Origin of the sequence: Halolactibacillus miurensis, from assembly GCF_900116255.1 — a bacterium.
GTDB classification, from domain to species: Bacteria; Bacillota; Bacilli; order Bacillales; family Amphibacillaceae; genus Halolactibacillus; species Halolactibacillus miurensis.
In genome coordinates, this window is the sequence record NZ_FPAI01000002.1 from 1 (window position 1) to 115,343 (window position 115,343).

Annotated in this window: 119 protein-coding genes, 1 other RNA gene, 1 pseudogene, 1 riboswitch and 4 other annotated features (1 of these 126 running past the window's edge); of the genes and pseudogenes, 111 read left to right on the top strand and 10 right to left on the bottom strand. The window is 39.6% G+C overall.

Going from position 1 to position 115,343, the window contains the following annotated elements:
• Window positions 1–471, bottom strand: a 471-nt coding sequence (locus BM390_RS01700; RefSeq protein ID WP_143103128.1) for a transposase, incomplete at its 3' end; no start/stop codon positions are given.
• 202 nt (window positions 472–673) lie between these two features.
• Here BM390_RS01700 and hemA point away from each other — a divergent pair.
• The 3 genes from hemA (at window position 674) to BM390_RS01715 (ending at window position 4,300) form a co-directional block, all read left to right on the top strand.
• A complete protein-coding gene (gene hemA, locus BM390_RS01705) occupies window positions 674–1,882 on the top strand; it encodes a glutamyl-tRNA reductase (protein ID WP_062318926.1) in 1,209 nt (402 codons plus the stop codon).
• Window positions 1,875–3,173: a glutamate-1-semialdehyde 2,1-aminomutase gene (gene hemL / locus BM390_RS01710; RefSeq protein WP_089852795.1), complete on the top strand. Its 1,299-nt coding sequence runs from the start codon at window positions 1,875–1,877 to the stop codon at window positions 3,171–3,173. The genes hemA and hemL overlap by 8 nt, the downstream gene beginning before the upstream one ends.
• 77 nt (window positions 3,174–3,250) lie before the next feature.
• Window positions 3,251–4,300, top strand: coding sequence for a hypothetical protein (locus BM390_RS01715; protein WP_062318928.1), 1,050 nt, complete (start codon window positions 3,251–3,253; stop codon window positions 4,298–4,300).
• Between the two features lie 17 nt (window positions 4,301–4,317).
• Here BM390_RS01715 and BM390_RS15220 read toward each other — a convergent pair whose 3' ends face one another.
• Entirely contained in the window at window positions 4,318–4,506 is a 189-nt protein-coding gene (locus BM390_RS15220) for a YszA family small membrane protein (protein ID WP_143103129.1), read from the bottom strand.
• 114 nt (window positions 4,507–4,620) lie between these two features.
• Window positions 4,621–4,847, top strand: a binding site (T-box leader).
• Window positions 4,848–4,900: 53 nt separating this feature from the next.
• Here BM390_RS15220 and BM390_RS01720 point away from each other — a divergent pair.
• The 32 genes and pseudogenes from BM390_RS01720 (at window position 4,901) to pheA (ending at window position 33,570) form a co-directional block, all read left to right on the top strand.
• Complete coding sequence (locus BM390_RS01720; protein WP_089852853.1) at window positions 4,901–7,543, top strand: valine--tRNA ligase; 2,643 nt, start codon at window positions 4,901–4,903, stop codon at window positions 7,541–7,543.
• A gap of 161 nt (window positions 7,544–7,704) precedes the next feature.
• Window positions 7,705–8,982 (top strand): bifunctional folylpolyglutamate synthase/dihydrofolate synthase, encoded by a 1,278-nt coding sequence (locus tag BM390_RS01725; protein WP_062318931.1) that lies wholly within the window; start codon window positions 7,705–7,707, stop codon window positions 8,980–8,982.
• A 194-nt stretch (window positions 8,983–9,176) separates the two neighbouring features.
• Complete coding sequence (locus BM390_RS01730; protein WP_062318933.1) at window positions 9,177–9,629, top strand: type IV pilus modification PilV family protein; 453 nt, start codon at window positions 9,177–9,179, stop codon at window positions 9,627–9,629.
• Window positions 9,622–10,077 (top strand): prepilin-type N-terminal cleavage/methylation domain-containing protein, encoded by a 456-nt coding sequence (locus BM390_RS01735; RefSeq protein WP_062318935.1) that lies wholly within the window; start codon window positions 9,622–9,624, stop codon window positions 10,075–10,077. The genes BM390_RS01730 and BM390_RS01735 overlap by 8 nt, the downstream gene beginning before the upstream one ends.
• 2 nt (window positions 10,078–10,079) lie before the next feature.
• Window positions 10,080–11,486 carry a PilX N-terminal domain-containing pilus assembly protein gene (locus tag BM390_RS01740; protein WP_089852796.1) on the top strand — a complete coding sequence of 469 codons (1,407 nt, stop codon included), beginning with the start codon at window positions 10,080–10,082 and terminating at the stop codon, window positions 11,484–11,486.
• A gap of 82 nt (window positions 11,487–11,568) precedes the next feature.
• Window positions 11,569–11,832 carry a pilus assembly PilX N-terminal domain-containing protein gene (locus BM390_RS01745; protein ID WP_062318940.1) on the top strand — a complete coding sequence of 88 codons (264 nt, stop codon included), beginning with the start codon at window positions 11,569–11,571 and terminating at the stop codon, window positions 11,830–11,832.
• Between the two features lie 605 nt (window positions 11,833–12,437).
• On the top strand, window positions 12,438–14,060 hold the full coding sequence (locus tag BM390_RS01750; RefSeq protein WP_062318942.1) for a GspE/PulE family protein: 1,623 nt from the start codon (window positions 12,438–12,440) through the stop codon (window positions 14,058–14,060).
• An 11-nt stretch (window positions 14,061–14,071) separates the two neighbouring features.
• Window positions 14,072–15,097 carry a type IV pilus twitching motility protein PilT gene (locus tag BM390_RS01755; RefSeq protein WP_089852797.1) on the top strand — a complete coding sequence of 342 codons (1,026 nt, stop codon included), beginning with the start codon at window positions 14,072–14,074 and terminating at the stop codon, window positions 15,095–15,097.
• An 18-nt stretch (window positions 15,098–15,115) separates the two neighbouring features.
• Window positions 15,116–16,318, top strand: a complete 1,203-nt coding sequence (locus BM390_RS01760) for a type II secretion system F family protein (RefSeq protein ID WP_062318944.1) — start codon at window positions 15,116–15,118, stop codon at window positions 16,316–16,318.
• A 109-nt stretch (window positions 16,319–16,427) separates the two neighbouring features.
• Window positions 16,428–16,511: riboswitch (cyclic di-GMP riboswitch) on the top strand.
• Between the two features lie 79 nt (window positions 16,512–16,590).
• The gene (locus BM390_RS01765; protein WP_062318946.1) at window positions 16,591–16,950 is read left to right on the top strand and encodes a type II secretion system protein; all 360 of its coding nucleotides are present in this window, start codon (window positions 16,591–16,593) and stop codon (window positions 16,948–16,950) included.
• Between the two features lie 63 nt (window positions 16,951–17,013).
• Window positions 17,014–17,766 carry a prepilin peptidase gene (locus BM390_RS01770; RefSeq protein ID WP_062318948.1) on the top strand — a complete coding sequence of 251 codons (753 nt, stop codon included), beginning with the start codon at window positions 17,014–17,016 and terminating at the stop codon, window positions 17,764–17,766.
• A 24-nt stretch (window positions 17,767–17,790) separates the two neighbouring features.
• Complete coding sequence (gene pilM, locus BM390_RS01775; RefSeq protein WP_089852798.1) at window positions 17,791–18,897, top strand: type IV pilus biogenesis protein PilM; 1,107 nt, start codon at window positions 17,791–17,793, stop codon at window positions 18,895–18,897.
• 12 nt (window positions 18,898–18,909) lie between these two features.
• The gene (locus BM390_RS01780; protein ID WP_062318953.1) at window positions 18,910–19,452 is read left to right on the top strand and encodes a PilN family protein; all 543 of its coding nucleotides are present in this window, start codon (window positions 18,910–18,912) and stop codon (window positions 19,450–19,452) included.
• Window positions 19,442–19,999, top strand: coding sequence for a hypothetical protein (locus BM390_RS01785; RefSeq protein ID WP_062318954.1), 558 nt, complete (start codon window positions 19,442–19,444; stop codon window positions 19,997–19,999). The genes BM390_RS01780 and BM390_RS01785 overlap by 11 nt, the downstream gene beginning before the upstream one ends.
• A gap of 224 nt (window positions 20,000–20,223) precedes the next feature.
• Window positions 20,224–20,793: a RadC family protein gene (gene radC, locus BM390_RS01790; protein ID WP_231631329.1), complete on the top strand. Its 570-nt coding sequence runs from the start codon at window positions 20,224–20,226 to the stop codon at window positions 20,791–20,793.
• Between the two features lie 650 nt (window positions 20,794–21,443).
• Entirely contained in the window at window positions 21,444–21,938 is a 495-nt protein-coding gene (locus BM390_RS15680) for a group II intron reverse transcriptase/maturase (RefSeq protein WP_231631342.1), read from the top strand.
• Window positions 21,905–22,045: pseudogene (locus BM390_RS15685) on the top strand (JAB domain-containing protein); the annotation flags it as partial. The gene BM390_RS15680 and the pseudogene BM390_RS15685, both read left to right, overlap by 34 nt.
• A gap of 165 nt (window positions 22,046–22,210) precedes the next feature.
• Window positions 22,211–23,245: a rod shape-determining protein gene (locus BM390_RS01805; protein ID WP_062318956.1), complete on the top strand. Its 1,035-nt coding sequence runs from the start codon at window positions 22,211–22,213 to the stop codon at window positions 23,243–23,245.
• Window positions 23,246–23,265: 20 nt separating this feature from the next.
• Entirely contained in the window at window positions 23,266–24,141 is an 876-nt protein-coding gene (gene mreC / locus BM390_RS01810; RefSeq protein WP_089852799.1) for a rod shape-determining protein MreC, read from the top strand.
• Window positions 24,141–24,671 carry a rod shape-determining protein MreD gene (mreD, locus tag BM390_RS01815; RefSeq protein WP_062318958.1) on the top strand — a complete coding sequence of 177 codons (531 nt, stop codon included), beginning with the start codon at window positions 24,141–24,143 and terminating at the stop codon, window positions 24,669–24,671. The genes mreC and mreD overlap by 1 nt, the downstream gene beginning before the upstream one ends.
• Window positions 24,672–24,687: 16 nt before the next feature.
• A complete protein-coding gene (gene minC, locus BM390_RS01820; protein WP_089852800.1) occupies window positions 24,688–25,365 on the top strand; it encodes a septum site-determining protein MinC in 678 nt (225 codons plus the stop codon).
• Window positions 25,358–26,158: a septum site-determining protein MinD gene (minD, locus tag BM390_RS01825; RefSeq protein ID WP_062318960.1), complete on the top strand. Its 801-nt coding sequence runs from the start codon at window positions 25,358–25,360 to the stop codon at window positions 26,156–26,158. Before minC ends, minD begins: the two co-directional genes overlap by 8 nt.
• Window positions 26,159–26,286: 128 nt before the next feature.
• Window positions 26,287–26,895: a M23 family metallopeptidase gene (locus BM390_RS01830; protein ID WP_062318962.1), complete on the top strand. Its 609-nt coding sequence runs from the start codon at window positions 26,287–26,289 to the stop codon at window positions 26,893–26,895.
• Window positions 26,892–27,716: a site-2 protease family protein gene (locus BM390_RS01835; RefSeq protein WP_089852801.1), complete on the top strand. Its 825-nt coding sequence runs from the start codon at window positions 26,892–26,894 to the stop codon at window positions 27,714–27,716. The genes BM390_RS01830 and BM390_RS01835 overlap by 4 nt, the downstream gene beginning before the upstream one ends.
• A gap of 1 nt (window position 27,717) precedes the next feature.
• Window positions 27,718–29,142 (top strand): ribonuclease E/G, encoded by a 1,425-nt coding sequence (locus tag BM390_RS01840; RefSeq protein WP_089852802.1) that lies wholly within the window; start codon window positions 27,718–27,720, stop codon window positions 29,140–29,142.
• A 43-nt stretch (window positions 29,143–29,185) separates the two neighbouring features.
• Window positions 29,186–29,257 (top strand) — a sequence feature (ribosomal protein L21 leader region).
• Between the two features lie 14 nt (window positions 29,258–29,271).
• Entirely contained in the window at window positions 29,272–29,580 is a 309-nt protein-coding gene (rplU, locus tag BM390_RS01845) for a 50S ribosomal protein L21 (RefSeq protein WP_062318973.1), read from the top strand.
• Window positions 29,581–29,593: 13 nt separating this feature from the next.
• Window positions 29,594–29,935: a ribosomal-processing cysteine protease Prp gene (locus BM390_RS01850; RefSeq protein WP_062318974.1), complete on the top strand. Its 342-nt coding sequence runs from the start codon at window positions 29,594–29,596 to the stop codon at window positions 29,933–29,935.
• Window positions 29,936–29,943: 8 nt separating this feature from the next.
• Window positions 29,944–30,234 carry a 50S ribosomal protein L27 gene (gene rpmA / locus BM390_RS01855; RefSeq protein WP_062319426.1) on the top strand — a complete coding sequence of 97 codons (291 nt, stop codon included), beginning with the start codon at window positions 29,944–29,946 and terminating at the stop codon, window positions 30,232–30,234.
• A 138-nt stretch (window positions 30,235–30,372) separates the two neighbouring features.
• Window positions 30,373–30,891 (top strand): Spo0B domain-containing protein, encoded by a 519-nt coding sequence (locus BM390_RS01860; RefSeq protein ID WP_177220601.1) that lies wholly within the window; start codon window positions 30,373–30,375, stop codon window positions 30,889–30,891.
• A 25-nt stretch (window positions 30,892–30,916) separates the two neighbouring features.
• Complete coding sequence (obgE, locus tag BM390_RS01865; protein ID WP_089852803.1) at window positions 30,917–32,197, top strand: GTPase ObgE; 1,281 nt, start codon at window positions 30,917–30,919, stop codon at window positions 32,195–32,197.
• A 22-nt stretch (window positions 32,198–32,219) separates the two neighbouring features.
• Window positions 32,220–32,672: a transcriptional regulator ThrR gene (thrR, locus tag BM390_RS01870; RefSeq protein ID WP_089852804.1), complete on the top strand. Its 453-nt coding sequence runs from the start codon at window positions 32,220–32,222 to the stop codon at window positions 32,670–32,672.
• 22 nt (window positions 32,673–32,694) lie between these two features.
• Window positions 32,695–33,570 carry a prephenate dehydratase gene (gene pheA / locus BM390_RS01875; RefSeq protein WP_089852805.1) on the top strand — a complete coding sequence of 292 codons (876 nt, stop codon included), beginning with the start codon at window positions 32,695–32,697 and terminating at the stop codon, window positions 33,568–33,570.
• Between the two features lie 98 nt (window positions 33,571–33,668).
• Here the strand turns inward: pheA and BM390_RS01880 are convergent, their stop codons facing one another.
• Entirely contained in the window at window positions 33,669–34,211 is a 543-nt protein-coding gene (locus tag BM390_RS01880; protein WP_089852806.1) for a transcription repressor NadR, read from the bottom strand.
• A gap of 189 nt (window positions 34,212–34,400) precedes the next feature.
• Here BM390_RS01880 and BM390_RS01885 point away from each other — a divergent pair, with 189 nt between their 5' ends.
• From BM390_RS01885 to BM390_RS01940, 12 genes are all read left to right on the top strand, one after another.
• Window positions 34,401–34,934 carry a LysM peptidoglycan-binding domain-containing protein gene (locus BM390_RS01885; RefSeq protein ID WP_062318979.1) on the top strand — a complete coding sequence of 178 codons (534 nt, stop codon included), beginning with the start codon at window positions 34,401–34,403 and terminating at the stop codon, window positions 34,932–34,934.
• Between the two features lie 108 nt (window positions 34,935–35,042).
• Complete coding sequence (gene nadE, locus BM390_RS01890) at window positions 35,043–35,792, top strand: NAD(+) synthase (protein ID WP_062318981.1); 750 nt, start codon at window positions 35,043–35,045, stop codon at window positions 35,790–35,792.
• Between the two features lie 83 nt (window positions 35,793–35,875).
• The gene (locus BM390_RS01895) at window positions 35,876–36,601 is read left to right on the top strand and encodes a YebC/PmpR family DNA-binding transcriptional regulator (protein WP_062318983.1); all 726 of its coding nucleotides are present in this window, start codon (window positions 35,876–35,878) and stop codon (window positions 36,599–36,601) included.
• Between the two features lie 237 nt (window positions 36,602–36,838).
• The gene (gene ruvA, locus BM390_RS01900) at window positions 36,839–37,435 is read left to right on the top strand and encodes a Holliday junction branch migration protein RuvA (protein WP_062318986.1); all 597 of its coding nucleotides are present in this window, start codon (window positions 36,839–36,841) and stop codon (window positions 37,433–37,435) included.
• Between the two features lie 13 nt (window positions 37,436–37,448).
• Window positions 37,449–38,459, top strand: coding sequence for a Holliday junction branch migration DNA helicase RuvB (gene ruvB / locus BM390_RS01905; RefSeq protein WP_062318987.1), 1,011 nt, complete (start codon window positions 37,449–37,451; stop codon window positions 38,457–38,459).
• Between the two features lie 52 nt (window positions 38,460–38,511).
• Window positions 38,512–39,540: a tRNA preQ1(34) S-adenosylmethionine ribosyltransferase-isomerase QueA gene (queA, locus tag BM390_RS01910; RefSeq protein ID WP_062318989.1), complete on the top strand. Its 1,029-nt coding sequence runs from the start codon at window positions 38,512–38,514 to the stop codon at window positions 39,538–39,540.
• Between the two features lie 19 nt (window positions 39,541–39,559).
• Window positions 39,560–40,699 (top strand): tRNA guanosine(34) transglycosylase Tgt, encoded by a 1,140-nt coding sequence (gene tgt, locus BM390_RS01915; RefSeq protein WP_089852807.1) that lies wholly within the window; start codon window positions 39,560–39,562, stop codon window positions 40,697–40,699.
• 22 nt (window positions 40,700–40,721) lie between these two features.
• On the top strand, window positions 40,722–41,003 hold the full coding sequence (yajC, locus tag BM390_RS01920) for a preprotein translocase subunit YajC (protein WP_062318992.1): 282 nt from the start codon (window positions 40,722–40,724) through the stop codon (window positions 41,001–41,003).
• Window positions 41,004–41,226: 223 nt separating this feature from the next.
• Entirely contained in the window at window positions 41,227–42,765 is a 1,539-nt protein-coding gene (locus BM390_RS01925; RefSeq protein ID WP_062318994.1) for a hypothetical protein, read from the top strand.
• Between the two features lie 186 nt (window positions 42,766–42,951).
• Entirely contained in the window at window positions 42,952–43,452 is a 501-nt protein-coding gene (locus BM390_RS01930) for a sigma-70 family RNA polymerase sigma factor (RefSeq protein WP_082394344.1), read from the top strand.
• A gap of 21 nt (window positions 43,453–43,473) precedes the next feature.
• Window positions 43,474–44,688: an anti-sigma factor gene (locus tag BM390_RS01935; RefSeq protein WP_062318996.1), complete on the top strand. Its 1,215-nt coding sequence runs from the start codon at window positions 43,474–43,476 to the stop codon at window positions 44,686–44,688.
• A gap of 215 nt (window positions 44,689–44,903) precedes the next feature.
• Window positions 44,904–45,551 (top strand): DUF421 domain-containing protein, encoded by a 648-nt coding sequence (locus BM390_RS01940; RefSeq protein ID WP_062318997.1) that lies wholly within the window; start codon window positions 44,904–44,906, stop codon window positions 45,549–45,551.
• On the opposite strand, the gene BM390_RS01945 is transcribed toward BM390_RS01940, so the two are convergent.
• The gene (locus tag BM390_RS01945; protein WP_177220603.1) at window positions 45,523–47,061 is read right to left on the bottom strand and encodes a putative polysaccharide biosynthesis protein; all 1,539 of its coding nucleotides are present in this window, start codon (window positions 47,059–47,061) and stop codon (window positions 45,523–45,525) included. The genes BM390_RS01940 and BM390_RS01945 overlap by 29 nt on opposite strands.
• Window positions 47,062–47,198: 137 nt before the next feature.
• Between BM390_RS01945 and BM390_RS01950 the strand changes: the two genes are divergently transcribed.
• From BM390_RS01950 to phoU, 12 genes are all read left to right on the top strand, one after another.
• A complete protein-coding gene (locus BM390_RS01950) occupies window positions 47,199–47,492 on the top strand; it encodes a post-transcriptional regulator (protein WP_089852809.1) in 294 nt (97 codons plus the stop codon).
• A 61-nt stretch (window positions 47,493–47,553) separates the two neighbouring features.
• Complete coding sequence (secD, locus tag BM390_RS01955) at window positions 47,554–49,839, top strand: protein translocase subunit SecD (RefSeq protein ID WP_089852810.1); 2,286 nt, start codon at window positions 47,554–47,556, stop codon at window positions 49,837–49,839.
• Between the two features lie 74 nt (window positions 49,840–49,913).
• Window positions 49,914–50,246 carry a LapA family protein gene (locus tag BM390_RS01960; RefSeq protein ID WP_062319007.1) on the top strand — a complete coding sequence of 111 codons (333 nt, stop codon included), beginning with the start codon at window positions 49,914–49,916 and terminating at the stop codon, window positions 50,244–50,246.
• A gap of 60 nt (window positions 50,247–50,306) precedes the next feature.
• Complete coding sequence (recJ, locus tag BM390_RS01965) at window positions 50,307–52,610, top strand: single-stranded-DNA-specific exonuclease RecJ (RefSeq protein WP_062319009.1); 2,304 nt, start codon at window positions 50,307–50,309, stop codon at window positions 52,608–52,610.
• On the top strand, window positions 52,600–53,115 hold the full coding sequence (locus BM390_RS01970; RefSeq protein ID WP_062319011.1) for an adenine phosphoribosyltransferase: 516 nt from the start codon (window positions 52,600–52,602) through the stop codon (window positions 53,113–53,115). The genes recJ and BM390_RS01970 overlap by 11 nt, the downstream gene beginning before the upstream one ends.
• A gap of 192 nt (window positions 53,116–53,307) precedes the next feature.
• A complete protein-coding gene (locus BM390_RS01975) occupies window positions 53,308–55,503 on the top strand; it encodes a RelA/SpoT family protein (protein ID WP_089852811.1) in 2,196 nt (731 codons plus the stop codon).
• A 12-nt stretch (window positions 55,504–55,515) separates the two neighbouring features.
• Window positions 55,516–55,965: a D-aminoacyl-tRNA deacylase gene (gene dtd / locus BM390_RS01980; protein WP_089852812.1), complete on the top strand. Its 450-nt coding sequence runs from the start codon at window positions 55,516–55,518 to the stop codon at window positions 55,963–55,965.
• A gap of 357 nt (window positions 55,966–56,322) precedes the next feature.
• The gene (locus BM390_RS01985) at window positions 56,323–57,282 is read left to right on the top strand and encodes a PstS family phosphate ABC transporter substrate-binding protein (RefSeq protein WP_062319015.1); all 960 of its coding nucleotides are present in this window, start codon (window positions 56,323–56,325) and stop codon (window positions 57,280–57,282) included.
• A gap of 121 nt (window positions 57,283–57,403) precedes the next feature.
• Window positions 57,404–58,309: a phosphate ABC transporter permease subunit PstC gene (pstC, locus tag BM390_RS01990; RefSeq protein ID WP_062319429.1), complete on the top strand. Its 906-nt coding sequence runs from the start codon at window positions 57,404–57,406 to the stop codon at window positions 58,307–58,309.
• Window positions 58,309–59,196: a phosphate ABC transporter permease PstA gene (pstA, locus tag BM390_RS01995; RefSeq protein ID WP_062319018.1), complete on the top strand. Its 888-nt coding sequence runs from the start codon at window positions 58,309–58,311 to the stop codon at window positions 59,194–59,196. Before pstC ends, pstA begins: the two co-directional genes overlap by 1 nt.
• Window positions 59,197–59,210: 14 nt before the next feature.
• Window positions 59,211–60,017, top strand: a complete 807-nt coding sequence (gene pstB / locus BM390_RS02000) for a phosphate ABC transporter ATP-binding protein PstB (protein WP_089852813.1) — start codon at window positions 59,211–59,213, stop codon at window positions 60,015–60,017.
• A 19-nt stretch (window positions 60,018–60,036) separates the two neighbouring features.
• Window positions 60,037–60,696: a phosphate signaling complex protein PhoU gene (gene phoU / locus BM390_RS02005; protein ID WP_062319020.1), complete on the top strand. Its 660-nt coding sequence runs from the start codon at window positions 60,037–60,039 to the stop codon at window positions 60,694–60,696.
• A 107-nt stretch (window positions 60,697–60,803) separates the two neighbouring features.
• Here the strand turns inward: phoU and BM390_RS02010 are convergent, their stop codons facing one another.
• Window positions 60,804–61,907: an N-acetylmuramoyl-L-alanine amidase family protein gene (locus BM390_RS02010; RefSeq protein ID WP_062319022.1), complete on the bottom strand. Its 1,104-nt coding sequence runs from the start codon at window positions 61,905–61,907 to the stop codon at window positions 60,804–60,806.
• Between the two features lie 227 nt (window positions 61,908–62,134).
• Window positions 62,135–62,356, top strand: a binding site (T-box leader).
• Window positions 62,357–62,418: 62 nt separating this feature from the next.
• Here BM390_RS02010 and hisS point away from each other — a divergent pair.
• From hisS to BM390_RS02030, 4 genes are all read left to right on the top strand, one after another.
• Complete coding sequence (gene hisS, locus BM390_RS02015) at window positions 62,419–63,681, top strand: histidine--tRNA ligase (protein WP_089852814.1); 1,263 nt, start codon at window positions 62,419–62,421, stop codon at window positions 63,679–63,681.
• A 14-nt stretch (window positions 63,682–63,695) separates the two neighbouring features.
• Window positions 63,696–65,474: an aspartate--tRNA ligase gene (gene aspS, locus BM390_RS02020; RefSeq protein WP_089852815.1), complete on the top strand. Its 1,779-nt coding sequence runs from the start codon at window positions 63,696–63,698 to the stop codon at window positions 65,472–65,474.
• Window positions 65,475–65,540: 66 nt separating this feature from the next.
• Window positions 65,541–65,725: non-coding RNA, 6S RNA (ssrS, locus tag BM390_RS02025), on the top strand.
• A gap of 174 nt (window positions 65,726–65,899) precedes the next feature.
• Window positions 65,900–66,523, top strand: a complete 624-nt coding sequence (locus tag BM390_RS02030; RefSeq protein WP_062319024.1) for a PilN family protein — start codon at window positions 65,900–65,902, stop codon at window positions 66,521–66,523.
• Window positions 66,524–66,592: 69 nt separating this feature from the next.
• Here BM390_RS02030 and BM390_RS02035 read toward each other — a convergent pair whose 3' ends face one another.
• Together BM390_RS02035 and BM390_RS02040 are read right to left on the bottom strand one after the other, a co-directional pair.
• On the bottom strand, window positions 66,593–67,159 hold the full coding sequence (locus BM390_RS02035; RefSeq protein ID WP_062319025.1) for an RsfA family transcriptional regulator: 567 nt from the start codon (window positions 67,157–67,159) through the stop codon (window positions 66,593–66,595).
• Between the two features lie 81 nt (window positions 67,160–67,240).
• Complete coding sequence (locus tag BM390_RS02040) at window positions 67,241–68,518, bottom strand: replication-associated recombination protein A (RefSeq protein WP_062319027.1); 1,278 nt, start codon at window positions 68,516–68,518, stop codon at window positions 67,241–67,243.
• A gap of 193 nt (window positions 68,519–68,711) precedes the next feature.
• On the opposite strand from BM390_RS02040, the gene cymR reads away from it, so the two are divergent.
• The 17 genes from cymR to mtnN all read left to right on the top strand — a co-directional run bounded on the left by cymR (window position 68,712) and on the right by mtnN (window position 85,172).
• The gene (cymR, locus tag BM390_RS02045; protein WP_062319029.1) at window positions 68,712–69,131 is read left to right on the top strand and encodes a cysteine metabolism transcriptional regulator CymR; all 420 of its coding nucleotides are present in this window, start codon (window positions 68,712–68,714) and stop codon (window positions 69,129–69,131) included.
• A 17-nt stretch (window positions 69,132–69,148) separates the two neighbouring features.
• On the top strand, window positions 69,149–70,297 hold the full coding sequence (locus BM390_RS02050; RefSeq protein WP_089852816.1) for a cysteine desulfurase family protein: 1,149 nt from the start codon (window positions 69,149–69,151) through the stop codon (window positions 70,295–70,297).
• 108 nt (window positions 70,298–70,405) lie between these two features.
• Window positions 70,406–71,521: a tetratricopeptide repeat protein gene (locus tag BM390_RS02055; RefSeq protein ID WP_062319031.1), complete on the top strand. Its 1,116-nt coding sequence runs from the start codon at window positions 70,406–70,408 to the stop codon at window positions 71,519–71,521.
• A gap of 68 nt (window positions 71,522–71,589) precedes the next feature.
• Window positions 71,590–72,699, top strand: a complete 1,110-nt coding sequence (mnmA, locus tag BM390_RS02060) for a tRNA 2-thiouridine(34) synthase MnmA (protein WP_062319033.1) — start codon at window positions 71,590–71,592, stop codon at window positions 72,697–72,699.
• A 29-nt stretch (window positions 72,700–72,728) separates the two neighbouring features.
• The gene (locus BM390_RS02065; RefSeq protein ID WP_062319036.1) at window positions 72,729–73,391 is read left to right on the top strand and encodes a tetratricopeptide repeat protein; all 663 of its coding nucleotides are present in this window, start codon (window positions 72,729–72,731) and stop codon (window positions 73,389–73,391) included.
• Window positions 73,392–73,408: 17 nt separating this feature from the next.
• Window positions 73,409–75,736 carry an SF1B family DNA helicase RecD2 gene (gene recD2 / locus BM390_RS02070; RefSeq protein WP_246806746.1) on the top strand — a complete coding sequence of 776 codons (2,328 nt, stop codon included), beginning with the start codon at window positions 73,409–73,411 and terminating at the stop codon, window positions 75,734–75,736.
• 80 nt (window positions 75,737–75,816) lie between these two features.
• The gene (locus tag BM390_RS02075; RefSeq protein ID WP_062319038.1) at window positions 75,817–76,020 is read left to right on the top strand and encodes a YrzR-like zinc ribbon domain; all 204 of its coding nucleotides are present in this window, start codon (window positions 75,817–75,819) and stop codon (window positions 76,018–76,020) included.
• Between the two features lie 42 nt (window positions 76,021–76,062).
• Window positions 76,063–76,270, top strand: a binding site (T-box leader).
• Window positions 76,271–76,360: 90 nt separating this feature from the next.
• A complete protein-coding gene (alaS, locus tag BM390_RS02080; protein WP_089852818.1) occupies window positions 76,361–78,994 on the top strand; it encodes an alanine--tRNA ligase in 2,634 nt (877 codons plus the stop codon).
• An 88-nt stretch (window positions 78,995–79,082) separates the two neighbouring features.
• The gene (locus tag BM390_RS02085) at window positions 79,083–79,349 is read left to right on the top strand and encodes an IreB family regulatory phosphoprotein (RefSeq protein WP_062319040.1); all 267 of its coding nucleotides are present in this window, start codon (window positions 79,083–79,085) and stop codon (window positions 79,347–79,349) included.
• 1 nt (window position 79,350) lies between these two features.
• Entirely contained in the window at window positions 79,351–79,764 is a 414-nt protein-coding gene (ruvX, locus tag BM390_RS02090; protein ID WP_089852819.1) for a Holliday junction resolvase RuvX, read from the top strand.
• Window positions 79,765–79,795: 31 nt separating this feature from the next.
• The gene (locus BM390_RS02095) at window positions 79,796–80,077 is read left to right on the top strand and encodes a DUF1292 domain-containing protein (RefSeq protein WP_062319041.1); all 282 of its coding nucleotides are present in this window, start codon (window positions 79,796–79,798) and stop codon (window positions 80,075–80,077) included.
• Between the two features lie 209 nt (window positions 80,078–80,286).
• The gene (mltG, locus tag BM390_RS02100; protein ID WP_231631331.1) at window positions 80,287–81,483 is read left to right on the top strand and encodes an endolytic transglycosylase MltG; all 1,197 of its coding nucleotides are present in this window, start codon (window positions 80,287–80,289) and stop codon (window positions 81,481–81,483) included.
• Window positions 81,484–81,544: 61 nt separating this feature from the next.
• A complete protein-coding gene (locus BM390_RS02105; RefSeq protein ID WP_062319044.1) occupies window positions 81,545–82,189 on the top strand; it encodes an O-methyltransferase in 645 nt (214 codons plus the stop codon).
• A gap of 40 nt (window positions 82,190–82,229) precedes the next feature.
• On the top strand, window positions 82,230–82,871 hold the full coding sequence (gene udk, locus BM390_RS02110) for a uridine kinase (RefSeq protein WP_062319047.1): 642 nt from the start codon (window positions 82,230–82,232) through the stop codon (window positions 82,869–82,871).
• 164 nt (window positions 82,872–83,035) lie between these two features.
• On the top strand, window positions 83,036–83,512 hold the full coding sequence (greA, locus tag BM390_RS02115) for a transcription elongation factor GreA (RefSeq protein WP_062319049.1): 477 nt from the start codon (window positions 83,036–83,038) through the stop codon (window positions 83,510–83,512).
• Window positions 83,513–83,668: 156 nt separating this feature from the next.
• A complete protein-coding gene (locus tag BM390_RS02120) occupies window positions 83,669–84,460 on the top strand; it encodes a YrrS family protein (RefSeq protein ID WP_062319052.1) in 792 nt (263 codons plus the stop codon).
• A gap of 19 nt (window positions 84,461–84,479) precedes the next feature.
• The gene (gene mtnN / locus BM390_RS02125) at window positions 84,480–85,172 is read left to right on the top strand and encodes a 5'-methylthioadenosine/S-adenosylhomocysteine nucleosidase (protein WP_062319054.1); all 693 of its coding nucleotides are present in this window, start codon (window positions 84,480–84,482) and stop codon (window positions 85,170–85,172) included.
• 39 nt (window positions 85,173–85,211) lie between these two features.
• Here the strand turns inward: mtnN and sigK are convergent, their stop codons facing one another.
• Both sigK and sda read right to left on the bottom strand, forming a co-directional pair.
• The gene (sigK, locus tag BM390_RS02130) at window positions 85,212–85,925 is read right to left on the bottom strand and encodes an RNA polymerase sporulation sigma factor SigK (protein WP_231631332.1); all 714 of its coding nucleotides are present in this window, start codon (window positions 85,923–85,925) and stop codon (window positions 85,212–85,214) included.
• Between the two features lie 51 nt (window positions 85,926–85,976).
• Complete coding sequence (sda, locus tag BM390_RS02135; protein WP_143103130.1) at window positions 85,977–86,120, bottom strand: sporulation histidine kinase inhibitor Sda; 144 nt, start codon at window positions 86,118–86,120, stop codon at window positions 85,977–85,979.
• A 310-nt stretch (window positions 86,121–86,430) separates the two neighbouring features.
• On the opposite strand from sda, the gene BM390_RS02140 reads away from it, so the two are divergent.
• The 12 genes from BM390_RS02140 to holA all read left to right on the top strand — a co-directional run bounded on the left by BM390_RS02140 (window position 86,431) and on the right by holA (window position 96,203).
• Entirely contained in the window at window positions 86,431–86,955 is a 525-nt protein-coding gene (locus tag BM390_RS02140; protein WP_062319058.1) for a YqeG family HAD IIIA-type phosphatase, read from the top strand.
• Window positions 86,934–88,043, top strand: a complete 1,110-nt coding sequence (gene yqeH / locus BM390_RS02145; protein WP_062319060.1) for a ribosome biogenesis GTPase YqeH — start codon at window positions 86,934–86,936, stop codon at window positions 88,041–88,043. The genes BM390_RS02140 and yqeH overlap by 22 nt, the downstream gene beginning before the upstream one ends.
• 12 nt (window positions 88,044–88,055) lie before the next feature.
• Window positions 88,056–88,889: a shikimate dehydrogenase gene (gene aroE, locus BM390_RS02150; protein WP_062319061.1), complete on the top strand. Its 834-nt coding sequence runs from the start codon at window positions 88,056–88,058 to the stop codon at window positions 88,887–88,889.
• A gap of 17 nt (window positions 88,890–88,906) precedes the next feature.
• Window positions 88,907–89,197: a ribosome assembly RNA-binding protein YhbY gene (gene yhbY / locus BM390_RS02155; RefSeq protein ID WP_062319062.1), complete on the top strand. Its 291-nt coding sequence runs from the start codon at window positions 88,907–88,909 to the stop codon at window positions 89,195–89,197.
• Between the two features lie 12 nt (window positions 89,198–89,209).
• Window positions 89,210–89,773, top strand: coding sequence for a nicotinate-nucleotide adenylyltransferase (locus BM390_RS02160; protein WP_062319063.1), 564 nt, complete (start codon window positions 89,210–89,212; stop codon window positions 89,771–89,773).
• Entirely contained in the window at window positions 89,766–90,329 is a 564-nt protein-coding gene (yqeK, locus tag BM390_RS02165; RefSeq protein ID WP_089852820.1) for a bis(5'-nucleosyl)-tetraphosphatase (symmetrical) YqeK, read from the top strand. Before BM390_RS02160 ends, yqeK begins: the two co-directional genes overlap by 8 nt.
• Window positions 90,330–90,361: 32 nt before the next feature.
• Complete coding sequence (gene rsfS, locus BM390_RS02170) at window positions 90,362–90,718, top strand: ribosome silencing factor (RefSeq protein WP_062319064.1); 357 nt, start codon at window positions 90,362–90,364, stop codon at window positions 90,716–90,718.
• A gap of 2 nt (window positions 90,719–90,720) precedes the next feature.
• Window positions 90,721–91,458, top strand: a complete 738-nt coding sequence (locus BM390_RS02175; protein WP_062319065.1) for a class I SAM-dependent DNA methyltransferase — start codon at window positions 90,721–90,723, stop codon at window positions 91,456–91,458.
• Between the two features lie 173 nt (window positions 91,459–91,631).
• A complete protein-coding gene (locus BM390_RS02180; protein ID WP_089852821.1) occupies window positions 91,632–92,267 on the top strand; it encodes a helix-hairpin-helix domain-containing protein in 636 nt (211 codons plus the stop codon).
• A 27-nt stretch (window positions 92,268–92,294) separates the two neighbouring features.
• Entirely contained in the window at window positions 92,295–92,756 is a 462-nt protein-coding gene (locus BM390_RS02185) for a ComE operon protein 2 (RefSeq protein ID WP_089852822.1), read from the top strand.
• 36 nt (window positions 92,757–92,792) lie between these two features.
• Window positions 92,793–95,054, top strand: coding sequence for a DNA internalization-related competence protein ComEC/Rec2 (locus BM390_RS02190; RefSeq protein ID WP_089852823.1), 2,262 nt, complete (start codon window positions 92,793–92,795; stop codon window positions 95,052–95,054).
• A 132-nt stretch (window positions 95,055–95,186) separates the two neighbouring features.
• On the top strand, window positions 95,187–96,203 hold the full coding sequence (gene holA, locus BM390_RS02195) for a DNA polymerase III subunit delta (protein ID WP_062319071.1): 1,017 nt from the start codon (window positions 95,187–95,189) through the stop codon (window positions 96,201–96,203).
• A 125-nt stretch (window positions 96,204–96,328) separates the two neighbouring features.
• On the opposite strand, the gene rpsT is transcribed toward holA, so the two are convergent.
• Window positions 96,329–96,595 (bottom strand): 30S ribosomal protein S20, encoded by a 267-nt coding sequence (gene rpsT, locus BM390_RS02200; protein ID WP_062319073.1) that lies wholly within the window; start codon window positions 96,593–96,595, stop codon window positions 96,329–96,331.
• 169 nt (window positions 96,596–96,764) lie between these two features.
• Here rpsT and gpr point away from each other — a divergent pair, with 169 nt between their 5' ends.
• The 19 genes from gpr to BM390_RS02295 form a co-directional block, all read left to right on the top strand.
• Complete coding sequence (gene gpr, locus BM390_RS02205) at window positions 96,765–97,790, top strand: GPR endopeptidase (RefSeq protein ID WP_062319075.1); 1,026 nt, start codon at window positions 96,765–96,767, stop codon at window positions 97,788–97,790.
• A gap of 54 nt (window positions 97,791–97,844) precedes the next feature.
• Window positions 97,845–98,786, top strand: coding sequence for a stage II sporulation protein P (gene spoIIP / locus BM390_RS02210; protein ID WP_062319077.1), 942 nt, complete (start codon window positions 97,845–97,847; stop codon window positions 98,784–98,786).
• A gap of 50 nt (window positions 98,787–98,836) precedes the next feature.
• On the top strand, window positions 98,837–99,046 hold the full coding sequence (locus BM390_RS02215; protein WP_062319079.1) for a hypothetical protein: 210 nt from the start codon (window positions 98,837–98,839) through the stop codon (window positions 99,044–99,046).
• 86 nt (window positions 99,047–99,132) lie between these two features.
• Window positions 99,133–100,947 carry a translation elongation factor 4 gene (gene lepA, locus BM390_RS02220; RefSeq protein WP_062319081.1) on the top strand — a complete coding sequence of 605 codons (1,815 nt, stop codon included), beginning with the start codon at window positions 99,133–99,135 and terminating at the stop codon, window positions 100,945–100,947.
• Window positions 100,948–101,102: 155 nt separating this feature from the next.
• Window positions 101,103–102,266: a radical SAM family heme chaperone HemW gene (gene hemW, locus BM390_RS02225; protein WP_062319083.1), complete on the top strand. Its 1,164-nt coding sequence runs from the start codon at window positions 101,103–101,105 to the stop codon at window positions 102,264–102,266.
• Window positions 102,267–102,362: 96 nt separating this feature from the next.
• Window positions 102,363–103,382 (top strand): heat-inducible transcriptional repressor HrcA, encoded by a 1,020-nt coding sequence (gene hrcA, locus BM390_RS02230; RefSeq protein ID WP_062319086.1) that lies wholly within the window; start codon window positions 102,363–102,365, stop codon window positions 103,380–103,382.
• Window positions 103,383–103,450: 68 nt separating this feature from the next.
• Window positions 103,451–104,038 carry a nucleotide exchange factor GrpE gene (gene grpE, locus BM390_RS02235; RefSeq protein WP_062319088.1) on the top strand — a complete coding sequence of 196 codons (588 nt, stop codon included), beginning with the start codon at window positions 103,451–103,453 and terminating at the stop codon, window positions 104,036–104,038.
• A 78-nt stretch (window positions 104,039–104,116) separates the two neighbouring features.
• Window positions 104,117–105,943 carry a molecular chaperone DnaK gene (gene dnaK / locus BM390_RS02240; RefSeq protein WP_089852824.1) on the top strand — a complete coding sequence of 609 codons (1,827 nt, stop codon included), beginning with the start codon at window positions 104,117–104,119 and terminating at the stop codon, window positions 105,941–105,943.
• 143 nt (window positions 105,944–106,086) lie between these two features.
• Window positions 106,087–107,202 (top strand): molecular chaperone DnaJ, encoded by a 1,116-nt coding sequence (gene dnaJ / locus BM390_RS02245; RefSeq protein ID WP_062319090.1) that lies wholly within the window; start codon window positions 106,087–106,089, stop codon window positions 107,200–107,202.
• A gap of 23 nt (window positions 107,203–107,225) precedes the next feature.
• On the top strand, window positions 107,226–108,173 hold the full coding sequence (prmA, locus tag BM390_RS02250; RefSeq protein ID WP_062319093.1) for a 50S ribosomal protein L11 methyltransferase: 948 nt from the start codon (window positions 107,226–107,228) through the stop codon (window positions 108,171–108,173).
• Window positions 108,174–108,186: 13 nt separating this feature from the next.
• On the top strand, window positions 108,187–108,936 hold the full coding sequence (locus BM390_RS02255) for a 16S rRNA (uracil(1498)-N(3))-methyltransferase (RefSeq protein WP_089852825.1): 750 nt from the start codon (window positions 108,187–108,189) through the stop codon (window positions 108,934–108,936).
• 4 nt (window positions 108,937–108,940) lie between these two features.
• Complete coding sequence (mtaB, locus tag BM390_RS02260; protein ID WP_089852826.1) at window positions 108,941–110,281, top strand: tRNA (N(6)-L-threonylcarbamoyladenosine(37)-C(2))-methylthiotransferase MtaB; 1,341 nt, start codon at window positions 108,941–108,943, stop codon at window positions 110,279–110,281.
• Between the two features lie 170 nt (window positions 110,282–110,451).
• Entirely contained in the window at window positions 110,452–110,625 is a 174-nt protein-coding gene (gene rpsU, locus BM390_RS02265; RefSeq protein WP_062319095.1) for a 30S ribosomal protein S21, read from the top strand.
• 46 nt (window positions 110,626–110,671) lie between these two features.
• Window positions 110,672–111,118, top strand: coding sequence for a GatB/YqeY domain-containing protein (locus tag BM390_RS02270; RefSeq protein ID WP_062319097.1), 447 nt, complete (start codon window positions 110,672–110,674; stop codon window positions 111,116–111,118).
• Window positions 111,119–111,292: 174 nt separating this feature from the next.
• Window positions 111,293–112,633, top strand: a complete 1,341-nt coding sequence (locus BM390_RS02275; protein WP_246806745.1) for an NfeD family protein — start codon at window positions 111,293–111,295, stop codon at window positions 112,631–112,633.
• Window positions 112,626–113,624, top strand: a complete 999-nt coding sequence (gene floA, locus BM390_RS02280; protein ID WP_062319099.1) for a flotillin-like protein FloA — start codon at window positions 112,626–112,628, stop codon at window positions 113,622–113,624. The genes BM390_RS02275 and floA overlap by 8 nt, the downstream gene beginning before the upstream one ends.
• A gap of 35 nt (window positions 113,625–113,659) precedes the next feature.
• Complete coding sequence (locus BM390_RS02285) at window positions 113,660–114,166, top strand: hypothetical protein (protein WP_062319101.1); 507 nt, start codon at window positions 113,660–113,662, stop codon at window positions 114,164–114,166.
• Window positions 114,167–114,286: 120 nt separating this feature from the next.
• A complete protein-coding gene (locus BM390_RS02290; RefSeq protein WP_062319103.1) occupies window positions 114,287–114,541 on the top strand; it encodes a YabP/YqfC family sporulation protein in 255 nt (84 codons plus the stop codon).
• A gap of 7 nt (window positions 114,542–114,548) precedes the next feature.
• A protein-coding gene (locus BM390_RS02295) for a sporulation protein YqfD (protein WP_062319105.1) crosses the window boundary here: on the top strand, window positions 114,549–115,343 show its 5' portion. 357 nt of this gene lie beyond the right edge of the window; 795 of the gene's 1,152 nt are visible here — the first part of the coding sequence; it begins with the start codon at window positions 114,549–114,551; the stop codon falls past the right edge of the window.

The window sequence follows — 115,343 nt, forward strand, 5'->3', positions numbered from 1 at the left end:
TTTATCTTCTTTAGGTGGTGCTTGATCTCGCGCATTAAAGTGCGTAGAATCAATCGCCACAGTGTCATCAACGATAAAACCTTCTTGAATGGCAGCTAGAACAATACGCTCTTGAATCTCTTCAAGACAATGAGAATCACTCAGCTTGGTAATTAAGCGTGAATATGAAGCTTCGGATGGGATATGATCAGACACAAGAAATCCACAGTTAATCTTGAAAGCTATATCTTCATTTAGGCGTTTGACCAAATCTTTAATTGTAGGAATACGCTCAACATATCTTATAAAAACAGAAATAATCATAGCAGCGTAGTTAAGCTCCTCCGGAGCTCCAAGACGTGATTTTTTACTTACCTCACGGTAAATGTGGTCAATATCAATGACCGAAATAATAGCGTCATATCGTTGGGTAGGTTCCATTGCATATAATTCATTAATGCTAAATAAACTCTCTTGTCGTATAATAGGCATAGGGAGTTCTCCTCCAGTCTTTTGGTTTAGTTTGGTTACTTACCATTATACAAGACTTGGGGAGGTACTTCCTTTTTTATGCTTCAAAACCATTGGGCCGCAAGGCCTCAGAATTATGAAATTCATTCACTTAGAACACTATTAATAATCTAATCTATTAAAGAAGCAGTCGCCATTTTGACCTTAGGAGGTGATACGCCACATGCTTCATGTCTTTTCTATTAATAATCAAGTCGTATCACTTAACGAACGTGAACAGTACGTTTTAAATAAAAAAGATAAAGCAAGATTGTATAAGCAACTATCAGAGCAAGCGGCGACACAAATTGTCATTTTATCGACGTGTCAGCGCTTTGAAGTCTATACAGAAATGAGAAGAGGGGTGCAAGAGAAAATCAAACAGGTGCTCATAGACTTTTTTGACTTAACACCTGTCATCTTTCACCGTCAGTTTATTGAACATTCAGGTGATCAAGCTTTAATACACTTACTCAAAGTATCAACTGGATTACTTGCGCATGTGTTAGGTGAAACGCAAGTGCTAGGCCAAGTAAAAATAGCGTATGAAGAAGCGGTTACTCATCAGACGGTAAGTAAATCATTCCATACGATTTTCCAATCCACGTTTCACTTTAGTAAACAGATGCATAAACAAACCGGTATCAACGATCATCCGGTCTCACTCAGTTATAGTGCCTATCAATTTATTGAAACAAAGGTGAGCGCGCCAAAAACAATTCTTATTCTCGGTGCGGGAAATATGGGCCAGTTGTTTATTGAGTATGCCTTACCTAGTCAGCATCGACTCATTGTTTTAAATCGAGATCAAACAAAGCTAATAGGCTTACCTGAGACAGTAACGATAGGAAAGTTATCCGATTGGCCACATTATATTGAATCAGCAGACGTTGTCGTGTCATCACTTGAGCTTGATTCACCACTGATGACAAGAACAAGTCTTCAGCTTTGTCAGGTTGAAAACTTATTGATGATTGACTTAGCCTTACCAAGAAGTATTGAACCATCGGTTCAAACGTTATCAGGGATAGAGCTGTTTGATTTAGATCAATTAGGTGAGACGATTGATGCACATTACTTTGTTCGAAAACAAAAAGCCCAAATCATCATTGATTGCATGACGCAAGAAGTTAGCCGTCTGAACAGCAAACTACATAGTCAACAATTTGACGAAGAAAGACGCACATTATTTCTTGAACGCGATCAGTTATTAACCGAGGCGATGGCAGGCATTGATCGTCAGTTGCCGGCGCTCTCAAAAAAAGAGCGTACCGTCATTCAACATCACTTAAAACAAGCAGTGACTAAAGCGACTTTACTAAAGATAGAAGATTTAAAAGGGAAACAATCGAATCATCATACTTTTAATACTAAGGAGAGAACTCATGACTGAAACAAGACATAAAGCCGATCAATTGTATCAAGAAGCGATAGAGCTCATGCCAGGGGGGGTGAATTCACCCGCGCGTGCCTTTCGTTCTGTCGATATGACACCCGTATTTGCCGCAGAAGGTGAGGGCGCGTATTTAACGGATGTTGATGGTAACCGCTACATTGACTATATTTTAAGCTGGGGACCGTTAATTTTAGGTCACCGTCATCCAGCTGTTGTAAAACAGCTTTCCGCTACGTTAATGAGCGGGACGAGCTTCGGCTTACCGACGGAAAAAGAAAATCAACTGGCTAAAGCTGTTATTGAACGTGTACCGTCGATGGAGATGGTCAGAATGGTCAACTCAGGAACTGAAGCGACGATGAGCGCCTTAAGACTGGCACGTGGGGTGACAAACCGTAATAAAATTTTAAAGTTTGAAGGTTGTTACCACGGTCACGGCGACTCATTATTGATTAAAGCAGGTTCAGGTGTGGCCACACTTGGTTTACCTGATTCACCAGGGGTAACAGATGCCTTAGCAAAGGATACCATCACTGTGCCATATAACGATGTAGACAGCGTGAAACTAGCATTTAAAACATACGGAGATGATCTAGCTTGTGTGATTGTTGAACCAGTCGCCGGTAACATGGGGGTCGTCCCGCCGGTTGAAGGTTTTTTAGAAACGTTACGTGAATTGACGACAGATTACGGTAGTTTACTCATTTTCGATGAAGTGATGACTGGTTTTAGAGTAGGTTACTACAGTGCTCAAGGACATTTCGGTGTGACACCTGACTTAACGTGTCTTGGCAAAGTGATTGGGGGCGGTTTACCGGTCGGTTGTTACGGCGGAAAGAAAAGATATATGTCACAGATTGCCCCAAGTGGTAACATTTATCAAGCAGGTACACTATCAGGTAATCCGCTCGCGATGACTGCTGGATTGTCGACCTTAGAAAATTTAACGGAAGCGAGCTATCAACAGTTAAATGAGCGTTTAAACCAATTAAAACAAGGCTTTTTAGTGAAGAAAGAACAGTATAATATTCCGCTCCAAGTAAATATCGCTGGGTCTATGATTGGCATTTATTTTAGTGACACACCTGTTTACAACTATGAGACAGCTAAAAATAGTCGCCATGATTTATTTAATCACTATTATCAGACGATGTTGAAAGAAGGGATTTTACTCCCGCCATCACCGTATGAAGGGGTCTTTTTATCAACGGCTCATACAAAAGCAGATATTGACCGTACCATCGAAGCCGTTGATGTGAGTTTTAAAGCGATCCAATCGCTCCTTTAAAAAAATGTCTTTAATCATCTCCTTATGCATAGACTAAACTGATGAAACCTACAGAGTCTACAAAGGGGATGATTTTTTTGTGTAAGGATGATGTGACAGCTCTGGTCATTGACCAAACGTTTCAGCTACCTCAGCCGATTGACACATTAGTTAGTGTCAATGTAGAACCAAGTCAATTAATTGAAACAAAGGAGGGGCTACGAGGCACGCTTGATTTAATGATTTACTATGAACCATGTGAAGAAAGAGAGAATGAAGCCGACATCACTCAAGACGCGTTATTAATCACAGATGTTAGAGCGTCCGAGATGAATGAAGTTTGTGCTTATTTTAGCTTTCCCATCGAATTATACGGCGTGAGTGAGGAAACGCATCTTGCTGTAAGTGAATTGGATTATGTGTTACCAACCCGGTCGACATTCACGTTAAAAGCGAATGTTCAAGTGTTCCAACCATCCGTCCGTCATGATGAACATGATATGGCGCTACCTGACGTTACACCTACCGTTCATGATGATGAGACGATCGAACTTGAGACGGTCAAAGAAGAGACAAACTTAGACACAGATAAAGAAAGAGCAATGGATGAGGATGTAAAAGTCTACACACCAAAAAAACAGCTTGATGAGTCTGGGGAAAAGCGAGAACTGGAAGAAAATGTAGTAGATCCCTCTATAGATGAACCGATTCGTCAAGGAAGTCAGGATGAAGAACAAGTAAACGATACAGTGAACGCGATCGTAGAGACCGATTTAGAAAAGGAAGAAGTCAGTCAGGCTGAGACAGCAGCACGCACTGATCAAAGTGACCCATCATGTCATGCGAGAGAGATGACACCGTTAAATGAACTTAAAGAAGAACAAGCAACTGAGGAGGAAGACAGAGTGACTGAAGAGATAATTGATAAAAGTGATCGTGTCATCTACCAGCATTATGGTTTAAAAAGTTTAGACAACCCTCATGTGAAGTTACCATGTGTCATCATAAAAGAAGATACGTCGTTGTCTGAATGGTGTCATGAACGTGGTCTTGAGATGACGCGACTAAAGAGAGTCAATACACATGTAGAAGAGACAATCCAAGCGGGTCAAGTACTCATCTTACCGGACGGTGGGTCATCTACGTAAAAATGGATCTAGTGAGACTAGATCCATTTAAAATAGAAGGAACAATATAACAAAGTGATAATTAATAATAAGACGACATCAAAACTCGTAGGCAACATAATCGTTCGGAAAAATTGATAAACGAGTAACGGCGTGAGCCAACACTCAAAAATCGTTAACATTCGTCTAAGACCTTCTGGTAATTTATAGCGGTAATGTCTGGACAAAATATTTTCACCTCCAACGTTTTCTAAAGCGGTCAATTATTTAGAATAGAGAGCTATATAAAAAGATATGTTGATTTTACTCAAGTTATTCGCTAAAATAAAGAACAGAACAATAGCGATACGATGATGAGGAAGAGTAAGGTATTGATCTTCACAGAGAGAGAGTTCTTGGCTGAAAAACTCTTATGCCGTTAATACACTGAAGGTAGCCTCGGATGTAGCTTAATTGAACAATGAGTAGGTTAAGCCGGTCACATACCGTTATCAATGCATGAAGTGTATAGCGATATGGCTATAAACAAAGGTGGTACCACGGAAATGTAACTCAATTCGTCCTTTATTATTAAGGGGTTGATTTGAGTTTTTTTATATTTTAAGGGAGGCAGAAATGATTATGGAAAACACACACAACTTACCGCCAAAGTACGATTCAACGGCTGTAGAAAAGGGCCGCTACAAGTACTGGATTGACGGGAAATTTTTTGAAGCAAAAAATGATGAAACGAAACAGCCCTATACGATTGTGATTCCACCACCAAACGTGACAGGTAAATTACACATCGGTCATGCGTGGGATACGACCTTGCAAGACATTGTTACCCGAATGAAAAGAATGCAAGGCTATGATGTTTTATACTTACCAGGTATGGACCATGCCGGTATTGCAACGCAAGCAAAAGTCGAAGCAAAACTAAAAGAGACAGGCGTCAGTCGTTATGACTTAGGACGTGAAAAGTTCTTAGAAAAAGCATGGGACTGGAAAGAAGAGTATGCCTCATTTATCCGCACACAGTGGGAAAAGATGGGCCTTGGTCTTGATTATTCACGCGAACGTTTCACGTTAGATGAAGGACTATCTGAAGCAGTAAAAGAGGTCTTCATTAAATTATATGAAGAAGGCTTGATTTACCGCGGGGAATATATTATTAACTGGGACCCGCACACAAAAACAGCCCTCTCTGACATTGAAGTTATTCACGAAGATGTGATGGGGCACTTCTATCATATGACATACCCATTAAAAGACGGATCTGGTCATATTGAAATTGCGACCACACGTCCAGAAACAATGCTGGGTGATACAGCGGTCGCGGTACATCCAAAAGATGAGCGTTACCAACATTTAATCGGTAAAAAGGTTATTTTGCCGATTGTGGGTCGTGAAATCGAGATTGTTGCGGATGATTACGTTGACATGGACTTCGGTTCAGGGGCAGTTAAAATCACCCCAGCACACGATCCGAATGACTTTGAAATTGGTAACCGTCATAACTTAGAACGCGTGCTTGTCATGCATGAAGATGGTACGATGAATGAACGCGCCGGCAAGTATGAAGGTATGGATCGTTTTGAGTGCCGTAAACACATCGTGAAAGACTTACAAGATGCAGGTGTCTTGTTTAAGATTGAAGAACATATGCATGCGGTCGGTCACTCTGAGCGAAGCGGGGCCGTTGTAGAGCCTTACCTTTCTACTCAGTGGTTCGTAAAAATGCAACCTCTCGCAGAACAAGCGATTAAATCACAAGCGAATGACGATGAGAAGGTGAACTTTGTACCGGAACGTTTTGAAGGTACCTTCTTACGTTGGATGGATAATATCCGTGACTGGTGTATTTCTCGTCAACTTTGGTGGGGACATCGTATTCCAGCTTGGTACCACAAAGAAACCGGTGAAGTGTATGTCGGTAAAGAAGCACCAGCTGATATCGAGAACTGGAAACAGGATGACGATGTACTAGATACATGGTTCTCATCTGCTTTATGGCCGTTTTCTACACTAAACTGGCCAGATGTTGAGGATGAAGAATTTAAGCGTTACTTCCCGACGAATGCGCTCGTGACAGGATACGATATTATCTTCTTCTGGGTTGCGCGAATGATTTTCCAATCAAAACACTTTACCGACGAGCGTCCATTTGATGACGTGCTGATTCACGGTCTTGTGCGTGATGCGGATGGTCGTAAGATGAGTAAGTCACTCGGTAACGGGGTTGATCCGATGGATGTCATTGAAAAATATGGCGCGGACTCATTACGTTACTTCTTGGCGACAGGGTCAACACCTGGTCAAGATTTACGCTTCCAGTGGGAAAAAGTTGAATCAACATGGAACTTTATTAATAAGATTTGGAATGCGTCTCGCTTTGTCCTCATGCATGCCGAAGGCATGACAGTAAAAGATATTGACTTTAGTGAGCACCGGAACGTGAGTGATGAATGGATACTTACGCGTCTGAATGAAACGATTGCGCTCGTAAATAAGCATACTGATCGTTATGACTTCGGTGAAGCAGGACGTCATCTTTATAACTTTATCTGGGATGAGTTTTGTGATTGGTATATTGAAATGGCCAAACTTCCCCTCTTTGGTGAAGATGAGAAGGCGAAACAAACAACGCGGTCTGTGTTAGTACATGTATTGGATCAAATCTTACGGATGTTGCATCCAATGATGCCATTTGTGACCGAAGAAATCTGGCAACACCTCCCACATGAAGGCGAATCGATCACAGTTGCCAAGTGGCCAGAAGTGAACGAACAAGATATTAATCACACAGCCGCAGAAGACATGAAGCGTCTCATCAGCATTATTCGTTCGGTTCGTAATATTCGTTCAGAAGTGGATACGCCAATGTCTAAACCAATCGACCTGTTAGTTCAAGTCGATAACGACGAGGTGAAAACAGCGCTTAAAACCCAATCACACTACATCGAAAAGTTCTGTCATACAGAAAACTTAACCATAGATACCAAGGTAACGGTGCCAGAAAAAGCGATGTCCGCCGTTATTACCGGTGCGGAACTGTTCTTACCACTGGAAGGTTTGATTGATATTGAGAAAGAAATGGCACGTTTAACTCAAGAATTTGAGAAGTTAAATAAAGAAGTTGAGCGGGTAGAAAAGAAGTTATCAAATCCAGGCTTTGTGAATAAAGCACCTGAGAGTGTTGTTCAGGAAGAACTGCGTAAAAAGTTAGACTATATTGAAAAGCGCGAGAAAGTAGAAGCGCGTATTAAAGAGTTAAATCAATAAAGATATGCGTAAAGAGGTATAGGCTTATAAGGGCTTATACCTCTTTTTCTCGTATTAACATAGGACTTTCTTAAGAGTTTTAAAAACAGCCTTTTCAAGTGAGGTAAAAAGGTCTACAATGTTAGTCATGACAAAGAGAGAAAACGAAGGGGGTCTGTTGTATGTTTACAACGTGTACGTCAGTTAATCAATATTTAGATCAGCGTGAGAAAGTTGGGGTCAAGCCTGGGCTTCTTCGCGTAAAACGGCTGTTAGAAGCGGTGAATTTTTATGAACAACCATTTACCGGCATTCATGTCGCTGGAACGAATGGAAAAGGGTCTACGGTCACGTATTTAGCCTCTTGTTACAGGGTATGTGAGAAACAAGTTGGGACATTCACTTCCCCCTCGTTAACGGACCGGCATGCAATGATCAAGATGAACTTAGAACCAATTGATGAGACATTTTATGTAAATTATTTTAATCAATTAAAGCCAACAATCGATCAATTAGATAAAGAAAGTGATCCACCAAGCCCATTTGAGATTATGGTTGTGATTGCCTTAAAATATTTCCAAGACTATGCTGATGTTGCGATTATTGAAGCAGGTCTCGGTGGTCGTGATGATGCGACCAATGTGTTTAAACCGATTGCGTCAGTCATCACATCGATTGGTTATGATCATATGCAGTTCTTAGGGACAACCTTACCAGAAATCGCCAAACAAAAAGCTGGAATTATTAAAGAAGACGTTCCAGTGATTATCGGTGATGTACCTGATGATATAAAACAAATTATTCGAAAAGAAGCAAATAGTAAACGCGCACCGTTTTATTTTTATGGTGAAAGTTTTAGTGTGAAAAAAGCCGAGGAGGAATGGACCTATCAATCGATGAATTTAAAACTTGCTTTTCAGTTGAAGATGAAAGGCGATCATCAAGCGCATAATGCGGCGGTAGCGATTAAGACGTTATTTGTTTTGAATCAAGACCGTGATAATGTTAGTCTTGGCCAAATTAAACGCGGGATTAAAGATGCGGCGATTAAAGGCCGTTTTGAACAAATAGCGTCACAACCCGATATTATTATTGATGGTGCTCACAATGCTGAAGCGATGCAAGTGTTTGTCGATACCATTAAAGAAACACATGATGAAGATAAAGCGATTCAGATCTTGTTTGCGGCTTTTAAAGATAAACCGGTAAAAGACATGCTTGAGATCATTCAAACGGTGACACACAATATCGTCTTAACGACATTCAATCACCCAAGAGCTGCTTCTATCGAAGAATTAATGAAACTTGGACCTAAAGGTCTTCATGTTAAGCATGCGCCAGATTGGCAAGCATTTATAGAAGAAATTAAAGCGCCAGAACAAGTGACTTATGTCGTAGGTTCATTAGATTTTATTGGTAAAGTCCGCCAAAATATTAAGTGTAAGGTCTTGCAGAAATAGTCAGCTACGCTTATACTAAAAGAGTCAAGGGAGAATTATCACAGAAAACATCATAGAAGATTAGTTGAAGAGTTAACGTGCGCGTTAACTCTTTCTTTAAAAGGAAATTGAAAATAAACACCACAATATACTAGGCTTATAAGGTTCTAAACGAACATAATATAGAAATATTAACGGGTGAGGGGGAGATGTGTGTGATAAAAAAATACCGCAATGAGAAAGGACTAACGTTAGTTGAAGTACTAGCGTCGATTGTTATATTATCGTTAATTGTCGTCACTTTCTTAACATTTTTTATTAACTCTGCCCGTACAACTGAAATATCTCAAGATAATTTGGATGCCAGTTTTTTTGCGCAACAATATATGGAAGAAGTATATAATATCGTGACGGACCATGGATCACTTGGTGATATTCAAGCGAAAATTAACGCCGATGATAATAATGTGACTTCAACAAGTCCAACAACTTATGAAATTAAAGATGCCAATGGAACTGGAACCATTGTGATTGAACCAGCCAAAGATGAAAGTGGTCTAGAGATTCATCGCTTGTTAAAAGTCTTTGTGACGTATCGTATACCTGATGGAAAAGATGCGAAGCTCGAAACGCGAATGATTTACGGGGAGGTCGATGCAGGTGCTTAAAGATGAACGCGGCATCACCTTAGTGGAACTATTAGCCGTCTTAGCTATTTTATCCATTATTCTCTTGTTAGTAGGCTCCACTCATATCTTTGGCCAACGACAATATTTTGAACAAAACGAAACCATTGATCACCAAGGTGATGTCAGACTCATTATGAGTCAATTGACTACAGACGTTCGAAAAGTCAATGCCAATGAGGGCGCTACTACAAAAAATGAAAATGGTGTTTTTACACTTGAATTGGGAACAAACAATGAGTATACATATACTCATGAACCTACAACCACAACCCTTAAACGAAACGGTGTTATTTTAAGTGAGAATATCAGTGAATTTATATGGTCATCTACAACAAATGAAGCAGCCAACAAAATTAAAATTGTAAGTGTAGTGGATGACAAAGGTAAACAAGCGAGTCTGGAGACGGTTTTATACTTAAGGAGGTAACGATGAAACGATTAATGAAGAATGAATCAGGTGTGGCATTAGTTTTTACCTTAATGGTGTTAGTCGTCCTCAGTGTGCTTGGTGCGACCATTGGTACTGTGGCAATGGCGAATGTGAATTTAACGGAAAATGAGCGTGACTACCAGGCGGCCTATTATATTGCGGAAGCTGGAGTGAATGAGACTTACTTAAAAATTGAAGAGAAGATACTTGAAATATATGAAAACACTCAAAGTGAGTCAGCATTTTTTGATCAATTAAGTAGTAATCTAGCTGATTTTGATGACGTAGTTTACGATTATAGCGGTACGGGGGATCAAAAAACGGCTTCCGTCGAAATTATCAATAATCGTGATAATGTAACGATTAATTCAGTAGGCAATGTAAATGAAAAAAAAAGGAACGTCAGTAATAATATTGAGGTAAATTGGTCACCTAAAGGTGGTAATTTTCCTCCTTTTCCTGTTGATGCTTCGCTCTTAGTGAAGAATAGAGCTTCAATAACAGGGGGAGCAACTATTAATGGAGACGTATATATGGATCAACCATCAGAACAATCTTTTAAAATTAATGGTGGAGCTCAAATGTCCGGTATCTCGAGCAGTCAAGGTCATATTTATGTGAATAATTCAATAAGTAATGATTTGCTGGATCTTCCAAATAATTATAAAGGTATAGTCCCTAAAGTACATCAATCTTCCGTATTTGATTATTCTGTATATGAATCACTTATAGATACCATTCCCGAAGCACCTGATTATGATACCGTACTATCAAATATTAACTTAAAAGGTAGTGATAAAAAAAGCGTTAGAATTGGTGGGAATATATTCATTAATACCGTATCTCTGCAAAGTAATACCACTTTGAATCTCGAAATTGGATCTGGCGTCAGTAATTTAATAGTGAATACTTTAGATTTAAGTAACGGTCATATTATCATACAAGGTAATGGTGTACTTAATCTTTATGTTAAGGACTCTTTTGAAATAGGTTCAAGCAGTACAATAAATTCTGATGGCTCAGTAGAGACAATGAATCTATCTTACTATGGGAGTAGTGACTTTGCCATTTCAGGTGGTCAAAAGATAAAAGGCTCTGTTTATGTGAAACAAGCATCTGTTAAATTTACAGCTGGAGGAGGTTTGCATGGTGGATATCTAGCAACAAATTCAAACTCAGTCAGTTTTTCTGGAGGTACTTTTAGTGAGATGATAATGATTGCACCTAAAGCAGATGTATCAGTCACTGGTGGTGCAGAGATTAACGGTGTTATGCTTGCAAAAACATATGACGGAGGTGGTGGGACAAGCATTCAATTCCAAAATCTATCGGTCATCACATTTCCGTTCGGTAATACAAGTGATACAGACTTGATCATTAAAAGTCCTACATCTGAGATTAAATGAAATGTTTGGCTCATCTACACAAGTCATAAATATAACTATGATTCGTTATATATGTGCATATAAACAAAAGTAGGTAGGTGCAGTGAAGGGGTTTAATGAAGAGCAAGGTGCTAGTCTATTACTTGCGCTGATGATAATTACTTTGTCTGTTTTGGGTATTACACTTGGCACAATCGCGATAAATAATGTGCGTCTAACAAGTCAGGAACAAGAGTATCAAGCGGCCTTTTATATTGCAGAAGCAGGCCATAATCAAGCGTATCTAGAATCACTGATGCTTGTTGAAACAGATAGTGAAAGGTTTAATCAACCGGCTCTTTTTTTAATCAGTTCATTGAGGATTTAGACAGTGAACTTCACGATAATATATATTCGTATTATGAAGCAATTTCTAGTGAATCGCCATTTGCGACAATTAAGATTGACCGGATTAAAGGTAGTGGCAATATAAGAGAGATTACCCTCGTGTCACAAGGACAAGTCGGGGAACGTAGACAAAGAGTAAGTGGGACAGTTACTGTAACTTAGCATGATTCAGGGATATCACCTTATATCCCTGAAAATACTGCTGGAGATACTCGGCAACTAGGTATCTGTTATAGCGGATCGACTCCGATTCAAATTGGCGGATGAAATTTGATTAATGGTTCACTCTTTAAATTACAGGCTGATATGACTTTAACGAGTGGCTTTAGTTTTTAGTGGTTAGTTGGTCTCAGGTGGTTAGTCATTAAGTGTTCAAGGTGGCACCATAAAAGGTTTTATCGCAGCGAATCAGTTAATGACATCAGGTGGCGCAAAGCTATCGGTAGAAAAGATTGATACGGGTGATTTTCCGTTTGGTGAAAGAAGTAGTGGTAGTCAAGTGGAGGTAACTAGTCAGCCTCCTGTATTACATGAGTAAAGAATAGTTTAATGAGTTTCTTTTTGGGGAATTAGAGGAGGTTTATGATGGCGGTAAGATTAAAGCGTAAATTAGGTGATGTGTTAAAAGCCGAAGGATTAATTACTGAAGATGAAATTGTCGCAGCTTTAGAACAGAAGAAACCAAGACAAAAACTCGGTGATGCGCTCGTTGAACAAGGGTATATCACGGAAAAACAATTAATTGAAGTATTGGAGATTCAATTAAATATTTCGAGTGTCTCTTTATATCGTTTCCCAATCAATGAACAATTGATGGAGTTAGTACCGAAAGAATTGGCGCGTGAAAATATTCTAATCCCGATTGAACAACATGAAAATACATTAACGATTGCGATGAATGACCCACTTGATTACTACGCTATTGATGATATTGAATTATCAACCGGGTTTGAAGTGAAACCAGTTATTGCGACCAAGGAAGATATTCTCCAAGCTATTAATAAATATTATGACTTGGAAGCGGATTTTTCTATGGAAGGTGAGGGTGCGGATGCACCAGCTGTTAAATTACTAGATCAAATTTTACAAACGGGTGTCACGTTAAGAGCGAGTGATGTCCACTTAGACCCGAGTGAAGGAAAGATTGCGGTACGTTACCGGATTGACGGAATGTTAAGAAATGATCGAACGTTACCTAAGCGTATTCAAAACGCGCTCATTGCGCGGGTGAAAATCTTAGCTAATTTAAATATTACTGAAACACGTATGCCACAAGATGGTCGTATTCGATTAGTGATTGATGCTAAACCTATTGATTTACGGGTGTCTACGTTACCAACGGTCTTTGGTGAAAAAGTCGTTATTCGTATTCTAGACTTAACGAATATATTTAAGAAACTGACAGAAATTGATTTACATGCGGAGACGCTCAAACAATACCGCGATGTTATTAGTCGGCCATCAGGTCTTGTATTGCTAACGGGACCAACCGGTTCTGGTAAAACAACAACGTTATACTCATCGATTAATGAACTGAATCAAGAAGATGTGAATATCATCACGGTTGAGGACCCAGTTGAATATCAACTAGAAGGGGTTAACCAAGTTCAAGTGAATAGTGCTGTTGGCTTAACTTTTGCGGCAGGATTACGATCGATTTTACGTCAGGATCCAAATATTATCATGGTTGGTGAAATTCGTGACCGTGAAACAGCTGAAATTGCTATTCGGTCATCTCTAACGGGACACGTCGTTTTTTCAACACTGCACACAAATAGTGCTGTTGATGCCATTCCACGATTATTTGATATGGGGGTTGAACCTTACCTTGTCGTATCATCACTGACAGGCGTTATGGCTCAGCGTTTAGTTAAACGCGTCTGTAAAGACTGTAAAACCTCACGTCCTGTGACGAAGATGGAACAGGAATTATTTGAGAAGCACCATATTGACATCGATGAAGTAACAGAAGGGGCTGGTTGTGACAGTTGCCGCGGAACGGGTTATCGGGGACGAATGGCGATTCATGAGTTAATGGTTATTGATGATCAAGTGAAAAAATTGATGATGAACAATGCCAGTATGCGTGAAATTAAAGATTATGTTAAAGATAAAGGTATGCATTTCTTAGTAGATGATGGTTTACTCAAAGTTAAAGAGGGACTTACAACCATTGAAGAAGTTATGCGTGTCGCTATTGATGCATAGGAGGTTTTTCTTTGGAGGATTTAAAAGACTTATTGACACTAGCATTTAGAAAGAATGCATCAGATATTCATATCACAGTAGGCTCTGTACCGATTTTTCGGATTGATGGACGTTTGATTCCACATAAAGGAGAGGTGTTATCTCCTACAGATACGAAACGTCTCGCGCGTTCAATTGTGACGGATGATATGTGGGATAAATTCATCCGTGAAAAAGAACTTGATTTATCACATGGCATTGAAGGGGTCTCGCGCTTTCGTGTCAACATGTTTTATCAGCGCAACAATATCTCGATTGCTTTTAGGGTTATTCCGACCGCTATTCCGAAAATTGATGACTTACAGTTACCAAGCGTGTTGAAGGAAATTGCAACTAAAAGGCACGGTTTAGTATTAGTCACTGGTCCAACAGGAAGTGGTAAAAGTACGACGCTTGCTTCTATGATTGATTACATGAACGAACACTTAAATAAACATATTATTACATTAGAAGATCCCATTGAGTATTTGCATAAACATAAACAATCCATTATTGACCAGCGGGAAGTCGGTTTTGATACGATGTCTTTTCAAAACGGCTTACGTGCGTGTTTAAGACAAGACCCTGATGTCATCTTAGTTGGCGAGATGCGTGACTTAGAAACGATTCAAACTGCTATTACAGCGGCTGAAACAGGTCACTTAGTGTTAGGGACGCTGCATACTCAGAGTGCGAGTTCGACGATGGACCGGATCATTGATGTGTTTCCGTCTCATCAAAAAGATCAAATTAGAATATTACTTGCGAATGTTCTTGAAGCGATTATCTCTCAGCGACTATTTCCTAAAGCGCAAGAAAGTGGTCGCATTGCCGCAACTGAGATTCTAATTAACTCACCAGCTGTAAAAAATCTTATTAGAAATGAAAAAATGCATCAAATTCCAAATACGATGCAAACATCAAAAGATCTAGGGATGCATACAATGGAGATGGATATCACAAGAAAGGTAAGGGACGGGTTAATCTCTCAACGTGATGCAGACCCATATATCAGTTAAGCATAAGGAGGTGGATAGATGGCTATCTATCGTTATCAAGCGCGAACGGTTGAAGGAAAGTTATCGTCAGGCAGGTTAGAAAGTGAGAACGAAAAAGAAGCATTACTAGAGTTAAAACAACTTGGATTAGTTGTTTTTGATATTAAACGTTTAAACCCTGTCTTACATAAAGATATCTATATTGGTAATCCCATTAAAAACAAAGACTTTGTCATTTTCTTGCGGCAATTCTCTACGCTTATTGATGCAGGTATTTCACTTGTTGATGCGACCGAAATTCTTGCTGAACAATCGAATAGTAAGGCTTTAACTGAGGCGTTAGAAGAGGTGAAAGAGCATATTGAAGAGGGTGAACCTTTATCAGACGCTTTAAGCCGTTACCCAAAGCTATTCCCAGAACTGCTTGTCAGCATGATCAGTGCCGGTGAGGTCAGTGGTCGATTAGATGATATTCTTGACAGGATGGCCACTTACTATGAAAAGCAATACCAATTAAAACAAAAAGTCATTACGGCTTTAACTTACCCAGCTGTTATCGGGGTTTTAGCGGTATTTATTACGATTTTCTTAATGGCTTTCTTAGTACCCGTTTTTTCTGATATGTTTATTTCATTTGATCAGGAATTACCGGCCTATACGCAGCTTGTCCTTAATTTAAGTGAATCCATTGGTTCAACTTGGTGGATACTTCTCTTCTTTATTTTTATTGCTGTAGTTGTCGTGCGCACATTATATAAACAAGAAAAGTTTGCTTATATCTTTGATACGGTAAAATTAAAGGTGCCGATCTTTGGTTTGTTCATTCAAAAAGCAGCGCTTGCCAGGATGACTCAAACACTTAGTTCATTATTAAATAGCTCCGTGCCAATCTTAGAAGCTGTGATGATTACTGAACGGGTAGTGGAAAATCGCGTCATTAAAAAAGTATTAAGAGAAAGCTATAAATCACTAGAAGAAGGGGAATCATTAGCTGATCCGATGAAGGGGCATTGGGTATTTCCTAAACTAATCACTCAAATGATTGCGGTTGGTGAAGCAACAGGCTCAATGGATGATATGTTAAAAAAAGTGGCGCAATTCTATGAAGAAGAATTAGAAGAAGCGGCCGACAAACTTAAAGCATTGATTGAACCGGTCATGATCATCTTCTTAGCGGTCGTCGTCGGTGCGATTGTTTTAGCTATTGTTATTCCAATGTTTAGCTTATTTGAAGGTATTTAAAGTAGTACAGATGTATCGGTAAAGTTGTCACTAAAAGATGCAAATAAAGTTCAAATAATCCAAATAAAATGGTAGACATGTTACCATTTTGTAGTATAATAGCATTAAGTAATAACTCAGATGCGTTGACGGTTTATCCTTATTTGGGCACTTGGATAAACAAGAGCAAGTAGTGCAACCGGCTGACATCATAATGGTTTATTTATGTTGTGAGTCTTTTTTTATATCATCATAAGTCATCCATTACACACATATTAAGAGGAGGAATTATTATGGTTAACAAATTCAAAACATTACTTAAGAAAGAAAAAGGTTTTACGTTAGTCGAACTCTTAGCTGTTATTGTTATTTTAGGTATTATCGTCGCGATTGCCATTCCTGCGGTAGGGAATATTATTGATAAAGCGGAAACGGATGCTGATGCAGCTGAAGTTAAATTAATTCTAGATGCAGCGAGATTAGCCGATGCTAATCAAGAATTTACATCTGGTACAACTACTATTGGGGATCTGATTCCTAATTATTTAGATTTAAGAAGCTCTGATCTTCCTAGTGGCATAGCTGAAACTGATACAATATCAAAATCCGACGAGGGTATTTATAGTATTGACGGTTACACACCGCCATCTTAAAAAATATTTTTAGTTTAGACTCCTCCCAAAGAGGGGTCTTTATTTCTATCTAGGAGTGTTGTTATGACATTATTCTACAGCATCACCTTCTTTATCTTTGGTCTTGTACTCGGATCATTTTATAACGTTGTCGGTTTGAGGGTACCGAAGAAAAACTTTTTATCACATGACCGCTCATACTGTCCGAAGTGTCATAAACAATTAACGGCACTCGAACTGATTCCAGTTATTTCGTTTATTATCCAACGCGGAAAGTGTCGTGGATGTGGAACGAAGATTAGTTGGATGTATCCTGTGATCGAATTACTGACAGGTATCGGTTTTATGCTGAGTTACATTGTTTATGGTCTAACACTAGACACACTGATTGCGCTTGTTGCGGTATCGCTCGCCGTTATCATCATCGTGACCGATCTTACATATTTCTTAATACCGAATCATATTCTACTGTTTTTCTTACCACTGATTGTTATGTTGCGATTATTCGAGCCACTTGATCCATGGTATTCATCACTTCTAGGCGCTTTGATAGGATTTGGCTTAATCTTTGTCGTGATTGTCTTAAGTCAAGGTGGTATGGGGGCGGGGGATATGAAGTATTTCTTTGTGCTCGGATATTTATTTGGCATTGGCGGCGTTTTACTTATCTTTTTACTATCGACATTGTATGGTACGTTAGTCAATATAGTGTTATTGTTGCTCGGTAAAGTAACACGGAAATCTAAAGTGCCTTTCGGTCCTTACATTAGTATGGCGGCCCTTACGGTCCTCTTTACTGGCGATGCTATATTAGATTGGTATTTTAGCTTTTTCTAAACTGTTTATAAAGGATGACAGCATATGGGACTTTTTAAGAAAAAACATGTTTTTTTATCGATAAATGATCGAAGTATCCGTTACCTTGTCTGCCCGAAAATGAAAACGGATGAACATATAGATTTTGGAGAAGTCTTTTTTGATCAACTGGTCATGGAAGATGGTCGTATAATTAATGAAGCACAATTAAAACGCCACTTGCGAACGTTGGTCGAACAAAAGAAGTGGCGACGAGCTGAACTCTCTTTTCTTGTCCCTGATAGTTTTGTGACGATGCGGACAGAAGAGATTCCAAACCAACTATCTAATGATGAAGCGAAACAATATATTCGCTTACAGCTTGAAGGTAGTATTCGCTTACCATTTAAAGATCCTGTGTTAGATTTTGATGTCTTAAACTTCGGGGAAGAAACAAATGAGATTCTGTTATTTGCTTATCCTAAAGAACGCTTAAAACCTTTTGAAAAACTGTTTAATGACGTTGGTTTAAACCCTGCTGTCGCAGACATTTCGTTTCTCAGCGGTTATCGGGTGTATCAATCGCTTCATGACGCCACAGATGATGAACATTTGTTGATGATCCAGTGGAATAAACTTGATTTAACTTTAACCGTCTTCCATCATAATAAACCGAAATTTAATCGGCACGTCCATAGTTCAAATGCTTATCAAGCATGGCAACTGGATGAGGCGGGAAAAGAACTTGTTTCCACGCTACCTAAAGAAGAGTTAGAAGATGAGCGGGATAATACGTTAATCACGATTGAACGATTCATGGATTTTTATCAGTATTCAGTTCTAGACGGAAGTGCCGGTGTGACTGACGTTGCTTTTTTAGGTGACCATCCCGACCTCGTTCAATTAAAGGAGACGATGGCTGATCGATTTGACATTAGTGTGAAAACTCTCAACTTACCGAGGGCGTTACCTAATGGCTATGGAGCTTTAATCGGTCTAGGTTACAAAGAATCATCATCGAAAAAGAAACAAGTCAAACCTAAAAGTGCGGTAACAAAAAATAAAAAAAGCTCACGAAAACAAAAAGAGCAACAAATAGAACCATCAGTGGAGTCAGGACTGAAGGACGATTCAACGCATTCTAATCAAAATCTTGACCATACCGAAGAATAGAGGAGGCGAAACATGGTTAATATTAACTTTTTTGAAAAGAAAAAAAAGAACATCACACTATTTTTAATCAGTGTGATCGCCTTACTCTTGTTTGGATTACTCGGGGGTTATTTTTGGTGGATGACAGAATCCATTAAAACTGACACATCACGTAATAGAGACACGATTAGTCAACAAGCCGATGAAATCAGTGAATCACAACGGGTCAACTTAATCGGTAACCAAGTCTCAACATTAGTTAATCAACGAGACACATTGATGCAGAACCAGTTTCCGTTAGATGATTTATATCATGATGTGTTAGAACAAATACCAAGTCAAGCATCAGCAACTGTCGAGCGGTTCTTTTTCACCATTACTGGCATTGTACAGCTTGAAATTATATTTGACAATGACCAACACGTCGTTGACATGCAACGTAACCTGGTGAATTTACCTTATGTGACAAGTGTGACGTTAGAAACAATTGATGTAAATGATACGGCGTATGTGACGCAGTTTACTTTGATGATTGACCGGACGCAAGTAAGTGAGGTGTTTAGCGATGATAATTAAGTGGGGGAAAAATGAAACCTTGATTGTATTAATTATAGTTGCTGTCTTTGGGTTTCTGTTTTATTATGGTTCAGGCTATTTACTTGATCCGCTACATGAAGAGCTTGAAGTAACAGAACAAACTTTAGCTGAACACCGACTTGTCTTAAGGCAAGCAGAGATGAATGAACAGACTGAAAACGCCTTAAATCAAGAAGCTGAGGCCGTTAGAAATCATTTGCCTACTGAGGAAGCCGTTGATCAAATTGTTGAAACCCTGTTTGACTTAGAAACAAGGACAGGTGTTTCTATAACGTCCATTAATCTCAGTGGGGCAGGCTTGACTGAAGATGCGGCATTTTATCCGGACGGTGTCAGTGCCATTCACTATCAAGTGACCTTAACAAGTGATAACGTGATAGGCATAGAATCTTACATGGAACAATTAGAATCGATTGATCGCCTCATTGAAATAACAGAATTAGATTTAACGAAACAAAGTGACACTCAAACGCAAGCTATATTAACGATTCGTGCTTTTTATAATGAAAGTATCCTCATTGAATAATGAAGCGTGATTGTTAGACTATTTCATTAGGGAGAAAAGATTGGCGCATATGTGTCAATCTTTTTTTGATGCCATAAAACTTATAAAATTTTAAATTTAGCGCATGTTTTGTGGGTTTTTGAATGCTTTTAATGACAATTTATCTTGGTGACTTCTTATGTTTACTTGCAGAGTAGGTAAAAATGATTAAACTAAAGACATCATAAAGAAAGGAGGTTAGTGACATGTTGAAAGAACTCCATGTCCGAATGAAAGATATCCCCAAACAAGACAGGCCGAGAGAAAGACTCATTAACAAAGGCGCGAGTCATTTATCCGACCAAGAATTGTTGGCGATTGTGATTGGTTCTGGTACACGTGAAGAAAGTGTTCATGATTTAGCGATTCGCCTCTATCAACATTTTGACGGGATTGAATGTTTAAGAGAAGCCACGCTTGAAGAACTCGTTCAAATTAAAGGCATTGGACAAGTCAAAGCCGTCAGTATTTTAGCTGCCATTGAATTGGGTAATCGCATGGGTCGATTTAAAAAAACGGATCGTTATGTCATTCGTTGCCCCGAAGACGGCGCTAATTATGTCATGGAAGATATGCGTCTCTTAAAGCAGGAACATTTTATCGTCCTATTCCTTGATACGAAGAATCAAATTATCCATCAACAAACCATCTTTATTGGGAGCCTAAATGCTTCGATCTCGCATCCACGTGAAATCTTCCGTGAAGCTATTAAGCGCTCTTGTGCCTCGATCGTTTGCTTACACAATCATCCTTCTGGCGTGCGCCTACACAGTTAGTCCATCAAGTGGTTATTCACCCTAAAATGCTTATCACTTTTAGTAACAAGAGATCTTACCGTCAATTAGAAATAATCTGCGGGACCATCGCATGATCTTTTTGTTAAGTCATATATGGTAAAAGCTATACTGCCTGAACTCTAAACTTACAGACGCGTTGGATACGTGATAGGAATAAATATGCTGTGCGCGTCAGATACAGTATATGATAAGCTTATTCCTCTGAGTTTTCCCATTGGAAAGCAATAGTTGAAAGGAGTACCTAAGTATGACGTATCTTGATTGATTAGTAAGGTAGGGATTGCCTAAGTAGCACAAGTTATAAGGTAACGGAGTCTTCGTATTATTCAACGTTTGCAGGTAATCTGTTTAGCACGGAAAAGGAAGACAGGTGTGAGAAAGTATAAGGAGAGGAAAGAGAGAATGTGAAAGATCTTAATTATCCCCCTCTTTGGATTGTGTCAACGAGTGATCGTATGATGCATGCGCATGTATTAGCTGTTCTAGAAAATTTAGGGCTAATGTTTATTGATTTTAAAGAAACGTCACACTACCACATTATTTTTACGAGTGATCGTCCGGTATCGGAAGTGATACTTGCACTCCGTAGGCATCATGTGACACTCAAGGTCAAACGATTTGAAAAAATGATGTATAAAGGCTATCACATAAAAAGAGCGGGTCAGTCACTCGCTTTAACGATTCCGATACCGCAATTAACGCATCTCGCGCATTGCTTTAAGTACGGGGTGTATAATCATCATCGTCCGGAAAGTCGACGCTTTCTTGTCTATCAATCTATCGATTATATTTATAAACGGTACAAAGACGAAATGACAGCCATTCATGACTACTACCGGTATGCCACTAATAAAATAGCTCTAGCCAAATTAGACCACTTTGCCTATCAGAGCCTGGTATGTACGATTGCGCATAAATATCGCTTGACGAAAAGATGCGCCCGGTTGAAACTGAACCAAGTGGGTTTTCAGCCATTCTCTTATCTGAATCATCCTTCTCCTGATTGCCCTCACACTGGCGAGCCGTATACTTTGAAAGGAGTACGTACGGTTCTGAGGGAGGTAGATTCGCTTCTTACTACCGACCCTACGACCCATCACCATCTCAAGAAGATATTCAAGTGACCAAACGTTTAGTTGAATGTGGAGAACTGATTGGTATATCGTTACTCGACCATATCATTATCGGTGATCATAAATTTGTGTCATTAAAAGAAAAAGGGTACGTCTAACCCCTATCTATTTTTTTCAAATTCTCGTATAATTGAATAAGCAAGTTAAAAACTAAACACCTAACACGAGGTGAGCGACTTGTGTTAGGTGTTTACTATTACTATTATGACAAACACACATATCAAAGATAAATAGAGACGTGTAAATAAGGAAGGAAGATTAACGTGGGGAAATTTAGTTTTACGCAAGATTTAGGGATTGACTTAGGGACAGCGAATACGCTCGTATACATTAAAGGTAAAGGGGTTGTCGTTAGAGAACCATCCGTTGTATCTAAAAACAATACGACAGGAGCGATAGAAGCTGTCGGTAGTGATGCACGTAACATGATTGGTCGTACACCAGGCAATATTTCAGTTATTCGTCCAATGAAGGATGGTGTGATCGCTGATTATGATACAACCGCAGCAATGATGAAGTATTATATTCGTTTGGCTCAGAAAAAACGTTCACCATTTGCGCGTAAGCCGAATGTTATGGTCTGTGTCCCATCAGGCATTACGATGGTAGAAGAGCGTGCGGTGATTGACGCGACTAAACAAGCAGGCGCAAGAGAAGCCTTTCCTGTATCTGAACCTTTTGCGGCAGCGATTGGGGCAGGCTTACCTGTATGGGAACCGACGGGTAGTATGATTGTTGATATCGGTGGTGGTACGACAGAGGTAGCGGTTATTTCACTCGGTGGTGTCGTCACAAGTCAGTCGATTCGTACCGCAGGTGACGATATGGATGAGGCGATTATTCAATATATCCGTAAGAAATACAGCTTAATGATTGGGGTGCGTTCAGCTGAAACCGTTAAGATGGAAATCGGGCAAGCGCGCGTAAGTGAAGAGGAAACATCGATTGATTTACGTGGGCGAGATTTACTTACAGGCTTACCAAAAACGATTACAGTCACCTCAACTGAAATTGCCGAAGCACTTAGCGATACGGTGGCAGCGATTGTTGAAGCCGTTAAAGTGACCTTGGAAAAAACACCACCAGAATTGTCAGCGGACATTATGGAACGTGGCATTGTCTTATCAGGTGGCGGTGCATTACTTAAAGATTTAGATGGTGTTATCTCTGATGAAACAAAAATGCCGGTCTTTATTGCGGAATCACCACTTGACTCCGTTGCGATTGGGACAGGAAAAGCTTTAGAGTATATCGAACATTTTAAATCGCATCCTAACGTTGCTAGTAGAAACAACTAACGCTTATTGGAGGTTTCATTATGTCGTTTTTTAGAAGAAAACGGCTATTCACGATTCTTATTAGCCTTATTATTCTTGTGGGACTCATTGGCTATTCTTTAAGCAATCGTGAAGAGCTTTCTTCCGTTGAAGAGTTCATCCAAGATACCGTTGGTTCGTTTCAAAATGTGCTACTACGTCCTGTCTATTATGTCAGAGATGTTATTGGAAATATTGATGAAATGAAGCAGGTGTATGAAGAGAACCAACAATTGAAAGAGAATCTCTCAACGTACCAACAAAAGTTATATGAAGTACAAGAGTTAACGAAAGAAAATGAAGAATTAAAGGCGGTCTTAGATAAGACGGAAACAATGACGGACTATCGTCCGATTCAAGCGACTGTTATCGCCAGAAGTCCTGAACAATGGTTTAATCAGGTCACATTAAATAAAGGTAAGCAACACGGTGTTGAAAAAGATATGGCTGTGATTACAGCTAGCGGGATGATTGGTAAAATTCAATCATCGGCCCAGTTCACCTCGACTGTCTTATTACTTAATGGCTTTGACCGCTCGAATCGTATTTCTGTCAATGTTGATTTACCAGAGACGGAGACAGATGCAAAAGGGTTTATCTTAGGTTACGATGATACGCGAGAACAACTGTTACTTGAATTTACTGATAGCTATGAAGATATTCCACTTGATACAACCGTGTTTTCATCAGGTTTAGGTGGCGTCTTTCCTAAAGGCTTAGAAATTGGTTCGATAGAAGAAGTAACGACAGACCAATATGGTTTAACCCAAATTGCGTATGTAAAGCCTTCAGCGGATATTGAAGAGTTGAATCACGTGATTGTGGTTGATCGCTTACTTACGTCGATTGACGAGGTTGAAGAAAGTGGGGATGAGTAATGTCACGCTTATTCCCACCTCTCATATTGTTTATGTTGATCATTTTACAAGGAATTAATTTCTTATTTATTCCGGATAGTTTTGAAGCAAGTGGCTTTATCGTCACCATCCATGGGGTCTTTGTTTTTCTTATTATGATTGGCTTATACTACGATGAAGAGACGTCGTATTATAGCTTTTTATATGCCATCCTCAGTGGCCTTGTCCTGGATATCGTCTATAGTCAGATTATTGGTGTCTATATGTTTAGTTATGCTGTTGTGATATACGTTATTCATCATTTAAGAAAAGTCTTACATGTTAACTTTTATGTCTCAAGTTTTGTCTTCTTTTTAGCGATTATTTTAGTAGATGGGATGATTTATTGGCTCTACCAACTGATTGGTATAACAGGACTCAGTATTCAAGACTACTTGGAACAACGCTTATTGATGACACTGGCAATGAATTATTTAGTTTTTCTCATTCAATTCATGTTATTTAAACGTTTACTCGCACGTTATTCGTTTGAACGTTTTGAACAAAAGTAAGGATGGAGGTGTAGACATGTCTCAAAAACCATTAGTGATGATTAAAGGTACACGAGACGGTTTAACGTTATTTTTAAGTGATGATGCGCCGTTTCATGCTGTTAAAGAACAGTTGATTGATATGTTAAATCAAGACGATTTTGACGAAGTTGATTCGCTTATTACGATTAAAGTTGAACTAGGGAACCGCCTATTACATACGGACGAGAAAGAAGAATTAAAAACATTGATTCAATCTAAACGTCGTCTTGTTGTTCAAGATATCGTCTCGCACGTCATCACAAAACAAGAAGCCTTAGCTTTAAAAGAAGCATCAGATATTCATCTGCATACCCGTCCGGTCCGGTCAGGGCAAGTCGTTGATATTGTCGGCGATGTGCTTGTGATTGGTGACGTGAATCCGGGTGGGACAGTGAAAGCGACCGGCAATGTCTTTGTCTTAGGTGCCCTACGCGGGATTGCCCATGCGGGGTATGAGGGGAATACGGATGTCGTGATTGCAGCCTCACTCATGAACCCGGTTCAATTAAGAATTGCCGAACTGTATTCACGTGCCCCCGATTACGAAACGGATGGGGTGTACATGGAGTGTGCCTATATCGATGATGGTCAGATTATCATGGATCGGCTGCAACACGTGATGAAAAAGCGCCCAGTCATTAATGGGTTTGAAAGGAGTGTTTTAAATGTCTGAAGCGATTGTAATTACCTCAGGTAAAGGTGGCGTTGGTAAAACGACAACGACCGCAAACCTCGGAACAGCCTTGGCATTAATGGATAAAAAAGTATGTTTAATGGATACCGATATTGGCTTGCGCAACTTAGATGTCGTGATGGGTCTAGAAAATCGAATTATTTATGACATTATTGATGTGGCGCAAGGACGCTGTAAGTTGAAACAAGCACTTATCAAAGATAAACGGTTCGATTATTTATTCCTCCTACCTGCCGCGCAAACAAGTGATAAGCATGATTTATCACCTGAGGCTATGATTGAGATGGTTAATGAATTAAAACAAGAGTTTGATTATATTTTGATAGATTGCCCAGCAGGGATTGAACAAGGCTATAAAAATGCGGTCGCTGGAGCAGATCATGCGATTGTCGTGACGACACCAGAAAAATCAAGTGTACGTGATGCTGATCGAATTATCGGACTGTTGGAACAAGAAGAGATTACCTCGCCGAAACTTATCATTAACCGGATCAGAAATCATATGATGGAAAGTGGCGATATGATGACGATCGATGAAATTATTCAAGTGCTATCGATTGATTTACTCGGTATCGTACAAGATGACGATGAAGTCATAAAAGCTTCAAATCACGGTGAACCTGTTGCGTTAAATCCAAACATTAAGTCATCAATCAGTTATCGAAATATTGCTCGTCGCATATTAGGGGAATCAGTACCGCTACAATCATTTGATCAGGAACAAACCTTTATGACAAAAGTGAAAAAATTCTTCGGTATGCGCGAAAAATAATGAAAAAAGCATCAATCCTTTTTATTTTTAAAGGTTTGATGCTTTTGTTGTGTCATATTCTCTCTCTTAAAGACGTATCCTTTATTGTAACGCCATACATAGAGGCGGATGAAAAAGGAGAGGGTTATATGACACCAAAATCATTGTCACATATAAAAGCGCTTAATAAAGAGAAGGCAACACTTATGAAGAAAATGCATCATCCACAGGCATCTACACGTTCTCATTTACTCACGCCTCATCTTGTTAAATTAACACTATCAGCCGTGCTTTTTTGTCTGATGAGCTTTAGTCAATCAACAGATAGTCCTGCGTCATTAACAATGACTGTTAATCGCACGCTTTTACAGGATTTTCCTTTCGCTTCTGTCTATCAATGGTATGAGCAGCGCTTTGGTACCGTCATCGATGTCTTTCAACCGCTCCCACCTCACCATCAAACGTTAGCCATTACGGTCGCTGAGAAAGATCAACTAACCGAAGGTGTGACGGTTGCGGTTGGCGATAAAAATATTTATGCGGTACAATCGGGCTTGGTCATCTATGTCGGTAAAGGTGACAATGGTAAAGAAGCCGTGAGGATTCAACATGCGTCAGGAGAAAGTATGACCTATAGCGGTTTAGCTAAGACGAGTGTGTTACCTTATCAATTCATTCGAGAAAATGAACAGATTGGTGAAGTGACCCTTCAGAATAGCGCTGGGGTCGTTGACTTATTAGTGGAGCATCCAGAATGAAAATAACGAGATCTCGGCGAATGTCTATCGATATTAGTTGGCTGTTATTTGTCATCGTCGTCATTCTGACAGGTCAATTAACCAATTATCTCGTATTGTTAGTGATCATGTGCTGGCACGAATGTGGTCATTTTTTAACGGCGCTATATTTTAAATGGCCAATCAAAGAGTTACGGCTGTTTATGTTCGGATGCGTGATGGAAACAGACGCTTTTCTCATGCGCCCACTAAAAGAACAATGGCTCGTTGTACTAGCCGGTCCACTGCAGCATGTGGCTATTTTTTTTGCCTGTTTATTTTTAAAACAATCCGCTCAACCAATGACAGTGATCGATTTTGCGATGCGTGCGAATGTGACACTCGTCTGTTTTAACCTTCTACCGATTTGGCCGTTAGATGGTGGGAAAATCATCTATCTCTTATGTAATCTCCGCCTGCCTTTTAAAAAAAGTTATCACCTCACGTTAATGCTATCTATTCTCAATATCTTCATATTAACGTGGGGCTTTATTTTTTATGGTCACTTTTCTTTCGCTTTTCTGTTGCTTGTAGGTTTTCTTTTACGCGAAATTCGGCTAGACTTAAAAGATGAACCTTATATGTGGTATCGCTTTTTGTTATTTCGACGAAAAAACATGATAAAACAGCCATTACTGGCACACATTGATTCAGATGTTCAACCCAATCAAGCCCTCAAATGCTTACGCTTAAATCAATCAACGATGTTTATCATTAAACAAACACACCAACTGATCAGTGAACAACAGATGATTGAGCGATATATGAATCCGGTGAAATATTATTTAGAAATAGGTGACTGACATGACAACGCTCTTTTTACTGACACAACTAACCGAAAAATTACATATCACAACCGAACAAGAGATCATCACAGATCTTCAGTTCATCCGACCAAATGAAGATGTGTTGGTCGGCGCCATCTTTTATGGCCGAATCACGGATATTGACCACCAGCTAAATGCAAGTTTCGTTGATATTGGACTTGAGACACCGGGTTATCTAGATCATCACGATTATAATCAGCATGATCAAGCGTCCGGTTTAACCGAAGGGCAATATATCATTGTCCAAGTGACAAAAGCACCGTTTCTATCTAAAGGTGCAAGACTCACGAGGAAAATCAATCTATCTGATCAGGCGCTCGTCTACTTACCGTATGAGGAAGGGGGCAATGTCTCACGGAAATTAGCTGATGATAAAAGGCAGGAGCTGCAAACCTTGTTTAGCGGTCAGTTAAATACAGGTGGGGTAGTCGTACGCACAAAAGCGGATGCACTGTCTGACCAAGAACTATTAATTCAATTAGAAACGTTACAAGCGCGCTTTCAGCATTACCTCGCATGCGCAAAAGCACAGAACAAACCAGGGCAGTTGTCATCAACAAGTGAGACGCACCTAAAGTACCTGGAAGGACGAGATTTATCGACAATTGACCAGGTCATTGTCGATGATGTAAAGTTGAAACGACAAATCGAATCTGTCTATAGTGACCGTGTCCAGGTCCAAGTAAAAAAGGCTGCTATTCAAGGCCTTGCTCCTAAAATTACTGCGTATATTGAACGATTATCCACACCCATCATCGATGCCGGTTTAGGTGTGGAACTCATTGTCCAACAAACAGAAGCAATGACAGTGATTGATGTCAATTCAAAAAGCTATACGTCCAATCAATCACGGGCGCGGTCCGTGGTATCTATTAATAAACAAGCGGCTAAACAAGCCGCTAAAGTCATTCAGGCTCGTAATCTTTCTGGTATGATTGTGATTGATTTCATTCGGATGCCGTCCAGAAAAGATCAACAGGCGGTCATGGATACGTTAAAAAAAGCAATAGCCGAAGACACTTTACCAGTGAAATTATATGGTTTTTCCCGGATGGGTTTATTCGAACTGACGAGGAAGCGTGAAACAAAAAGTGTGATGGACACGTTATTTGATCAACAACTCATGCCTTCGCCTTTAAAACGTGCGACCCTTTGTTTTGAACTTGAACGTGCCATCGCCTCACTAACAGAGGATGTTGCGGTTGTGCGTGTATCACCTGATGTGTACCAAGCGTTTCTTGAAAATATTGACCGTGAAGTTCTCTCAAAAACGACTTCAGCTGTTGTGTATTTTTTACAAGACATGACCGAACCGCGTTTTTCATTCATACGTCATGGTAGTCAGACATTAATCGATACGTTTCTTTTTGAAAACCAATCAGAAACTATTGACAAGCTTTAATGCGCCGTGGTATGATTTGTACGTTATGCAAGTTATGTAGCACCCGTTGCTACAACCGCACTGACCAGGTTTTAAGCATGTGAATGCGCCTGTGATGGCGAGTCTGAGTCTTTAAGGAGGTGCAGTAGGATGTACGCAATTATCGAAACAGGTGGTAAACAAATCAAAGTAGAAGAAGGTCAAGAAATCTACATTGAAAAGTTAGCTGCTGAAGCTGGTGAAACTGTTACATTTGACAAAGTTCTTTTTGTAAGTGGTGACGACGTAAAAGTTGGCGCGCCATTAGTAGAAGGTGCTTCTGTTGAGGCGAAAGTTGAAAAACACGGTCGTCAAAAGAAAGTAACAATTTACAAGTTTAAGCCTAAGAAAAACTATCACCGTAAGCAAGGTCACCGTCAGCCATATACAAAAGTGGTTATCGAAAAGATCAACGCTTAAGGTTGGATGAACAATGATTAAAGCAATTATTTATCGTTTGCCCGATCAAACCATAGAAGGGTTTGAATTAAGCGGGCATGCGGATAGTGGCCCTCATGGTCACGATCTAGTTTGTGCTGCAGTATCAGCCGTTACTTTCGGTATGACCAATGCAGTCATGAAACATAGTGGAATTGAACCTATGATTGACCAAGGCACAGATGGTGGTTATTTAAAGGTGATCCTACCAAGCGACGTAAATGCCGACGCTTTAAATGCGGCGCGTTTGTTGTTAGAAGGTATGGTGACAACTTTAGAAACAATCGAACATGACTATGGTCAGTATATAACTATCTTTGAAAAACAAGGAGGTTGAAACCGATGATGTTACGTTTAGACTTACAATTTTTCGCATCTAAAAAAGGTGTAGGTAGCTCAAAGAACGGTCGTGATTCAGAATCAAAACGTCTAGGCGCTAAGCGTGCTGATGGACAAATGGTTACTGGCGGATCTATTCTTTACCGTCAACGTGGTACTAAGATTTATCCTGGTACAAACGTTGGTCGTGGTGGAGATGATACTCTTTACGCTAAAACAGACGGTATCGTACGTTTCGAGCGCGTTGGCCGTAATCGCAAACGCGTAAGTGTGTATCCTGTTGCACAGGAAGCATAAGACGTTAGAATAACAAGCGTGTCTCTTTAGAGTTTTCTTAGGAGGCGCGCTTTTTTATTTGATTATTTTTTTGATTCAATGTACAGGGTGCGTGATATTTGTTATAATTTTCATACAATTATCAAAGAGGTGACAAGTGTGAAGGAATGGACATGTCAACAGTTATTGAAAAAGAAACGCCATGATCATGCGAATCAACTACAACTCTTACTCGGTTATGAACAAATGCAAAAGAAAGAAAAAGTCGCTGAAATTCTTGCGGATTGGATGCAGCAATTAGAATTAGAACGACAGATACTCAGTCTCCCACTTGAGAAAACGAGTGTTGTGTTTGCTTATTATCAAGGGGATTTTACGCTTTCGATTGATGGCTTAAGCTTTAGTAACGTGCCATCAACCGAAGCAATAGATGAACGTATAGCGATGTCTGTCAATGAGGTGTTATCTTCCCTTTTGCCGCAACGGTCACACATCCACACGTTGCATGTGCGTGTGATGGCAGTCACTGATATATGTGTCACTATTCACTATACATGGATGTTAAATAGTGAGGTAGAAGACGTTGATTTAACGCATTTAGAGACACATTTTTTTGAAATTGAAGTAACTTCGAAAGAAATCATAATGAAACAACACGTACAAGTAAATAATAACTAGAACATATTGAAAAAGAGGTGAGGTTATGTTTGTCGATCAGGTCAAAGTGTATGTCAAAGCTGGTGATGGTGGGAATGGTTTAGCGTCCTTCCGTCGCGAAAAATATGTCCCATTTGGTGGGCCATCTGGTGGTGACGGCGGTAATGGTGCCGACGTTGTCTTTGAAGTAGATGAAGGTCTCAGTACGTTAATGGATTTCCGTTATCAACGTCATTTTAAAGCCAAACGCGGGGAAAATGGTATGAGTAAAGGTCAACATGGTAAAAATGCTGCACCAATGGTACTAAAAGTACCGCCAGGTACGACAATTAAAGATGATGAGACAGGTGAAGTGTTAGCGGATTTAACTGAACATGAACAACAGGCGATTATCTGTAAAGGTGGTCGTGGTGGTCGTGGGAATATTCGTTTTGCGTCAGCAAAAAATCCGGCACCTGAAATCGCGGAAAACGGGGAACCAGGTATCGAACGTGATATTGTCATTGAACTAAAAGTGATGGCAGATGTCGGTCTCGTCGGATTTCCGAGTGTCGGAAAATCAACGCTTTTATCGGTCGTCAGTGCCGCAAGACCTAAAATTGCTGATTATCACTTTACAACACTGCAACCAAATTTAGGTATGGTCGAAACAGAAGATCATCGCAGTTTTGTGATGGCTGATTTACCAGGACTTATTGAAGGGGCAAGTGAAGGCGTTGGACTCGGTCACCAATTCTTGCGTCATATTGAACGGACGCGTGTGATTGTCCATATCATCGATATGGCATCAACAGAAGGCCGAGATCCATATGACGATTTCGTGACAATTAATGAGGAGTTAAGAGCATATGATCAGACGTTACTTGAACGTCCACAAATCATTGTTGCTAACAAGATGGATATTCCTGAAGCAGAAGAACAACTAGCTTTCTTTAAAGAACAACTGACAGAAGATTATCCCATCTATCGCCTGTCAACGATTACACGTGAAGGTTTAAGAGAGCTATTATTTGCGATTGCGGATACACTTGACGAGACACCGCACCGCATTAAACCGGTTGAAGAAGCGCCAGAACATATCGTTTATAAACATCAACCTGAAGAAGTGCCATTCATTATTACTCGTGATGATGATGGAGCGTACGTCTTATCTGGTGCAAAAATCGAGAAGTTGTTTAAGATGACAGACTTAACGCGTGATGAATCGATTCAGCGCTTTTCAAGACAAATGCGTTCGATGGGTATTGATGAAGCCTTGCGAGAACGCGGGGCAAAAGATGGCGACGTTGTGCGCCTGATGAATTACGAATTTGAATTTATCGAATAAGTTGTGAGTGAGGGGGAAGCAGATGATGAAAAATGAAAAAGACACTTTTTATCTTGTGCGTGGTGATTTTTTACCAGAGGCAATGAAAAAGACGCTCCAAGTAAAAAAAGATTTGGAGCGTGGTAAAGCGACATCGATCTACGAAGCTGTACAAAAAGTTGGGTTATCACGCAGTGCCTTTTATAAATATCGAGACGCTGTTTTCCCTTTTCAAGCGATTCAACAGACAAAAATTATTACGTTGTTTTTCCATTTAGAAGATCGTTCAGGTACGTTATCGCATTTACTTGATATGGTGGCTAAAGCGGGCGGGAATATTTTAACGATCCATCAATCGATTCCATTAAACGGTAAAGCCAATGTCACCGTGTCACTCGATATTGAAAATCTGAAAATGGATTTAGACGAGTTATTAACACGACTCAAGCAACATCAATTTATTGAGAAGGTTGACGTATTAGGTTCAGGCGCGTGAGGCGTTAGAATGGAGGTAAGGGATGAGTTATTCAGTAGGCTATTTAGGGCCGAGAGGCACGTTTACAAGTATGGCGGTGGATGCGTTATTTAAAGGTGAGAAACACATGCCTTATCAAACCATTCCCGATTGCTTTGATGCGGTGAAGTTTGGGCATGTAAAATACGTGGTCGTCCCGCTAGAAAATACGTTAGAAGGAACGGTGAATTTAACGCTTGACTATCTGATTGAATCAAAACAGCTAAAAATCGTCAGTGAAATTGTTGTCCCTATTAGACAACATTTCATGGTACATAAAGAAAATGCCTTGCGTTGGCAAGACACAGATGTGATCTATTCACATCCCCACGCATTGGCGCAATGCCATCAGTTTTTAACTCAAGATATGCGACAAGTGAAGAAAGAAATGTATAATTCAACAGGTGCAGCAGCTCAGTTTGTCAGTGAACATCCAGAACAATTGATTGGAGCCATTGCCAATGAAAAAGCGGCCGAAACGTATGATTTAGCGATTATTAAACGAGACATTCATGATATTGCGAATAATCATACGCGCTTTGTCGTCTTACATAAAAATGATACGGCACTCAGGTCAAACAACTTACCCGTTAAGGGGTTTAAAACAACCTTTATGATTGCCTTACCGACTGACCATGCCGGGGCACTACACCAAGTGTTATCGGCATTTGCGTGGCGCCGGATTAATTTATCTAAAATTGAATCGCGTCCAATGAAAACAGCCCTTGGTCAATATTATTTCCTTATTGATATTGAACAAAAAATGGATGATATCCTTATTCCAAATACGATTCAAGAGCTAGAAGCTATTGGTTGCCAAGTAGAAGTTTTAGGGAGTTATCCTTATTACCACGTAACAGAAGTACTTCATGACGTTTAACGACATTTTTATATACAAAGGCCCAAACGACATTGTTCGTTTGGGCCTTTGTTGTTTATCGTATTAAGGCATGGTGTTTGATCACTGGCTATGTGTCCTTACCCTTCGGAATGGAAGATAAATCCTCGTTCTTCAAGCGCATGGATACAACTGTCAATCTTTTCTTCTCTATCACTTTCTAAGGTGTGAATGTGAACCCCATCGGTTAACTCAGCTAAATAGGGTGCGTTTGTCGTTTTAATTTTTGTTAGAAATTCATTGACATCGTGACGGTCTTTTAACATCAGTGTGGCCTCTAAGTCCCCGTATACAGGATGTTCAATAACGACATTCCTCACCATCACCCCTTGGTCTACCATGAGGTACAATTCTTCCGCTGTTTCTTCTGGTGTGTGCTGACAGACGATGAGGCGCTTAAAAGTCCGGTCGTTTTGGGTATGTTTGATTAATAAATACCCTTGGCTCGTCGCCATGATTTGTTCGCCAGTAGCTTTAAGTAAAGAGATATCTTGTACAATGACTTGACGACTGACGCCTGTTTTTTTAGCGAGCGCATTACCGGTAAGTGGTTCAGATGCTTGGTTAAGTACCTTTAGCAAGTAGTCGCGTCGGTCGGTGCCTGACATTTTTTGTTCTGACATAGTTTCTCATCCTTCATTCATTATCGTTGTATTAAGTTTAGTGTAGGTGTTTACAGCTGAAAATGCAACGGTTTCCCTATGTGATTTCAAATGAACAGATTAATTTCTTAAAAATTCGCTTAAAAGACCGCTTGTTTTTATAAATATAGACATAGGTGCATAGACTAACGGTAAAGGAGGCGTTAACTCATGCGTATTCATATCGTTCGTCCGAAAGAAACCTTTGTGACCATCGCCAATAAATATCAAGTAACGTTGGATGATTTAAGACAATTTAACCCTGATTTTATTCAACCCGACTGCTTAGTCGCTGGTATGAAGGTGTACATTCCTAACTTAAAAAAAGTCACCGAAGCTTTTCAAGACAGTGATCACCATCAAAGTCCAACAAACAGTAAAGAAATCAAAAAGGAAGGGAATGAAGAGGTAAACCTGAAATCGACTGAACACACCCTCTCATCTGAAAAAGAACAAGTGCTAACAGACAAGTCAGCTCTTATTTCTATGAAAGAAGATAAAAAAAAGTTAGTCATAAACAAACAATCAAACGCAAAAACAATGGAAAAAGGACAGGAGACTAAAGAAATACAGAAAGATTCTCAACCGTCTCACGCGACCAATATACAAACGCCAAAACGCAAGCACTATGAACCGTGGCCGCCAATTAAACGTACGGCTCAAAGTTGCCAATATTACTGTGGATATTGTCATCACTGTCGCTAAATGAGACCCAGTATGATGAAGAGATGAAACTCATCGTATGATTGGATTGAAACTTTCGCGTTTTTAAGGAATAATAGAACTAGACGAATAAAAGGAGCGAAAGTACTCATGGAGAAAAAAGTCAAACATTTAGTATCATGGTTAAAAGAAAAAGTGGGAGAAGCAAACGTAAAAGGATTAGTTGTTGGCGTCAGCGGAGGGATTGATTCAGCGGTTGTTGCCCATTTAATTAAACGCGCCATGCCAACCAATAGTTTAGGTGTGATGTTACCGTGTAAAAGTCATCCGGGAGACTTTGATGATGCGATGCGTGTGATTGAATCAGCTGATTTAAACGCAATCACCGTTGATTTAACTGCCACGCATAATACATTATTTAGTACAATTACTGACGTGTTAGCTGAAGAAAACATGCATCAACCAGCTAATGATCAGTTAGCTGATGCTAACTTGCGTGCGCGTTTACGTATGAGTACACTGTATACCATTGCGACGAATCACCATTATCTTGTCGTAGGGACGGATAATAAAGCAGAATGGCATACCGGTTATTTCACAAAGTACGGGGACGGGGGCGTCGATATTGCGCCGCTTGTACATTTAACAAAAGGAGAAGTAAGAGATATGGCGCGTTACTTGGGTGTGCCAACAGCCGTCATTGATAAGAAGCCAAGTGCGGGTCTTTGGGAAGGGCAAACCGATGAGAATGAAATGGGTACAACTTATGACATGATTGATCGCTATTTAAAAGGCGAACCTATTCCTGAAAAAGACCAGGCCATTATTGATCGTTTACATGCGCGATCACACCATAAACGTGACGGGATTGCTTTTCCACCGCCGTTTGAAGAAGCCTAGATAAGATTTTTTAAAATAGACCACTTTCATGTTAGAATGAAGAAGATGAGATGAACAATCACGATATGAAAGGGGTCATATAGATGGCTGGACACTCTAAGTGGAAAAATATTCAGAAACGTAAAAATGCTCAAGATCAAAAACGCGGAAAAATCTTTATGAAACTAGCAAAAGATATTTACGTGGCCGCTAAAGAGGGCGGTGCTGACCCGGAGATGAATCCGAGCTTACGATTAGCGGTTGATAAAGCGAAGGCCAACAACATGCCAAATGACAACATTGACCGTGCGATTAAGAAAGCAACGGGTAATTTAGATGGGGTGACGTATGAAGAAGGGTTTTATGAAGGATACGGGCCCGCGGGTACGGCTGTCATGGTTGAAATTTTAACCGACAATAAAAATAGAACTGCAGCTGATGTACGCCACGCCTTTTCGAAGCACGGCGGCAATCTCGGTGAGAATGGTTGCGTGAGTTTTATGTTTCATCGTAAAGGTTACTTATTAATTGACCGTGAGACAACAGAGGCGGATGAGGATACGCTCATGTTGGCGTTACTTGAAGCGGGAGCTGAAGAGATGGAAACGTCTGAGGATGTTTTTGAAATCTATACCGAACCTGAAGACTTTAAATCAGTCAAACAAGCACTAGAAGCTGAAGGTTATCAGTTCGAGGTAGCTGAAGTGACGTTTATACCGACAACAGAAAGTGCATTGTCAGAGACAGACCAACAACTATTTGATAAGCTAATCGATGCCTTAGAAGACTTAGAAGATGTTCAAGAAGTTTATCATAATGCTGCGTCATAAAGTGAGCCCAGTGAGATGAATCGATCTTACTGGGTTTTTTGCGTGAAATGATAAAAATGCGGTTTATTGATGAGAGAAAAAATAGAAAGTGGTGATATTTCTTCTTAATAGGCTATTTTACTATACGATTTGTTTAAAAAGTCGAACGATCATGACCAAAAGTTGATGAATAAATGTTATAATGGTGTATTGTATGCGCCTATTCATATGGAGAAAAAGAACGGATGGAGTGAAACCATGTTTGATTATATAAAAGGCACACTCGTTGAAATGACGGAAGTGTCAGCAATTATTGATATAAACGGCGTTGGTTATGATATTATTTGTGCCAATCCTTTTGACTTTGAACGATTGATTGGTCAGTCAGTAAAAATCTATACCCATTTTCATGTTAGAGAAGATGCACAAATACTGTATGGCTTTAAAAGTCGTGATGAAAAAACATTATTTAAGAAAATTTTAAATGTTTCAGGTATTGGACCAAAAGGTGCCTTATCGATTGTAGGACAAGGTGAGGTCGATTTATTTGTTCAAGCAATAGAAGAGGAAAATGAAAAATACCTTACCGGATTTCCTGGTGTCGGTAAAAAAACCGCACGCCAAATGATTCTTGATTTAAAAGGGAAATTGCCGTTTATGGTGTCTAAGTCAGATCAAGACAATAAGTCAACCGGTGAAGCGAATCCGCATGCGCTTGTTGAGGCAAAAGAAGCACTCAAAGCACTTGGTTATAAAGAGCGTGAAATAAAAGCCATTGAACCACAATTAAGACAAGCAAAAGAACAAACGACCGATGCGCTCATCCGTAAAGGTCTCATGTATTTGACACAGTAAAGGAGGCGGTAACGTGGAAGAGAGAGTGATTCAAGGTGAATCGTTGGTTGGAGAAGAAGAAGAGTTAAGTCTTAGACCACAAACATTGAAGCAGTATATCGGTCAAACAAAAGCAAAAGAAAACTTAGCCATTTTTATTGAAGCTGCAAAAATGCGCGAAGAACCACTCGACCATGTCTTACTTTATGGTCCCCCGGGGTTAGGTAAAACAACGTTAGCTCATATTATCGCCAATGAAATGCAGGTGGAATTTCGAACGACGTCAGGTCCTGCGATTGAAAAGGCGGGTGATTTGGCGGCTATACTATCTTCGCTTGAAGCGGGCGATGTGTTATTTATTGACGAAATTCACCGACTGCCGCGCGCAGTAGAAGAGATCCTTTATCCAGCAATGGAAGACTTTTGTTTAGATATTGTTATTGGAACAGGGTCCACTGCTCGCTCGGTCAGACTTGATTTACCGCCCTTTACCTTAGTTGGGGCTACGACACGAGCAGGACTTTTAACCGCTCCCTTACGGGATCGATTCGGCGTTTTAAGTCGGTTAGAATATTATGGGGCAGAAGCTCTAACAGAAATTATTATTCGTAGTGCCGATGTGTTTAATGTCGGCATTAATAAACAAGCGGCGATTGAAATTGCGAAACGTTCCCGTGGTACCCCAAGAATAGCCAATCGCTTACTAAAACGTGTCCGTGATATCTCACAAGTAAAAGGAGAGTCAGAGATTAGTATGTCAACGGCAAGTATCGCCTTAGATATGTTACAAGTCGATAAAATCGGGCTCGATCATATTGATCATAAATTATTACTGTCGATTTTAGATCAATTTAACGGCGGGCCTGTTGGCTTAGATACATTATCAGCGACCATTGGTGAAGAATCACAAACAATTGAAGACGTTTATGAACCTTTCTTGCTACAAAAGGGCTTTATTCAACGGACGCCACGCGGACGTATCGCAACGGAACAGACGTATCGGCATTTTAATCGATCGTATAAAAATGACACAAATCAATCATAGCAACGTGAGTCAACGCACGTTTACATGAGAATAATAATGAGAGGTGATAGAGGTGAATATAGAAGATTTTGATTTTCATTTGCCAGAAGAATTGATTGCGCAAACACCACTAAAAGATCGGTCGTCTTCTCGGCTATTAGTAATGAACCGACAGACACGGACGATAGAGCATCGTCATTTTAAAGATATACTCGACTACCTAAATAAAGGAGATGCGCTCGTCTTAAATAATACGAAAGTTCTACCGGCTCGCGTATTTGGCACAAAAGAAGAGACAGGGGCCAATATCGAAATGCTCCTCTTAACGCAACACGAAGGTGATACGTGGGAAGTCTTAGCTAAGCCGGCGAAAAAAGTGAAAGAAGGTACGATCGTTAGCTTTGGTGATGGCAGATTAACAGCCACATGCACAAAGATCTTAGATCATGGCGGACGTTTAGTGGAGTTTAGTTATGACGGTATCTTTTTGGAAGTATTGACAGAGCTAGGTGAGATGCCACTGCCGCCTTATATTAAAGAAACATTAGATGACCAAAGTCGTTATCAGACTGTCTATGCTAAAGAAGAAGGATCAGCGGCTGCGCCTACGGCGGGTCTCCATTTTACAGAGGCATTACTCGAAGAAGCAAAAGAAAAAGGTATTGAGATTTGTTTTGTAACGTTACACGTGGGCCTTGGGACGTTTCGTCCAGTCAGTGTAGATAAAATAGAAGAGCATGACATGCACAGTGAATTTTATATTTTAACAGAAGCTGAAGCTGAAAAAATCAACCGTGTGAAACAATCTGGTGGTCGAATCATTTCTGTCGGCACAACCTCAACAAGAACGCTTGAGACAATCGCGAGAGACCATGATGGGGCAATTACAGCTGCCACTGGCTGGACCAATATCTTTATTTATCCGGGCTACCCATTTAAAGCCATTGATGGTTTGATTACGAACTTCCACTTACCAAAATCAACATTAGTGATGTTAGTCAGTGCCTTTAGTGATCGTGACTTTATTATGGAAGCTTATCACGCCGCAATTAATGAACGTTACCGTTTCTTTAGTTTTGGTGACGCAATGTTTATCCAATAATTAGAAAGTAGGATGATGTATGACAGCAATACGTTATGAATTAATTAAAACATGTAAACAAACAGGCGCAAGACTTGGACGCGTCCACACCCCGCACGGGTCATTTGAAACACCTGTCTTTATGCCCGTCGGAACGCTTGCGACGGTGAAAACAATGAGCCCTGAGGAATTAACCGAGATCGGCGCCGGGATTATTTTATCAAATACGTATCATTTATGGTTAAGACCAGGTGAAGATATCATTGAAGAAGCTGGAGGTCTCCATAAGTTTATGAACTGGGACGGATCAATTTTGACCGATTCTGGTGGCTTCCAAGTCTTTAGTTTAAGTGACTTACGCAAAATTGAAGAAGAAGGGGTCCACTTTAGAAATCATATCAGTGGTGAGAAACTCTTCTTATCCCCTGAAAAAGCGATGCAGATTCAGAACTCACTTGGGTCGGATATTATGATGGCCTTTGATGAATGTCCACCGTATCCAGCCGAGCATAAGTACATGAAAAATTCAGTAGAACGGACGAGCCGTTGGGCTGAGCGTTGTTTAGAAGCGCACAAACGTCCACAGGACCAAGGGTTATTTGGGATTGTCCAGGGTGGTGAATACGAAGATCTTCGTCGTCAAAGTGCGAAAGATTTAACATCGCTTGATTTTCCAGGTTATGCGATTGGTGGTCTATCTGTTGGTGAACCAAAAGATGTCATGAATCGTGTGTTAGAATTTACAACGCCACTCTTACCGAATGAAAAACCGCGTTACCTCATGGGGGTTGGTTCACCGGATTCATTGATTGACGGGGCCATTCGTGGGGTGGATATGTTTGATTGTGTCTTACCAACCCGTATCGCTCGTAACGGTACACTCATGACCTCACAAGGGCGTCTTGTCGTAAGAAACGCGAAATATGCGCGTGACTTCTCACCAATTGACCCTAATTGTGATTGTTATACGTGTAAAAACTACACCCGCGCTTACGTGCGTCACTTAATTAAAACAGATGAAACATTCGGTTTAAGATTAACCTCTTATCATAATCTATATTTTCTGGTAAAATTGATGGAGCAGGTTCGACAAGCGATTCGAGAAGATCGTTTAGGTGACTTCCGTGAGGAGTTCTTTGAACAATATGGTTTTAACAAACCGAATGCGAAAAACTTTTAAGTAAGAGAGAGGAGGAAATAGTATGCAAGATTTATTAAATATGTTACTTGGCTTATCACCTATATTAGTGATGGTTGTGGTGTTTTACTTTTTCTTAATTCGTCCACAACAAAAACGTCAAAAACAAGTTAGTCAAATGCAACAAAATTTAGCTAAAGGTGACCAAATCATTACGATTGGTGGTCTCCACGGCACAGTTGATGCGATTGATGAAGATGTTGTTGTGATTAAGATAAACGAAAATAATCGTTTACGCTTTGATCGTTCAGCGATTCGTTCGGTTGTCCAACAAGAACAAGCATAAAGACCACATACACACGAAAAGCGCTAATGTTTGTAAAACATCAGCGTTTTTCTTTTTTTTTGCTTTAAAAGTTTTTTCATAAACAAAAGCAAGAAGTATGGTAAGGCTAAACCATAAACGTGAATGTTTTGTGAACAAAGAGAAAAACCTGTTTACTCATTCACAAATTAATCATACAATGAAACGGATTATGTAAACGTTTAAACATGAGAGGAGAAAAAACATGGAACAATTATTACAACAAGTAGAAAGCTTGCAGTTACTTAACCACTTTTTATTATCGTTGTTTATCATTATTCCGATGGTACTCATTGCCAGGACCGTGGTCGCTGGTACGAGGTACTCACCGATTTTAATTATCGTTATTTTTGGTTTGGCTATGGGCTTTGTGCTCGTATCAAGCGGCGTGGCAGAACCGGGGTTACAACAATTTCCGGTCGTTGAACTTATATCGAAAACAACCAGTATTGCCTTGATTGTGACTTTCTTTGTGGGCGGTCAAGAAATCAGAAAGATTTTCGGAAACAAAGAAGGCGCAACAAAAGATTTACTCATACATAATGAAGAAGAAGCGGTGTTAGGAACCACCCGGACACAAATGGTCTTAATTGTCCGCTCATTCTTCTTATTGATTGGGATTGAAGCATTAAGTCGAATTATTCTGGGTCTTAATTCAAGTCCACTATCGAGTTATTATCCGATTATGGCTTACTTAGGATTAGTGGGATCGATTATACTAATAGATAGTAAGGCGAAGATTTTAGAAAAACCTCTCTATATTAGAAAAGGTGTTTTAGAAATTATCGTGATTACGGGTATTCTTGTTTTAGCGTACCATTTATCGATCTTTGTTAATGACCTCGTTGCCCTACCATCGATCTTCTTTGCGATGGTACTCGCGACAGCTTTAGGGATGATTTGCTACGACTATGTCTTTGGTCCAACAATAAAAGCGTTACTCTTTGCGGGGATTCCCGTTGTACTTGCTGGGAACTTCACTGTTGGTGGTTCACGTATTATTGAAGTGTTTGATATGGAAGGCGCAGCTAGTGTCTTAGGCTATGGTTTCTTCGGCCAAGTCTTTTGGATGTTTGGCGGGATGGCCTTACTCATGTACTTTGGTAAAACGCAAGCCGTGAGAAACTTAGCACCAGGGATGGCAGGTGCCTTATCACATACAGGTTTAACGGGTGCTTGTACCGCAGGTGACTTAGGAAAGCGTGCGGCTAATCGTGCGCCGATGCTTGTGAATATTCCATTTGCGATGCACATCTTTGTCTTCTCAATTTTAGCGATGAGCTCTGACAGAGGATCATTGTTAATGATTCCAGCCATTATTATGGCTATCATCGGTTTTGGCTTACTTATTCTCGGATTAAAAAACATAAAAAAACCGGACAATGATGATAAAAAAGAAATGGCTGCCTTACTACAATTCGGCTTTGGCTGGCAGTTAATCGCGATTTTCGGCGGCTTAATCATGCTTAGCTTCAGTTCCATGAATCTTGACTTTGCGGCGATGGCAAAAGCGAGTGCGATTTCACACTTCGGTCTTTTTGCGGCTATTCAAGAGGGAATGTTTGGCGCAGAAGCCGCAGGATTAATTACGTTCACATTCTCTATGACCTTCCTTGTTCACCCATTCGTGTTCTTCATGTTTGGTAAGGCGATGGAGAATAATGAAGAGATGCCAAAATTACCGGTGTATATTTTAAGTATTGTCGGTTTTATTGGAATCGTCGGTTCGATTATCTTTTTATAAAAACACAATTAAATGTAGAGTTTACATGATTATTATGAACGACCAACAGGTAATGTTACCATGTTGGTCGTTTTTTTATCAGGCTTTCACCGTACATATGTTAGACTTTACAATTATGGTTATTTTTTAGAAAAAACGTGTAACTTTTTCTCGACTGATCCGTGGATAGAGTGAAAGGAGGTTTCGATGGAAAAGCATCTGGATTTAGAAGACATATATTTACTCTATATAAATGACTTGTACGCCTACATATTTTCTTTGTGTAAAAACAAATCACTTGCTGAGGACATTGTTCAAGAGACCTTCTACCGAGCCTGTCTATACTTAGAAACGGATAATATAGAGAAGATTAAACCGTGGTTGTTTAAAGTAGCCTATCATACGTTTATAGACGTTATAAGAAAAGACAAACGCTTAGTACAAGTCAAGGACGATGAAGTATTGAATCACCTACTTGACCAGAACCAGGTGAAAAGTGCAGAAGATGAATATATGGTAAAAGATCAACTGAATGATTGGTTTAGGGTAGTTGATCAATTAACGCTATACAAAAGAAATGTCATACTACTCAGAGAGTATTATCAATTATCTTACCAAGAAATCGCTGACATGTTAAATATATCATTAAGTAAGGTGAAGGTTACCCTTTATCGCGGACGAAAAGAGATAGAAAAAAAGCTAGACTGAATTTTCAAGGAGATGATTAGAGTGGAATGTAAGGACGTTGAAAATAAGTGGGAAGCGTATTTGAACGGCACATGTTCTGAAGAAGATGAACAATTGATGGATGAACATTTAAACAGTTGTGAGCGATGCCAACACAGACTTGAAATGGAGATGGACGAGCAAGAGAGTCAAACTATAAAAGAAAAAAGACTGATAGAGCATAAGGACAGGGTGAATGAGTTACCGGAAAAAAAACAGAAACGATTGTTGCGACGGGCTAAATGGAAAAATAGATTAACAAACGCCTTCACTCTCTTTTTCTTGTTTATCTTAATAAGTTTCATCTCTGGTTTACTAACGGCTTTATATTATGGGTTTGGTGGAGAAGACGGAAAAGCCAATCAAGCGATGCAGGTAGTTAAAACAGCTACACAAATGACTATGCCTAATGTATATCTTGGGAGTAGTGGATTACATACTAATTTATATTTTACTGCTGATATGGATTTATCTATTAAGAAACAACTGGGAAGGAAAAGAAAAACGATTGGTCAATTAGAAGGGAAAATGTTTTTAAATCAATTGACGGTTAATCGAGATTGGCATGATGGACAATATGATGTACAGTTATACTTTCTGCACCCATGGTTTGTATCGAAACAATCTGAGGAGGAACAGGGTTATTACGAGCAAACATTAAATCAAACATGGGACACGTTAGAACTACTTCCTGAAGGAACCGTGTCTGAATTGGCGATTACATTCGACGATTTATATGAATTCACAGAGGTGTATGAACTTTTAGAAGATATGGAGGTTGACATCGTTTGGTATGCGATTGATACTGGTACAGAAAAAAACGGATCTAGTGATGGTTCGCCATATTTAAGTGCTATTAGTGATATTTGGGGATTCCATGAAGATGCTGTATTTGACTTAACGAATTTTGATTTTATCACTGAAAGAGGAGATGGTGATAAGCGAGAGGAAGCATTTACAACAGGGCTCAAATTTCTTGCCGAAAATGAAAAACTAACAGAAAGGTATCTACCATTTATGAATCGAGACGTGAGTATAGATGAAAGGTATCGCTTTGTAGAAGAACATGGCGTGAATACTTATGGCGTTGTTGTCACAGGTCCTAGTAAAGAACTGCTCAAACTTCAAGAAAATGAAGCGATTATCTATGCCACAATGGGTGACGTTGATTTTTGGAATTGGTATAATAACTCTGCAGGTGGAACAATCTATAACTAATGTACCTTATCTCATCGAATCATTTATGTTAATGACATACTTTAATGAATTAATTACGTGAGTCTGACAAAGATTAAGAGCCAAACAGCGGCTCTTTTTGTTTTTAAAATACTAAAAGAAAGATATAATGATTTCTCTTTTAAAGTGTTAAGGTTATAACTTTCATTATATTCACACACACTAACGTATCATCAATGGATGTGGAGTTGATATTAATGGTATGGTTAACAATTGTGTCGTATTTAACAATGGTCACTGTCTTTCGGCTTATGGGTAAGCGAGAAGTAGGGGAATTAAGCTTGTTTGATGTTGTCATTTTTATGATGATGGCGGAATTAGGCGTGAATTTGATTGAAGATCCTGATTTAACGTTTAAAGACATTTACTTGCCGCTTGTTATTTTATTGTTTTGTCAACGCTTCAGTGCTTATCTAGCTTTGAAATTCCCCCGGGCAAGGCGTTTGTTTGACGGAGAAGCATCTTATATATATAAAGATGGTAAATTTAATCTAAAAGCGATGAGAAAAGAACGCTATAGCCTAACCGACTTTTTACAGCAACTGCACGAGAAAGAGATCAAAGGTCTGCAAGACCTTGATTATGCCTTACTTGAATCTTCAGGTAAACTATCCGCCTTTAAAAAAGACAAACAAGAATCTACCGGCGTCGTTTATGATGTTGTTCTTTATGGTGTACTTCAGAAAAACATTTTACGTCAAGCCGGTTTAACGGAAGAAGATGTGAAAAAATTCTTACGTTCAAATGGTTGTATCGGTTATCAAAATATTTTTTATTTAAGTGTGGACGGTGATAACCAATGGTTTTTAAAAAGTTTCAATGACGTTTTGACTTTCGCTGACTAAGCATTCGCCATTCACTTATTGTAAATAATTTAAAACCGAATGTTAGAAGAATAAAGATAATAAACAAGAAAGGAATACTGGATAATTCTAACCAAACGGACGCATCTATCAGTTTAAGCGCGAAGCGACAACTGGCTGTGATGGCCAGAAAGAAGATATATAACCCGATGACTTGATTTAAAAAAGGAAAAGTCAATTGATAACCGGTGGCTTTTTTAACGCTATTATAATGCAACAGAGTTGATATAATAGACAACAAAGATAAGCTGACAATGACGCCAACCATCGGATCAAGCCATCGCATAAAGTAGGTAAGGGCGGCTATTTTGACTAAGAAATTAATCATACTATTAAACATCGCCCGGTGGGTCTCATCGCTCGCCTGTAAAATGGCATGAAAAGGAAAGTGTAAATAAGTGAAAAAGTAAAAAAAGGCAAGCCATTTAATCAATGTGATACCTTTATCTGTATCGTACATTAAAAATAATAACGTATCAGGATAGACCATCAGAATGATGGTGAAAAAAATGCCGACCATAATGGAATACCTAACGGCTTGGTGAATACGGAAGTGCGTCTGTTTCATGTTTTTTTGCTCGATGGCTTCTGTTACACTAGGAATAGTTGCTTGCGCAATCGCTTGAGTGATAAACATGGGAAAATTCACGAGTGGAAATATATAGCCTGTCAGTAAACCATAAGCTTTTGTCGCGCCAGTAATTGATAAACCATTTAAGACGAATTGTCGATGAATGATGAGCGGCTCTAAAAAATGACCGAAACTGTGAATCATGCGCATACCGGTTGTTGGTAAGGCAATAGAGAGCAGCTCCTTGGTTAAGTGCTGTGGTCGCTTAGCCTGTTGCTTTTTAGGTAACTGAACATTTACATATAGGATTAATAAATAAAACAAGCTAAAACATTCACTGATCACACTTTGCCATAATAACTTTTCTGCTAAAACTTCAACGGTATCAAAGGGATAGTCTTTTAATCCATACAGCAACAATAACAGTCTAACGATTTGTTCTAATAGCTGAGATACGCCTTGCGGTCGCATATTATGTAACCCTTGAAAAAATCCTTTTAACACACTTGAACATGTCGCCAGTGGAATCAGCCAGAGTAAGGGCACGAGCGCAAGGTAAACGCGTTGGTCAGAAAAGAGCGGTAGTAAAAAAGTATCCTTAATAATAAACAACAACACACTCGTTGTTACACTCAAGATGAGAGCGATGGTCAGACTGGTATAAAATAAACGTCGTATCGTCTGTGTATCATGTTTACTATAATATTTACTGACGCGTTGACTAATTGCAACAGGTAAGCCTAATTGAGTAAAAGTAAAGATAAAAAAGAAGGTAGGAAGAACGAGGTGATAAAGGCCGATGGCTTCTTCTCCTACAGCTCTGACCATAATTAAACGAATGAAAAATCCAAGGAACCGAACGATGAGCCCGGTAATAACGAGTGTTAAGGTACCATGAATAAAACTTTGAGGTTTGGACAACTGAAATTCCTCCCTTTCCAAATAATGATTCTTCCGCTACAATAGATATGTTACAAATCTTCATCCTAGACTAATAATGATAGAATAATCGAATAAACAATAGACTGATGACATTTTAATTGAGAGGAGGAAATCTGGTGGAGCCTAAATTAGTATCCGAATGGAAACTGTCGCTCGGCACGGTTATTGATAGTAAGGTAAATGAGTTGATTTACTTAGGATATGATGAAGCGGATGCGACGACTGTATGGCAATGTCTTATGAAAAAAGTCTGGAAAAAAGATAAGAATCTGTCTTTACATCAAGTCGTTCAAGATATCTTGCATTTAAAGCCGCATTTTTTTATGAGTTATATGACACAAATGGCTTATCAGACCGATGATCTATCCGGTGCGATTCAAGATGTGTTCAAACATAACGACATGAATTAAAGTCATGTATGATGTATGTCATCACATGGAGAAACTACAGAGATGAGAGGGAACGTTACATATGATTAAGAAAAACCGTATTATCGGCTTTTTTATCGTGCTTGCCACGTTAATTGCCGTTATTTCTACAACTGTATTTAGTATTAGTGAAGATGTTAAACTCGGCCTTGATTTACAAGGTGGGGTTGAGATTTTATATGACGTCGAACCGTTAGATGAGAGTCAAGCGTTATCAGAAGATATGCTTGATGCGACGGTCGAATCGTTGCGCCAACGTGTCGATGTGTTAGGCGTCAGTGAACCGAGTTTCACTATAGAAGAGCCTAACCGTGTCCGAGTACAACTGGCAGGCATTCAGAATGAAGACGAAGCGAGAGAAATCTTACAAACGACCGCACAATTGAGTTTTAGAAACGCTAATGATGAATTAATGTTATCTGGTGCCGACTTAGTAGAAGGCGCTGCGCGTCAAGATTTTGATCCGAATACGAATCAGCCGATTGTTTCCTTAGAATTAAAAGATGGGGCAAAGTTCGGTGACATCACGAGAGAAATTTTAGAAAGTGATGTTCAAAACACGCTTGTCATTTGGCTTGATTATGCTGAAGGGGATTCCTATCAAGAAGAATTTAAAAAAGAACCATATTATATGGGTGAAGATAAATTAGAAGGTGAACCAAAGTACTTGTCAGCACCGTCAATTGATCAAGTGATTAATTCACCACAAGTCGTGATTAATGGTAACTTCACCATTGATGAAGCCCAGCAATTAGCCGATTTGTTAAATGCGGGGTCACTTCCAGTTGATTTAACGGAAGTCTACACCACATCAGTCTCGGCTCAATTTGGGGTGGATGCATTAAATGAAACGCTTTTTGCTGGGGCATTAGGTATTATCTTTATTTTCCTATTTATGCTAGGGGTTTATCGTTTCGGTGGCGTTATTTCCATCATTACATTGAGCTTATATATTTATTTAGTTATTTTAGTATTCGAACTTATGAATGGTGTCTTAACCTTGCCTGGTATTGCGGCCCTTATTCTAGGTGTTGGTATGGCAGTCGATGCGAATATCATTACATTTGAACGAATGAAAGAAGAATTACGAGAAGGAAAGTCGATGATTGCGGCCTTTGAATCAGCGAATAAGAACTCCTTATCAACGATATTGGATGCGAATATTACGACGTTAATCGCTGCAACCGTTCTATTTATTTACGGGACAAGTTCAGTTAAAGGGTTTGCGACATTGCTCATTGTCAGTATCGTCTTAAGCTTTATTACAACCGTCTTTATTTCTCGCTTCCTCATGGGATTATGGATTAAGAGCCGTGCTCTTAATAAACGCCCACACTGGATCGGGGTAAAACAGGATCAAATCAGGGAACTAAGTGATACAACAGAAGTTGAGCCAACGTTCTTTAATAAACGCATTGATTTTGTTGCGCACCGGAAAAAGTACTTTATAGCCAGTGGTGCTCTAATTTTTGTGGGACTACTATCCATGCTGTTTATCGGTCTTAATCTTAGTATTGATTTCACAAGTGGCACACGTGTGGAAGTCAATACAGTTGAAAATATATCAGAAGAAGAGGCAAGAACGCACTTTGAAACCTTTGATTATGATGTCGAGACTGTGACCTTTTCGGGTGAGAATAACGAAATAGCGGTTATTCGCTTAAGTGATCAATTAAATCAAGAACAAGTCGCCGAGGTGCGTACTTACTTTAGTGAAGTATATGAGACAGAAGCAAGTATAAGTACGGTAAGTCCTGTTGTCGGTCAACAACTGGCGAGAAATGCGATGATGGCAGTAGCGATTGCCTCGATCTTTATTGTTATTTATGTAACCATCCGTTTTGAATTTAACTTTGCGATTGCGGCTATTATTGCGCTCTTACATGATGCGTTCTTTATCTTAGCCATCTTTAGTCTGACGCAAGTGGAGTTCAATGTGACTATCGTGGCGGCGATCTTAACAATTGTTGGTTATTCCATTAATGATACAATCGTTAACTTTGATAGAATTAGAGAAAATATTAAAAAGAAAAAATCCATCCGATCTTTCGATCAACTTGCTCGTATTGTGAATGATAGTTTAATTCAAACACTCGCGAGAAGTATTAATACTGTATTAACGGTTATTGTTGCGGCTATTTTCCTATGGATCTTTGGTGCGCCAGCGATTACCAACTTCTCATTTGCTCTAGTTATTGGACTCTTTGCTGGGATGTACTCATCAAACTTTATCGCCGCTCAACTGTGGTTAGTTCTACGCGGACGTAATATTAAAGAAAAACCGATTGTGTTTGTTGAGAAGAAACGCAATGACGGACCACAAGTTTAAGCGCTATGAGGTTTAGAACGTTACCAAAAGTGGTAAAAGAAAGTATCATTAAATATAGTAAATGAGGTGACGTGATGAAAGGACAGACGTATGTTATAGCGGCACTACTGTTTGCGTTAATTGTTGCAACGTTTGCAGTCATTAATGTAGACCAAGTAGAAGTGAATTATTTATTCTTTACGAGTGAATCGCCACTTATTCTAGTGATTTTAGTTTCAACACTTCTAGGTGGCTTAATTACGAGTGGGTTTGGTATTGCTCATTTAATAGGCGCGAAGAAAAAAATTCGTCGGTTAGAGTCTGAAAATCAACAATTACGGGCATCAACGGCTGTCAATGTTTCTAATGAAACGGACTCAGATGACACAACAGCTGATGTAGAAGTGATCGATTCAAAAAATAATTAATGATGATTAATTGAACCCCCTGATATTGTCTAGTATAATAGACAAGTCAGGGGTGAATTTATGTTAGAGAGTAAAATGAAATGGTCGTTTGATTCACTTGAACCTGTGAATGAAGCCCAAACGATTATGACACGCTTATTAGAAAAGCGCGGGGTCACAACAGACAAGGAACAAAAGGCCTTCTTGTCTCCTTCAATGAAGGATTTAATTGATCCCAGCCTTTTAACGGATAGTGAAAAAGTAAAGTCCCGCATTTTAAAAGCGGTTGAAACAGGCGAACCTATCATGGTATTTGGGGATTATGATGCAGATGGTGTCACATCAACGGTGGTTATGATGGAAACGTTAATCGAATTAGGAGCCATTTGTGACTGTTACATTCCTAATCGTTTTACTGAAGGCTATGGTCCGAATCCTGACGCGATGCGTCAGATTAAAGAAGACGGCTTTAGTCTCGTTATTACGGTTGATACGGGTATCGCTGCTTTTGAATCAATTGAAGTAGCTAATGCGATTGGGTTAGATGTCATTATTACTGATCACCACGAAGTCCAAGAGGTCTTACCTGATGCTTTTGCGGTGATTCATCCAAAAGTATCAGAAGATTATTCTTTTAAAGCACTTGCAGGTGTGGGGGTTGCTTTTAAACTAAGTCAATACTTACTTGGCTATTTTCCGGAGCAATTCCTTGATTTAGTGGCGATAGGTACCATCAGTGACTTAGTGCCTTTAGTAGGAGAGAACCGCGTACTTACTACACTCGGTCTTAAAAAACTGAAACAAACATCGAGAACAGGATTAGTGGCATTAAAATATGTCGCTAGTATTAAAGATGACGTGGATGAAGAAGATATTGGGTTTGGGATTGGTCCGAGACTGAATGCTGTGGGGCGTCTCGGAAGTGCTTTACCTGCTGTTGAATTGTTAATGGCGACCGATCCAGTTGAAGCTAATCAATTAGCTGAGATGATTAATAACATCAATCAAGAACGACAAGAAATTGTGAAAACCATTGCCGCGGAAGCGATTGAGCTTGTTGAAAACAATCCAGTAGAACACGAACGAGTGATTGTTGTCGCGAAAGAAGGTTGGAATGAAGGTGTCTTAGGCATTGTCGCCAGTCGTTTAGTAAGGACATATCAGCGACCGGTTCTTTGTCTTTCGATTAAGCCGGACCAGGGGATTGCGAAAGGTTCGGCTCGTAGTATTGATGCCTTTAACTTATTTGAACACGGAATGTCGGTGAGAGAGTTATTCATTAACTTCGGTGGACATAGTCAAGCGGCAGGGATGACGGTTGATTTAGATCGATTAAGTGAGCTTAGAGCCGTATTAAATACGATTGCAAAAGACACGCTCTCAGCTGAAGATTATAAAGAACATAAACAGATTGATTTAGCTGTAGATGTCAGTCAGTTGTCACTTGATTTAATAAGTAACTTAAACAAGTTAGCACCGTTTGGGATGGCTAATCCTAAGCCGCTCTTTTACGTCACGGGTATACCAAAAGATATTCGTAAAATTGGTGCTGACCAAACACATTTAAAATTTAGTTTGGAACAGAATCAATATCAAGTCAATGTGATTGGTTTTGGCTTTGGGCAGGACTATCATCATTTAAATCAAGATCAGTCAGTTGAAATCATCGGGTATTTATCGGTCAATGAATGGAACAATATTCGCTCTGTTCAGCTTATGTTAGAAGACCGCCGAATTCTTAGCCAACAAGTTTTTGATTTTCGCGGACGTAAGTTTTGGTATAAAGATGTGCTGCCTCATGCGGGTGAAAATGTCGTATTCGTGCATTTTAATCAACCAACAAAGATTGAGGATAGACAAAGTGAGCATAGTGAAACCGTGATCGCTCGCGGGACAACGATTCAAAATTTAATTGTGACAGACTTACCTGAGTCACTTGACCATTTCGTTACATTGATTAAAAAGACGTCGCCTGAAAACATATATTTATGCTACCAAGCAGATGAAGAGACGTTACAAGTATTACCGTCGCGAGATGATTTTAAATGGTTGTACGCCTTTATTATTAAGCAAGGCCAATTTTATTTGGAACGTGATAGTTTACGCGTGGCTAAACATAAGGGTTGGAAAATAAATAAAATTAAATTCATGATTCAGGTGTTTTCTGAGCTCGAATTTGTTAAAATAGCGAATGGGGTTCTTGTACCCAATCCGTCTGTTGATAAGCGGCCATTAGAAACGGCTAATAGTTATCAACGCCAACAGAACAAAATTGACATTGAATCGATTTTATATTATTCAAGTTATCAAGCGCTCGTTTCTTGGTTACTTACTGGATTAGAGTCAAGTGACTCACTAGAGGAGGAAAAAGTAAATGGATTATAAAAAACACATTGCATTAGTAGAGGATTGGCCAAAAGAAGGGGTACAGTTTAAAGATATTACTCCACTGATGGATAATGGCCCGGCTTATAAGAAAGCAGTAGATGAGATTGTGACTTATGCAAAAGAGCGAGACGTTGATATCGTCGTAGGACCAGAGGCACGTGGATTTATTGTCGGTTGTCCGGTATCATATGCCTTAGAAATTGGTTTTGCACCTGTCCGTAAAGAAGGAAAATTACCACGTGAAGTCATTAAAGTAGATTATGGTTTAGAATACGGTAAAGATGTCTTAACCATTCATAAAGATGCGATTAAGCCAGGTCAACGTGTATTAATTACCGATGACTTACTCGCAACAGGTGGAACAATTGAAGCAACGATCAAATTAGTTGAAGAACTTGGTGGAGAAGTCGTTGGGTGTGCGTTCTTAATTGAACTAGATTATTTAAATGGTCGTGATAAGTTAGAAGGATACGATGTTTTAACATTAATGCATTACGAGTAAACATGACGCGCCGTTGGGCGCGTTTTTTGCTAGGTTTTTAAAGACGTGCTTTCGAAAAAGTGATGGTTGATTATTCTTCATGTGCGCGCGTATTGATTAAACGACGTAACTTATTATAAAATAGAGGGAATCCATGTTATGATGGTAGATAATAAAGAGACATATACAGACTAAAGGATTTAGGTGATAAACATGGCAAGAGATTTAGTATTAACAATCGACGAGGTGATTGAAGAAGCCTCGCGTTATTTAGATGAAGCTGATATTGCGTTTATTCGCCGAGCATACGATTATGCCGAACAGGCCCACGAAGGGCAATTTAGACAATCGGGTGAACCTTATATTATTCACCCTGTTCAAGTCGCAAGTATCATCGTATCACTCGGTTTAGATAAAGAAACCATTGCGGCAGGTTTTTTGCATGATGTTGTAGAGGATACCTCTATTACATTAGAAGAGCTATCCGCAACTTTCGGCGAAGAGGTCGCCATGCTTGTTGATGGTGTGACAAAGCTAGGTAAAATTAAATATAAATCAAAAGAAGCGCAACAAGCGGAAAACCACCGCAAAATGTTTATCGCCATGTCTAAAGATATTCGTGTCATTATGATTAAACTTGCTGACCGCCTGCACAACATGCGCACACTAAAGCATGTACCCGCAGAAAAGCAGCGCCGTATTGCTAATGAAACGTTAGAAATATTCGCGCCCCTAGCGCATCGACTCGGGATTTCTACGATTAAGTGGGAATTAGAAGATGCAAGCTTACGTTACTTAAATCCACAACAGTATTACCGGATTGTGAATTTAATGAAACAAAAGCGCGAGGAACGTGAGCATTATTTAGATGATGTAATCGGTGAAGTCAAACGCCAATTAGATGATGTCAATATTAAAGCAGAATTTTCTGGGCGACCAAAGCACCTTTATAGCATTTACCGTAAGATGGTGATACAAAATAAACAATTCAATGAGATTTATGATTTATTAGCGGTGAGAATTATCGTCGATAGTATCAAAGATTGTTATGCCGTCCTTGGCATTATTCATACGTGTTGGAAACCGATGCCTGGTCGGTTTAAAGATTATATCGCGATGCCAAAACCTAACCTGTATCAATCGCTGCATACGACCGTCATTGGTCCGATGGGCTCGCCATTAGAAGTGCAAATCCGGACGAAGGAAATGCATGAAATTGCCGAATACGGGATTGCGGCTCACTGGGCCTATAAAGAAGGTAAGACGTTAACGAAAAAGCCTAACTCCGAAGAAAAACTCGCTTGGTTTAGAGAAATTCTTGAATCACAGTCTGATACGCATGATGCCGAAGAATTTATGGAGTCATTAAAAGTGGAGTTGTTTGCTGATTTGGTTTATGTCTTTACGCCAAAAGGCGACGTCATTGAACTTCCTAAAGGTGCTGTACCGATTGACTTTGCCTATAAAATTCATACAGAAGTCGGTAATCATACGATTGGCGCGCGTGTTAATGGCAAGATGGAACCACTGGATTATCAGTTGAAAAATGGGGACATTATCGAAATGATGACCTCAAAACATTCATATGGTCCATCACGTGATTGGCTGAAGATGACGACCACATCACAAGCGAAAAATAAAATTAAACAATTCTTTAAGAAGCAACAACGTGACGAAAATGTTGTGAAAGGTCGCGAACTCGTCGACCGAGAAGTGCGTACGACAGGTTTTGATCCAAAAGAAGTGCTTTCACAAGACAACTTACAAAAAGTTGCCGATCGTTTTAACTTTATAAGTATCGATGATATGTACGCTGCTGTTGGATATCAGGGAATTAATGCCACGCAGATTTCGACGCGCTTAACAGATAAGTTCCGTAAAAAAGAGGATAAACAAGAGCTACAGGAAAGTATTGAAAAAGTCCAGCAAAAACAAAAGTCAAGACCAACGAAGTCGAAATCATCAGGTGTGAAAGTTGAAGGTGTCGATAATCTTCTTGTTAGACTGGCGAAATGTTGTAATCCTGTTCCAGGTGATGAGATTATCGGTATTGTAACGAAAGGTCGTGGCGTGTCTGTTCATAGGAAAGATTGTCCGAATGTCAGTAGCCAAGAAATGAAAGATAAAGCACTGTCAGTGGAATGGGAAAATCATGATAGTATGACGAAGCAATATCACGTAGATATTGAAATCTCCGGTTATGATCGTCGTGGATTGTTAAACGATGTCTTGCATAACATTAACGAGATGGGGACAAATATTATTGCTGTTAGTGGTAAATCTGATCGAAATAAGATGGTGATCATTCACTTAACCATTCTCATTCATAACATTCAACATTTACGTAAAGTCGTAGATAAGTTAAAACAAATTAAAGATGTGTATACCGTTGAAAGAATTGTACAGTAAAGGGGTTTTAATTTGAGAGTTGTCCTACAAAGAAGTAAAGAAGCAAAAGTCGTTGTCGATGGTAAAGTCACTGGTCAAATTGATTTTGGCCTAGTCCTACTTGTTGGCGTTACTCAAGACGACTCGGTCGATGATGTCGACTATTTAGTCAAAAAAATTCCGCATTTACGCATATTCGAAGATGAAGCAGGGAAGATGAATCATAGTTTAATGGATGTTGGAGGATCGATTCTGTCGATTTCACAATTTACCTTATATGGTGACACGAGAAAGGGACGTCGTCCCAACTTTATGGCGGCCGCTAAACCGACACAAGCTGAAGAACTCTACAATCAGTTTAATCAACAATTAATGGATGCAGGTGTTCACGTTGAAACAGGTGTCTTTGGTGAAATGATGGACGTGTCACTCACTAATGATGGTCCAGTTACATTAATAGTGGATACGGATGACCGAAAATAATAGGTGTTTAATGACGAAAGATGTAAGTTTCCTTATTATGAGGATGCTTACATCTTTTTTGTGTTTTCGTCCAAATTATAAAAGACGTTGGTGTATTTTTAGAAAAGTCATTGATTTTTTCGAGTGAAAAACAAGTAGGTAATTTTAAGTCAGGTGCTATTCTATAAAAAATTTAAAAAAATAAGTCATAAAAACGTTGATATATCAATGATTTAGCTAATAATCATAACAAGTTTGTTGAACTTTACAACTTCTTTACACACGATTAACGTTAGCTTCATAACCGTTCGTTATGATGTAAGTGTGGCAAAGAGATATGTCATAAAAAAAGAGATGCCAATAAGGAGGACGAAAGAAATGCTGAAAATGAAAAAGGTATGGGTACTATTTACTTTAGTTTTAATGTTAGGTGTACTTGCCGCCTGTGGTGGCGATGATACGTCAAGTGATTCAGGTACAGAAACTGAAGAACTATCTGGTAGCGTTGTTGTTGATGGTTCAGGTACGGTTTATCCTTTGATGGCACGTATTGCCGAAGAGTACATGGTAACTGAAGAAGAGAATGTATCAGTTGAAGTTGCCCGCTCTGGTACAAGTGCTGGTTTCAAAAAGTTCTTAGCAGAAGACGGTACAGACTTTAATGATGCTTCACGTCACATTAAAGAAGAAGAACAACAAATGGCTGATGACTTAGGTATTGAAGTCAAAGAATTAAAAGTTGCGCTTGATGGTCTGACTTTCGTACTTCACCCAGATAATGATTGGGCAACAGAGTTAACAGAACAACAAGTGATTGATATTTTTAAAGCAGATAGCGACATTGAAAAATGGTCAGATATTAACCCTGATTTCCCAGATGAAGATATTAACACTTATGGCCCAAATGAAAACCACGGAACGTATGAATTCTTCTATGAAACAATTTTAGAAGAACAAGATTTAAAAGCAGACGCTAACTTACAACAAGATTACTCAACGCTTGTAACATTAGTGAGTGAAGATGTGAATGCGATTGGATTCTTTGGATTTGGATACTATGTAAACAACCAAGATCAATTACAAGCGGTAAATGTAGATTTTGGTGAGGGTCCTGTTGAACCTTCACTTGACACAATCGCTGAAGACGGCGACTATGCGCCATTTACTCGTCCCGTGTTCACTTACTTAAATGTGAACATGGCAAAAGAAAAGCCACAAGTCAAAGACTATGCCGTTTACTTGATGGAAAACGTTAATACATTTGCAGGAGAAACTGGTTTTGCACCTCTTCCAGAAGAAGAAGTTCAAGCACTCGTTGATGAATTAAAAGGACTATAATTTTTAGATAACGATAGTCAGTGAAGTTGAGCCTTTGGGCTCAACTTATTGGCTTGAAAAAGGTGGGTTTACTGTGGTAGATAATAATAAAGAAAGCACATCTACTGTGCGTGTAAAAAGTATGATTGAAAAAAATCGACAAAAGCAATCTTTCCGTTCCATAGGAGAAAAAGCTGTACCGAATCTGTTGTTAGGCATCGCTATGATTTCGATACTAACAACGATTGGTATCGTATTTGTATTGATTTCAGAGACATTTGAGTTCTTTAATCGCGTGTCAATTGTCGAATTTTTTACAGGCACAGTATTACGACCGTTAAGTCAAGATCCAAAATTCGGGATTTTACCTTTGATTAACGGCACGATTATATCGTCTGTGATTGCGATGGTTGTAGCGGGACCCATCGGTATGATGACGGCAATCTATTTAAGTGAGTATGCTTCAGATAAAGCCCGTCGAGTACTAAAACCTGTATTAGAATTACTGGCAGGTATTCCAACAATTGTGTATGGTTTTTTTGCTTTTACATTTGTGACACCTTTTTTGCGCCAGTTTATTCCTGAGATGAGTGCCACCAATATTTTAGCGCCGGGTCTTGTTATGGGGGTCATGATTATTCCAATGATTGCCTCTTTATCAGAAGATGCGATGAACAGTGTGCCGAATGCGATGCGTGAAGGGGCGTTAGCGTTAGGTTCGACAAAGTTAGAGGTAACATTTAAAGTCATTATTCCAGCAGCCTTTTCAGGCATAGTAGCCGCTTTCGTTTTAGGGATTTCTCGAGCCGTTGGGGAGACCATGATCGTAGCTATTGCGAGTGGGAGTTCGAAGAACTTCACGTTTGATATCACCCAATCGATGCAGACAATGACAGCCTATGTCGTGGAAGTTGCTGGAGGGGATGCGAGTCGCGGGTCGACGATTTACTATAGTTTATACGCCGTAGCAATGACGCTCTTTGTCTTCACATTACTGATGAATATTTTAGCGCGCTACATTGCACGTCGCTTCAGGGAGGAATATTAATGGCTACACATATGACATCAGAAAGAATTCAAAAGCGCATGAAACGCCGCGTTGCGTTAAATAAAGGTTTGAGTGGCGTTTTCTTACTCGCGACCACGTTTGGTGTGTTTGTGTTAGGGGTATTATTTTATCAAATTATTACGGAGGGTATTCCTTATATTAATTTAGATTTTCTAACAGGTAAGTTATCCACCAATGCTGAACGTGCAGGTATCATGGGGGCAATTTTAGGAACGTTATGGCTCATGGCGGTTGTTATCCCGGTTACAATTATTTTAGGAGTCGGTACGGCAATATATAATGAGTTGTATGCAAAACAAGGAAAACTTCAAACGATTATTCAAACGAATATCGCTAACCTATCCGGGGTACCTTCGATTGTGTATGGTATTCTCGGGATGACTATTTTTGCGAACCTTTTAAATTTAGGTAGTGTCGTTTTAGCCGGGGGTTTAACGATGTCCTTACTCGTGTTACCGATCGTGATTGTATCGAGTCAGGAAGCATTAAGAGCCGTACCAAGTTACTTAAGTGAAGCCTCCATTGGGTTAGGGGCAACAAAGTGGCAAACAATTAAAAATATTATTCTACCAGCAGCCTTACCTGGTATTTTAACAGGCTCTATTCTCGCGCTATCGCGTGCGATTGGGGAAACGGCCCCACTCGTTGTACTTGGTATTCCTGCTTTACTCTTACCGTTTCCGGGTGGGTTATTTGACCGGTTTACCGTCTTGCCCATGCAGATTTATTACTGGACACTTGATGCGTCATTAGTCGAAGAATATCAATTCTTAGCTTCAGCGACGATTATTGTCTTATTGGTAATGCTATTTATTTTAAATGGTACAGCGATTGTAATTCGAAATAAATTCCAACGACGTTATTAAAAGGGGACTTAATCATGAAATTTGTGACAGATATTAAAAATACACGGCAAGAAGAAAAGAAACAACCGACAAAGGTGTATGATACGAAAGATTTAAATTTATGGTATGGCAACACACATGCCCTAAAAAACGTAAACTTCCCGATTTATGAAAAAGAAGTCACTGCCATTATAGGACCCTCTGGTTGTGGTAAGTCGACGTTCTTAAAGACACTTAATCGGATGGTTGAACTTGTACCTAGTGTGCACACGTCGGGAACGATTGAGTATCGTGGGGAAAACATTCTTGATCCAAACTTTATGGTGGAAGATTTACGAACAAAAGTAGGCATGGTATTTCAAAAACCCAATCCATTTCCAAAATCCATTTATGATAATATAGCCTATGGACCTCGTATCCACGGGATTAAAGATCGTAAAATTTTAGATGACATTGTTGAATCGAGTTTACGCGGGGCAGCGATTTGGAATGAAGTGAAAGACCGCTTGAAGGAAAATGCCTACGGCATGTCTGGTGGGCAACAACAACGTCTATGTATTGCGCGAGCCTTAGCGATTGAACCAGATGTGATCTTAATGGATGAGCCAACCTCGGCGCTTGACCCTAAATCAACCTTAAAAGTCGAAGAACTAATTCAAGAATTGAAAAAAGATTTCTCCATTGTTATCGTGACACATAACATGCAGCAAGCGGCCCGTATTTCTGACCGTACCGCCTTTATGCTAAATGGTGAATTAATTGAATATGATTATACAGATGATATTTTCCAACATCCAAAAGATGAGCGTACGGAAGACTATATTACAGGACGTTTTGGTTAATTAAGAGGAGGCTATATTCATGGTACGTAGACGACAATTTGAAGATGAGTTACTGCAAGTGAAACGACGCGTCATCGCGTTATTAGAAGCAAGTAAGGAACAGTTAAATCGATCAGTTAAAGCCTTATATGAATCAGATGTCACAGAAGCAAAACAAGTGATTGAAGATGATAAATCATTAGATGAGTTAGACTTAGACATTAATAATATGGCGATATTAATGATTGCGAAACAACAACCTGTCGCAACGGATTTACGCCGATTGATTGTCGCCATTCGTTTAGCGACAGATATTGAGCGTATGGCCGATAACGCTAAAAATATTGCGCGTTCAACGATTCACTTAGGTAACGAACATCAATTAACGATTGATCCGCGTCTTTATCAAATGACAAAAATCGCAAATACCATGATTGATCTTGCGATTGAAGCATATGATGAAGAAGATATTTTAAAAGCCAAGCAATTATCAGAAAAAGATGATGAAATTGATGCACTGTTTGGTCAAGTGTTAAAAGATATGTTATCAAATAAAGCGACAGAAAAAGATGAAATTCAACTCATCATGCAAGTCGCTTTCAGTACCCGATACATTGAGCGTTTTGGCGATCATTTAACGAATGTCGCGGAAAATATTATGTACCTCGTTAAAGGTGAAATTTACGACTTGAATAAATAAAGATAGATAAAGACCCAATCGCTACAGTCGTCATTAACGACACGTGATTGGGTCTTTCTTTTTCAAATAAATGATAGGACCATTATTATAAGTGAATAATTCAAGTGTTAGGGTCTAGTCTCAAAGTAGTCAGTAACCCCATCGGTAATGCCTTTAGCTAATTTTTCATGATAGCTTGCTTGTTTAATCATTTGTTCTTCTGCGTTATTAGATAAGAAACCAAGTTCTAATAATAAGCTAGGTCGACGATTGTTTCTAAGGACGCTGTAATTACCTGAGGCAACCCCGCGGTCGTTTGCGGACGTTTCCTCAAGCAGTGAGTGATGGACTGTTTCAGCGAGTGTTTCAAAACCAGGCTCGCGATAATAGGTATTAATCCCATTCGCTGATGGATAAGCGGGCTCACTGTTATAGTGGAGACTTAAAAACATATCGGACTTTAAGTAGTTACTGAGTGTCGCTCGTGAGGTCAAACTGTAGTAATAATCATCATCTCTAGTAAAGACGACGTTAGCACCTTGTCTTTTTAAGTAACGTTCTAGCACACGTCCCGTTTGCATCGCAAATTGACTTTCATATTCATCATTTAAACTAATAGCCCCAACATCGATACCGCCATGTCCAGGATCAATGACAATGGTTTTGTTGAGTAAAGGTGATTGACCAACAGGCTTTGTTAAAGTTAAATCAAGTACCTGTTTTTTTATATAACCTGTTGCATTATCTATCGCTACTTGGTACCAATCGCCTTGTTCATCCGTAATGGTGACAGGATCATTTTTATTTAGTCTATGGGTAATCTCACTTGTAAGAGACGCGTCTTGTCTTACATGGACCAATGGAATTGATATTCGTGTCTCATAAGGGTATGTTTGAGTCGGTGTGTCAGTGGGTGTCTCATTCGCTATTTCCTCATCTGACGCATCAATAGCCGGCTCACTTGAGATAGTGACATAATCTTCGTGTACCCAACCTGTAGTATTGTTATAAGTAATTTGTAACCAAGGTGATTCAATTGCTTCGATTGTGAACTGATCACCGGTATTCACGTGTCCAATCGGTTCATACGATGTCCCAGGACCGCCTCTTACGAGTAAATCATCCGTATCAATCATCGCCGTTTGAGCGAAGATCGTGAGGGGATGAATGAATAAGGCAAGAAGTCCCATGCCTATTAATATGTAAAGTCTTTTTTTAAAGTAGTCAATCATATTTCGGTTGCTTCTAAAAAGCAACAGTTCACTCCCTTCAGTATTTGTTTTTCAATCTCTATCATACGTGTAAAGCTTAGGTGAGTCAAAAGATTTTAAGCAACATCAAGAAGATTGTGCGTGACAAAACGTAAAGCGTATGTAAAGATTAAAAAAGGTAAAAAAACTTACTTGACATTCCTATGCTTTATCAGTAATATTATAAACAATTCAAACAATTTGATCGAATATCACCGATGATGAGAACAGTAGTTAAAAAGTGCGAATCAAGAGAGGGAGTTGCCTCGGCTGAAACAATTCCTATTTTGCGTTTTAATGAAGGACATCTCTGAGGTACTATATTGAAATGATAGTAAATATAGTCGCGAGCAGGCGTTATTGTGATAAGTGGAATACACGATTTTTGTATTCAACTAGGGTGGCAACACGGGTAATCGCTCGTCCCTTTCATAGGGAGGCGTTTTTTTTATGTCCAAATTGTAAAAATATACTAATTTAAGGGGAGATTTACATGATTCGTTTACCACGGGGAACGCAAGATATCTTGCCAGGAGAATCAGAGAAATGGCAATATGTCGAAGCAACATTTATTGATATATGTCGCCGGTTTAATTACCAAGAGATTCGGACACCTATTTTTGAACATACGGAACTATTCCAACGCGGAGTAGGAGATACGACCGATATCGTCCAAAAAGAGATGTATACATTTGAAGATCGTGGGAATAGAAGTTTAACGCTTCGTCCAGAAGGTACCGCATCTGTCGTGCGTGCTTTTGTTCAAAATAAACTCTATGGTTTAGCTAACCAACCGCAAAAACTTTTTTATAACGGACCAATGTTTCGTTATGAACGTCCGCAACAAGGACGGATGCGTCAATTTGTTCAACTCGGTGTTGAAGCGCTCGGGAGTAAAGATCCGGCGATTGATGCAGAAGTGATTACACTGGCGATGACTTTCTATCAATCGTTAGGGCTTCATTCATTAAAGCTCGTGATTAATTCATTAGGTGATAAAGAAAGTCGTGAGAATCATCGTCAAGCTTTAGTCAATCACTTTAGCCCTTACCGTGAGGAGTTATGTTCTGATTGTCAAACACGTCTTGATCAAAATCCACTCCGCGTACTTGATTGTAAAAAAGATCGCGATCACAAAGCAATGAAAGAGGCACCGAAAATCTTAGATTATTTGACTGACGAGGCACGTGAATATTTTGACCAAGTCAAACAATATTTAGATGCTTCAGGTATTCGTTATGAAGTGGATAGTAACTTAGTTCGTGGGTTAGATTATTATAACCACACGGCATTTGAGATTATGAGTGCGGCAGAAGGTTTTGGCGCGATCACAACCTTATCAGGTGGGGGACGTTATAACGGTTTAGTCGAAGACTTAGACGGTCCAGAAACACCCGGTATTGGATTTGCTTTAAGTGTTGAGCGTCTCCTTATGGCACTTGAGAATGAAGGGATCACTTTACCCGTTAACGAAGGACTCGATGTTTATGTCGTTAGTTTAGGTGAATCCTCAAAAGTACCGGCTTATGCCTTGACGCAAAGATTACGAAAGAGTGGTCTATCGGTTGATAAAGATTATTTAGATCGAAAAATGAAAGCTCAGTTTAAAGATGCCGACCGTAACCAAGCAAAGTTTGTCGTCGTACTCGGTGAAGAAGAAGTCAAACAACAACAAGCGACAGTAAAAGACATGGCAACAGGCGAACAAGAAATGGTCGCTTTTGATACGTTAGTCGATTATATTCAATCAAAATGATAGGGGGATAAAACATGACAGAGAAAAGACAACTTGCGGGAGAGCTAAGGCTTTCGGATGCTGGAAAACACGTGGTATTAAAAGGGTGGGTGCAAAAGCGCCGTGATTTAGGTGGCTTAATCTTTATTGATTTACGTGATCGCAGTGGGATTGTTCAAGCAGTATTTACACCGGCTAAAAGTGAAGCAGCCCTTCAGATTGCAGAATCTGTCCGCAGTGAGTATGTGATTGAAGTACAAGGTGAAGTCGTTAAGCGTGATGATGCCACAATCAATGAAAAGATGGTCACAGGTGAGATTGAAGTGTTAGTAGAAGCGGTAACGGTTTTAAATGAAGCAAAGAATCCACCATTTACGGTATTAGATGGTGAGGATGTATCAGAAGATGTTCGCTTAAAATACCGTTACCTCGATTTACGTCGTGAGTCGATGCAACAAACGTTTAAGTTACGTCACCATGCCTCACAAGTCATGCGTTCTTTCTTAAATGACGAAGGTTATTTAGAAATGGAAACACCGATGTTAACGAAAAGCACACCAGAAGGTGCCAGAGATTATCTTGTCCCATCACGTATTCATGAAGGTCACTTCTATGCGTTACCACAATCGCCACAGTTATTTAAACAGTTAATTATGGTCGCTGGTTTTGAACGTTACTTCCAATTTGCGCGTTGTTTCCGTGATGAAGATTTACGAGCAGACCGTCAACCTGAATTTACACAAATTGATATTGAAACAAGTTTTATGTCTGAAGAAGAGATTATGGCGATGACAGAGCGCATGATGGCGCGTGTCATGAAAGAAGTAAAGGGTGTAGATTTATCATTACCACTGCCACGCCTAACGTATGATGACGCGATGAGTCGTTTTGGTTCAGATAAACCCGACACACGTTTTGGTTTAGAACTTGTTGACTTATCAGAAACAGTGAAAGAGGCCGGATTTAAAGTGTTTAAAGATGCGGTCGCTGGTGGCGGTAAGGTAAGTGCGATTAATGTCAGTGGCTTTGCGGACAAATTCTCACGTAAAGACATTGATAAACTTACCGACTATGTTAAAATTTACGGCGCAAAAGGTTTAGCTTGGCTCAAAGTAACAGCTGATGGTTTAACAGGTCCAATCGCAAAATTCTTTGAAGCAGAAGAACAACAAGCGATTCAAACAGCCCTTGAAGCAAAGGATAATGATTTATTATTATTCGTTGCTGATAAAACATCTGTCGTGTATGATAGCCTAGGCGCATTACGTCAAAAAATTGCTAAAGACCTTGATCTCATTGATGAATCTGTCTTTAACTTCTTGTGGGTAACAGATTGGCCATTACTTGAATACGATGCCGACCTCGGACGCTATTTTGCGGCACACCACCCGTTTACACTGCCACAAAAACAAGATATTGATAAACTTTCATCAGCACCAGAACAAGTGAAAGCTTCAGCTTATGACCTAGTGTTAAATGGTTTTGAGTTAGGTGGGGGATCGCTGCGTATTTATAAGAAAGACTTACAAGAGAAAATGTTTGAAGTATTAGGTTTCACAAAAGAAGAAGCGAACGAACAATTTGCCTTCCTCATGCAAGCACTGGAATACGGTGCCCCACCACATGGAGGGATTGCACTTGGTTTTGACCGATTAGTCATGTTACTGGCAGGTAAAACGAATCTGCGTGATACGATTTTATTCCCTAAAACAGCATCGGCATCGGATCCATTAACAAACGCACCAGGTACAGTAAGTGAGGCGCAATTAGACGAATTACATCTGCAACTTCAAGCGAAAAATTCGGAAGAATAATAGACTGTAACCCCTTACAAATTGGGTTGATTATCACACTGAACTGTGCTAAGATAATCTTACAAGTTAATCCTGATGTGTTCGTTGAAAATCCAAATGTTTTGACCGAACATTTTAAAGTCGGGAGCCCAATGTTTTCTTGAGGATTACATGCCCCACTCGATTGAGGACTTAAGAGTCAAGAGACAGGGCACCCACCTGCCTAGAGCGGGTTCAAAACTTTCTATTGAGACGGCACGATCGGGATTATCTTTATACATGATGATTAAAAGCTCACCCTCTGGGTGGGCTTTTTTATGTTAAATCTTATAAAGCCACTGATCGCTATCGATATTTCCTTAACTTAAGAAAAAAAGATACTTCAAAGATAGCGTTTTCTCTCTTAATCAAACATGTTACAGTTAATGGGTAGGGAGGAATTCAATATGAAAAAAAGACAGTTACATTGGTGGATAGTTGTTGGTGTTAGTGTACTAATGATTGGCTTGATTATCATTTATGTATGGTTTGATTATCATTCAGAGAGCGACTTAAACCTAGTAGAAGAAAAAGAAACAAATGACACGTTACGTCACCGAATAACGCAACTAGAAGGAGAAATCAGTCGATTAGATCAAGAAGTTTTTAATGCCAAAAATCAAAATGAAAGATTACAACAAGAAATTGACATCTACCTTGATCTTGATCAATATGCCAAAGAATATATACACGCTCTAATTGATCAAGACATGGATGTGTTAGAAGAACTGACCTCGCCATCCTTGATGGTTTATAGTGATCGGATTGAAAAAACAGAAAATGGATCAATTGTGCCAGTGTATTTTGGCTTCTTGCGTCAAGATATCGAAGAGGTGGCATCGATTCAGATAGATCTGATTAACTTTGGTTACGCTAATCAGGGAGAATTTTTTCTTCAGTATGAATTAGTGGATCAATCCGGTGTCGCGTCACATGAGATGCACTTCTACTTTGACAAAGGACAAACACGTTGGCAAGTGAGGGATCTGGAACTAACAGAAATAGTTAGCAACAAAAAAGTATATGAGTGAAAGTGTATGAATAGTTTTATTATAAACGTTTTGTAAAAAAGACACGTCACCTGTTAGGGTAACGTGTCTTTATTTTGCGATGGATTGTAGATTGCCGTTTTTGTCCATGGTAAAGGTTTGTTGATCCGTTGGGTCAAGAACAACCATTTTTCTCGCTCGTTCCATAATAGAAATAAACGTGTGATAGTCTTCTTCAACCGATGTGAGTTTTGTTTCAAGTTGATGCACGGTTTGTTCTAATTTCTTGTTATCGGACTTTAATTGTTCGATTACTTTGTCTTGCTCAGCGATAAGGTTTTGTTGCTTATCTGTATAGTGCCCTAGCCGTTCTAATAGTGTATGAATCTCTTTTGGTGCGTCTTTTGTCATTTTTGTTTTGACCATTGTTTTGTGTTGTCGTTGACTACGTAAGGTTGCGTGTCTGACTGTTTTGGCCTCACTAATCTCTTTTTGATACCGACTTCGTAGTTCTTTGTTCCAGCGGAAACCGCAAGCAGCCGGTGTTCGGTGCACTTCTTTTGCTACTAAATCAAACGCTTGTAACTGAGTTTCACCTGATTCAATATGCTTGAGCACCGTGTCCTTTAACAACAAGTCTTCTTCGTGGCTCCATGCGTCTTGGCGTAACTTTGTCATATGAACATTCCTTTCTTATATCCTTGTTTTTACTAGTGTATGTTGTAAGACTTGTAGATATAAGTAGTGTGTTCATGATCACTAGTTTTTATTCAACGCTTTAATTTGTTCATGCATTTGTTTTAACGCACGTTCGAATTTTCCGGTTTCAATCGGTTGGTAATACTGCTTATGTTTAATTTTATCTGGTAAGTATTGTTGTTTCACGCGCGCACCAGGATAGTCATGCGGATATTTATAGCCAATGCCATGACCCATATGTTTAGCTCCTTGGTAGTGGCTATCTTTTAAATGATCAGGAACTTCTCCTGTATCCATTGACCGAATATCTTTTAAGGCGTGATCCAGTGCTTTATAAGCCGCATTGGATTTTGGTGATAGGGCAAGTTCTACCGTAATTGACGCAAGTGGAATGCGTGCTTCCGGAAAACCGACCCGCTCAGCTGCTTCAATCGCATGAAGCGTTCGTGGTCCTGCTTGCGGATTGCCAAGGCCGATATCTTCATAAGCAATCACGGTTAAGCGCCGGGCGATACTATCTAAGTCACCTGCTTCAATTAAACGCGCCAAGTAATGCAGAGCTGCATCGACATCACTGCCGCGGATCGATTTTTGCAGGGCAGATAGGACATCATAATGATGGTCACCATCTTTGTCATGGGTGAAGCTTTTTTTCTGCATGCACTGTTCGGCGACATTTAAATCAATAACGATGATGCCTTCACTGTTCTTAGCGGTAGAATAAGCCGCGAGCTCTAACCCGTTTAAAGCGGCACGCAAATCACCCCTTGAACTGTCCGCAAAATGAAGAAGGGCGTCATCGGTTACTTGAAGCGGCATCTCGCCAAGGCCTTTTTTCCGGTCATGAATGGCCCGGTTCAAGGCATCTAATACATCCGTCTTCGTAAGGGCTTGTAGTTCAAATAGGTGTACTCTGCTTCTAATCGCCGGATTGATGGCGTGGTAAGGGTTACTTGTCGTACAGCCAATTAATGTGATGAGGTTACTTTCAACATGCGGCAGTAAATAATCTTGTTTGGCTTTATCTAATCGGTGCACCTCATCCATAATCACCACGAGGTTACCGTGCATTTTTGCCTCTTCAATCGCAATTTCAATATCTTTCTTTTTATCAATCACCGCATTTAATACTTTGTAGCGTAATCCGAGTGTCGCTGAGAGCGCCATTGCCATCGATGTTTTACCGGTACCTGGTGGACCGTATAGAATCATCGAACTTAAACGATTGGCATCAACCATACGGCGGATCATGTTTCCTTCCCCAATCAAGTGTTGTTGTCCGATTATATCTGTCATGTGTTCAGGTCTTAAGCGATAGGCGAGAGGTTGTGTGGCCATGTAAAAACTCCTTTAATACAAAATTTTCTGCTTCATTTCGAATGACTTGACGTCGTATGACGGTTTCATATAAAATATACTACATTTGTAGGAATTAATATAGTGAACTGTTTAATGAGTTCGAAGACATGGCAAGTCGAAGCGTCTTCATGATATAATGACAACAGAAACAAACGACTAGGAGTGTTAATCGATGAAGATTTCAACGAAAGGACGTTACGGGTTAACCGTGATGATTGTCCTAAGTAAACATTACGGAGAAGGCCCGGTGTCTTTAAAAAAGATTGCAGAAGAACATGACTTAAGTGAGCATTACTTAGAACAGTTAGTCCCGCCCTTACGCAATGCTGGACTTGTAAAAAGCGTGAGAGGCGCCTATGGTGGTTATAAACTCGCAAAACCGGCTCATGAGATTACGGCTGGTGATGTGATTCGTATATTAGAAGGACCGATTACCCCAGTTGAAGGAATCGAAGACGAAAGTCCAGAAAAACAACACCTATGGATTCAGATTCGTGATGCGGTTAAAAATGTCTTAGATACAACAACACTCGATGATTTAGCTACTTATAAAGAAACAGGAGAAAATGAACCGTATATGTTCTATATTTAAGAGAGAGGATGAAGAAGATGGAGGCTTTATATTTTGACCATGCGGCGACTACCCCGCTTCATCCGGATGTCGCATCAACAATGTCCAACGCTTTAACTGAAGCCTTTGGTAATCCGTCAAGTATTCATCAATTGGGGCGGCTGTCAAGAAAAATAGTAGATGAAGCAAGAACGGTCATTGCCAAGTCACTCGGGGCAAATGATAAAGACATTATTTTCACAAGTGGTGGAACAGAAGCGGATAACTTAGCGATCATCGGTACAGCGTTAAAACATCAAGACAAAGGGAAACATATTATTACCTCAGCCATTGAACACCATGCGGTGTTAGATAGTTGTCACTACTTAGAAACGCTTGGATTTACTGTGACCTATTTACCGGTAGATGAAACCGGTGTTGTGGGGGTAGAGGCTGTAAAAGAGGCGCTGACAGACGAAACGATTCTTGTCTCTGTCATGATGGTGAATAACGAGGTCGGAACGATTCAACCGATCAAAGCGATGGGTGAGCTGTTAGAAGACCATCAAGCGTTATTTCATACCGATGCGGTCCAAGCATACGGTATTATGCCACTTGATGTGGAGGCGTTACACGTTGATTTATTAACCGTTACCGCTCATAAAATTAACGGACCAAAAGGGATAGGGGCACTTTATAAACGCCGAGAGGTTAAATTGCAGCCGCTCTTTTTTGGGGGCGATCAGGAACGAAAGCGTCGTCCAGGAACCGAGAACTTACCCGGTATCGCCGGGTTTAAACAGGCGGTTGAACTATTTTTAGGTGAAGAATTAAACCGTCAGGCACGTTTCAAACAGTTAAAAGCACTATTTGAACAAGAGCTAACAACCATCGATAACATTGTCATCAATGGTGATGAGAAAAAGGTTAGTCCACTGATTTGTAATGTGAGTTTCTTAGGTACGCGCATTGAGCAAGTGTTAATGAATTTAGATTTAGACGGGGTGTTTGTTTCATCGGGTAGCGCATGTACGGCGGGGGCGATGACGTCCTCACATGTCTTAAAGGCGATGTACGGTGAACAAGATGAACGTACGTTGAGTGCGATCCGATTTAGTTTTGGTCTTCATCATACAGAACAGGCGATGATTGAGGTTACAAAGCGTGTCAAACAAACAATTGAACGGTTAAGAAAGCTATCTGAATAAAAAGCGTGAATATGATGATTTTGGTTTTTATTCATTTATTTGTAGGTTTTTGGTAAAAGTGCATAATTGTAGAAGTTGATTCGGGTTAGTAAATTAAATGGAGGGTGTATGAAAAAGATATGCCGATTTATAATTATTATATTTTTAGCAATTATTCTGTTAGATAGCATACAACATCATATTATGGACAACTCGACAATTGAAAAAATTACTAATTATTTCGAAGGAAAAGCTGATAGTCAATATGAGGGTCAAGTAAACGATATTATTAGTGAAATGAAATATAATAAGAAATTAGTAGGTTCTACAGATGGATATATTTATACTAATATTAACGATACTCAGAAAATAGAGCGGGAAATAAGTCGTTCTGTAACTCAAATGGATAAAATGTTATCCGACATATCTCTTGGAGGAGATGAGCATTCATTTGAACTAATTTTGTACGCCTCTATGGAGGAATTTAAAACAAAAACAAAAGAAATAATACCGTCAAATCATAAAGGGTTAGCTGTATACGATGGATTAGTTATTCATATATCTGTGGAAAATATAGAAGATGTATTTTCTCATGAATATGTCCACTTTAAAACACATTCATTTTGTAAAGAAAACAATTTGAATTTTGATAATTATCCTGTATGGTTTATCGAAGGAATTGCAAAGTTAAGTGAAGACTATTTTGGTGTAGAGACGTCACCAATATTTTTAGGGAAAGTTAATAAGTTCAAAAAAATGAATAATAAAATGAAATATGATACGTCTTATTTACAAAGTCACATCGCACTACTTAAAGTCATTGAAATAAGTGAGGACGATTCTGTTAGAAATATAATGTTAGAGACACAAGAAAAAGAATTCTATAAAGCGTTTAAGGATGAAGTTGGAATATCAATAGAGGGTATAGAGGAAATATTAACGATGCAAAGCAAGACAAATCCAATTGAAAGCGGAAAAAATCCAAATGTTAGATTAAAAGAACTAGAGGCATATACAAATTCTTACCCTGGGGATAGTAAAGCCTTACAGCTATTAGGTTATTATTATTGGAAAACAGAAGATTTTCATCGCTCTGAAGAAACCTACAATAAATCTCTGGAGATAGATCCAAATAACATTATTACCATGAATCAATTAGCAATGATGTATGAAGATACATCAAGGAATGAGAAAGCTGCTAAGATAAGAGAAAAAATTCAACAATTAAAGACGATTTCCAATTAATGTAAATGTTTTAGTGCTTTTTTCTGGGTATTTAATATTAACTAAATATGATAAAGGAGCAGATAATTATGAGTAATAATAAACATACCCGCGTTGTTGTCGGTATGAGTGGTGGCGTGGATTCTTCCGTGACGGCTTTACTATTGAAACAACAAGGCTATGATGTGATCGGTATTTTCATGAAAAACTGGGATGATACCGATGACGATGGCTTTTGTACGGCGACAGAAGATTATGAAGATGTGATACGTGTCTGTAATCAACTGGATATTCCGTATTTTGCGGTTAACTTTGAACAACAATATTGGGATAAAGTGTTTACCTACTTTTTAGATGAATATAAAAAAGGTCGCACACCAAATCCTGATGTGATGTGTAATAAAGAAATTAAGTTTAAAGCCTTTTTAGACCACGCGCTTTCGCTTGGAGCCGATTATGTAGCGACGGGTCACTATGCGCAACTGAGACGAGAGAATAGTAAAATCGAATTGTTGCGTGGGGTGGATGATAATAAAGATCAAACCTATTTCTTAAATCAACTGTCACATGACGTGTTAGAAAAAGTGATGTTCCCACTCGGTCATTTACCCAAAAAAGACGTGAGACAAATGGCGTTAGAACATGACTTAGCGACCGCAAAGAAAAAAGACAGTACCGGTATTTGTTTTATCGGTGAACGTGATTTCAAAACGTTTTTAAGTGAGTATTTACCCGCTCAACCTGGTCGGATCAAAACGATGGACGGTGTAGATAAAGGTGAACATGATGGTTTGATGTACTATACGATTGGTCAACGCCAAGGACTCGGTATTGGTGGTCCAGGTGGCCCTTGGTTTGTTGTTGGGAAGAACTTAAATGACAATATTCTCTATGTTGAAGCGGGTGAACATAATCCGTACTTATCATCAGATGCTTTACTTGCCTCTGAGGTGAACTTTGTCAATCCGATTGAGGAAACAACATTTAAAGCAACCGCGAAATTTAGATACCGTCAAAAAGATTCTGGTGTCACGGTGACGCAATTACCAGATGGCAACCTTCATGTCGTGTTTGACCAAGAAGAAAAGGCCGTTACACCGGGTCAAGCGGTCGTCTTTTATCAAGATGAAGTGTGTTTAGGTGGGGCGACGATTGATGAGGTCTATAAAGACGGCAAGCGCCTCGATTATTTAGGTTAATAATAAAGAATATAAGAAAGGAGTCCGATATGACTTATATTGAACAAGGCATTAAATACATGCAAGATGAGAACTATGAAATGGCTGTGAAAGCTTTCAACGATGCGATTGAAGCGGAACCTGATAATCCAGTCGGATACATTAACTTTGGCCATGTGTTAGCGCATCTTAATGAAGACGTGCGCGCAAAAGATTTTTATGAAAAAGCACTTGAGCTTGATCCAAAAGCCGCAACGGCATATTACGGACTTGGCAATCTCTTGTTTGAAAAAGCGCAATATAAACAAGCGATTCGCCAATATACAGAAGCGATTGATTTAGGTTTAACTGAAGCGGATGTTTATTTTATGATTGGTTTCTCACACCTAAAAAGAGATGATTTTAAGCTAGCCCTTCCATTTCTTATGCATGCAAGTGAGCTCAGTCCAAATGATCGTGATATTGCGATGCAGTATGGGCTCGCTTTAGCAGAGCTTTCTCAATTAGACGAAGCGTATCGTGTATTTGATGGGGTTTATAAGAGTCACCCGACGCATGCAGATGCGCTTTATAACCGCGCCCTCTGTGATTTATTTTTAGAGCGAACAGATGAAGCTATCAAAGATTTAAACTGTGTCCTTGACTTAGACCCGGAACATACGCTTGCGCAAGGCACCTTGATGCAGATTGAACAAATATTAGATCAACAGTAAGAAAGTGGGCGGTGGACGTGTCAGAAGAAACGAAGTATATTCGTGGAGAATTGATTTATACGATTTATACCAATCAAGCCGAACACTTTTCCATTGCTAAAATAAAAGTGTTAAAGACGAACGAAGCATTTGATGAGGATGAACTCGTTGTAAAAGGCTACTTTGGTGAAATCTTTCCTGGTGAAGCCTATGTCTTTTACGGGGAGTTTGTCCATCATAAAAAATTTGGTGAGCAGTATCATGTCGATCACTACGAGCGGTATGTGCCAAAGACAGAGGAAGGGCTCGTCAGTTATTTGTCGAGTGATCTCTTTCCTAAAATCGGAAAAAAAACAGCGAGTCGGATTGTGGAAGCGCTTGGTGAAGGGGCGATTAATAAAATCATTCGCGCGCCCGATGTGTTAAAAGATATTAAAGGTTTAAATGATGAACGCCGGACGATTTTAGTCGAGCGATTAAAGACATATCAAGGGTTTGACACGGTTGTCGTTGCCTTGCAAAAGGTCGGGATTGGTTTAAAGCTGGCGCAAAAGATTTATCAACATTATCAAGATGAAGCCATTAACATTCTAGAAGAAAATCCGTATCAATACGTATTTGATATCGAAGGTTTTGGCTTTCACCGGGCGGATTTAATTGCGACTGATCGTGGCATTAGCTTAAATCACCCGTCAAGAATCAGAGCCGGAATTCTTTATGTCCTGAATGAATCATTAAATGACGGGCATGTTTTTTTACCAAAAGATTTAATAAGAGAGAAGGTCAATCGCTTACTGGAAGCGCGTCGGTATGATATCACCGACGAGATGTTGATGAAAGAATTAGTTGAAATGGCAGAAGAAGAGTATTTAGTTGAAGAACAAGACCGGATTTACCTACCCGTCAGTTATTATGCTGAAGCAGGACTAACGACACAACTCAAGCGCATCAGTGAGCTGGAAGTAGAAGAGACGATTGTTGAAGCGGATTTATTAAAGGTCGTCGGTGAAGTAGAAGAAGAGGAACACTTGACCTACGGCAAAGTTCAATACGAAGCGATTAAACAAGCACTCATGACGAAAGTGATGATTTTAACCGGTGGACCTGGTACAGGGAAAACAACGGTCATTAAAGGGATTTTAAAAGCGTATAGCGAACTGAATGATGTGAGTATGAAGTTACAAGATTATGCGAAGCGCAGTGAATTTCCGTATATACTCACCGCCCCTACCGGTAGGGCCGCAAAAAGAATCACCGAATCGACCGGCTTACCTGCCTATACGATTCACCGTTTACTCGGTTGGGATGGGCATCAACACTTTGAAAAAACGCAAGACAATCCATTAGAGGGTAAAATGATCATCATTGATGAATTCTCGATGGTCGATATCTTTCTAGCCAATCAATTATTTAAAGCGATCCCATCTTCGATGCAAGTGTTACTGGTTGGAGATGAGGACCAGTTACCGTCTGTAGGACCTGGACAGGTGTTAAGTGATTTATTACATAGTCATCAAGTGACACAAATTAAACTTGATGAAGTATACCGGCAAAAAGAAGGATCGAAAATTATTACATTGGCGCATCAAATTAAACATGATGAATTAACGGCAGCGGATTTAACTAAAGCGAGTGATTTCAACTTTATCCCGTGTCAGCGTCACCAGTTGTTGCACTCCATTGAAACGATTGTGATTCGGGCGATTGAGCGGGGATTTGATATTCAAGATATTCAAATTTTAGCGCCGATGTATAAGACGGATGTCGGCATTAATGAAATAAATGCTCGCATCCAGTCGGTTGTGAATCCTAAGCGTAAAGGTGCGCGTGAACTGCATACGAAAGATACCGTGTTTCGAACCGGTGATAAAGTGATTCAGCTCGTTAATCAACCGGAAGACAATGTGTTTAACGGGGATATTGGTAAAATAACCGCCATATTTAGAGAAAATGAAAATATTGACGGGGAAGACCAAGTAATTGTCACCTTTGAAGAGGATGATGTCACCTATACCCGGCAGGATTTATTAAATATTACCCATGCGTATTGTATTTCGATCCATAAGTCACAAGGGAGTGAATTTCCGATTGTCGTCATGCCTGTTGACCGTGCTTACCGGCGAATGCTTAGGAAAAACTTATTGTATACGGCAATGACACGAGCAAAACAGTCGTTGATTATTTGCGGGGACCAAGCAGCCTTTTTAGAGGGCGTCACCACGATTGACACGAATGAACGTTATACAACACTTATCGAACGTTTAACGGGTGTTTTTACCGATAAAGACTACCGTGAACGTTTAGAAGAAGATTTAGAAGAACAAGCTTTAGGCGATGAAGACGTCTCACCGTTTGATTTTATGTAAGATTAGGATAAAAAAGCAGAACGCATGTATAAACGTCCCCTTGATTTGGCTACACTGAATCAAAAAAAGAGGTGACGTGTATGCGGTGTTTTTACTGCCAGCACTTAAGTTTAGGTGAAATTTCCACTAAACATTATTATTGTATGGAATGCTGTTTAGAGTTTAAAGTTGTGGAAGACCGATGGTATGGCTATATGATAGATGAGGAAGGTGACCTTCACCTAGAGGTTTCATCAGACATGACATTTTCACCAGCTGGAACAACTCATCAGACTATCGATTGACAGCGGCAAAAAGATTCTCTATAATATCGGGTGAAACGATAGAAAAAAACGTCGAGAAACAGGAGTACATATCAGCCCATTTAAAGAGACGCTTACCCTTAGGCTGTAAGGTGAGCGAAATGAAGAGGTATGGAAGCTCGTTTTGAGTGTAAATTAACCATTTACCGGTTGAATGCCGTTATCATTCACTAAAGGTGATAGCGTTAGCTATAATCAGGGTGGTACCGCGAAGATAACTCTCGTCCCTGCAAGATATTGCAGGGATGGGAGTTTTTATATTGCCTATCGTTAGCAATAAATGGCTGTATATAAGTAATGATTAATAAAGGAGCGAACACAGATGAAAGCATTAACCTCAAGTGAAGTAAGACAAATGTTTTTAGATTTCTTTGAATCAAAAGGCCACCGGATTGAACCGAGTGCCTCACTTATCCCACAAGAAGATCCAACGTTACTATGGATTAATTCCGGTGTAGCAACGTTAAAAAAATATTTTGATGGACGCGTCATGCCTGCTAATCCGCGTCTAGCGAACGCGCAAAAATCGATTCGAACAAACGATATTGAAAACGTTGGCTACACGCCGCGTCACCATACGTTCTTTGAAATGTTAGGTAACTTTTCGATTGGTGATTATTTCAAAGAAGAAGCGATTGAGTATGCATGGGAATTTCTAACGAGTGATAAATGGATTGGTTTTGACCCAGAAAAAATTTCAGTCACCGTGCATCCAGAAGATGATGAAGCGTTCCGCTACTGGAAGGATACCATTAAACTACCAGAAGAGCGGATTATTCGTTTAGAAGAAAATTTCTGGGATATCGGTGAAGGTCCAAGTGGACCTAACACGGAAATTTTTTATGACCGTGGGGAAGCTTATGGCAATGATTTAAATGATCCTGAACTTTACCCTGGCGGGGAAAATGATCGTTATTTAGAAATTTGGAATTTAGTGTTTTCTCAATACAACCATAATCCTGATGACACGTATACACCACTACCGAAGAAAAATATTGATACGGGGATGGGACTTGAACGAATGATTTGTGTCATCCAAGGGACGGAAACAAATTTCGAAACCGATTTATTCTTACCGATTATTAAAGAAGTAGAAAAGTTAACCACCGTTAATTATGGTGACAACAAAGAAACGGATACAGCCTTTAAAGTGATTAGTGATCATATTCGTACGGTTAGTTTTGCGGTCGGTGACGGTGCCTTACCTTCTAATGAAGGTCGTGGGTATGTGTTAAGACGGTTATTGAGACGCGCAGTTCGTTTTAGTAAGCAACTTGGCATCGATAAAGTTTTTATGGCGTCACTCGTTCCTACAGTGGCTTCTATTATGGAAGCCTTTTATCCAGAAGTAAAACAAAAACAAGACTTTATTATGAATGTGATTCAAACGGAAGAAGAACGCTTCCATGAAACATTACATGACGGCTTAGTTATTCTGTCTGACATTATTGACCAACAAACGAAGAGCAATGAAACGGTTGTGCCAGGTGAGTATGTCTTTAAGTTGTATGATACGTACGGTTTCCCGAAAGAATTAACGGAAGAATATGCGCATGAACAAGGTTTTACAATTGATGAAGCAGGCTTTTTAGTAGAGATGGAAAAACAAAAAGCACGCGCACGTAATGCGCGTCAAAAAGTGGATTCCATGCAAGTCCAAGACAGTGTCTTTAGTGAACTAACAAAAGACAGTACGTTTGTCGGTTATACAACCCACGAAATCACCACGACGGTTGTGGCGATGATTGAAAATCAAACCTTTGTCGATCAAGTCACCGGAGAGGAAGCGTTTGTGATTTTAGCTGAAACACCGTTTTATGCAGAAAGTGGCGGTCAACAGTCAGACTTAGGCGTGATTTATAATGATCACTTTAAAGCGACGGTTAAAGAAGTGAAAAAAGCACCGAAAGGGCAACACCTTCACCTGATCGAAATCACTGAAGGTGAGCTTCAATTAGATGAGACTGTAACGGCACAAATTGACCGTGAACGTCGATTATTGATTGAGAAAAATCATACCGCCACACACCTATTACATCAAGCATTAAAAGATGTCTTAGGTACGCACGTGAATCAAGCAGGGTCACTTGTTAGTGCTGATCGGTTGCGTTTTGACTTCTCGCATTTTAGTTCGGTATCATCTGAAGAGCTTCAAGCAATTGAAACAAAAGTGAATGAACAAGTCTGGGCCTCACTTCCGGTTGAGATTACCAACCGTTCAATTGAGGAAGCGAAACAAATGGGGGCAATGGCGCTCTTTGGTGAAAAATATGGTGACGTTGTACGAGTTGTTAAAGTCGGTGACTATAGCCTAGAGCTATGTGGAGGTTGCCATGTCACGAATACCGCAGAAATCGGACTATTTAAACTTGTGGCTGAATCTGGTATTGGTGCTGGTACACGCCGAATTGAAGCGGTGACGGCAAAAGGTGCTTATCAGTTTGTTAATAAACAAGAAGTGGCTTTAAAACAAGCAGGTGAAAAGTTAAAAGCACAGCCATTAAACGTGCCAGAAAAACTTGATCAACTGTTTCTAGATATGAAACAACTACAAAAAGAGAACGATGCCTACCAACAAAAATTATCGAGCTATGAAGCGAAGAATATTTTAGACAAAGTTGAACAAATTAATGACGTTGATTGTTTGATTGCACAAGTGAATGTCTCAGATATGAATCAACTCCGCTCAATGGTCGATGATTTAAAACAAAAACTACCGTCAGGTATTATTCTCTTAGCGGCCGTCAATGATGGAAAAGTACAATTTGCGAGTGGGGTTTCAAAAGATCTTGTTGAGAAAGGTTACCATGCAGGTAAGTTAATTAAACAAGCAGCGACCGTTTGCGGTGGCGGCGGTGGCGGTCGTCCAGATATGGCGCAAGCAGGTGGGAAAGAGCCTGAAAAAGTACAAGAGGCGTTACAAGAAGTAAAAACAATGATTTCTTCACTCGGATAACTTGTTAAATAGACCACATTAACGGTATAATGGTCGTAAGTAAGATTTACGTCATTTAGAAAACTTCAGTTAAGGACGAGGTGTTAGTATGGAGAATATGGATCAGACGATGAAATTTAATTTCTCAGAGGAGCCAGTTGAAACAAATGTCAAAGACGTCTTGTTAACTGTCTATCACGCATTAGAGGAAAAAGGTTATCACCCGATTAATCAAATTGTTGGTTATTTACTTTCAGGTGACCCGGCCTACATTCCGCGATATAAGGATGCGCGAAACCTTATTCGTCGCCTCGACCGTGATGAACTCATTGAAGTGTTAGTCAAAGATTTTATCGATCAACATAAAGAGGTATAATATGAAAAAAATGGGCTTAGATGTCGGCTCGAAAACAATCGGTGTTGCGGTAAGTGACATGTTTGGGTGGACAGCGCAAGGAATTAAGACGATTCGGTGGGATGAAGAAGACATAACATCAGCCGATGAAGAGTTAAAGCAAATAATTCAAGAACATGAGATTTCTGAAGTTGTGATTGGTTTGCCTAAACATATGAACAATGATATTGGGGACCGTGGTGAAAAGGCACTTCACTATCAAAAACATATAGAAGAGACGTTTCAACTGCCAACGGTGATGTGGGATGAACGCTTATCAACAATGGCAGCCGAACGCGTGTTATTAGAAGCTGATGTCAGTCGCAAGAAGCGGAAAAAGGTCATTGATAAAATGGCGGCCGTGATGATTTTACAAGGTTACCTTGACTCAAAGTAACAATCAATGAATATAAAGGAGGTCAAAGAATATGGCTTTAATTGAAGAAGAACGCATTATCATTCCTGGAGAAAACGGTGAAGAAAATCTTTACGAGGTGATTTTCACTTTTGACATCGAGGAAAACAATCAATCATACGTCGCGGTTGTGCCAGTCGAGCAATCAGAGGATGAAGAACAAGAAGTCTTTGTCTTCCGTTATGAAGAAAAAGACAATCAAGATGATTTAATGTTATTCTCAATCGAATCAGATGAAGAATGGGATATTGTCGAAGAAACATTTAATACACTTGTAGACCAGATGGATCTATAATTAAAAACAAAGGTCAAAACATACAAAGTCGATTCGCTGACTTTGTATGTTTTTCGCTTTTGTTAGAAAAATGTAACATCACCCAATATCTTTGCGTCTTTAGTCATGAATACGTTAGAACAAACAACAGGCGCTAAAAGTAAATAAGAGAAAGCTGTGGAAAAATGCGTCGGGTTTTAGTATAATGTATCAGATGAGGAGGGACGCAGGTGACTGAAGATAACCAAAATAATTCAAAAGAAATAAACGAAGATAATCAAGATAATAATAGCGTCAAGCATACGTTTGAACAAACGAAGCAGAAAATGCATCATAACTTTTTAAATCGAGCAAAAGAAGCGAGTATAACGAGAAGAATCGTCGTTGTATCGATAGTTGTATTCATTATTCTGTTTGGTTTTGGTGGAAAGTTTGCCTATGATTATATTATGGACGGACTAAGTCCGGTTGATGAGTCAAGTATGGAGGAAGTACAAGTAACGATTCCTTTAGGTTCGTCATCATCGGCGATCGCGGAGATCTTAGAAGATAATGGTGTCATTAATAATGCGTTAATGTATCGTATTTACATTAAAGTTAATAACGTAACGGATTTTCAAGCAGGTGATTATACACTGTCACCAAGTATGACACTAGCTGAGGTTTCAAATGAATTGCAGTCTGGTCGTATCGTTGAAGAAGCGAAATTTTTTGTCACGATTCCAGAAGGTCGCACGATTGAAGAAATAGCGACGTTGCTTAGTAATAACGTGAATATTGATGAAGAGGCATTTTTAGATTTGATGACAGATGAGGCCTACATTCAATCATTGATTGAAAAGTATCCAAGTATTTTGTCGGAGACGATTTTAGATGATGATATTCGTTACCCGCTTGAAGGTTATTTATTTGCGGCAACGTATCCAATGTATGAAGATGAGCCGTCAATGGAAACGATTATTGAACAAATGCTTGATAAAACGGAAGATGTGTTACTCAATTACTTTGCGGAAATTGACGGATTAGAACAATTCTCTATCCATGAAATCTTTACCTTTAGCTCACTCGTAGAACGTGAAGCAAGAAATGAAGAAGAACGTCAAATGATTGCGGGTGTCTTTTATAACCGTTTAGAAGAAGGTATGAGACTTGAAACAGACCCGACCGTGCTTTATGCGCTAGGGGAACATAAAGATCGTGTGTTATTCTCTGATTTAGAAATTGATTCACCTTATAACACCTATCGTGTGTACGGACTTCCCGTTGGACCCATCTCAAACTTTGGTGAGAGTTCATTGGAAGCAGTGATTAATCCAAGCGACACAAATTATTTATACTTTGTCGCGGCGGATGGTGAGATTTATTACTCTGAAACGTTTGAAGAGCACCGCAGAAAAGCAAATGAATATTTAGATCGTGATATTTAAACAGCGAATCAGGGAAATGTGTTCCCTGATTTTCTCTGTGTATAAAGGAAGGTGATCACATATGGATGCACATGTTTTTGACTATATTAAACGATTAACCATACCATCGGTCTATCCGTTTAACGTCATGGAGCGTGAAGCTAAAGCGCAACATATTCCGATTATGGAACCTGATGGGATAGCTTTTTTAAAACAATTAATTCGCCTTCATCGACCGACGCGTATTTTAGAAATTGGTGCGGCAATTGGTTACTCAGCGCTACAGATGGCAAGTGTTCATGCCAATATTCGCGTCGTTACCGTAGAACGAGACGACGAACGCTTTAAAACAGCCGTAGAAAATATACACCAATATGACCAACATCAACAAGTAGAGATTTTGCATGGTGATGCGTTTGATTTAGCGGATCAGTTAAATAGTAAAGGACCGTACGATCTCGTGTTTATTGATGCGGCTAAGGGCCAATACCAACGTTTCTTTGAAACATTTACAACGAACCTGACGGACCAAGCGATGATTATTACAGATAACGTCTTATTCAAAGGGTATGTCTCAGATGCAAGTGTTGCGAGTAAACGCTTAGCTAAACTGTCTCAAAAAATTGATCGATATAATCAGTGGCTCACCCAACTTGAAGGGTTTACGACGGTTATTGTTCCTGTCGGGGACGGTGTGGCCATAACAACGCGACACATAAATGAATGAAAAAATGCGAGAAAAAATATCAATAAAGGGGTCTGGAAGTATGGAGAATGAACGTAGTAAACCGATTGTTATTGGGGTATCTGGAGGATCAGGTTCAGGTAAGACGTCGGTCACTCGGTCGATTTGTGACCGCTTCGAAGATAAGTCTGTCTTAGTCATTGAACAAGATTTTTATTATAAAGATCAATCACATTTACCATTTGAAGAACGCTTAAAAACAAACTATGATCATCCGTTTGCTTTTGATAACGATTTATTAGTAGAGCACTTACATCAGTTGCTTCATCATGAGGAAGTTAACAAACCTATTTATGATTTTAAACGTCATACACGTTCAAATGATACGATGCTTGTAGAGCCTAAAGACGTTATTATTTTAGAAGGTATTCTTGTGCTAGAGGATGAACGGTTAAGAGACTTAATGGATATTAAAGTTTTTGTTGATACTGATGCAGATTTACGTATTATTCGCCGGTTACTACGTGATATTAATGAACGTGGACGTACGATTGATTCGGTTATTGAACAGTACTTGTCGGTTGTAAGACCGATGCATTTACAGTTTACCGAACCGACCAAACGCTATGCAGATTTGATTATTCCAGAAGGTGGTGAAAACCATGTCGCAATTGATATTATGGCGACAAAGATTGAAACCATTTTGTCAAAACAACACAAATAATGCTGGGCGCTTTCAAAATTTATGAAAGAAATGTAAAAACCTATTGAAATATCAACGAGAATCCGTTAGTATGATTTTTAATAGTCTTTTGTTCATAATTGATAAAAGGCTAGCATAACGTTATAGAGACAAATATGTGAATGGTATTAAAAGGAGAGTTAGTCATGGCTACAGAAAAAAGTTATTATATGACCGAAGAAGGAAAAGAAAAGTTACAACGAGAATTAGAACACTTAAAAACCGTTCGACGTCCAGAAGTTGTTGAACGTATTAAAATTGCCCGTGATTTTGGGGACTTATCTGAGAACTCAGAGTATGATGCAGCAAAAGACGATCAAGCCTTTGTTGAGTCGCGTATTACCCAAGTAGAAACGATGATTCGTAACGCTGTTATCATTGAAAACGATGACAGTGACCAATCGACGGTTCAAATGGGACGGACGGTTACCTTTATCGAATTACCAGATGGTGACGAGGAAGAATATACCATTGTTGGTAGTGCAGAAGCTGATCCGTTTGAAGGTAAGATTTCAAATGATTCACCTATCGCCAAAAGTTTACTTGGCCGTGAAGTCGGTCAAGAAGTTAATGTGCCAACACCTGGTGGCGACATGCGTGTTCGTATCACTGAAGTAAAATAATAGAAAAGTAAGTGGCTTTCTCTTTCTTAAGTAAACAGTCATCAGATGCTGATTATGAAAGGTTTAGAAAGTCACTTTTTCTTTTGTTTTATAGCGCATACCTAAGAACTATTGTATACTAAGAGAATAGAATAATGATGAGGGAGGCTACATACGGTGGAAGATGATATTGTATTCAGCAGAACGAGACGTCTCAATAAGAAGCGTAAAAATAAGCGTTGGCTTGTTATTTTAATAGGCATTCTCGTTGTCTTTTTATTATCGGTCATTAGTGCGCCGATTATCTCACAAATCATGTTTAGTGAGGATGAAGCTACTGAGGAAACGACGGATAATCCTGTAGATGACCATACGGATGAAGAAGATCTTAATGACTTAGCGGAAGATGAACCAGTCGAAGATAACACCAATGACGAGACGGCAGCGGATGAGGTCACTGGTGAGGATGAAACTGATACAGAAGACCGAGACGCATCAGATAGCGAGACAACGGATGCACCTAAAAATCCAGATGATTATGACTTAACTTTTGTTGAGTCAACAGAAGACAATGTGCTTTCAAGTTATCAAGCGGATTGGGATGCGGTACCAACAACGCAAGCCGAACCTCATACCATCAGTTTTGAACAAGAGACAAAAGACTGGGAAGAAATGTTACAAGCGGCCACACTGGCGACAGGGATAGAGTCTGAGGCGATGCAGTACTTGTGGGTGAGTGGTAATGGCCCGAATAAAGTGTCGGCTACCTTTACGGACCGTGCCACACAGGAACATTTTCGCGTGTTGATTGAATGGGTAGAAAGTGAAGGCTATACACCGACACGTGTTGATTTACTAATAGAACATGATCAAATGTCACGCTTTTCTAGCCAGCCCGAGTCACAGAACGATGAGCAAGCAAATGATGCGTCTGAATCAAGTGATTCAGCTGAGAACAATTTAGAATGATAGTTAGGAGAACGAATGAATGATAGGAATTATTGGTGCTATGGATGAAGAAGTACGTTTATTAAAAGAACATATGACAATAACGGAGGAAGTTCAAGTGGCTAACTGTGATTTCACTGTCGGTAAGTTAATGGACGTTCCGATTGTTTTGTTGAAATCAGGTATTGGGAAAGTCAATGCTGCACTAGCGACGACGATTTTATTAGAGCGTTTTGATATTAAGGCTGTCATCAATACTGGTTCTGCCGGTGGATTAGATACAACATTATCGGTCGGAGATATCGTTATTGGTCGAGAAGTCGTTCATCATGATGTTGATGTTCGGGCCTTTGATTATGACTATGGTCAAGTACCGGGTATGCCAAAGCGTTACCTTGCTGATCATCTGCTTATTGATGCGGTTGAACAAGCCATTGAAGAAAGAAACGAGGTGCATTCAAAACAAGGTCTGATTGCGACAGGGGATAGCTTTATGCAACATGCCGATCAGGTAAATGGCGTATTAGAGCATTTACCTGACACAATGGCTGTTGAAATGGAAGCCGCGGCAATAGCTCAAGTTTGTTATCAATATGAAGTGCCGTGTGTTGTTATTCGCTCATTATCAGATATTGCTGGAAAAGCATCCAATGTTTCGTTTGATCAATATCTTGACCAAGCAGCAAAACATGCGGCTGAATTGATTATGCGCGTCGTTACCAAAATAGCTTAGTAAACATGCCGTGTGAAAGCAGGTGCTTTTACATGGCATTTAATCTGTTTGTTTAGCTTCAATGTCTTGTTGATAGGCTTTGAATAACTTGAATAACGCGCGTTTTTCGATACGTGACACATAACTTCTGGAGATGTTTAACGTTTTTGCGATGTTTTTCTGAGTTTGTTCAGTATGGTTACCTAAACCAAAGCGAAGCATCAGTACTTTTTTCTCACGGTCATCAAGTAGCGGGAAGTATTTTTTAATTTTTACGAGGTCATTATTTTGCTGGAGCTGTTCATCTAGATCAACTGTAGGAGAAGTTAATACGTCGAGTAACGCTATCGCATGACCATCTTTATCATGCCCAATCGGTTCTTCTAACGACGTTTCTTTCGATCGTTTCTTTTGTTGTCTGAAGTGCATTAAAATTTCATTTTCAATACAGCGGGCAGCGTAAGTCGCAAGTTTTGTTCCTTTATTGGGGTGGAATGTATCAATGGCTTTTATTAAACCGATAATCCCAATTGAAATAAGGTCATCCTGATTGGTCTGTTTTTTTTCGTATTTTTTTACAAGATGGGCGACTAAACGTAGATTATGTTCAATGAGTTTATCACGTGCTTGGTCATCACCTGCGAGTAATTGATCAATAAACATCGCTTCCTCGTCTTTTGTTAACGGTTGAGGGAACGTTTGATGTTTGACGTAAGTGACAAATAAGAAGCTATTGTTCAAAAGGAAGTGAAGAAGAAAAAACCAAGTTGACAATGCAATCACCACCATTTTCGTTATAATATAACGTATGACAAAAAGGTGGAATTATGCAGAAGGTTTTTCTTCTGGAAGAATCAGTCGACGCTTTTTAATTTCCTGATGTAGTAAGAGGATAAACCGTCTGTCTAAAGAGAGTTCTGATGCTTTTTTTAGTGTGTTTAACAGTTGTTCATTTGATAATCGATGCATGTGTTTCATGCCTTTCTATATAGGATACTCATACTCTATCAAATCGGCTTTATTTTGACAAGAAACGTAAAAATGTTGAAAACTTGTAGATAAGTTGTGGGTAAATACGTCGAATGCCGAAAAAAGATGAAGATAAGAGCGTTTATGAGTGGGTAAACTGTTGATAAAGTTATCCACAATGAAAAAAAGAAAGAGATTTGTCGAACGGTTTTTGTCATGTTATGATAAAATAATGTCAGTTTAAATAAAATGCGGATAAATGATTGAGGATATAAAATAAATAAGTCAATGAAAATATTGAGGTGAGACTGTGTTAAGAAAATTTTTACCCGATCAACATGTAGCAGATATTTTTGAAATTACGCCTGAAACGTTAAAAGAAAAAAATATTAAAGGGATCATTACGGATTTAGATAATACACTCGTTGCTTGGAACGAACCAAATGCAACGGTAGCGATTAAAGAATGGTTTAATCAAATGGCGAGTAACGGTATCAAAGTGAGTGTCGTTTCCAATAATGATAGAAAAAGAGTCAAGCATTTTACAACCCCATTGAATCGACCGTATATTCATCGGGCAAATAAACCGTTAAAAGGGGCTTTTCGTAAGTCATTAAAAGAAATGCAGTTAAAAAAGGAAGAAGTTGTCGTTGTTGGTGATCAAATTATGACCGATATTTTCGGTGGTAATCGCGCAGGTTTTCACACGATTTTGGTCGTCCCTATTCTTCAAACAGATGATAAAGCGACCAAGTTTAACCGCAAGATTGAACGGTTTATTTTAAATAAATTAGAGAAAAGGGGTTGGATTGAATGGCAAGGGAAGAAAAATTAACCTGTCAAGGTTGTGGTGTAGCGATCCAAACAGAAAATAAGGACAAACCAGGTTTTGTCCCATCGTCCGCGTTAGAAAATGAGGAAATCATTTGTCAGCGGTGCTTTAGATTAAAGCACTATAACGACGTGCAAGATGTTGGTTACTCAGATGGTGACTTTTTAAAGATGATCAGTCAGATTGCTGATACGAAGAGTTTAGTCGTCAAGATTGTGGATGTGTTTGATTTTAATGGGAGCTTCATTAAAAGTTTACACCGACTCACCGGTAACAACCCGATTATTCTTGTTGGCAATAAAATTGATTTATTGCCAAAATCAACGAATTTAAATCGGTTAAAGCAATGGATGAAGAAATCAGCTAAGGATTATGGTTTAACCGTCCAAGATGTCTTTTTAGTTTCATCAAAAACGGGTAAAGGTTTCGATGAGGTTAAAGCGAATATGAATGCTTATAGACAAGGGAAAGATGTCTATGTGGTAGGTTGTACAAATGTTGGTAAGTCAACGTTTATTAACTACTTAATTAACGAGTCTACCGGTACAAAAGAGGCGATTACGACGTCTTATTTCCCAGGGACCACGTTAGGTTTTATTGATATTCCGTTAGACCATAACGCCAGTCTTTATGACACACCAGGTGTAATTAACCGTCAACAATTGACACACTACTTATCGAAACAAGATATTAAGACGATTACGCCAACAAAAGAAATTAAGCCACGTGTGTATCAAATCAATGATAAGCAAACATTATTTGTGGGCGGATTAATTCGGATTGACTTTATCAAAGGAGAACGCCAACCATTTGTGTTATACTTTGCTAATGCTCTTGATATCCACCGGACGAAGTTAGAAAAAGCCGATCAACTGTATGTCGACCACCTCGGGGGTATGTTACAACCGCCAAGTGAAAGTTCCAAAGCTGAATATCCACCACTACAAGAGCGGACCTTTAAAGTGTCTGGTGAAAAAACAGACATTGTCCTTCCAGGTTTAGGATGGATTACCCTCTCCGGTGAGCCAGCGACCATTGCTGTTTCTTCACCAAGTGATGTCCCAGTCAGTGTCCGTTCAGCTATTATTTAAGTGGGTGATATGATGCGACTTTTTTTAATTGGCTATCCGCTCGGTCACTCTATGTCTCCGTTTATACACGGTTTGTTTCTCAATCAAATAGAGAGAAAAGGAACGTATGAATTGAAGGAATTATCACCAGATCATTTTGATGAACACATCACAATCTTAAAGCAATCGAATTTTGATGGTTTTAATATTACGATTCCTTATAAGGTCGATATTCTTCCATTTTTAGATGCGATTGACCCACAAGCAAAAGCCATCGGTGCTGTTAATACCGTAGTGATTCAAGACGGTCATTGGACAGGTTATAATACCGATGGTCAAGGCTATGTGCAATCATTAAAGTATCACTACCCTCATCTTTTTCATGCATCGAGCCGCTTATTAATTTTAGGTGCAGGTGGGGCAAGTCGTGGGATTGTGCATGCATTAAATGATCAATGCTGTGCGTCGATTACCATTAGTAATCGAACAGTAGAAAAAGCTGCGGCGATTATTGAGTCTTTACCAAAGAAAAAAACGTATCACGCCATCAGCTTTAGTGAAGCTGAAGCGACACTCGACCAATTTGATGCGATTATTAACACAACGTCATTAGGAATGGAGCCCCATGTGAAGACGCAAGCGATCCATTTAGACCGGATAAAACAAGGAGCCGTTGTAAGTGATATTGTGTACAAACCGTTTAATACCGCCTTACTAACCGAAGCAAAATTAAAAGGTGCCCATATCCATCATGGTCATGAAATGCTTGTCTACCAGGCGGCTTTAGCCTTTAAGTTATGGACAGGACATGATGTGGATGTACGCCCGGTAATTCAGGCGTTTGAAGAGAAATTAAAACAATCATAATGAAAAGAGGAAATCCGATGTTAACAGGGAAACAAAAACGATTTTTACGTTCACAAGCGCATCATTTACGTCCGATTTTTCAAGTAGGAAAAGACGGCGTTAATGAGAATATGATTACAACAATCAACGAAGCGCTAGAAAAACGAGAATTAATAAAAGTAGCCGTCTTACAAAATTGCTTAGAAGAGACGGATGATGTAGCAGTAGCATTAGTTGAAGGTACTGAGAGTGAACTTGTCCAAGTCATTGGTCATACAATTGTGCTATATAAACCTTCAGTAGAAAATAAAACGATTCAATTACCTTAAGGGATTGATACGATGAAGAAAATTGGTTTACTCGGTGGTACGTTTGACCCACCTCATATTGGCCACATGATCATTGCTGATGATTGTTTTCATGCGTTAGAGCTAGATGAGGTATGGTTTATCCCATCACAAATTCCACCGCATAAAAATAAAGCGAATGTCTCAAGTGACAAACGATTAGACATGGTAACCCGTGCCACCTGTCATCACCCGCACTTTAAAGTGAAGGATTTTGAACTCACTAGACAAGGGCGATCATATACGATTGATACGATGACGATGATTAATGCGGCCTATCCCGATTGTATCTTTTATTTTATTATTGGTGCTGATATGGTAGAATATTTGCCGCACTGGCAGGCAATTGATGAACTTGTAGAAGTCGTTCAGTTTGTCGGTATAAAAAGACCAGGATACACGCTAGAGACACCGTATCCAGTCAAGTTTGTTGATAGTCTTGAAATGGACGTTTCTTCGTCTATTATTAGGGAAAGAATGAAGACAAATCGACCGTGTAAATATTTGATGCTACCAGCTGTGTATCAGTATATAAAGGAGCACAAGTTATATGAATAAACAACAGGCGCTTAGCCTCGTAAAACCACATTTAACAGAGACCCGCTATCTTCATACAGAGCGTGTCGTTGAAACGGCTCTTGCGTTGGCCGCACGGTTTCATGTTGATCCAGAAAAAGCGATGCTTGCGAGTGCTTTTCATGATTATTGTAAATATCGGTCGTTAGATGAAATGAGACAACTGATTGAAGACAGCGACCAGTTACCACTACATTTATTAGATTTTCACCATGAATTGTGGCACGGGCCGGTGGCGTCTATTTTAGTAGAGACTGAATTAGGTATTAAAGATAGGGCGATACAATCAGCGATTTATTGGCATACAACCGGTCATGCCAACATGACAGATTTAGAAAAAATCGTCTATTTAGCTGACTATATTGAACCAGGTCGGGTCATTCCTGGGATTGAACACGTCAGACGGGTAGCTAATTATGACTTAGACCAAGCGGTATTTTTAGCTTGTAAAAATTCCATCGGTTTTCTCGTCAGCAAGTCACGTAAGGTTTACCCAGAAACATTAAATTTATATAATGACTTAGTCGGTACGATATAAGAATGAATGAAATTATATTAGGAGGGGTTTTATTGGATAGTCGAACTTTATTAGAACTAGCAGCAACAGCAGCTGATGATAAACGCGCGGAAGATATTATTGGATTGGATATGAGAGAATTAACATCGGTCGCTGATTATTATCTCATTTGTGATGGGTCAAATGAACGTCAAGTTCAAGCTATTGCGCGTGAAATAAAAGATCAAGCCGAAAAAAGTGGCATCAACGTTAAACGACTCGAAGGTTTTGATAAGGCACGTTGGATTCTCGTTGATTTAGGCGATGTTGTCTGTCATGTATTTCATCAGGAAGAACGTAATTACTACAATTTAGAGCGCCTTTGGGGAGATGCACCTGTCCTTATGTTAGCATCCAATCATGAGGCGTAACGATGTCTTACCAACATTTAGCTGCGCTTTATGACGAATTAATGCAAGATGCCCCGTATGACGAATGGGTATCGTTTACGGAAAAAATGCTTGAAACACCAGTCACAGCGATTTTAGATGTCGGTTGTGGCACGGGCCAAATTACCCGTCGGTTAAGTCAAAAAGGTTACCAGATGACGGGTGTTGATTTATCTGAGGAGATGCTGATTGAAGCGGCTAATGATCCAAGTGTTGAAACGAGTCACATTCAGTGGATAAAACAAGACATGAGGGAATTGGCAGGGTTTAATGATCAAGCGCTGATTGTGAGCTATTGTGATGTCTTAAACTATATCACGGAAAAAGAGGATGTCTTAAAAGCGTTTCGAGCGATTCATCAAAGTCTCGCCAGAGATGGGCAATTTATGTTTGATGTCCATAGCTTAGCACATGTTCAGTCGATGAGTGATCACATCTATTCAGAAGTCCAAGATGATTACAGTTACATTTGGTTTTGTGACCGTGGTCAGGCTGAGGGTGAGATGTTTCATGACATGACATTCTTTATTAAAGAAGGCCATTGTTATCAGCGTTATGATGAAAGTCATCATCAAAGAACATACAGTATGGCGACTTATACCGATTTGTTAAAACAAGCGGGATTTAATGACGTTCGCGTGTATAAAGATTTTGAGACAGATCCCATCACATTGGCTGATGAACATCACAGTGAACGACTCTTTTTTATTGCGAAAAAATAATGGGCAGGCTGTAGACACTCATTTTTGACAGAAAGGCGAGTGAAATTTAATTTCATTCGCCTTTCTGTTTTTATATTCGCATTTACGAGATCTATCCCCCTCTTTTGACGAACAATGAAATATGTTATAAGTAAAGAGATCATATCGAAAGGTTGTTGAAAAGGGGAGATGAGATGGGACGTATAAATGACTATAAATGGGTAATCGCCCTTGTGATCTTACTATTATTTGGTACAATCCTTATTTTGACTAAAAAAGAACAGGCGCTAATCGAAACCCCGCTCGAGACAGAAGAGACAAGTGAGGACTCACTAGAACACATGATGGCGGATGCTGAAACAGAGGCAACGGAAAATAGTGTAGCGTCTAAACAAGCTGGAAGCTTTATGTATGTTGACGTTAAAGGTGAAGTGTATCAACCGGGTGTCTATCGTGTAACGGAGGGGATGCGCATTCTTGATGTTATTGAAGATGCGGGTGGCTTTTCGAATGATGCTGATGTTAATCAAGTGAATTTAGCGATGAAAGTATACGATGAAATGGTCATTTATGTGCCGCATGAAAATGAGGTGGAAGAAGGAGAGAAGTTGGACCTCTACCCGGGTCAGAATCATGATAAAATAAGAATCAATGAGGCGACAATAGATGAGCTGATTTCTTTACCGGGCATTGGGGAGAAAAAGGCAGAAGCGATTCTTCAATACATCGAGTCCAATGGACCGTTTCAATCACCGGATGACCTAACAGAAGTTGAGGGAATAGGTGAGAAGACAGTGGCTAATTTTTCGGATCACATTCAAGTGCCTTAAGGCACAAATAAGAAAGGAAGGGATTATATGGAGAGAATTTCTTGGCACCAATATTTTATGGCGCAGACGCACTTGATTGCGCTGAGAAGTACCTGTGAGCGATTGACGGTTGGAGCGACGATTGTTAGAGATAAACGAATAATTGCCGGTGGCTATAATGGCAGTGTGTCTGGTAGTGCTCATTGCATTGATGATGGTTGTTATGTCATTGATAACCATTGTGTGAGAACCGTACATGCGGAAATGAATGCTGTTTTACAATGTGCTAAATTTGGCGTACCGACAGATGGATCAGAAATATATGTCACACATTTCCCGTGTTTGCAGTGTACGAAATCCATTATTCAGGCAGGGATTAAAAAGGTATACTATGCGAAAGATTATAAAAATCATCCGTATGCGATAGAATTATTTGGTGAAGCTGGAGTTGAGACGGAGAAAATCCCGCTTGACGACGAAGCTCTTCAACTGGTACATACACTTGAGTAGTCAGAGACACCTCATCGACCTAGGTGAGGTGTCAACATGACTCACCGATTATATTTACTTGTGCCAATGAGTCTCATAACCGTCGGTTTAACAAGCATGTCTGTTTCCTTTCTTTTGGCAACGATGATCGTTACTTCCTCTTTAGTCTTTCTTCTTTTTTTTCGATACCTCTCGCTATTAGAAGTACTCGTCTTCCTCGGTGTTTTTGTCGTCATTTTCTTTCGATTTACAGATGCATTCGAACCCTCACTTGTCGTATATCAACAAGATCTTAAAGAGACCATCATCGGTGAAGTGACGCAAGTGAAACACCAAGAAATTGCGTACCAGCGGTTTTTAGTCACACCAGAAAGTCAGTCGTCAAATATTCTTGTCACCCATTTTGATTCAATCGATTTTGACCTTGTCCCTGGACAACGTTTGCGCCTGCAGTTAACGTTTGAATCACCTGAACAGCCACAAAATCCCGGAATGTTTGACTATGATCGTTATTTACTCACAGAAAATGTGACCGCAAAAGCCGTAGCGCAAAAGATTGATTATGAAGGAGAAGCATTTTTTACACCAGTTTTTGCGTATCGACTCACATTTCTTGATTGGTTGCAAAAGCAACTAAGTGAAACGTCTTTCGGTCTAGTTAGTGCACTCGTGTTAGGAGAAAGAAGTCTACTCGATGACTCGTTTAAAGAGCTATTCACTCGGTGGCATTTGACGCATCTCTTAGCCATTTCTGGCCTGCATGTCGGTTTGATGGTGCATATCCTCTCGTTATTTTTATCCCGAATCGGTCGTTTAAGTAAAGAAACGATGCGACTTGTGTTAATGCTTGTGTTTATTTGTTTTCCCTTTATCGCTGGAGGCACACCATCGGTGTTTCGAGCAAGTCTGGTAGGCTTATTAGGCTATTTAGCGCTCGTCATTCGAACGAAAGTGTCAACGCTTGATGCCCTCTCATTTGTCTTTCTGTTACTTATGATCATAAAACCACATTGGCTTTATCAATTAGGGTTTCAGTATTCTTTTCTTGTTACGTTTAGCCTCGTGTTATCTCGACCGATCTTATTGCGTATTCATAAACCACTCCTTTCCTTGACTTTCATTACTTTTCTTAGTTTTTTTATCACGTTACCGCTTCAATTAAGTAAGTTTTACAGTGTGAATCTGTTTAGCTTATTCATAAACCCCTTAGTTAATCTACTGTTTTCATTCCTCATTATTCCGCTTTGTTTTGGTATGGTTATTATCGCGTTGTTTATACCAGTTTTGTTGCCTGTTGTTGATGGGATATTAGCCATGACATTTAACGGCTTATTTTTTGTTTTAACAGAGATAGATCGGTTGTTTTATTTACCATTTGTGACCGGTAAACCGCATATGTTTCACTTAATACTATATGTCATTATACTGTTTCTCTTATTAAGGGCCGTTGATCAAACAGATTACAAGAAGGCAGGTCGTTATGGGTGGGTGATTGTGCTCACTGTTAGCATGATTAAAGCGATGCCTTACCTTAATCCTTATGGCCAAGTGACACAATTAAGTATTGGACAAGCGAATGCGCTCGTGATTGAGTTACCACACCGACAAGGCGTCTATTTGTATGACATTGGTGCGACAACGGGAAACGATTATGTTGAAGTGACTGACGAAGCCTACACCCGTGTGGTTAAACCATTTTTACACTACCGCGGGATTCACCGTATTAACGGCGTGTTTTTATCTCATAGCCATCAAGATCACATCGGGAGTTTACCGTTTCTTATTGAGGATTTCCGAGTAGACCGTATTTATATTAATGCTTTTTTTGATCAAGCGAGTGTCCTGCCAGGGATTGATTATACGATACTTGAGGCTAATCAGCGCTACCAGATGAATCACCATGATTTTGATGTAGTCTTACCAACTCACCTGCAAGATGATCCAAATGATGAGTCAATGGTTATTCACACCACCTTTGGTCCGCTATCATTTTTATTAACGGGTGATATTTCGGCCCAACAAGAACAGGTCTTTATAAAACGCTACCCAAATAAACAAGTGGATGTATTAATGGTGGCACACCACGGGAGCCAAACCTCAACAGATGAGCGTCTATTAAAGCAATTTACGCCGTTGTATGCCGTTATTTCAGCGGGTCTAGACAATAGTTTTAAACATCCCCATCCCGCTGTTATTGAGCGTCTGAACGATTATAATGTGGCCGTGTTTCGAACGGATATTGACGGGGCAGTTATCTACCGGTTCCATAAACGTAAGGGGACGTATACGTGGGACAAAACAACCACCGTAAAAAAATAATCGTGAGGAACCACCGTTTCTACCTTGTCAAAGTGATGAAATAACTTTAAACTAAATGAGGGAGAACAAAACATCCAGGCATGTGTAACCATACCGGAGAGGGGGAAGCTCTAAAAAGAGCGACACTTAGATATGCATTATTTAGAAGCGAAGAAACAAATAAAAAAAATAGCGAAACAACCTGTGATCGTTATTTATGGCGATGAACAGTTTTTAATTGAATCACTTATACAATCGATCGTGGACGTGATCTTAACTGAAGCAGAAAAAGAGGAGCAACTCATTACTTATGACATGGAAGAACAACCACTTGCCGATGCCATCCTTGAAGCAGAAACCTTTCCGTTTTTTGGTGGGAATAAAATCGTGGTGTGTGAGGGGAGTTATTTCTTAACGGGTAAAAAGGTAAGAACACCTGTAGAGCATGATCTTGATCGGTTCATCGATTATTTGGAACAGCCAGTTGATTTTTCAACGTTGATCATTGTCGTGCCATATGAAAAATTAGATGAACGGAAAAAAGTCGTCAAAGCATTAAAAAAGCAAGGTGATCTGCTTGAATGTAAAACAATCATTGAACGCGATCTCAGCCAATGGTTTAGTTACTTTAAACAGCAGTATCAGATTGATTTTTCAAAAAGAATCGAAGACTTACTTATTCAAGAAGTGGGGACCTCACTTCAATTATTAGAAAAAGAAATTGAAAAGTTGAGTTTATTTCAAGGGACTGGTGCGATTATTGATGAAGATGCGAAAGCACTGATCTCTCACTCGGCAAAAGCATCAAGTTTTACGCTCGTTGATGCGGTGATGAACCGTGACCTTTCTTTAGCGATAAACACCTATAAAGATCTCGTCCGTCTAAATGAAGAAGAGATTGGTTTATTAGCTTTACTATCTTCGCAAATTCGAACGATTTATCAAGTAAAAACGTTACTGACAAAAGGATATAGTCAAAAACAAATTGCCCAGCAGATTAAAGTACACCCTTATGTCGTTAAGATGTCAGAAACACGCGCGAAGCGGTTTAATCTTAATCAACTATATCAAGCCCTTGATTTGTGTGCTGAAACGGATTACACGATTAAGCAAGGAAAAATGGATAAACGTTTAGCTTTTGAAATGTTGCTCTATCAGCTCGTCATATAACATCTAGAAACATCAATCTGTGGTCAGGGTTTAAACAGGCGTATCACTAAATGAAAAAAATGACCAAACAAAAAACGATCCTTTTCGAATGAGGATCGTTTTTTTATGTTGGTCATTGAAGTTGTTTATGCACCTAATTGGTTTACTTTTCTCACTAAACGTGATTTTTGACGTGAACCATTGTTTTTATGCACAATGCCTTTTTGAACCGCTTTATCAATTTTTTTAATTGCAACGTTAAGAGCTACTTTCGCATCCTCAACATTGTTTTCATTTACTAATTTTTCAACGCGCTTAATCATTGAACGCATTTCAGTTTTAACTGGTGCATTAAGTAAACGAGCATCCTCATTTACGCGGATACGTTTTTTAGCTGATTTAATATTTGCCATGTTTATTTCACCTCCACCTATAAACATCCATATAAATAATCATGGAACAGATGCTATTGTACCAAAGGTTCTTAAAGTTTTCAATATAAATATGTTGAATTTGACAACTTTGTTTTAAAAAAGTCGTGAAGTGGACAAGCTAGAAAAAAATATAAAGGAAGTGTAGCAAGTGAAGTCCTCTGAAAACCAACCATTATTTACGAGTGATTTAATTTTAGAATTGGATGAAGTATTAAATGTATCTAACCTTGATGAGACTGAGACAGGCATATCAGTAAAGGAAACGATACATGCAGATATAAACGTATCTGAAGTGATGATTTCAGATATAGGTGAAGAAAGGACGGGGAAGAAAGCGGGTAAATATATGTCGTTTCATTTGCCTCAACCGCTCAATGATCGGCAAGGTGTGATTGAAACAGTCGCTCAGGCAATGAATCAGTTAATTGGCTCCCCTGAGCGATACCCAACCATCCTCGTTGTTGGTTTAGGTAATCAAAATGTCACGCCTGATGCGCTTGGTCCGCTAGTCGTTGGACATTTAGATATGACCGCACATTTACCTGAAAAATCTCGTCCGTTCGTTAGTGGGTTTGTTCCAGGCGTGATGGGCGTCACAGGGATGGAAACGGAAAAACTAGTCAAAGGTGTAGTGGAACAAACCAATCCATCGCTCGTGATTCTTATCGATGCCTTAAAGGCGCGCCATATCGAACGATTGAATCGGACAATTCAATTGACAGATACCGGTATTCAACCCGGTTCTGGTGTCGGTCAACGCCGTACATCGATTGATCGAGATTATTTAGGTGTCCCTGTCATCAGTATAGGTATTCCAACGGTGGTTGATGCCGTGACAATTACGTATGACGCGATGATGTTGTTGTCACAGTACTTTAATCGCGCCCAATCAGCAGTGGATGCACCAAGGCAGCGATTATTTTCTGGCAGTTTACATGTGGGGGACCTCGGCGATACGGAAGCTCTACCAAAAGAGCAAGCGAAAAAGTATTTTGGATTATTTGGCTCACTGTCTCACGAGGACCAACGTCAATTAATGACGGAAGTACTAACTGAAGAAGGTAGAAATTTGATCGTCACACAAAAATCAATCGATGAAGACATCGATTACCTGAATCGATTGTTAGCTGAAGGGATTACTGAATATGTGAGACAGGCATCATCACAGTTCTAAGATTAAGGCGTTAAGCATAGATTAAGCAAGGCGTAATAAGGAAAGGGGATGTCTATGCTTAAACGCCAAAGTGAACGGTCATATTATCTTTTGCAACTCGTGTTTATTAGCTTATTTATCACCGGTTTATTCATTATCAGTTCCTTTATATCATTGGAGACGTTGATGTTTGATCAGCTACCGTTGATGAATCCAGATACATTATTCGCTAAGTCTACTCATACGGCGATAGAAGAAACACCGCTCATTACTTCCCTAATAAAGCCGATGGGGCCTGTAAATGACTATTTGGTGGCACATTATCAAGTAGAAGACATCCCGGAAGATCATGCGCGTACGGTAGTGCAAAAAGTCAAAACAACATCAACACAAAAGCGTGCGAGTATATTTCTTTATACGACGCATAATCGCGAATCATTTCTACCCGAGTTAGGTCATAGTCAACCTAACCTGGCCTTTAGTGACACGTCCAATATTCAGTCACTATTACCGTTTTTTGAAGAGGCATTAGAAAACGATGGTTTTCAGCTCTATACGGATACAACAGATATTCAATCGGTGTTAAAAGCGGAGAACTTAACTTATCAAAAGTCATATGACGTATCTAGACGCTCGCTAGAACAAATCCTCAAACAAGTACCTGATTTAGCTTTTAGTTTTGATTTGCACCGGGACAGTAATCGAAGAGCGGTTACGACAACTGAGATCGACGGTACCTCACATGCGAAATTTTTGTTTGTTATCGGTAAAGATCATCAGGATTATCATAAAAACGAAGCGTTTGCCAATCAATTATCTGATGCGTTAAATAGCCACTATCCTGGTTTAAGTCGAGGAGTAAAATTACTAGGTGGCAGTGGTAGAAACGGGATATATAATCAAGATGTATCACCAACAAGTATATTAATAGAAGTCGGTGGTGTTGATAACTCCTTAGCAGAATGTCGGGCGTCCTTAGAAAAACTTGCGAAGACGTTAAATGGTTTACTTGACTAGTCTCGCCGTGTTGACTAAATAATCATCATAAAAGAGAGGGAGAAAAAAGTATGAAGAAACTCGTCATTTTTATTGCGGTCATGCTTGTACTATATTTAATTGAACAAGAATTAACGCTTACAACAACGGCAGCTGTCACACAAGGACCCGACGTCTATAATCATCACTCGCATCTTTTTTATGAGATCAGTCAATGGATTGAGTGGCGTGTGATTTATGTTTTTGATGTCATTATTCGTGTTGTGGGCAGTTGGTTTTAAGTAACTGTCAAAAATAATTGAATGATTGGTGATTCACTGCTATAATCAACACTGTATTGTTGTCGAAAAAATAGGAGTGAAGTAATGTGAATAAAGGAAGAGACCAGAAAAGGGTACGTAATTTTTCAATTATTGCCCATATTGACCACGGGAAGTCGACGCTTGCTGACCGTATTTTAGAACAAACAAAAGCCCTCACCCAACGTGAGATGAAAGAACAAATGTTAGATGCGATGGACTTAGAACGTGAACGTGGAATTACGATTAAATTAAATGCGGTACAATTAAAATATGATCATACAGACGGGGAAGAGTATATCTTCCACCTTATTGATACCCCGGGACACGTCGATTTCACCTATGAAGTGTCACGTAGTTTAGCTGCATGTGAAGGGGCTATTCTTGTCGTCGATGCCGCGCAAGGTATTGAAGCTCAGACACTGGCGAATGTCTACTTGGCGTTAGATAATGATTTGGAGATTATTCCTGTCATTAATAAAATTGACTTACCGAGCGCAGACCCTGAGCGAGTGAAGCAAGAAATTACGGATGTGATCGGTATTGACGGTGAAGAAGCGTTGTTAGTTAGTGCGAAATCAGGTATTGGGATTGAATCAATTCTTGAAGCCGTCGTTGATCGAATCCCAGCACCTGACGGTAATGTGGATGAGCCGCTTAAGGCGATGATTTTTGATTCCCTTTACGATCCTTACCGCGGGGTTGTCGCGTATGTCCGTATTAAAGAAGGTTCGGTTAAAGTAGGCGATAAGATTAAGATGATGGCCACAGGTAAAGAATTTGAAGTAAATGAATTAGGTGTCTTTACCCCGAAACCTGTCAAGTTAGATAAATTAGAAGTCGGTGATGTTGGTTACTTAACGGCCGCCATTAAAAATGTCGGTGATTCACGTGTAGGTGATACGATTACGTTAAGCAATAACCCGGCCAGTGAACCACTACCAGGTTATCGTAAATTAAACCCTATGGTCTTTTGTGGGTTGTATCCGGTTGATGCTAGTAAATATAATGATTTGAGAGAGGCGCTTGAACGTTTGGAACTTAATGACTCCTCACTTCAATATGAAGCAGAAACATCTCAAGCGTTAGGATTTGGTTTCCGTTGTGGATTCCTCGGCTTACTACACATGGAGATTATTCAAGAACGAATTGAGCGTGAATTTAATATTGATTTAATTACGACGGCACCGAGTGTTATTTATCAAGTTGAAAAAACCGATGGTGACGTGATCTCGATTGATAACCCGTCCTTCATGCCAGACGCTCAAGCAATTGAAAAGGTCATGGAACCTTACGTCAAAGCAACCGTCATGGTACCTAACGATTATGTTGGTCCGGTAATGGAATTGTGCCAGAATAAACGCGGCGACTTTATTGACATGCAGTATTTAGATGAAAATCGAGTCAATGTCGTCTATGAGATTCCGCTCGCAGAGATTGTGTATGACTTCTTTGATAAATTGAAATCACAAACGAAAGGCTATGCCTCATTTGATTACGAACTCGTAGGATATAAAGCATCTAAACTTGTTAAGATGGATATCTTGCTCAATGGCGATACGATTGATGCGTTATCGTTTATCGTGCACCGTGATTTTTCATTTGAACGTGGGAAACAAATTGTTGAAAAGCTCAAGAGTTTGATTCCACGTCAACAGTTTGAAGTGCCTATCCAAGCAGCTGTTGGCAATAAAATTGTCGCTCGTTCAACGATTAAAGCGATGCGTAAAAATGTGTTATCAAAATGTTACGGTGGGGATATCTCACGTAAACGGAAGTTATTAGAGAAGCAAAAAGAAGGTAAGAAGCGGATGAAGATGGTCGGATCCGTTGAAGTACCACAAGAAGCGTTTATGGCTGTGTTACAGATGGATGATGAATAATGATAAACCTCACTAGCTTGTGTTAGTGAGGTTTTGTTTGACTTCAACTGAGAACTTTTTTAAGATGAATAGGGAATGTGACTAGGATAAAGAGCGCATGCCTTAAATACAAATAATAAACTCCTATGAGTTTATTGGTAGAAAGAAGTGAAACAATGATTACGTCCACATATATCCATATTCCTTTTTGCGAAAAGATTTGTCATTACTGTGACTTTACTAAGTTCTTTTACGAAGAACAGATGGCTGATGACTATCTTGATGCGCTTGAACAGGAAATAGCTTACTATATTCATACAAACCATCAACCGATGCGAACCATTTATGTCGGAGGAGGAACACCTACGGCGTTAAATGAGCGTCAGTTAGAGCGTTTACTTCAGATGATTCAACGCTTTTTTAATGTCGAAGATTGTTTGGAATACACCTTTGAGGCTAATCCAGGTGATCTAAATGAAGCCAAAATAAAACTATTGAAAGCTTACGGGGTTAATCGTATTTCAATGGGTGTGCAAGTATTTGATAATGATCTATTAGAAGAGCTTGGCCGCCTGCATCGAATCAATGATGTTGATGATAATATTAACGCATTAATAAAACATGGCTTAACGAACATTAGTATTGATTTAATGTACGGACTGCCTAATCAGACGTTAGCAGGATTTGAACAAACATTGGACCGGGCCTTAAGTTATGACTTGCCCCATTATTCTTCGTATTCATTACAAATTGAACCTAAAACCGTGTTTTATCAGCGCTACATGAAAGGGAAACTGCATAAAGCGCCAGAAGAATTAGAAGCCAACATGTTTGAAATGTTGCTTCGGAAAATGACGGAAAACGGGAAAATCCAATATGAAGTCAGCAACTTCGGAGAACCCGGTTTTGAATCTCAACACAATTTAACCTATTGGGATAACCAATATTATTACGGTTTTGGCGCTGGAGCATCCGGCTACTTACCTCACGAACGTTACATTAATAACCGTCCTTTCCCTGCTTACGTAAAAGCAGCGACAGAACGCGGAGCAGCCGTATTAAATCGAGAAGCCATTACGATTAGAGAAGAAATAGAAGAGCAAATGTTTTTAGGTTTAAGAAAACGTTCAGGTGTCGAACGAGAGGTTTTTTATAAGCGCTTTGGTTTTCAATATGATGCCTTATACAAGCAAGCCATTAACGAATTAGTTGAAAAAACATGGCTAGAAGATGATGGAGAAACCATCCGGATGACCGATCATGGCCAACTGTTTGGTAACAGTGTGTTTCAAGCTTTCTTATTGCCCGATGCCTTAGACATAAATAAATATCTCAAATAAATTCAGGCATCTGGATTGACAACTGGGAACGAATTTGATAATTTATTATTAGCATTAGCACTCGAAAGAGTTGAGTGCTAACAGGGGTGAATCATTATGTTATCGACAAGACAACTCTTAATTTTGCAGGTAATCATTGATGAGTTTATTCAAACAGCTCAACCGATTGGTTCACGTGCCATCTCAAAAAAGGATGAAATAACATTTAGTCCGGCAACCATTCGAAATGAAATGGCTGATTTAGAAGACTTAGGTTTTTTAGAAAAGACCCATTCATCTTCCGGGCGTATCCCTTCAGAAAAAGGGTACCGTTATTATGTGGATCATTTACTCATGCCGATTGATTTGTCACCACGGGATGAACAAACGATTTCGGGTGTCTTTAATCAGGGCATGGTTGAATTTGAACAAGTCATTCAAAATTCAGTGAATGTTTTAAGTGAGTTGACGAATTACACATCCATTATTTTAGGTCCTGAAGTGTATGCGACGACATTAAAACAGATTCAAATCATCCATTTATCAAAAACGACCGCAGTGGCCATACTTGTGACCAATACAGGTCATGTGGAGCACCGATCTTTTTCGATTCCAAAAGAAATTAATCCGCTGGATTTAGAAAAGCTTGTCAATATTTTAAATGAGCGGTTAGTCGGTGTGCCCATTATTCAATTGCCTAAGCGACTACAAATCGAGCTTACATCAATTATTGATCATTACGTCAAAGATGTGGCGACGGCGTTTAAGTATTTAAAAGGGGCTTTATTAGACCAACAGCCCAATAATCTTTACGTCGGCGGTATAACGAATATGTTACTGCAGCCAGAGTTTAGTGATGTCGCAAAAATTCACTCGCTCTATTCGGTTATTGAACAAGAAGAAACGATGGCGAACATTTTACGTTCACAAGACCAAGGGATTCATATTTCTATCGGTCAAGAAAATAAAATGACGGAAATGCAAGATTGCAGTTTAATTACCGCCACCTATACGCTTAAAGGTCAACAAATCGGGACGATCGCGTTATTAGGTCCGAAACGGATGGAGTATTCGCGCGTGATCTCATTACTTGATCGCTTGTCCAATGATATGACAAAGACTTTTAAAAATTGGTAACACAAGTAAACGTAGGGCTCTTTTTTAAGAGTAAGCTATAAGAACAGTAGTTAAGGGAGGTTTCCTGAATGGAAGAAAATAAATCAACGCAAGTTGATGAAGAAACTGTTGACGTTTCTGAAGAGGAAGTAGAAATCGTTGACGATCAAACAACAGAAGAAACAATGACTGAGGAAAAAGAAGAGCCAGCAGAAGCTGTGGTAAGTCAAGAGGCGTTTCAATCGTTAGAAAAAGATTATGAGGCGTTAAAAGAAAAAATGCTGCGTTTAAGCGCGGAGTACGATAACTTTAGAAAACGTACGCAACGAGAAAAAGCCGCAGACTTAAAATACAAAGCACAAGACTTGGCAACAGATCTCGTACCTGTTGTTGATAATTTTGACCGCGCGCTTCAAACCAAGCCGGATGAAAAATCAGTTGATTCATTCTATGATGGTATGCAGATGATTTATCGTCAATTGATGCAGGCATTAAATCAAGCAGGGGTTGAAGAAATTGACACAGAAGGTGAAACATTCGATCCGAATTTCCACCAAGCGGTGATGCAAGTGGAAGATGACCAGTATGACTCACAGGCGATTGTTGAGACCTTACAAAAAGGGTATCGCTTAAAAGACCGTGTCTTAAGACCCGCTATGGTGAAAGTAAATCAATAAATAATCAACGATCTAATGATCAGATTCATAGTAAATAACGTTTAAACAAACATGACATTTTGAGGAGGACAATGAATTATGAGTAAAATTATTGGTATTGACTTAGGTACAACAAATTCATGTGTAGCAGTAATGGAAGGTGGGGAAGCAAAAGTTATCCCTAACCCAGAAGGTGCCCGTACAACAGCTTCTGTTGTGTCATTTAAAAATGGCGAGCGACAAGTAGGGGAAGTAGCGAAGCGTCAAGCCATCACAAACCCTAACACGATTCAATCAATCAAACGTCATATGGGGACGGATTATAAAGTAGAAGTAGATGGTAAATCATTTACGCCACAAGAAATTTCAGCAGCGATTCTTCAATATATTAAATCATATGCCGAAGACTACCTTGGTGAAACAGTAGAAAAAGCGGTTATTACAGTACCAGCATACTTTAACGATGCAGAGCGTCAAGCAACAAAAGATGCAGGTAAAATTGCGGGTCTTGAAGTAGAACGTATTATTAATGAACCAACCGCGGCAGCACTTGCTTACGGTATTGACAAAGGTGACCAAGACCAAACAGTCTTAGTCTATGACCTTGGTGGTGGTACGTTTGACGTCTCTATCCTAGATATCGGAGACGGTACATTTGAAGTTATCGCAACAGCCGGTGATAATCGTCTTGGTGGTGATGACTTTGACCAAGTCATCATCGACTATATGGTACAAGAATTCAAGAAAGAAAATGGCATTGATTTATCTAAAGATAAAATGGCGTTACAACGTCTAAAAGATGCAGCTGAAAAGGCGAAGAAAGACCTTTCTGGTGTTGGTCAAACACAAATTTCTCTTCCGTTCATCACAGCGGGCGAAGCAGGACCATTGCATATGGAAATGAACTTAACGCGTGCGAAGTTTGAAGAATTATCTAGTGAATTAGTTGAGCGTACAATGGGACCTACGCGTCAAGCTTTACGCGATGCTGGTTTAAGTAACTCTGAAATTGATAAAGTCATCTTAGTGGGTGGTTCAACGCGTATTCCAGCTGTACAAGAAGCCATCAAAAAAGAAACGGGTCAAGAACCTTCTAAAGGTGTAAACCCAGATGAAGTAGTCGCTCTAGGTGCCGCTATTCAAGGTGGGGTATTGCAAGGTGATGTGAAAGACGTTGTCTTACTTGATGTAACACCTCTATCACTTGGTATTGAAACGATGGGTGGCGTGACAACGAAATTAATCGAACGTAACACCACGATTCCGACAAGTCACTCACAAGTATTCTCAACCGCAGCGGATAGTCAAACGGCTGTAGACATCCATGTCTTACAAGGTGAGCGTGAAATGGCCGCGGACAATAAAACGCTTGGTCGCTTCCAATTAACAGATATTCCACCAGCACCACGCGGGGTACCACAAATCGAAGTATCATTTGATATTGATGCTAACGGTATCGTTAACGTACGTGCGAAAGACTTAGGCACAAACAAAGAACAGTCAATCACAATCCAATCATCTTCAGGTCTTTCTGAAGAAGAAGTAGAAAAAATGGTGAAAGACGCTGAAGAAAACGCCGAAGCTGATAAAAAACGTCGCGAAGAAATTGATTTACGCAATGCGGCTGATCAACTTGTCTTCCAAACAGATAAGACATTAAAAGACTTAGCTGAAAACATTTCTGAAGACGAAAAACAAAAAGCAGAAGCAGCGAAAGACGCTCTAAAACAAGCATTAGAAGCAGACAACTTAGATGATATCAAAGCGAAAAAAGAAGCCCTTGAACAAGAAGTCCAAGCGCTATCGACTAAGCTTTATGAACAAGCACAACAACAAGCGCAACAAGCACAAGGCCAAGAACAAGCAGGAAATGACGACGATGTTGTCGATGCAGAATATGAAGAGGTTGACGACGAAGAGAAGTAATCTCTTTCTTTTGAAAAGTCAAAGTCAAGTCTACTTGGCTTTGACTCTTTTCATGTTAAAGATCTAAACAATATTGTACTTCTTATTTTGTGCATGTTATGATTACATTTATGTGAAACAAGAAGTGACGGGAGTGAAAATCTATGAGTAAACGTGATTATTATGAAGTACTAGGACTTGAAAAAGGTGCTTCAAAAGAAGAAATTAAAAAAGCCTATCGTAAACTCGCTCGGAAATATCATCCGGACGTAAACAAAGATACGGATGCTCCAGATAAATTTAAAGAAGCAAAAGAAGCGTATGAAGTATTAAGCAACGATCAAAAACGGGCACAATATGACCAGTTTGGTCACGCAGGTCCACAGCAACAAGGATTTGGTGGTGGCGGCTTCGGCGGCGAAGATTTTGGCGATATTTTCGATATGTTTTTCGGTGGCGGCAGACGTCGTGATCCAAATGCCCCGCGTCAAGGTAATGACTTACAATATACAATGGTCTTAGGTTTCGAAGAGGCGATTTTTGGTAAGGAAACAGACATTTCGATACCAAAAGAAGAAGACTGCGAGACGTGTCACGGTAGTGGGGCAAAACCTGGAACAAAACCAGAAACATGCCAACACTGTAACGGAACGGGTCAACTCAATGTTGAACAAAACACCCCATTTGGTCGTGTCGTTAATAAACGGGTCTGTCACCACTGTAATGGAACCGGACAAGAGATTAAAGAAAAATGTCCAACGTGTCACGGACAAGGTCGTGTGAAAAAACAGAAGAAAATTCATATTAAGATTCCAGCAGGTATCGATGATGGTCAACAAATTCGTGTGCCTGGCAAAGGTGAAGCGGGTGTGAATGGTGGACCAAGTGGCGATCTCTATGTTGTTGTGCAAGTAAAACGTCACGAATTTTACCAACGCGAAGGCGATCATATTTTCTGTGAAATGCCGATCACCTATACCCAAGCAGCGTTAGGCGATGAAATTGAAGTACCGACTGTCCACGGAAAAGTTAAACTAAAAGTACCATCAGGTACGCAAACGGGCAAGACGTTTAGGTTAAAAGGCAAAGGCGCACCCAATGTACGTGGCTATGGTCATGGTGATCAACATGTTAAGATTCGTGTCATTACCCCAACTAACTTAACAGAACGTCAAAAAGAGCTCCTTAGAGAATTTAATGAATTAAGCGGAAATGAGCCGATGGATGAAAATGAAGGGTCCTTTTTCGATCGAGTAAAACGTGCCTTTAAGGGTGAGTAAATAAAGAAGAGAGAGTGATTGTCATGAACTGGTCCGAACTCTGTATTCATACGACCAATGAAGCGATTGAACCGATATCGAATATTTTGCATGAAGCAGGAGCAAGTGGTGTTGTTATTGAAGATAAGGCAGACTTTTTAAAAATACGAGAAAATGTCTTCGGCGAAATCTATGATTTAGACCCAGAGGATTATCCAGAAGAAGGCGTCATTCTTAAGGCGTACTTGCCAGTGAATAGTTTTCTAGGTGAGACGGTGGACCAAATCAAACAAGCGATTAATCAATTGATGGCCTATGATATTGATTTAGGTTTAAATAAAGTGTCTGTAAGTGAAGTTAATGAAGAACAATGGGCGACCGCTTGGAAGAAGTATTATAAACCGGTTAAAATATCAAATCATATTACGATTACACCGACATGGGAAGAGTATACACCGGTTAGTGCAGATGAGTTAATCATTGAACTAGACCCAGGTATGGCGTTTGGAACGGGGACACACCCGACAACAGTATTAAGTATCCAAGCGATTGAAAATTATCTATCAGATCATGACACAGTCATTGATGTTGGTACTGGTTCGGGTGTCTTAAGTATCGCCGCGGCAAAACTAGGTGCCAGTCATATCGATGCGTATGATTTAGATGAAGTCGCTGTTCATTCAGCACGCATTAATACAAAGTTAAACCACGTTCATGACCAAGTGACGATCAAACAAAACAATTTACTCGAAGGTGTCGATAAAACAGTCGATATCGTGGTGGCGAATATATTAGCTGAAATTATTCTCTTGTTTGAAAATGATGCTTTCAAAGCTCTTAAACCGGGAGGATATTTCATCACGTCTGGCATCATTATGCAGAAAAAAGATCATGTCAAACAGGCATTAATAGATGCAGGTTTTGACATTGTTGAAGTAAACCAGATGGAAGATTGGATTTCCATTGTGGCTAGAAAGCCAGAAAACGAGTAAAGGGTGAGGCGTGATGCAATATTATTTTGTTGATAAAAATCAGTGGCAAGGTGATCAAGTCACCATTACAGGCGATGATTATCATCATATTGTCAATGTGATGCGAAAAAAAGTAGACGATCATGTTATCTGTAGTCATCCTGAAGGCAAACAAGCGATCTGTCAAATTACAGCGGTAGATGATGATATTACCCTGCGAATCATCGATTACTTAGATGCCACGACAGAATTACCGATTGATGTCACCATTGTACAAGGACTACCCAAAGGCGATAAATTGGACTGGATCGTGCAAAAAGCTACCGAGCTTGGCGCACGATCTTTTGTGCCGTTTAACGCTGTACGTTCCATTGTAAAATGGGATAAGAAAAAAGAAGGAAAGAAACTGGACCGACTGAGAAAGATTGTAAAGGAAGCAAGTGAACAATCGCATCGACAAATCTTACCCGAGATCCACTCTGTTCAGACACTGGCTAATGTTGTAGAATTAAGTCAAGGGTATGACCACTTATTTATGGCCTATGAAGAAACCACGCGAGAACTTGCCTCAGCAAAACTCTCTCATCGTTTTAAGCGGATTCAACCAGGTGATCGCGTCCTGATTGTCATTGGACCAGAAGGTGGCCTAGATGAAAAAGAAGTCCGTGCCTTCTATGAAGCCAATTTTCAAGCAATTCGTTTAGGGCCAAGAATATTGCGGACAGAAACCGCCCCTTTATACTTATTATCAGCATTATCTTATTATTTTGAAGAAACGGAGTGAGAAGATGACGACAGTTGCCTTTCATACGTTAGGTTGTAAAGTAAATCAATATGAAACAGAAGGAATATGGCAGTCATTTAAAGATCAAGGATATGAACGCGTTGATTTTGAATCCATCGCAGATATTTATGTGATTAACACGTGTACTGTGACGAATACAGGCGATAAGAAGTCACGTCAGGTCATTCGTCGTGCGATTCGAAAGAATCCAGAAGCGGTGGTCTGCGTAACAGGTTGCTACGCCCAGGTATCACCGGGTGAAGTTATGGAGATTCCTGGTGTCGACGTCGTTGTTGGTACCCAAGACCGCGCGAAGATGATTGACTATATTGAACAACACATTGAGACGCGCGAACCAGTAAATGGTGTCTCAAACATCATGAAAAATCGGGTCTTTGAAGAAATGGACGTACCAGATTTTTCTGACCGAACTCGAGCAAATCTTAAAATTCAAGAAGGATGTAACAATTTCTGTACATTTTGTATTATTCCGTGGTCACGTGGCTTATTGCGCTCGCGAGAACCAGAAAATGTGATCCAACAAGCGCAACAATTAGTCGATGCAGGCTATAAAGAGATTGTTTTAACAGGTATTCATACCGCAGGCTATGGTGAAGACTTTACCGCATATGACTTTGCTGATTTATTATCTGATTTAGAGACCAAAGTCGATGGCTTAAAGCGGATTCGTATTTCATCGATTGAAGCGAGCCAAATTACAGAAAAAGTGATGCAAGTGATTGACCGCTCAGAGAAAATTGTCCGTCATTTACATGTCCCACTTCAAGCAGGGTCTGACACCGTTTTAGAACGGATGCGACGGAAATATTCAACAGAATTTTACAAATCACAAATTGATCGACTTAAACAAGCTTTACCAGGTTTAGCGGTCACGTCTGACGTCATTGTTGGTTTCCCAGGGGAAACGGACGCAGAATTTATGGAGACGTATCGCTTTATCCAAGAGATTGGCTTCTCTGAGCTTCATGTGTTTCCGTACTCGAAACGAACAGGTACACCGGCTGCTAAGATGGCTGACCAAGTGAATGATGAGACGAAAAATGATCGGGTACATAAACTAATGGCCCTATCAGAACAACAAGCAAAAGTCTATGCGAGTCATTATGAAGGAGACGTTGTTGAAGTGATTCCTGAAGAAGTTGAGGAAGTTAACGGAGAAACATTATTGACGGGTTACTCTGATAATTATATGCGTCTTCAATTTGCGGGTGATGCGTCAATGATTGGAGAGATTGTCCGGGTAAAACTGACAAAAGCCGGTTATCCAATCAATCAAGGTGAATGTGTGCGCGTCATGTCAGAACCGCGATTAACTGAAGTATAATCACGCTTTCATCTTGATGTTTCTCGTTTTTTTGTCAAAGTTCTTGTTTGTTTGAAAACAAAACATTGACCTAAAAATATCTATATATTATAATGTCATAGAGACATTTTTCGCCTATGGCTAAAATGTCCTATTAAAATGTTGGATGCTTCGGAGGGAGGGAAATTAGCATGTCAAATACAACTCGCGTTCGTAAAAACGAGTCTCTTGAAGATGCTCTTCGTCGCTTTAAACGCAGTGTATCAAAATCAGGTACAATGTCTGAATATCGTAAGCGTGAATTTTATGAAAAACCTAGCGTAAGACGTAAGAAGAAATCTGAGGCGGCTAGAAAGCGTAAGTAATAAACGATAAGAAGTGTGTTTTCTTATAAAGAGGGTGTAGATTGTAATGTCATTGTTAGATACTTTAAACCAAGATATGAAACAAGCGATGCGTAATAAGGAAAAGCAAAAGCTGAGTACGATTCGCATGGTAAAAGCTTCCCTTCAAAATGAAGCGATTAAACTTGGTAACGAGTCATTATCAGAAGAAGCAGAACTCACTGTTTTAGCTCGCGAGCTAAAACAACGTAAGGATTCCCTCCGTGAATTTAAAGAAGCTGGACGCGAAGACCTTGTTGAAAATCTTGATCGAGAGATTGAATTTTTACAAGTGTATATGCCAAAGCAGCTATCAGATGAAGAACTTGAAGCAATTGTTGTTGAAACCATCGCACAAGTTCAAGCAACGTCTAAGCAAGAGATGGGTAAAGTGATGGGTGCGCTTATGCCGAAGGTTAAAGGCAAAGCGGATGGTACACAAGTGAATAAACTCGTGCAAAAACATTTATCATAAATATTTCGAAATCTCAAAGTGAAGAAAGACCTTATTCTATCGAATAGGGTCTTTTTTACTTTTCGTAGAAGATCGGATAGATTTTACGTTATTTTTTGATATTTACATGATATACTGATACCATAGTATGGTAAGGTTCTTCAATATTGACATTAAAAAGAAGGAGGTGGTGAAGTGAAGAAAAATTACTTGGCAATACTGTTGGTGATCATCAGTTTCTTACCGCTCATGCATCTTATTCAACCACAATCTATTCACGCAGATGGTGAAACCGTCTATGTGATACCGATTGAGAATGAAGTAGAGAAAGGCTTAGGCGCCTTTTTAAATCGCGCTATTGGTGAGGCGACAGAACAAGAAGCCGAACATATTATTTTTGAAGTGAATACCCCTGGTGGCCTTGTTGAAGCGGCCAATGATATTGGTGAACTACTGCAATCCGTTGAGATTGATACGACGACTTACATACGTTCACGTGCGCTCTCAGCGGGCTCATACATTGCGTTATTTTCTGATAACATTTATATGTCGCCACAAGCAACGATTGGCGCAAGTGGTATTATCAATAATGATGGGACTGCCGCTGATCAAAAAGCACAATCATATTGGCGTGAGGCGATGGGAAGTGCAGCAGAAGCTAACGGAAGAGAGCGCATTTATGCTGAAGCAATGGCAGATGCCTCCATCGACTTACCTGAATACAATGCTCCGGAAGGGACGTATTTGACCCTTGGCCCAACAAAAGCGTTAGAAGTAGGATATTCGAACGGTACGGTTAATTCACGTGCCGATGTACTAACAGCACTTGGGTTAGAGAATGCCGAGATTGTGGAAGTTGAACAACAACCGGCAGAAACATTGGCAAGATTTCTAACCAACTCTGTTGTTGTATCCATTTTGTTGTCACTTGCAGGTATTGGTCTTGTTGTTGAGTTGTATTCACCAGGTTTTGGTGTTGCTGGTTCGATTGGCCTTATAAGTTTAGTGTTATTCTTCTATGGGCACTTAATCGCAGGACTAGCCGGTTATGAAGTCTTTGTGTTACTTATTATTGGGGCCGCGCTCATTGTGATTGAATTCTTTGTCCCTGGAGGTATACTCGGTGGCTTAGGAACAATGAGTATTATCGTGAGTCTGTTTATGGCAACGGACAATATTTTTGCTTTAAGTCTGAGTCTACTGATCGCCATTACATTGACGATTTTAGTCGCGGTGTATTTATACAAACGCATTGGCTTACAGAAAGGGTTGTTACGCCATATTATTCTTGCTGACCGTGAGACAGTTGATAAAGGCTACGTCTCATCTGTCAGTCGCGAACAGTTAGTAGGGCTAAAGGGACGTGCGCTTACACCACTGAGACCTTCAGGCACTGGTTTATTTGAAGGCGAACGTTTGGATATCGTTTCTGTTGGAAACTTTATCAGACAAAATGATCCGATTGAAATCATCTCAGTCAATGGATCACGTATTGTTGTACAAAGGATCGAAGAGGAGGAAATGAATTATGAATGAATTTAATAGTGTGGCAGATTTTTTCCCAATTATTGCGATAGGGATTATCATTATTGCCCTGGTTGTGTTATTAACGTTTGTACCAGTGGCGCTATGGATTAGTGCTTTAGCTGCTGGAGTAAAGGTAAGTATTTTCACACTGGTTGGTATGCGCTTACGTCGCGTTGTACCAAACCGTGTCATCAATCCATTAATTAAGGCTCATAAGGCCGGTGTTGATGTTAATACAAATCAATTAGAATCCCACTATCTAGCTGGTGGTAATGTTGACCGGGTCGTTAACGCGCTTATTGCCGCGCAACGAGCCAATATTGAACTAAGCTTTGAACGTGCCGCTGCAATCGATTTAGCGGGCCGTGACGTCTTACAAGCGGTTCAAATGAGTGTTAACCCTAAAGTCATCGAAACGCCTTTTATCGCTGGTATTGCGATGGACGGGATTGAAGTAAAAGCAAAAGCACGTATTACCGTACGTGCCAATATCGACCGCCTTGTTGGTGGTGCGGGTGAAGAAACGGTTATTGCCCGTGTTGGTGAGGGTGTTGTTAGTACGATTGGTAGTTCAAAGTCCCATAAACAAGTACTTGAAAACCCAGACTCTATCTCGCATAATGTCTTAAATCGTGGGTTAGATGCTGGAACGGCATTTGAAATTCTCTCGATTGATATTGCTGATGTTGATATCGGTAAAAATATTGGGGCGATCCTTCAAACGGACCAAGCAGAAGCAGATAAAAATATTGCTCAGGCGAAAGCAGAAGAACGTCGTGCGATGGCTGTTGCCGAAGAACAAGAAATGGTGGCTCGAGTTCAAGAAATGCGCGCGAAAGTGGTTGAAGCAGAAGCAGATGTTCCACGTGCACTAGCAGAAGCTCTTCGTAGCGGTCATATGGGTGTCATGGATTACATGAATTACCGTAATATTGGTGCGGATACAGAGATGAGAGATTCAATCGGTAAAATGTCAGAAGAAGATACAGATGAAGAGTAAAATCTCTAAGACAAATTCGAAGCGGATGTGATCAAATGGATGATATTATTATTCCATTAATCAGCTTTTTACTCATTATTGGATCAAGCGTATTAAAATCTAAATCCGATGATAGTAAACAAGCAGAAAAGAAAACACCAAAACAAATGACACCAAAGTCTCAACCGTCTCAATCGACGATGCAACGAATGAAGCCGTCACCTCAGGTTGAGACATCTGGTGACTATTCACCATATACTGAAGTCAAAAGCGAACCGGAACTGTCTACAAATCAAACGATGGAAACACAACTTCGTGACTTACGTGATAAGTTAGCGGTTGATTCAAAAAAAGAATCGGATCGAAAAGTTAAAACGTCAAGACAACAAATGAAGAAAACAACCAATCGTTTAACTATGCTTGAACCTAAGCAAAAGGTGAGCAGTCCAATCGCTTTAAAAAGTCAGTTAACAAAAAGCGGATTGAAGCGCAGTGTGATTATGGCGGAAGTGTTATCAGCGCCACGTGCAAAAAAACCTTACCAGTCAAAAAGATATTTATGAGTTTTGGCCCTTAACGTTTTGAACGTTAAGGGCTTTTTTACGTCTTAGTCATATAAAAGTATATCTTACCATCGTGGGCATAGACTAATAACAGAGACTAAACAGAAATTAGGTGTTTTTATGAAACCATCGATGTCTAAATTAACCGAGATGACACAATTAATAAATCAGGTCAATATCAATCTTGTTGGCGATCATTTGATGGTCATTAGTCGTTATGAACAACTACTTATGTTGAGTCAGAGTCAAATAAAAGTTCAATTACAACATAAGTATGTAACGATACACGGGGAGGATTTAGTCGTTAATATATTAACCGTTGAAAGGTTGGAAGTCACCGGTACTATAGAAGCCATTCGTTTTGAAGGGAGATAATCGTCTGATGTGGCGAAGTTTAATTAAAGTAAACGTACACGGGAAACCAGAGGATACTTGTTTTTATATAGACGCAATACGTCAAAGAAATATTGATTTACATACGGTTGAATGTCTGGATGAAGCTGTGACTTTTTATGTTAGGAAACAGGATATAAGAAAATTAAGAAGGGTTAAACGTCATCATGTAAAAGTCTATTTCTTAACCCGACCAACCATTAACCACATCAAAAAACAGTTTGTCTTACATAGGTTTACGGTGATCCTTAGCTTGTTTGGTCTCGTTTGCTATTTATATTTAACGCAAATACTACTCATTGTAAGGATTGACGTAGACAATCCATATGATGAAATAGCGATGAGAGAAACGCTTGAGTTATTGAATGTGACACCGTTACATCGTCTCGATGATTTACCTGATTACGACAGCATTCGCTTAGCTTTAAAAGAACATTTCCCGACATACCGTTACTTTGATATTGCAAGAAAAGGGGGCGTTATGACTATTACGGGGGAAGGTGACATCATCGCTGATGTCGAAACAAGTAACCGTTATGCTTACTATGCCCCCAAAAAAGGGCTAATAACCTCTTTAATCACTTATCAAGGAAGAAAATGCGTGGAGGTCAATCAAGTGGTTGAACAAGGGGATTTACTCATTACCGGGGAGTTAAACGAGAAGATTACTGAAGAAGATCAACCAGATGATGTCTATGAGTCTAAACGTGTGCCAATTCGAGCGGAGCTTACTTTAAATACATGGTTTAAAGTCACTGCTTCTTATAATATGGAATCACTGTTT

Bases quoted from the DNA above. Each gene is read 5' to 3' on its own strand.
- hemA (WP_062318926.1), top strand. From the start codon at position 674: ATGCTTCATGTCTTTTCTATTAATAATCAAGTCGTATCACTTAACGAA.
- hemL (WP_089852795.1), top strand. From the start codon at position 1,875: ATGACTGAAACAAGACATAAAGCCGATCAATTGTATCAAGAAGCGATA.
- BM390_RS01720 (WP_089852853.1), top strand. From the start codon at position 4,901: ATGGAAAACACACACAACTTACCGCCAAAGTACGATTCAACGGCTGTA.
- BM390_RS01725 (WP_062318931.1), top strand. From the start codon at position 7,705: ATGTTTACAACGTGTACGTCAGTTAATCAATATTTAGATCAGCGTGAG.
- BM390_RS01740 (WP_089852796.1), top strand. From the start codon at position 10,080: ATGAAACGATTAATGAAGAATGAATCAGGTGTGGCATTAGTTTTTACC.
- BM390_RS01750 (WP_062318942.1), top strand. From the start codon at position 12,438: ATGGCGGTAAGATTAAAGCGTAAATTAGGTGATGTGTTAAAAGCCGAA.
- BM390_RS01760 (WP_062318944.1), top strand. From the start codon at position 15,116: ATGGCTATCTATCGTTATCAAGCGCGAACGGTTGAAGGAAAGTTATCG.
- BM390_RS01765 (WP_062318946.1), top strand. From the start codon at position 16,591: ATGGTTAACAAATTCAAAACATTACTTAAGAAAGAAAAAGGTTTTACG.
- BM390_RS01770 (WP_062318948.1), top strand. From the start codon at position 17,014: ATGACATTATTCTACAGCATCACCTTCTTTATCTTTGGTCTTGTACTC.
- pilM (WP_089852798.1), top strand. From the start codon at position 17,791: ATGGGACTTTTTAAGAAAAAACATGTTTTTTTATCGATAAATGATCGA.
- BM390_RS01780 (WP_062318953.1), top strand. From the start codon at position 18,910: ATGGTTAATATTAACTTTTTTGAAAAGAAAAAAAAGAACATCACACTA.
- BM390_RS01785 (WP_062318954.1), top strand. From the start codon at position 19,442: ATGATAATTAAGTGGGGGAAAAATGAAACCTTGATTGTATTAATTATA.
- radC (WP_231631329.1), top strand. From the start codon at position 20,224: ATGTTGAAAGAACTCCATGTCCGAATGAAAGATATCCCCAAACAAGAC.
- BM390_RS15680 (WP_231631342.1), top strand. From the start codon at position 21,444: ATGTATAAAGGCTATCACATAAAAAGAGCGGGTCAGTCACTCGCTTTA.
- mreC (WP_089852799.1), top strand. From the start codon at position 23,266: ATGTCGTTTTTTAGAAGAAAACGGCTATTCACGATTCTTATTAGCCTT.
- mreD (WP_062318958.1), top strand. From the start codon at position 24,141: ATGTCACGCTTATTCCCACCTCTCATATTGTTTATGTTGATCATTTTA.
- minC (WP_089852800.1), top strand. From the start codon at position 24,688: ATGTCTCAAAAACCATTAGTGATGATTAAAGGTACACGAGACGGTTTA.
- minD (WP_062318960.1), top strand. From the start codon at position 25,358: ATGTCTGAAGCGATTGTAATTACCTCAGGTAAAGGTGGCGTTGGTAAA.
- BM390_RS01830 (WP_062318962.1), top strand. From the start codon at position 26,287: ATGACACCAAAATCATTGTCACATATAAAAGCGCTTAATAAAGAGAAG.
- BM390_RS01835 (WP_089852801.1), top strand. From the start codon at position 26,892: ATGAAAATAACGAGATCTCGGCGAATGTCTATCGATATTAGTTGGCTG.
- BM390_RS01840 (WP_089852802.1), top strand. From the start codon at position 27,718: ATGACAACGCTCTTTTTACTGACACAACTAACCGAAAAATTACATATC.
- rplU (WP_062318973.1), top strand. From the start codon at position 29,272: ATGTACGCAATTATCGAAACAGGTGGTAAACAAATCAAAGTAGAAGAA.
- BM390_RS01850 (WP_062318974.1), top strand. From the start codon at position 29,594: ATGATTAAAGCAATTATTTATCGTTTGCCCGATCAAACCATAGAAGGG.
- rpmA (WP_062319426.1), top strand. From the start codon at position 29,944: ATGTTACGTTTAGACTTACAATTTTTCGCATCTAAAAAAGGTGTAGGT.
- obgE (WP_089852803.1), top strand. From the start codon at position 30,917: ATGTTTGTCGATCAGGTCAAAGTGTATGTCAAAGCTGGTGATGGTGGG.
- thrR (WP_089852804.1), top strand. From the start codon at position 32,220: ATGATGAAAAATGAAAAAGACACTTTTTATCTTGTGCGTGGTGATTTT.
- pheA (WP_089852805.1), top strand. From the start codon at position 32,695: ATGAGTTATTCAGTAGGCTATTTAGGGCCGAGAGGCACGTTTACAAGT.
- BM390_RS01880 (WP_089852806.1), bottom strand. From the start codon at position 34,211: ATGTCAGAACAAAAAATGTCAGGCACCGACCGACGCGACTACTTGCTA.
- BM390_RS01885 (WP_062318979.1), top strand. From the start codon at position 34,401: ATGCGTATTCATATCGTTCGTCCGAAAGAAACCTTTGTGACCATCGCC.
- nadE (WP_062318981.1), top strand. From the start codon at position 35,043: ATGGAGAAAAAAGTCAAACATTTAGTATCATGGTTAAAAGAAAAAGTG.
- BM390_RS01895 (WP_062318983.1), top strand. From the start codon at position 35,876: ATGGCTGGACACTCTAAGTGGAAAAATATTCAGAAACGTAAAAATGCT.
- ruvA (WP_062318986.1), top strand. From the start codon at position 36,839: ATGTTTGATTATATAAAAGGCACACTCGTTGAAATGACGGAAGTGTCA.
- tgt (WP_089852807.1), top strand. From the start codon at position 39,560: ATGACAGCAATACGTTATGAATTAATTAAAACATGTAAACAAACAGGC.
- yajC (WP_062318992.1), top strand. From the start codon at position 40,722: ATGCAAGATTTATTAAATATGTTACTTGGCTTATCACCTATATTAGTG.
- BM390_RS01925 (WP_062318994.1), top strand. From the start codon at position 41,227: ATGGAACAATTATTACAACAAGTAGAAAGCTTGCAGTTACTTAACCAC.
- BM390_RS01930 (WP_082394344.1), top strand. From the start codon at position 42,952: ATGGAAAAGCATCTGGATTTAGAAGACATATATTTACTCTATATAAAT.
- BM390_RS01940 (WP_062318997.1), top strand. From the start codon at position 44,904: ATGGTATGGTTAACAATTGTGTCGTATTTAACAATGGTCACTGTCTTT.
- secD (WP_089852810.1), top strand. From the start codon at position 47,554: ATGATTAAGAAAAACCGTATTATCGGCTTTTTTATCGTGCTTGCCACG.
- BM390_RS01960 (WP_062319007.1), top strand. From the start codon at position 49,914: ATGAAAGGACAGACGTATGTTATAGCGGCACTACTGTTTGCGTTAATT.
- recJ (WP_062319009.1), top strand. From the start codon at position 50,307: ATGTTAGAGAGTAAAATGAAATGGTCGTTTGATTCACTTGAACCTGTG.
- BM390_RS01970 (WP_062319011.1), top strand. From the start codon at position 52,600: ATGGATTATAAAAAACACATTGCATTAGTAGAGGATTGGCCAAAAGAA.
- BM390_RS01975 (WP_089852811.1), top strand. From the start codon at position 53,308: ATGGCAAGAGATTTAGTATTAACAATCGACGAGGTGATTGAAGAAGCC.
- BM390_RS01985 (WP_062319015.1), top strand. From the start codon at position 56,323: ATGCTGAAAATGAAAAAGGTATGGGTACTATTTACTTTAGTTTTAATG.
- pstC (WP_062319429.1), top strand. From the start codon at position 57,404: ATGATTGAAAAAAATCGACAAAAGCAATCTTTCCGTTCCATAGGAGAA.
- pstA (WP_062319018.1), top strand. From the start codon at position 58,309: ATGGCTACACATATGACATCAGAAAGAATTCAAAAGCGCATGAAACGC.
- pstB (WP_089852813.1), top strand. From the start codon at position 59,211: ATGAAATTTGTGACAGATATTAAAAATACACGGCAAGAAGAAAAGAAA.
- phoU (WP_062319020.1), top strand. From the start codon at position 60,037: ATGGTACGTAGACGACAATTTGAAGATGAGTTACTGCAAGTGAAACGA.
- BM390_RS02010 (WP_062319022.1), bottom strand. From the start codon at position 61,907: ATGATTGACTACTTTAAAAAAAGACTTTACATATTAATAGGCATGGGA.
- hisS (WP_089852814.1), top strand. From the start codon at position 62,419: ATGATTCGTTTACCACGGGGAACGCAAGATATCTTGCCAGGAGAATCA.
- aspS (WP_089852815.1), top strand. From the start codon at position 63,696: ATGACAGAGAAAAGACAACTTGCGGGAGAGCTAAGGCTTTCGGATGCT.
- BM390_RS02030 (WP_062319024.1), top strand. From the start codon at position 65,900: ATGAAAAAAAGACAGTTACATTGGTGGATAGTTGTTGGTGTTAGTGTA.
- BM390_RS02035 (WP_062319025.1), bottom strand. From the start codon at position 67,159: ATGACAAAGTTACGCCAAGACGCATGGAGCCACGAAGAAGACTTGTTG.
- BM390_RS02040 (WP_062319027.1), bottom strand. From the start codon at position 68,518: ATGGCCACACAACCTCTCGCCTATCGCTTAAGACCTGAACACATGACA.
- cymR (WP_062319029.1), top strand. From the start codon at position 68,712: ATGAAGATTTCAACGAAAGGACGTTACGGGTTAACCGTGATGATTGTC.
- BM390_RS02050 (WP_089852816.1), top strand. From the start codon at position 69,149: ATGGAGGCTTTATATTTTGACCATGCGGCGACTACCCCGCTTCATCCG.
- BM390_RS02055 (WP_062319031.1), top strand. From the start codon at position 70,406: ATGAAAAAGATATGCCGATTTATAATTATTATATTTTTAGCAATTATT.
- mnmA (WP_062319033.1), top strand. From the start codon at position 71,590: ATGAGTAATAATAAACATACCCGCGTTGTTGTCGGTATGAGTGGTGGC.
- BM390_RS02065 (WP_062319036.1), top strand. From the start codon at position 72,729: ATGACTTATATTGAACAAGGCATTAAATACATGCAAGATGAGAACTAT.
- BM390_RS02075 (WP_062319038.1), top strand. From the start codon at position 75,817: ATGCGGTGTTTTTACTGCCAGCACTTAAGTTTAGGTGAAATTTCCACT.
- alaS (WP_089852818.1), top strand. From the start codon at position 76,361: ATGAAAGCATTAACCTCAAGTGAAGTAAGACAAATGTTTTTAGATTTC.
- BM390_RS02085 (WP_062319040.1), top strand. From the start codon at position 79,083: ATGGAGAATATGGATCAGACGATGAAATTTAATTTCTCAGAGGAGCCA.
- ruvX (WP_089852819.1), top strand. From the start codon at position 79,351: ATGAAAAAAATGGGCTTAGATGTCGGCTCGAAAACAATCGGTGTTGCG.
- BM390_RS02095 (WP_062319041.1), top strand. From the start codon at position 79,796: ATGGCTTTAATTGAAGAAGAACGCATTATCATTCCTGGAGAAAACGGT.
- BM390_RS02105 (WP_062319044.1), top strand. From the start codon at position 81,545: ATGGATGCACATGTTTTTGACTATATTAAACGATTAACCATACCATCG.
- udk (WP_062319047.1), top strand. From the start codon at position 82,230: ATGGAGAATGAACGTAGTAAACCGATTGTTATTGGGGTATCTGGAGGA.
- greA (WP_062319049.1), top strand. From the start codon at position 83,036: ATGGCTACAGAAAAAAGTTATTATATGACCGAAGAAGGAAAAGAAAAG.
- mtnN (WP_062319054.1), top strand. From the start codon at position 84,480: ATGATAGGAATTATTGGTGCTATGGATGAAGAAGTACGTTTATTAAAA.
- sda (WP_143103130.1), bottom strand. From the start codon at position 86,120: ATGCATCGATTATCAAATGAACAACTGTTAAACACACTAAAAAAAGCA.
- yqeH (WP_062319060.1), top strand. From the start codon at position 86,934: ATGGCAAGGGAAGAAAAATTAACCTGTCAAGGTTGTGGTGTAGCGATC.
- aroE (WP_062319061.1), top strand. From the start codon at position 88,056: ATGCGACTTTTTTTAATTGGCTATCCGCTCGGTCACTCTATGTCTCCG.
- yhbY (WP_062319062.1), top strand. From the start codon at position 88,907: ATGTTAACAGGGAAACAAAAACGATTTTTACGTTCACAAGCGCATCAT.
- BM390_RS02160 (WP_062319063.1), top strand. From the start codon at position 89,210: ATGAAGAAAATTGGTTTACTCGGTGGTACGTTTGACCCACCTCATATT.
- yqeK (WP_089852820.1), top strand. From the start codon at position 89,766: ATGAATAAACAACAGGCGCTTAGCCTCGTAAAACCACATTTAACAGAG.
- BM390_RS02175 (WP_062319065.1), top strand. From the start codon at position 90,721: ATGTCTTACCAACATTTAGCTGCGCTTTATGACGAATTAATGCAAGAT.
- BM390_RS02180 (WP_089852821.1), top strand. From the start codon at position 91,632: ATGGGACGTATAAATGACTATAAATGGGTAATCGCCCTTGTGATCTTA.
- BM390_RS02185 (WP_089852822.1), top strand. From the start codon at position 92,295: ATGGAGAGAATTTCTTGGCACCAATATTTTATGGCGCAGACGCACTTG.
- BM390_RS02190 (WP_089852823.1), top strand. From the start codon at position 92,793: ATGACTCACCGATTATATTTACTTGTGCCAATGAGTCTCATAACCGTC.
- holA (WP_062319071.1), top strand. From the start codon at position 95,187: ATGCATTATTTAGAAGCGAAGAAACAAATAAAAAAAATAGCGAAACAA.
- rpsT (WP_062319073.1), bottom strand. From the start codon at position 96,595: ATGGCAAATATTAAATCAGCTAAAAAACGTATCCGCGTAAATGAGGAT.
- spoIIP (WP_062319077.1), top strand. From the start codon at position 97,845: ATGCTTAAACGCCAAAGTGAACGGTCATATTATCTTTTGCAACTCGTG.
- BM390_RS02215 (WP_062319079.1), top strand. From the start codon at position 98,837: ATGAAGAAACTCGTCATTTTTATTGCGGTCATGCTTGTACTATATTTA.
- hemW (WP_062319083.1), top strand. From the start codon at position 101,103: ATGATTACGTCCACATATATCCATATTCCTTTTTGCGAAAAGATTTGT.
- hrcA (WP_062319086.1), top strand. From the start codon at position 102,363: ATGTTATCGACAAGACAACTCTTAATTTTGCAGGTAATCATTGATGAG.
- grpE (WP_062319088.1), top strand. From the start codon at position 103,451: ATGGAAGAAAATAAATCAACGCAAGTTGATGAAGAAACTGTTGACGTT.
- dnaK (WP_089852824.1), top strand. From the start codon at position 104,117: ATGAGTAAAATTATTGGTATTGACTTAGGTACAACAAATTCATGTGTA.
- dnaJ (WP_062319090.1), top strand. From the start codon at position 106,087: ATGAGTAAACGTGATTATTATGAAGTACTAGGACTTGAAAAAGGTGCT.
- prmA (WP_062319093.1), top strand. From the start codon at position 107,226: ATGAACTGGTCCGAACTCTGTATTCATACGACCAATGAAGCGATTGAA.
- BM390_RS02255 (WP_089852825.1), top strand. From the start codon at position 108,187: ATGCAATATTATTTTGTTGATAAAAATCAGTGGCAAGGTGATCAAGTC.
- mtaB (WP_089852826.1), top strand. From the start codon at position 108,941: ATGACGACAGTTGCCTTTCATACGTTAGGTTGTAAAGTAAATCAATAT.
- rpsU (WP_062319095.1), top strand. From the start codon at position 110,452: ATGTCAAATACAACTCGCGTTCGTAAAAACGAGTCTCTTGAAGATGCT.
- BM390_RS02270 (WP_062319097.1), top strand. From the start codon at position 110,672: ATGTCATTGTTAGATACTTTAAACCAAGATATGAAACAAGCGATGCGT.
- floA (WP_062319099.1), top strand. From the start codon at position 112,626: ATGAATGAATTTAATAGTGTGGCAGATTTTTTCCCAATTATTGCGATA.
- BM390_RS02285 (WP_062319101.1), top strand. From the start codon at position 113,660: ATGGATGATATTATTATTCCATTAATCAGCTTTTTACTCATTATTGGA.
- BM390_RS02290 (WP_062319103.1), top strand. From the start codon at position 114,287: ATGAAACCATCGATGTCTAAATTAACCGAGATGACACAATTAATAAAT.